Source organism: Micromonospora vinacea (assembly GCF_015751785.1).
GTDB classification, from domain to species: Bacteria; Actinomycetota; Actinomycetes; order Mycobacteriales; family Micromonosporaceae; genus Micromonospora; species Micromonospora vinacea.
This window is the reverse complement of record NZ_JADOTY010000001.1, coordinates 5,469,457-5,580,370: the sequence shown is the minus strand read 5'-3', so window position 1 is coordinate 5,580,370 and position 110,914 is coordinate 5,469,457. Positions and strand designations below refer to the sequence as shown.

Sequence of the window (110,914 nt, the reverse complement as noted above, 5' to 3'; positions counted from 1 at the left end):
GCGACCGGGTCCAGGTCGTCGGCGCGCAGCAGCCGGGTGAGCAACTCGACCACGCGGTGGTCCACCACGCCGTACTCGTGGGTCAGCCACGGGGTGGGGACGGTCCACGCGGTGAACGCCGCGACCAGCAGCTCGTCGCGGCCGGACGCCGCGGCGACGTCGATCGCCCGCGCCCGGGTCTGCCGGGCGGCGGCCACCGCGCCGGCCCGCGCCTGGGCGCGCAGCAACCGTCCGAGCAGATCGACCCGCAGCGCGTCGCGGTCCCCGGCGACAGTGGCGGCGGCCTCGACGGCGTTGCCGAGCAGCTCGATAGCGGCGTCGTACGCGTACCGCCGCTCGGCCAGCTCGGCGGCCCGGATGGCGTAGTCGACGGCGAGCGGCGCGGTGTCGGCCGACGCGGCGCGGGCGTACTGGTGGGCCAGGGCCGGGTAGTCGTCGGGCCGCAGCCGGCGGGTGGCGGCGGCGATCCGGGCGTGCAGGCGAGTGCGGCGCAGCTGCGGCAGGTCGGTGTAGATGGTGTCGCAGACCAGGCCGTGCACGAACCGCACCCGCCCGGGCGCCGGTTCGGTGAGCAGCCCGGCGGTCAGCCCGGCTTCCAGCGCTCGCAGGACCGTGCCCTCGTCGGTGCCGGCGGCGTCGACGAGCGTCCGCACCTCCGCCTCCCGACCGACGGCCGAGGCGAGACGCAGCACCGAGACGGCCGTCAACGGGAGGCGGGAGAGTCGTCGGCGCAGCACGTCGCGTACGCCCTCGGGCACGTCGGAGGTGGCGACCAGCGTGCCCTCGGCCGCGAGCAGCCGCGCCGACTCCCGGACGTAGAACGGGTTGCCCCCGGTCCGCTCGGCCAACGCGGCGACGGTGTCCGGGTCGACGGTGGTCCGGGCCAGCGCGCCGAGCAGTCGTTCGACCTCGGACGCGCTCAGACCGCCCAACGGGATCCGCTGCGGTGACCGGCGGGCCAGGACGGCCATCGTGTCGGCGAGCCGCTCGGCGTTGTCGGCGGGCCGCAGCGCCGCGACGAACAGGACGGTGCCGGTGGTCATCTCGGTGACGCTCTGCAACAGCAGCAACGTCTCGGCGTCGGCGGCGTGCAGGTCGTCGAGGATCACGGCGACCGGCCTGCGGGCCGCGGCGGCGTCCAACCAGGCGCCGACGGCGCGGTGCAGCCGGAAGCGCCCGGCGGTGACGTCGCCGCCGGGCTCGCCGTCGCCGCCTCCGAGCAGCGGGGCTAGCGCGGGTGCGAGGTCGCCCGGCGGTGCCTGCTCGGCGAGTTGCCGCAGCGCCTCGACCCAGGCCCAGGCCGGCGGGGCGCCCTCGACCTCGGGGCAGCGGCCCACGGCGACCAGCCAGCCGTGGGCGGTGAGCCCCTCCCGGAACCGGGCGAGCAGGCTCGTCTTGCCGGCCCCGGCCTCACCGCCGAGCAGCGCGACGCGCGGCCCGCTCGCCACCGCGTCGGCGGCTGCCTGCCGGAGCGCCTCCAACTCGACCTCCCGGCCGACGAAGACCTCCTCCGACATCTGCCGTTCGACGCGTACCGCTGTCGCCGCCACTGGCGGCAGCAGGTCGAGTCGCTGGCCCAGGATGGCGGACTCCACCTCGACCAGCGCCGGGCCCGGGTCCAGTCCGAGCTGGTCGGCCAGGGTCGCCCGGGCCCGGCGCAGTGCGGCGAGCGCGTCGCCCTGCCGACCGGTACGCCACAACGCCAGCGCCAGCAGCCGCCAGCTCTCCTCCCGCAGCGGCGCCTGCCGGGTCAACAGCTCCGCCTCCGGCACCACCTCGGCCGCGTCGCCGCAGCGCACCGTCACGTCGAGCAGCAGCTCCCGGGCGCCGAGCCGCAGCTCCTCCAGGCGCAGCACCTCCGACTGCGCCCACGGCTCACCGGCGAATTCGGCGTACGCCCCACCGCGCCACAGCCCGAGCCCGTCGCTCAACAGCTGACGTGCCCGAGCCGGGTCGGCCGGCCCGACCGCACGCGCCTCGGCGAGCAGCGCCTCGAACCGGCCGGCGTCGACGGCGTCGGCGGGCAGCCGCAGCGCGTAGCCCGGTGGCGCGGTGATCAGGATCCGCGCTGGTGCGCGGGGCTCGCGGGCCGGCTCCAGGAGGCGGCGCAGATGCGAGACGTACGCCTGGAGGGAGGCGATCGCCCGGGGCGGCGCGTCACCCCGCCACAGATCCTCGATCAGCTGACCGACGGACACGACCTCGCCGCGGGCCGCGAGCAGCAGCGCGAGCACGGCGCGTTGGCGGGGGCCGCCGAGGTCGACCGGCCCGCCTGTGTCGACCTCGACCTCAAGCGGCCCGAGCACCCGTAGCAGCATGACGGACCAATCCTAGTCACGCTGGTGGGCGGCTCATCCGTTCCCACGGGACACCGTCCGTCGGCGAGGTCCGCCTCGTGGCGCTGCTGGCCTCGGCGTCCGTGCCGTAGCGGCCAGGGCGGCACCCGGCCCGCCGTCGACGAGGGGCACCCGGCGAGAATGCGGCGTGGAGTTTCTCTGTTACCACAGTGACCGGCCCGGCTCGGCGGCATTGCGCGACGAGCTGTTACCCGAGCACTGGTCGTACATGGACCGGTACGCGGCGGGGATGATCGCCCGTGGCCCGACAATCGTCGGCGACACGCCCACCGGCAGTGTGCACATCGTCGACGTGCCCGACGCGGCCGCCGCGCGGGCGTTCGCCTTCGAGGAGCCGAACTACCAGGCCGGCGTGTACCGGGACGTGCTGCTGCGCCGGTGGCGCAACACGCTGGGCCGCACCATGTGGGACTTCCCCGGCGGCCGGACCGGCGGCAACCGTTATCTGGTGCTCGGCCTCGGCGCCGGGCAGGCCGTCGACCTGGCCGTGCCACCCGACCCGGACGAGCTGATCGCGTACGGGCCCCTGCTGGCCGACGACGGCGTCACCTGGCTCGGCACCGCCGCCCTGCTCCGGGCGCCGCACCCGGACGCGGCGCGCGCCATCCTGACGGTGGACCGGTACGCCGATGTCGAGGTGCACAACTGGCAGTTCGGTGGGCGACCGTCCTGACCTGCCCCGATGCCCACAGTCAGGCAGACGCGGGCAGGCCGTCCAGGCGGATCAACGGTGGGCGGGGTGATGCCCGCACCACGCCCGGCGGAGTGCCGGCGTCGGCGAGTGTCCAGTGCCCAGCCGAACTCGGCGGCGTGGGGCGGATCGGCGCTGCGGCCCGTCCGATGTCCCGGAGTGGGCCCACGCCCGCACCGCGCGGAGGTCGGGACACCGCTGTGGCCGGCGTCGGCGGTACGTCGCCCGCCGAGGCGACGGCGCGGAGCCGGCGTGGGCCCGCCGTACGGTTCGCGCCGGGGCTCGACGCGGCGGGAGGGGCCGCCATCGTCGGGGTGGGATTACCTGGTCTCGCCGCTGTCGTGCCGGTGGCACGGCCCGGCCCCGCCGAGGCCAGCGCCGCGAAGACGGCGTCGAGGCGGCCGGTCCGAGCACCGACGGTGTCGAGGCGCACGATCTCCGCACTCCTCGCCGCCGAGCCGTTGACCGCACCAGCGGGCGGGTTGGTGTCCCGGTGCACGGTGTCGAGGTGCGGGACGCTGGCGGCCCGGCGTTGAAAGACGGTCCGCAGGGCGCGGGGCAACCGTTCGACGGCGACCTGGCGCAGCGCGGGCGCGGCGAACGCGTACCCGTCGACGTGGTGGGGGAGCAGCAGCCCGGCGGCGACCAGCCGGCGGAGTGCGGGTGCGGACCGGCCGGGCGTCCAGCCGAGTGCCCGGTCCACGGCCGCGCCGGAGATCAGACCACCGAGGGTGCCGGCGGCCATCAGCACCGCCCGCCGCTCACCGTCGAGGTGGTCCAGCTCCGCGCCGACGGCCCGGCGTACCGCCTCGGGCAGCGGGAGCGCCGCCGGGTCGGCACCGTCCACCAGCGAGGTGACGTACGCCGTCGCGTGCCCGGGGCGGCCCCCCACCAGCGGCAGCAGCCGGTCGACCAGGGCCACCGGCTGCCCGGCCCGGGTGAGCAGGTGGCGCAGCAGTCGTCCGGACTGCACAGTGGCCAGCGGTCCGATCGTCATCTGGCGGGCCGGACCGGGCCGCGTGTCGGTCCACTGCGGCTGGTGCACGGTGAGCAGGGCCAACGGGAGCCCGCGCTCCGTCGCCGCGCCGAACAGCGCGTGCAGGAACCGGCTCACCGCCGGCGCGGCCCGGTCCAGGTCGTCGACGGCCACGATCAGCGGCCGGTGGGCGGCCACCCGCAGCAGGACCTCCCGGCAGATCGCCGCGCCGGCGAGGGCGGCGGCCGAACCGTCCGGGGTGGTCAACATCCGCTGCAGCGCCGGGACCGCGGTGGCCACCCTGGTCGGCGGGAACAGCGGCGTCAGGGCGGCGACGAGGCGGTCGTGGACCGCCGCCGGGCCGTCGCTGTGCCGGATCCCGGCGAGGCCGCGGAGCAGGTGCGCGACCGGCGCCAAGACCTGATCGGGGTACGGTTGGCAGGTCGCCACGCACCAGCGGACCGGCAATCCGTCCACCGTGGTCAACCCACGGGTCAACTCGTGCAGCAGCCGGCTGCGACCACTGCCGGTGGGGCCGACCAGGGAGATCCAACGTGGCGTCCGGTCCCGGATGGCAGCGCCCAGCTGGTCGCGGATGGTGGCCAGTTCGCGGCGTCGACCGATCAACGGGCCGTCGTGCCGGTCGGCACCGGGGCGTACCGGGCCGACGGCGTGCCAGACCGGCACCGGCGGCACCCGGCCGGCGACCGGCACCGGCGTCAGCTGACGCTGGGTGATCAGGCCGGCGGTGGCACGGGCGGTGGCCGCGCAGAGCGCGACGGCGCCGGGCGCGGCGTACTCCTGCAGTCGGGCCGCGGTGGTGATCACGGCGCCGCTGGCCACGCCGTGCCCGCCGGTGACGACGTCGCCCAGGTCGACGACGACCTCGCCGGTGGCGACACCGACCCGGACGCGCAGACTGATGCCGTCGACCATGGGCCGCCGGTCCAGCGCGGCCTGGATCTCGAGGCCGGCGCGCACCGCCCGGTACGCGTCGAAGCCGTCGGAGTGCCGAGCGCCGAAGAGCGCCATCACGGCGTCGCCGACGTACTTCTCCACCACCCCCTGCCAGCGGTGCAGCACGCCGGCGACGGTGTCGAAGTAGGCCCGCTGCAACGCTCGGACGTCCTCCGGGTCGAGCCGGTCCACCAGGGCCGTGGAGCCGACGATGTCCGCGAAGAGGACAGTGACGACGCGCCTCTCCTGAGGTACCGGCCAGAGCGGGGTGACGATCCGTTGCGTGTCGACGATGATGCTGGTGGTCATGGGTATCGCACCGGCCTTTCTCCCCGCTGTTGCCTGATCACCTCCGGAGATTGGCATTCCTCGGCCGACGGGGGATCTGCAGAACGACGTATGTCGGCCACCTGCAACCTTTAGTCGCAAAGTCGACGCGAGGAGTACCACAAGCGGTAGGCGGCCGTAGAACGGTGCGGGGCCCTGTGATTAGGCTGCGTGGCATGGCCAGCGATGTGGACACCGCACCGCTCGTGGGCCGGGCCGAGCTGGTGCAGACGGTTCGGTCCGCGTTGCTCGGTGACGCCGCGCACGGGCAGACCGCAGCGGTCTTCCTGACCGGTGAGAGCGGCGTGGGAAAGACCCGGCTGTTGGGTGAGATCGGCAACCGCCTGCGGGAGCGGGGCGCCGTCGTGCTCACCGGCAGCTGCCTCGACATCGGCGACGCCTCCCCGCTGCACCCGCTGTTGCAGGCGCTGCGCCGGTTCGACACCGAGGTGTCCACGTCGCCCGCCCGCACCTCCTCGGCGGTGCGGGGGCTGTTGCAGATGTTCGCCGACGAGACCGCCGGTCCGGACGGCGCGGGCGCGCTGCTGGAGCGGGTCTCCCGTGGCCTGCACCTGATCGCCGAGGGTCGCCCGCTGGTGCTGATCCTGGACGACCTCCAGTGGGTCGACCGCAGCACCCGGCAACTCCTGCTCTACCTGCTTGCCGGCCTGGGCGATCTTCAGCTGTCGGTGCTGGCGGCGGTGCGTGCCGAGTCGTTGCAGGGCGCGCATCCGTTGCGCCGGGTGCTCACCGAGCTGCGTCGACTCCGCACGGTGCGGGTGCTCGACCTGGCGCCGCTGGGCCGGGCCGACACCGAGACGCTCGCCGCAGCGGTGGTCGGCCGGACGCTGGCCGCCGACGCGGCCGAGCAGGTGTGGCAGCGCAGCGGTGGCAACCCGTTCGTCATCGAGGAGCTGGCGCGGGATCTGCGCGACGGCCGCGACGGCCTGTCCGAGACGCTGCGGGAGATCTTCCTCGACCGGGTCGACGCGTTGCCGCAGCACGCGCACGCCGTGGTGCACGCGGTGGCCGCCGGTGTCGAGCCGGTGCAGCACTGGCTGCTGGCCGAGGTGCTGCGGATGCCGGAGGACGAGCTGATCGCCGCGGCCCGGGCCGCGGTGGCGCACCGTCTGCTGGTCGGCGCCGACGAGGGCTACCGGCTGCGGCACCGCCTCGTGGCCGAGGTGCTGGCGCACGAGTTGCTGCCGGCCGAGCGCTCCGGGCTGCACCGCCGCTACGCCGAGGCGCTGACCACGGCCCCGGGTGAGCTGCACCAGGCCCGACTGGCGCACCACTGGCGGCTGGCGGGCGAGCCGGCGCGAGCCCTGCCGGCGGCGGTGGCCGCCGCCCAGGAGGCCGAGCGGCTGCACGGTTACGCCGAGGCGCATCGGCACTGGTCGGCGGCGTTGCAGTTGGCCGCCGAGCCGGGCCCGCTGACGGTGGACCGGGTCGAGTTGCTCGAGAACGCCGCCGAGGCGGCCCACCACTGTGGGGAGCACGCCCGCGCGTTGGCCCTGCTGGAGGAGTTGGCCACGCTGCGGGGTGGCGAGCCGAGCTGCGCGCTGCACATCCGCCGGGCCCGCTACCTGGCCGCCGCCGGTCGCTCCGCGCTGGCCGAGGAGGAATACCAGCGGGCGCTGAAGGCGGAGGACTGCTCCCCTCGGGACCGGGCGAGCGCCGCCGCACGCCTCGCCGAACTGCTGCTGCATCTGGGCCGGTACGCCGACGCCGGCGAGCGGGCCCGTGAGGCGCTGGCGTTGGCCGAGAACGTGGAGGGTTCGGCCACCGAGGTGGTGCTGGCCAGTTCGGCGCTGGGCTTCAGCGAGGCCTGTCTGGAAGACCCGGACGCCGGTCTGGCGGTCATGCGCGACGCCCTCGACACCGCCGAGCGTGCCGGTCAGCCCGAGGACGTGGCCTGCGCGTACCTGCACCTGGCGGAGCTGCTGACCGGGCCGCTCAACGTTCTCGAAGAGGGCGTGGTGGTGGCCCGGCGGGGCGCCGAACGGGTGGCCGAGCTGGGGTTGGGCCGCACCTGGGGCACCCGGCTGCTGGCCATCGCCATCAACGGGCTGTTCCGGGTGGGCCAGTGGGCCGAGGCGGAGAAGGTGGTGGCTGCGGCCCTGCGGCACCGACCGTCCGGTGCGGACGCCGTGGAGTTGCTGCTGGCCCGGTGCCGGCTGTCGGTGGGCTACGGCGACATCGAGGCCGCCGGTCGGGATCTCGACGCGGTGGCGACCCTGCTCGCCGGCGGCGGGGCGCGGCACGTCATTCCGCTGCTCACCCTGCGCTCCGGGCTGGCCATGTGGGAGGGTCGGCACGACGTGGCCCGCCAGGCGGTGCAGCGCGGCCTCACCGAGAGCCGTTCCGACGACGTGATGATTCTTTCCGCGCTGGTCTGGCACGGCCTGCGTGCCGAGGCGGAGGCGCACGCCAGCCGCACCGTGGAGGTGGACCCGACGGCGGTGCGCCGGCTGCGGGACGTGGCCGAGAGGGTGGCCCGCAAGAGCGCCGGGGCGGCCCGGCCGGTGCGCTCGGTGGTGGAGGGCTTCCTGGCGCTGTGCGCCGCCGAGGTGAGCCGCCTCGACGGCAGCGACCCGGAGCTGTGGGCCGCGTCGGCCGCCGAGTGGGATCGGCGCAATCACCCCTATCCGGCCGCCTACTCGCGGCTACGGCAGGCCGAGGCGCTGCTGGCTCGGCGCAGCCGGGTGGCCACCGCCGGCAAGCTCCTGCGGGAGGCGTACCGGGTGGCGCAGGGGTTGGGCGCGGTGCCGTTGACCTCGGAGATCCGCGAGCTGGCCGGGCGGGCGCGGGTGTCGCTGGACGAGCGCGACACCACCACCGGCACGCGCGGCGTCCCGGTCGACGCGTCCGACGACGAGTTGGCGGCGCTCACCGCCCGGGAGCGGGAAGTGCTCGCCCTGGTCGCCGAGGGGTTGACCAACAAGGAGATCGGGCAGCGGCTGTTCATCAGCGAGCGGACCATCGGCGTGCACGTGTCGCACATCTTCGACAAGCTCCAGGTCCGCACCCGCGTGCAGGCCAGCGCGATCCAGTTGCGCAACCAACGGCCCTGACCCACCACTGCGTACGTATCCCGGCGCGTGTGCGCGCCGGGATACGTCGTTTTACTGATCCGACGGGCGGGTGTCGGCTGAGAGGCTGGGCCGCGTCGACGACGGCACGGGGGATGCCGCCGACCACGATGGAGGAGAAATGATCGAACCGGTCTGGGGGCCCGTGCACCGGGACATCGTCGACCTGCTCGCCGATCACCCCGCGGACGTGCCGGCCGTGGTCGATCACCTGACCAAGCTCCAGGACATGCTGGTCCGGCTGCCTCCGTTGGAGGCCAGCTGCCCCCTCGCTGACTTCAACAAGCTCTACCTGACCATCACCAGCAGTGTGCTGGACGGGCTGTACGACGACCGCTTCATCGACCCGGTCTTCCTCTCCCGCCTCGACGTCGAGTTCGCCGCCCGGTACTTCGACGCGATGCGGCTGTGGACCGACTCCAGCCCCGGCACCCCGAAGGCGTGGTCGTGTCTCTTCGAGCGGATGCGGGGGCCGGACGCCCGCCCGTTGCCCTCGGCGGCGGCGGGCGTGAACGCGCACATCAACTTCGACCTGCCGTTCGCCCTGGTGACCACGTTCGACCACCTGGAGTCGGAGCCGGTCGACGGCAGCGACCAGCACCACGACTACCTCGAGATCAACAACATCTTCGCCGACAAGATCCCCGGCCTGCGCCGTGGCTATCTGGAGCGGTGGCAGCTGCTCATCGACATGCTCAACGGCGACATCGACGACTGGTACCAGGGGGAACTGGTCGAGTACACGCGCGATGTCGCCTGGCGTAACGCGCAGAAGATCTGGCGGTGCCGGCACGATCCGGACGCCCGAGAGTGTGAGCGCACACGGTTGGACGACAACGCCGCGGCGCTCGGCCGGCTGCTGCTCTCGCCCCTCGGGGCGTTCCTGCAGTAGCCGGGACGGGGGGTCCCCGCGCTCCGCCCCGTGGGGGGCGGCGGAGCGCGGGGACGCGTCCCACAGTTCCACCCCGAGTGGCCGACCGAGGTCGGGTCGGTCAGCAGGGGGACAGCCGGTCGGCCCGGGGGGTGTCGACCGTCTGCCACCGTCGGCCGGCCCGGGGGGTGTCGGCCGGCGGTGGGGGAACGCCGGGCGGGGGTCACGTCGAAGGGCGTGCGGATCCGGGGGTGTCGGCGGGCTCGGATCGGGTACGCCCGCGCCATGATTGTCCTGGCCCGGCGTCGGCCCGCCGCCCGCCCCCGGCCCGCGCGTCCCGGCCCTCTGCGGCCGGGTGGCCCGGTGTCGCGGCCCACCGCCCGGCCCGGCGCCCGGTGACCGGCGTCGCGACGCGGTTTCCGTTCCGCTTCGATCCGGTGTTCCGCCCGATGCTGGCGCTGCTCGGGGTCCGCCCGGCGACGGCCTGGGTCGCCGTCACCGATCAGGACCTGATGATCCGGTACGGGCCGTGGCGGCTGCGGACCGACCGGGGCAACGTCACCGCCGTCGAGCTGAGCGGACCATACCGCTGGTGGCGGGCGATCGGCCCGCACCTGTCGCTTGCCGACGGCGGTGCGACCTTCGGCACCAGTGCGACCGGCGGGATCTGCCTGCGCTTCGGCGTGCCGGTGCCGGCGCTGGTGCCTGGCGGGCGGCCCCGACACCAGGCGGCCACGGTGACCGTCGCCGACCCACCCGCGCTGGCCCGGCTGCTCGCCGTTCCGGACCTGTCCTGAGCAGGCCGTGCAGGTGCCCCGTTCCGCCGTCCGGGCACCGGGGCACCGCCTACCGTCGGATCAGGACCTGTGAGGGTGGGACTGGCGATGGGTGACGAGCACCACCGGGCGAAACCACGACGCTGGAGCGGACGCCGCCACGCGCCGACCGGGCCGGACCCGGCACTGCGGGCGGCCCGCGATCCGGCCCGCCCACACCGGGGCGGCCGGCAGGGGGTCGCGGTGCCCGAACGCGTGGCCACCGCGGCCCGCTCGGCGCCGCCGGCCAGTCCGCTGCGCCGGTGGCTCTTCCAGCACCAGGTGCAGCCGCCCGGTCCCGAGGCGACCGAGGGGCAGAACCGTCGGCACGCCTGGTGGCAGGTGATGTGTCTGACCGGTGTCGACTACTTCTCCACGCTGTCGTACCTGCCGGGCATCGCTGCGGTGGCGGCCGGCGCGCTCTCCCCGCTGGCGACCCTGTTGATCGTCGCGCTCACCCTGTTCGGCATGCTGCCGATGTACCGGCGGGTGGCCCAGGAGAGCCCGCACGGTCAGGGTTCGGTGGCGATGTTGGAGCGGTTGTTGCCGTTCTGGCGGGGCAAGATCTTCGTCCTGGTGCTGCTCGGCTTCGTGGCCACCTCCTGGATCATCACGATCACCCTCTCCTCGGCCGACGCCACAGTGCACCTGTTGGAGAACCCGTACCTGCCGGACGCCCTGCACGGGTCAGTGGTGCCGGTGGTGGTGACTGTGGTGCTGCTGCTCATCCTCGGCGGGGTGTTCCTGCTCGGGTTCCGCGAGGCGGTGGTGGTGGCCATCCCGCTGGTCGCGGTCTTCCTGGTGCTCAACGCGGTGATCGTGGTGGTCGCGGTGATCCGGATCGTCGAGGACCCGGGCATCGTGTCGAACTGGACGGCCGCGGTGACCCAGACCGGTGGCGGACCGGGACACGTGCTGCTCACCGCGGTGCTGGCGTTCCCGCTGCTGGTGCTGGGCCTGTCCGGTTTCGAGACCGGGGTCAGCATGATGCCCCTGGTCGCGGCCGACGGCCCGGACAAGGAGGCTCGGCTCGCCGCCCGGATCCGCAACACGCGTCGGCTGCTCACCACCGCCGCGCTGATCATGTCGGTGTACCTGATCTCGACGACCTTCGTGACCACGGCGCTCATTCCGGAGGAGGAGTTCCGACCGGGCGGCGCCGCGAACGGCCGGGCGCTGGCATTCCTGGCGCACACCTACCTGGGTGAGGTGTTCGGCAGCGTCTACGACGTGAGCAGTGTGCTCATCCTCTGGTTCGCCGGGGCCTCGGCGATGGCCGGGTTGATCAACATCGTGCCGCGCTACCTGCCGTCGTACGGGATGGCGCCGGAGTGGGCGCGGGCGGTACGCCCCGTGGTGATCGTCTACACCGTCGTCAGCGTCGCCATCACGATCGCCTTCCGGGCCGACGTCAACGCCCAGGCCGGGGCGTACGCCACCGGGATCCTGGCGATGATGGTCTCCGGAGCGGTGGCGGTGACGATCTCCGCGGCCCGGCACCACCGGCGTGGTTCCGCGATCGGCTTCACAGTGCTGACCCTCGTGCTGCTGTACGCGCTGCTGGAGAACGTCATCGAACAGCCGGACGGGATCACGATCTCGGCGCTGTTCATCCTCGGCATCATCGTGGTCTCGTTGGTCTCCCGGGTCACCCGGACCACCGAGCTGCGCGCCGAGCGGATCGAGTTCGACGAGGCGGCCCGTCGGTTCATCACCGAGTCGCTGGCGCACGACGGGCAGCTGCACCTGATCGCGAACAAGCGGCAGAAGGGGTCGGTGAAGGAGTACACGATCAAGGAGCGGGCGCAGCGCGGGATGAACCCGGTGCCGGGGGCGGCGGATGTGCTGTTCCTGGAGATCGACGTGGTCGATCCGTCGGAGTTCAGTCAGGTGTTGCGCGTGCACGGGATCGAGGTGGGCGGCTTCCGGGTGCTGCGGGCCAACAGTCCGGCCGTGCCCAACGCCATCGCCGCGATCCTGCTGGCGCTGCGGGACGCCACCGGGGTCCGGCCGCACGCGCACTTCGAGTGGTCGGAGGGGAGCCCGATCGCGCACCTGGCGCGCTATCTCATCCTGGGTCGGGGGGACACCCCGCCGGTGGTGCGGGAGATCATCCGACGGACCGAACGGGACCCGCTGCGTCGGCCCGGCATCCACGTGGGCGGGTGACGTCGATGCCGGTCTGACAGCTTTGAAGATGAAAGAGGGCACTATTCACGTTCACACCTTCCTGTCCGTATTACGGACCTATCGTGACGTTTGGTAGCCGGCGAACACGTCGAGCCCCCCGCGCCCGAATCGGCGCGCGGTCACGTCACGTACGCAGGAAGGCAGGCACCGTTGATGTCCACGTACCGAGAGGGAGACCGCGCGACCCGACCCAGACGCCGGTCCCGATGGTTCTTAGCCAGTGGCTTGCTGGCGGGGAGCCTGGTCGTGGGAGGGGCCGGCGCGGCCGCCGCCGCCGACCGCGCCCTCACCCTCCCAGGTCTGGCCCGGCTGGCCCCGGCGGCCGACGACGACCGACGGGGTACGCAACCCGAAGCGGACGACGCGGAGCGGGCCCGCCCGACCACCCCGGGCACCGGCAAGCGGGGCGTGGTGTCGGTGCCCTGCGACTCCGCGAAGCTGGTGGCGGCGCTGGTCACTGCCAACGCCGAGGGCGGCGGCGAACTTCGCCTCGCGCCCAAGTGCCGCTACACCCTCACCGAGGCGTTCCACGAGACCGACCAGTACGACGGTGGGATCCGTGACGCCCGGGAGGCCGCCGACGCCGCGGAGACCCCCGGGGACGCCGAGGCGCCGCCGCACAACCCGGCCGACGACACCGCCGGCCTGCCGGTGATCTACCAGGCCATCACCATCGACGGCGCGGGCGCCACCATCACCCGGGCCGCCCAGGCCGTCGCGTTCCGCTTCTTCACCGTCCGCGACGGCGGCGAGCTGACCCTGCGCGACGTGGAACTGCACAACGGCCGCTCGGCCATCGAGGGCGGCAGCGTGCACGTGGTGCACGGCGCCACCGCCGTGGTGGAACGGGTCACCGTCACCCAGAGCACCTCGCTGTCGCCCGAAGGTGGCGGCGGCGGCATCTTCAACGACGGCAACATGGTGGTCACCGACTCCACGTTCGTCGGCAACAGCGCCGCCGGCGCCGCGGGCAAGGGCGGGGGCCTGCTCAACGGTGGCGTGCTGACGCTGAAGCGCTCGGAGTTCCACCGCAACAGCGCCAACGCCTACGGCGGCGGGCTCGGCAACTACCGTGGGGCCGCCGACGTGGAGAGCGCCTCCTTCACCCAGAACAGCGCCGCCCAGGGGGGTGGGCTGGCCAGCTTCTCGGCCCGGACCAAGGTCTCCGACACCGAGCTGCTGAACAACACCGCGCAGGTCGGCGGCGGCGCCGCCAACTCCGACGCGGTGCTGGTGCTGCGCGCGATGACCATCCGCGGCAACACGTCCACAGTCAACGGCGGCGGCATCTCGACAGTGAAGGGCCTGACGCCGATCGACGACAGCGTGATCGACGGCAACACCACCCACGGCCTCGGGGCCGGCATCTACGCCGAGAAGGCGAACCTGCTGGTCCGCGGCAGCGACGTGACCCGTAACGAGGCCGTCGGCTCCGCGTCGAAGGGGGGCGGCATCTACGCCAACGCGGGCTCGGTGGCGATCTACACCAGCAAGGTCACCCACAACGCGTCGACGCTGAAGCCCGGCGGCATCTTCGGCATGCACGCCCAGGTCAAGATCGACGATGAGAGCGTGGTCGTCGAGAACGAGCCGACCAACTGCGAGGGCAGCCCGGTGCCGATCGCGCACTGCTTCCGCTGAACACACCCGCGCACCCATCCCGAGCGCCAGGCGAACCGCCCCGATGATCAATCGGGGCGGTTCGCCGCTGCTCGTCCCGGTCAGCCGCTGCCCGCCGGTGTCACCCCATCGCGCGCAGACGGCCGGAGAGGTCGCCGGCGAAGAAGTCGAGGAAGCCGTCCGGGTCGGGGCCGGCGTTCTGCAGGACGATGTGGTCGAACCCGGCTTCGACGTACGACCGGACCTTGGCGACGTGCGGTTCCGGGTCCGGGCCGATGGCGAAGAGTTGCCGGATGTGCTTCTCCTCGACGTACGCGCTGGCCGCGTCGAAGTTGACCGGGTTCGGCAGTTCGCTCATCACCTTCCAGCCGGTGACCATCCATCGGCTCGTCTGCAACACCGCCTGCACCGCCTGTTGTTCGTCGGTGGCCCAGGCCAGTGGCACCTCGGCGTAGCGCGGGCCGGAGCCCTGGGCGTGGCGGTAGTGCTCGACGATCGACGCGTCCGGTTCGGTGGCGAACAGGCCGTCGCCCAATTCGGCGGCGAGGCGTGCCGACGCCTCACCGCTGGCCGCCACCGCGATCACGGGCAGGGTGTCCGGCAGGTCGAAGACCCGGGCGTCCTCCAGTTGCAGGTGTCGGCCCTCGTACGACTGGTAGCCGCCCTGCCAGAGCAGTCGGATGATCTCCAGTGCCTCGCGTAGTCGCTCGTGTCGGCCCCGCACGCTGGGGAAGCCCTGCCCGACAACGTGTTCGTTGAGTCGCTCGCCGGCGCCCACTCCGAGGGTGAACCGGCCGTCGGAGATCAGTGCCATGGTCGCCGCGGCCTGCGCGATGATCGCCGGGTGGTAGCGGACGGTCGGGCAGGTGACGCCGGTGGCCAGGCGCAGGGTGCTGGTCTTGGCCGCGATGGCGCCGAGCACGCTCCAGGTGAAGGACGAGTGCCCCTGCGCGTCCAGCCACGGGTGGTAGTGGTCGCTCATCTCGACGAAGTCGAAGCCGGCCCGCTCGGCCAGGACGGCCTGTCGGATGATCTCCTGCGGGCCGTATCCCTCCGAGGCCAACTTGTAGCCGATCTGCATGCCACACTCCCGATCGCGTTCGCTGGCTGAGGCATCGGCGGTTCCCGGCCCTGGCGCGCACAAACGCCGTCAGGCTGCAAGCCAGCCTCCTAGGATGCCTTAGGCGGTGTGCGGTCCGTGACGTCATGCGCCAACGACCGCCTTCACCCACGGGCCGGCGTCAGCTCGGGCCGCCGTCACCGCACCAGCAGATCGATGACGCCCGTCAGGTCCTCCTCGCCGCCGCCCTCCGCCAGGCGGCGGCGCATCAGATCGAAGTAGGGGCTGAGCAGCTCGGGGCTCACGCCCTGCTGTTCGGCGGTGCTCAGAAAGGTCGGCGTGCCGGCTACCTGCATGGCGAGAGTGGAGACGACCCCCCTTGTGTAGTCCCCGCTGCGCAGCTGGTCGGCGGTCTGGTGAATCGCCGGGATCATCGCGACGAGCCAGTCGGCGAGCAGTGGGGCGAGCGCCGCCGGGTCGATGTCCTCCCGACGGATCAGGGCGAAGGCGTGCGCGGCCCCGGCGAACATCCCGTACATGGCGCTGAGCAGGGCCACGTCGTGCAGGGCCGCGAATCCCGCGTCCTCGCCGACGTAGGTGGTGCCGACCGGGACGCGCAGCGTCTCCCGGTGCCGTTCGAACAGCGCTCGGGAGCCGCTGTAGAAGACGTAGCCGCCGGCTTCCGGTACGCCGATCATCGGAGGGACAGCCATGATCCCACCGGCCAGGTAACGCGCGCCGCGGCTGCGGGCCCACGTCGCGCGGGCGCGGGCCTGGGCCGGGGTGCTGGTGGTCAGGTTGACCAGGTCCCGGCCAACCAGGTCGGTATCCGCCAACACCTCGTCGACCGCTGTGTCGTCCAACAGGCAGACGACGACCAGGGTGCTCGCCGCGACCGCCTGGGCGGCGGTGTCCGCGACCCTCGCCCCTTCGGGCACGAGCGCTGCGGCGCGGGCCGGGGTGCGGTTCCAGACGGTGAGCGGGTGGCCGGCAGCAAGCCAGGTACGCGCCAGCGCGGTACCCATCGCGCCGAGTCCCAGCATCGTGACGGAGGGCTTCTCCACAGTGTTCGGTTCCATGCCGATTAGGCTGGTCGTCGGCCCCCAGCTGATCAAGTACGCACTTCGGAGTGCGTGGTTACCCCGGGGTGAGCGAGCACGTCGGAGGGGTGGGTATGGCGACGGTGAACCGGCCGGGCACCGCGGACGGACACGCCTGCGGTATCGACACCGCGATGGAGGTGATCGGCGGCAGGTGGAAGGTGCTGATCCTCTGGGCGCTGCACGAGTACCCCTCGCGTCGCTTCGGCGAGCTGCGTCGACTGCTTCCCGGGATCACCGAGAAGGTGCTGGCCTCCCACCTACGGGAGATGGAGGCGGACGGCGTCGTGCGCCGCGTCTCCTACGACGAGGTGCCGCCCCGCGTCGAGTACTCGCTGACCGAGGACGGCGCGCGCCTCAACGACGCCCTCGAGCCGCTGGCCGCGTGGGGACGCGACAGGTCGACCGGTCCACGGTTGGGGGAGGAGCCGAGCTAGTGCTCTCCTGCGCGACCTCGCCGAACGGCACCGGCCCGTGCCCCCAACGGGGCACGGGCCGGTCCACGTCTGTTGCCTACTTGGAGGGCTCGGGCAGCTTGCAGTCGACCTTCGGGTTGGCGCCGATGTAGTTCAACGGCCCGGCCACGATGGTGACCAGGATGGTGCCGGCCTCGGCGCAGTTGGTGTCGTCGCCGCTGTAGTAACCGCGCTGGCCACCGGCGATCGCGCCGATCACCAACCAGATCACGACGATGACTCCGAGAATCGAGGTGCCGCGCATCGCTGCCTCCTGAGGTATGTGGTGGATCTGAGGTGCAGCCGTTGTACCCAATCGGGTCGCGCGGCTAACGGTTGCGTGCTAGGACCCCCGCCGGATCCCCCATCCGGCCGATGGAGTCCGCCGTTGCGTACCGCCCGGACATCCGCCACCCGCACGGGGTAGCGCCTGTCGGCTATCGGATCGGCGACCGACCTCGCCGCCATCCGGGTGGGTGGACGTAGAACTGCCTCACGGCCCCGCCGAGGAGGACTCATGGACGCCCCGACACCGCCCCTGTACATCGACCGCCCCGAGGACGTCGCGGTCGCGGCCCGCGCGCTGGCTGGCGGCGCGATCGTCGCGGCGGCGTTCGCCAACTTCTACGTCATCGTCACGCGCCCCGACGCGGCCACCGTACGGCGGGTCAACCTGGCCAAGGGGCGGCCTGTCCACCAGGTCGGCAGCATCACCACAGCGATCGGCCGGATCCCGGGAATGTTCGACTGGACGCGGATCTCGCCCCGCCTGCCGGTCGGTCGGGTGCGGGCGCTGATGGACGCCCTCTACGGGGCCGGGCCGTTCGGCTTCCGGGGGCCCGCGGCGGAGCGGCTCCCCGAGCACCTCACCCAGATCGACCAGGGGATGCCGACCACCCAGGTGATCGCACCGGGTCTGACCTGCCCGTCCAACGCCTTCTTCGAGCGGGCGCTCGCCGAGACCGGATCGGATCACCTCTACATCACCTCGGCGAACCGGTCCCGGCATCTCACCGGTGCGGCGGAGGAACCGGCGCACTGGAAAGCGGGCGCCCTCGCCGCCGACTTCGCCCACCTCGACGATCTGGTGGTGCTGGTCCACCGGGACGAGGCCGCCGCCCGCGCCGCTTACCCGGGCTACCTCACCACCTCGGTCACCCTGCTCTCGTTTCACGCCCCGGAGGGTGACCTCGAAGAACCGCCGGTGCTCACCGTGGACCGGCACGGATCGCTGCACGTGGACGACGTCCGCCGGGCCGCCGCGCCGCTGGGCCTCCAGGTGCGCCTGGCCGGCACGGCCCGGCAACGGTTGCAGGTCCGGGGGTACGCCGGGGCACTGGTGTGAGCGGCTATCGGATCGGCCTGGTGGTGCCCAGTTCCAACACCACTATGGAGACCGAGATCCCGACGATGCTGCGCCGACGCGAGGCCGTCGACCCGACGGTCCGCTTCACCACCCACGCCAGTCGGGTACGGCTGCGTCAGGTGACGCCCGACGAGTTGGCCCGGATGAACCGCTCCGCTCTGCGGTGTGCCGCCGAGCTGGCCGACGCCCGCTGCGACGTGCTCGCGTACGCCTGTCTGGTGGCGGTGATGTGCGAGGGCGCCGGCGCGCACGAGCGGGCCGAGCGGCGGTTGGGCCGCGCGGCCGGTCGCGCCGGGCACGACATGCCGGTGGTGACCAGTGCCGGTGCGCTGGTCGCGGGGCTGCGGGCGCTGGGCGCCCGCCGGGTGGCCCTGATCGCGCCGTACCTGCCGCCGTTGACAGCGACCGTCGTCGCCTACCTCGCCGCGTACGGCGTGCAGGTGACCGACTCGGTGAGCCTCGGCGAGCCCGACAACGTGGCGGTCGGACGCATCCCCGCGACGCGCCTGGTCGAGCTGGCCGATCGGCTGGACGTGACCGACGTGGACGCGGTGGTCCTCTCCGCCTGCGTGCAGCTGCCGTCGTTGGCGGCCGTGCCGCAGGTGGAGGCCCGTCTCGGGCGCCCGGTGCTCACCGCGGCGACGGCGACAGTGCATCAACTGCTCACCGGTCTGGGTGTCGAACCGTACGTGCCCGACGCGGGCCGGCTGCTGGCCGGTCCGATTCCGCGGTGAAGGGCGGGTGTGGGTCAGTGCGGCGGTGACGGGGCCTCCGGCGGCTTGCCGTGGCTACGCCGGAAGTCCGCGTAGGCCACGCCGACCAGGACCAGCAGCCCGCCGAGGGAGGCGAAGACCGGCGGCAGGTACAGCAGGGCGGGGGCGATGGTCAGCAGCGCCAGCACCCCACCGGGTCGGGACCACGACACCCGGCTGAACACCTCGTACTCGAACGAGGCCCGGCCGGCCAGGAACAGCGCCGGGCCGCCGAGGATGACCGCCAGCCAGGCCGGCGGCGTCCGCCCGCTCGGCTCGTGCAGCACCAGGTGGAAGCCGGCCGCCGTGGTGACCACGCCGGAAATCATCAACAGGTGGGTGTATGGCGCGCTGAACAGGAACTTGCTGGGCGACTGGGCCGCCTGGATGGCGGTCGGCAGCAGCTCGCCGGACTTGTGCACGTAGATCCGCCAGAGCAGCAGCGTGGTCAGGAACGCCACAGCGAAGGCCCCGATGTTCTCGGCCTCGTTGTGCTCCACGCTGAACATGGTGCCGATCGTCAGGATGGCGTCGCCGAGCGCGATGATGAAGAACTGCTGGTAACGCTCGGAGAGATGCTCCGCGGTGACGTTGCGCTGCTTCTCGGGCACCACCCCGAGCCCCGGCACCGGGTACGCGAGCCGGAAGCCGAGGTAGTCGATGGCGAGCGCGATGGCCCAGCAGACGATCCGGGCGTCGCCGCTGACGAACGCGCCGATGAGCCACGGGATCGCCGACACCGTGAACCAGACGAAGATGCGGGCGGCCCGACGCTGGGTCTGCGGTTCGCGGCGTACGGCCGGCATCAGGAACAGTCCGCGCCCCAGGTGGATCGCCACGTAGGCGCCGGCGAAGACGAGGCCCCGGTCGTTGAACGCCTCCGGGATCGCCGTGGTCATCAGCAGCGCGCCGAACATCACCGCGCTGATCAGCAGCTTGATCTCGGTGCGTTCCGGGTTATACAGGTCGGTGACCAGGGTGGTGATCGCCCAGGTCCACCAGACGGCGGCCAGCATGATCAGCGCTTCGGCGGCGCGGTGCCAGTCGAGCTGGTCGACCATTCCCCGCGAGATGAGCGCCAGTGCGACCACGTACACCAGGTCGAAGAAGAGTTCGAGGAGGGTGACCCGGCGCGGACCCTCCGGGTCGCGCACCGGGGGACCGCTGGCCCGTGGCGATCCGGGCTCCGGCGCGGCGAGGTGCACGGGATACTCCTGCGGAACCGCTCGACTCGATGGACCTGTCCGGTCCACCTCTACGGACGGTAACGGGCGGGCGAGCGCGGCATCCCGCGTTCGCCCGCTCGTCCCCCGACCGGGTCGCGTCGGGTGGTTACCCCGCTTGCGGGGATGTCGACGGCTTCTCGTCGCCGCGAGGGGCGGCGAGGGCGTCGACCAGGCGGCGGGCCGAGCCGGCCAGGTTCCATCGTTGGGCGAGCTCGAGCAGCCGCTCCGGGTCGGCCGGGGCGCTCGGCAGCGCGGTGGGCAGCTCCGGTAGGGGCACGTCCAGGGCGACCCGGACCACCGTCGGCGCGACGTCCAGGTAGTCGCGCGCCGCAGCCAGCTTGGCGCGCAGGCCCGGCGCGAAGGACGAGTCGGAGTCGTCGAGGGCGGCCAGGATGCCGGCGATGCTGCCGTACCGCTCGATCAGCCGGGCGGCGGTCTTCTCGCCGACGCCGGCCACCCCGGGCAACCCGTCACTCGGGTCGCCGCGCAGCGCGGCGAAGTCGGCGTACCGGTCGGCGGGCACGCCGTAGCGGGCCCGCACCGCGGCGTCGTCGCAGTCGTCGAGCTTGGCGACGCCGCGCCCGACGTAGAGCAGCCGGACCGGTCGGGCGTCATCGACGAGTTGGAACAGGTCCCGGTCGCCGGAGACCACCTCGACCGGGCCCGGCTGGGTCACCGAGAGGGTGCCGAGCACGTCGTCCGCCTCGTAGCCGGTCGCGCCGACAGCGGTGATGCCCACCGCCGCGAGGACCTCCAGGATCATCGGCACCTGCGGGGAGAGGGTGTCCGGAACGATCTCGCCGCCCTGCGGGGCGACCCGGTGCGCCTTGTAGGACGGCAGCAGGTCCACCCGCCACGCCGGGCGCCAGTCGTAGTCCAGTGCGCAGACCATCCGGTCGGCGCCCCGCACCCGGATGAGGGTGGCGAGCATGTCGAGGAAGCCGCGCACCGCGTTGACCGGGGTGCCGTCCTCGGCCTTGGCGGCGGACTCCGGAATGCCGAAGTAGGCCCGGAAGTAGAGGCTGGCTGCGTCGATCAGCAGGATCGGGGGTCGGTGTGCCACGCCGGACAGCCTGGCACAACCGTCCGACGATCTGGCGTACGCCCGGCCGCCGGTGGTGTCAGCGTCGCTCGTCGGGCCGGTAGACGGTCTCGCGCCGGGCCAGGTGCTGCACGACGTAGCTGGTCACCAGCAGCAGGATCGCGACGACCACCTCGACCCAGGCCGCGACGCCGTCGGCGACGGTGACGCCGATGACCAGCAGGACCAGGCCGACGAGCGCGAGGACCCCGGCCCACAGTTGGCGGCGACGGCGTGTCGCCGCCCGGTTCGCCTCGTTCCCTGCCACGTCGGCCCTCCCGGTGGGGGAGTCCGGGCGGCTCCCCGCTTCCAGGCTATGGCTCGCGGTGGCGTTCGATCAGGGAAACCGGCGTGCGGACCGTGCCGGTGGTCGATGCAGAGCGTTCCAATCCGGAACGGACTATAGTCGGACGGAACCAACGGAGGTAGCGGGTGCGGCGAGAGGATCTTGCCGATGCGGACTGCGGCATCGCGCAGGCGCTCGGCGTACTGGGGGACTGGTGGACGTTCCTCATCGTGCGTGACGTCGCCGGCGGGACTACCCGCTTCGACGCGCTGCAACGTGAGCTGGGCGTCAGTCGTCGGGCGCTGACCGAGCGCCTCGGCGCGCTGGTCGAGCACGGTGTGCTGGAGCGCCGGCCGTACTCACGACACCCACCGCGCTACGACTACCTGCTCACCGCGAGGGGCGAAGGGCTGTTACCGGTGCTGATCGCGCTACAGGACTGGGGGACCAGGCATCTGATGGGTGACGGTGAGGTGACCGCGACGGCCCACGCCGGTTCGGCCGAGGCGCGCCGCGCGCACGACCTGGTGGGCCGGCGGTTGCCCGAGGTGGTACTGCCCGCCGCCGACGGGCAGCCGGTGGCGGTGGCCGCGACGGACGCGTGGATGGTGCTCTACCTGTTCCCCGGGGCGTACGCGCCGGGGACGCACGGCTATCCGCCCGGCTGGGCGGAGATTCCCGGCGCCCGGGGATGCACCCTGGAGTCGACCACCTACGCCAAGCGCCATCCGGAGTTCCTGACCGCCGGTGTACGGGTGTACGGCATCAGCACGCAGCGGCCCGACCAGCTCGCCGACTTCGCCGCGTACGCCGAGCTGCCGTTCCCGTTGCTGTCCGATGAGGACGGCCGGCTGGCCGCCGGGCTGCTCCTGCCCGTCTTCCGCGCCGGTGGGATGACCCGGTTCAAGCGGTTGACACTGCTGGTGGACCCGCAGGCGGTGGTGCGAGCCGTGCAGTTCCCGGTCACCGACCCGGCCGGCTCGGTGCAGGAGATGCTCATGCTGGTCCGCGAGCACGCAGGGATCCCCGGCTGACGCCTTCGCGTCGACCGGGGACCCTACGAGCCGGCTGGTCCGCGGCCCTACGGGCCGTCGACCGGGGCCGTGCGGGTGCGGTGTCAGGCCGGGAGCGTCCAGCGCTGGTTGGCGCCGGCGAAGCAGTCCCAGATCTGCAACCGGGTGCCGTCGGCGGAGCTGTTGTCGCTGGCGTCGAGGCACTTGTTCGACTGCGGGTTGCGCAGGGTGCCGTTGGACTGCGCCTGCCAGACCTGGGCGCCGCTGCCGTTGCAGTCCCAGAGTTGGACCTTCGCGCCGTTGGCGGTGGAGCCGCTGGTGATGTCGGCGCACTTGCCGAGGGCGCGCAGCGTGCTGTCGCTGGCCACGGTCCAGGTCTGCGCGTTGGTGCCGTTGCAGCCCCAGAGCTGGATGGCGGCGCCGTTGGCGGTGCTGGCCGAGGCCACGTCGACGCACTTGCCGGCGATGCCGGTGATCTGGCCGGTGCGACCGGTCGGCGGCGGGGTGGTGCCGCCCATGATGGTGTCGTACATGGCGGAGAGCAGTGAGGTCGAGCCGCTGGTGTCCTGCGACAGCTCCCAGTTCATCACGCCGCCGGCGTTGGCCAGCGCCCACTGGGTCTTGCGCTTGACCGTCGGGATGCCGTTCCAGCACTGCTGGCTGCCGCCGATGGTCGCGCAGTCCCGGTTGGCGTTCGCCGGGTCGAGTCCGACCAGGTACGAGTAGTTGTAGTAGACGGGGCGACTGTAGAACGGGATGCCGAGGACGGCCTTGCTGGCCGGCAGGCCGCGGGCCTTCCACAGGTTGATGCTGTTGATCGACCAGTCGTAGTTGGCGTGTGGGCTGCCGCCGTCGTACGCCATGATGTTGAGCCAGTCGACCTGGTTGAACACGGCCGTCTGGACGCCCTGGACGCTGCCGCCCTCGGAGACCACGGCGGCGGTGAGCAGCTTGCCGCGACTGTGCAGGGCGCTGCTGAGCTGCGTCATGAGCGCCGTGTAGTTGTTGGCCGAGGCGCCCGCGTCGGGGTACTCCCAGTCCATGTCGACGCCGTCGAGGTTGTACTGGTTGACGAAGTTGACCAGGCTGTTGACGAAGGTGGTGCGGCTGGTGGCGTTGGCGGCGAGCGTCTCGAAGGCCGAGTCGTTGCCGTCGTTCCAGCCGCCGACGGCGATGGAGACCTTGACGTTGTTGGCGTGCCCCTGGGAGACCAGCGAGGAGAGCCGAGCCCCGTCCACACCCTGCAGGGTGCCGTTGCTGTTGGGCAGGATGAAGGCGTAGTTGATGTGGGTGAGCTTGTTGTACTGGATGGTGTTGATGTTGCCGGCCCAGGAGGGCATGTAGCCGACGCTCTTGAAGTTGTTCGGCAGCACGACGGCCTGCGCGGGGGCGCTGGTGACGGTGAGGGTGGCGCCGGCCGTGGCCAGCGCGAGCAGGCCGGCGGCGAGGGCGCGGCGCAGTGGTGAGGACATCGGGGGCCTTCCCGTGGGCGGGGGACGACGCCCGCCCGCGCAGGGTTGTCGCGGGCGGGGGGTGCGGGGACGCAGGGGCGGGTGGGCCTCGAGGCAGCCAAATCTTAAAGAGTGTTAACTGTCCGCGTCAATCAACGTCGATGGATTTTCCGACGATCGGTGTCGATATGGGGTTTGCCCAAACGACCGTTAAGCTGACGGGGTGGGAATCGACGAGCTGTATCCGCCCGACCGGCTGATCGCCGCGCAGCGCGCGACGGCCGCCGCCGGCCTGGACGCCCTGCTGCTCACCCCCGGCTCGGACCTGCGGTATTTGACCGGGTACGACGCCCACGCGGGGGAGCGGCTGACCTGTCTGGTGCTGCCCGCCGAGGGCGAGCCGACCCTCGTCGTGCCCCGCCTCGAACGCCCGGCCGCCGAGGCGTCCCCGGCGCCGGGCACCGGGGTACGCATCGTCGACCACGTCGACGGCACCGACCCGTACCCCCTGGTCGTCGCCGCCCTCGACGGCCCGGTCGCGGCGGTCGGGCTCGCCGACCGAATGTGGGCCGAGCAGGTCCTCGGCCTGCGCGCGGCGCTGCCCGACGCCACGCAACGGCTCGCCGGGGAGGTGCTGCAAGAACTGCGGATCCGCAAGTCCCCGGCGGAGATCGCGGCGCTCGCCGAGGCTGGCGCGGCGATCGACGAGGTGCACCTGCGGATGGGCGAGTGGCTGCGCCCCGGTCGCACCGAGGCCGAGGTCGCCACCGACATCGCCGCGGCGATTCGCGCCGCCGGGCACGTCACAGTCGACTTCGTCATCGTGGCGGCCGGACCGAACGGCGCCAGCCCGCACCACGGCACCTCCGATCGGCCGATCGGCGTCGGCGAGCCGGTGGTGGTCGACATCGGCGGCACGATGGCATCGGGCTACCGCTCGGACTGCACCCGCACCTACCTCGCGGGCGGGTCGGCGCCGGCCGACTTCCTCGACTACTACGCGGTGCTGCGCGACGCCCAGCGCGCCGCCGTCGCGGCGGTACGGCCCGGGATCACCGGCGCGGCGGCCGACGCCGCGGCCCGGGCGCCGATCGCCGCCGCTGGCTACGGTGCCGCGTTCCTGCACCGCACCGGCCACGGCATCGGTCTCGACGGGCACGAGGAGCCGTACCTGGTGGCCGGCAACGACCGACCCCTCGAGGCCGGCATGGCGTTCTCCATCGAACCGGGCATCTACCTGGCGGGCCGGCACGGCGCCCGCATCGAGGACATCGTCGTCTGCACCACGGACGGCGTGCAACGGCTCAACACCACCCCCACGGAGCTCATCGCGCTATGACTGTCGACCGGATCCTCCCCACCGACGAGGCCCACGACCTGTTGGGTCTCGCCACCGAGCTCGCCGACGGCGAGCTCGCGCCGAAGGCCGCGGCCTTCGAGGAACGCGCCGAGTTCCCCCGGGAGGTGCTGCGCACGCTGGGCCGGGCCGGTCTGCTCGGCCTGCCCTACCCCGAGGAGTACGGCGGTGCGGCGCAGCCGTACGAGGTGTACCTGCAGGTGCTGGAGATCCTTGCCAGCCGCTGGCTCGCCGTCGCCGAGGCGGTCAGCGTGCACACCCTGTCCTGCTACCCGGTGGCGGCGTTCGGCAGCGACGAGCAGCGCAAGCTGCTGCCGGACATGCTCGGTGGCGAGTTGCTGGGCGCGTACTGCCTCTCCGAGCCGCAGGGTGGTTCGGACGCGGCGGCGCTGACCACCCGGGCGGACCGGGACGGCGACGCGTACCTGGTCTCCGGCACCAAGGCGTGGATCACCCACGCCCGGACGGCCGACTTCTACAACGTCTTCTGCCGCACCGGCGGGCCCGGGCCGAAGGGGATCTCCTGCCTGCTCGCCGACGCAGGCACTGCCGGCATCACCCCACAGGCGGCCGAGCGGACGATGGGACTGCGCGCCTCCCCGGTGGCGCAGATCGCCTTCGACGAGGCGCGGGTGCCGGCCGACCGGCTGATCGGCGGCGAGGGGATGGGCTTCACCATCGCCATGTCGGCGCTGGACTCCGGCCGGCTGGGCATCGCGGCGTGCGCGGTCGGGCTGGCCCAGGCCGCCCTGGACTACGCGGTCTCCTACGCCCGGGAGCGCCAGCAGTTCGGGCGCTCCATCATCGACTTCCAGGGGCTGGGGTTCCTCCTCGCCGACGCGGCCACCCAGATCTCCGCCGCCCGCGCGCTGACCCTTGCGGCGGCCCGGCTGCGCGACGCCGGCCGCCCGTACGCCATCGAGGCGGCCAAGGCGAAGCTCTTCGCCACCGACATGGCGATGCGGGTGACCACCGACGCGGTGCAGGTGCTCGGCGGCGCGGGTTACGTGGCCGACCACCCGGTGGAGCGGTACATGCGCGAGGCGAAGGTGCTGCAGATCGTCGAGGGCACCAACCAGATCCAGCGGATGGTGATCTCCCGGGCGCTGGCCAGGGACTGACGACGGCACGTCGTGGTGGTGCTGCGGTGGGTGCGTCACTGCCCACCGCGGCCCGCCACTCGGGTACCTCGTCGCCGTGCGGCGGTTTTCCCGGTAGGTTGCACGCCGTGGAGGAGATCGACCGCGCTATCGTCGCCGCGCTGACCGCCGACGGCCGTCTGTCGTACACCGACCTGGCCGAGCGGGTGGGGCTGTCGGTGTCCGCCGTGCACCAGCGGGTCCGTCGGCTGGAGCAGCGCGGGGTCATCAAGGGGTACGCCGCCCGGGTGTCGTTCGAGGCGCTGGACCTGCCGCTGACCGCGTTCGTGGCGATCCGGCCGTTCGATCCGTCGCAGCCGGACGACGCCCCGGAGCGGCTGGCCCACCTGCCCGAGATCGACTCCTGTTACTCGGTGGCGGGGGAGGACTTCTACCTGCTGCTGGTGCGGGTTGCCAGCCCCACCGACCTGGAGCGGGTGCTCCAGGAGATCCGCACCTCGGCGAACGTCACGACCCGGACGACAGTGGTGCTGTCCACCCCGTACGAGAACCGGCCACCGAAGATCAGCTCTGCGGCACCGAGTCGGTCGCGGTCCCGGGCGCCGGAGGAGCCGGCTGGTTCCACCGCAGGATGACCTGCCGGCCGTGTTCGTGACCGAGCGCGCTGACCGTGGCGGTGTCCAGGCGTAGCCGCCCGCCGGCGGACGGGGGCAGGCCGATCCAGCGGGTACCGAGCACCCGCAGGCTGTGCGCGTGCCCGACCAGCGCGACGGTGCCGCGGTCGAGCAGCGGGGTGACGCGGGCCAGCACCCGGTCGAGCCGTTCGCCCACCTGGGCGGGGGACTCCCCGCCGGGGCAGCCGTCGGTCCAGATGTTCCAGTGCGGATCGTCGTCGTGGATGTCGACGGTGGTGCGGCCCTCGTACTCGCCGTAGTTCCACTCGCTGAGGTCCTCGTCGACGGCGTCGACGGTGAGCCCGGCCAGCTGCGCGGTGCGCAGCGCCCGGGAGCGGGGGCTGGTCAGCACGGTGACGAAGCGCCGGCCGGCCAGGAACGCGGCCAGGGTGCGGGCCTGTCGCTCGCCGTCGGGGGTCAGCTCCAGGTCGGTGTACGAGGTGTGCCGCAGGCTGGCGCTCCAGGTGGTTTCGCCGTGCCGGATCAGCAGGAGCTCTCCCATGCGGTCAGTTAACCATCGTGGGGCGGGGCCGACAGGCGACCCTCCCACTACCTATCTTCCTAGGATGCCCTAGCGGATGTGCCGACCGGCACCACCGGTTTCGGCACCCGGAGACCGGGCAAGCGACCCAGGACAACCGCCAGACCGAGGAGGCGCGATGAGCTTCACCGAGAAGGCCAAGAACAAGGTTGAGCAGATGGCCGGCGCCGCGAGGGAGCGCGTCGGCGACATGACCGACAACGAGCGGATGCGTGGCGAGGGCGCCAGCCAGCAGAGCGACGCGCGCGCCAAGCAGGCCGGTCAGAACGTCAAGGACGCTGGTCGCAACGTGAAGGACTCCTTCACGAAGTGACCTGAGCGGTCCACGGTCCCCGGGCGCACCGTCGCCCGGGGACCCGTCGCGCGCGGGGCAGTGAGGTGCTTTCGCGTCTGCCATGATCTGCGGCGTGATCCGACCCCGGCTTCGCCCGTTGTGCTGTGGCGTACTGGTTGCGGCGGCCGTTGCGGGCAGTGTCGCGTGCACGGCCTCCCGGGTGCCACCGTTGGAGCGGCCGGTCTTCGTGGGCTCGTCCGCGTCTGCGGCCGCGCCGTCAGCCAGCGCATCGCAGGAGGTTCCGGCGCCAACGGCCTCCGCCACCCCACAGAGCCTCCCGACGCCGACGGTTCCGGCTGTCCCGGGCGCGACGGGGGTGGGGAGCAGGGCGCCCGTGGTGGATCACGGCCCGCGCGTTGGCGCCAAGGTCGCGCTGACCTTCGACGCGGACATGACCGACGGGATGCTGGCCAGCCTGCGGGCCGGCCGCGTGAAGTCGTACGCGAACCTGCGCATCCTCGACCTGCTGGAGCGGGAGCAGGTGCCGGCGACGTTCTTCCTGACCGGCAAGTGGGTCAAGCGGTATCCGGACGTGACCCGGCGGATCGCCGGCAATCCGCGCTTCGAGTTGGCCAACCACACCTACGGGCACGCGGCGTTCACCGCCGGCTGTTACGACCTGCCGCGGCTGCCGGTCGACGAGCTGGCCGCAGACGTGGCGAAGACGTTCGAGGTGATCGCGCCGTACGGGGGTCGGCAGACCCGGTACTTCCGGTTCCCGGGGTTGTGCCACGACACGGCGGCGCTGGACGCGTTGGCACCGCTGGGTGTGACGGTGGTCGACGGGGATGTGGTCAGCGGCGATCCGTTCGCTACGGCGTGGAAGCCGTTGGTGCGGGCGGTGCTGGACCACGTCCGCCCCGGGTCGGTGGTGATCATGCACGTGACCGAGGCGAACGCGGCGATGACCGATGAGGCGTTGCCGCACATCCTGGCCGGGTTGCGGGAGCGGGGGTTGGTGCCGGCGCCGTTGTCCGAGGTGCTGGCCGGCGGCTGAGGCTCAGCTTTCCCGCACGTCGTCGACAGTCAGGACGATCTTGCCGCGACGGGATCCGCGCTCGGCCGTCTGGTGCGCGTCGGCCGCCTTCTCAAGGGGGAAGGCGGCGTCGATCGGCACCCTGAACCGGCCCTCGGTGAACAGTTCGGCTGCTGCGGGCAGGCCGTGGCGGCCGTCGGGTTCGCCCGCCAGTTGCCCCATGGACAGGCGGACGCCGTGCGTGGGGGCGGTGAAGTCAGCGAGGGTGACGACCGCTGTCGGGTCGCCGGTGAGGTGGAGCAGTTCGGGCAGGGATCCGGCGCCGGCGACGTCGAGGGCGCGGTCGACCCGGGTCACGCCTAGGGCGTCGAGGCGGTTCGTGAGGTCGGGGCCGTAGGTGAGCGGTGTCGCCCCGAGCTGGCGGAGGAGGTCGTGGTTGTCGGCGCGGGCGGTGCCGATGACGTTGATGCCTCGGGCGGCGGCGAGTTGGATGGCGATGCTGCCGACGCCGCCAGCGGCGCCGTCGACGAGGAGCGTCAGGCCGGGCCGTAGGTCCAGCAGGTCGAGGGCTCGGGTGGCGGTCTCGATGCTGGTGCCCGCCGCGCCCGCCTGGGCCCACGGCATGGTGGTGGGCTTGTGCGCCCAGAGCTGTAGTACCGCGAACTGTGCGCTCGCGCCGCCGAGTCTGGCCAGCTCGACGACGCCGAAGACGTGGTCGCCGACTGTCACACCGTCGACGTCGCCGCCGATCTCGTCGACAATGCCGGCCGCGTCGACACCGGGAATGTGGGGCAGCGGTAGTTGGGCGCTCATCGGGGTGCGGCCGGAGCGGAGACCGACGTCGACGGGGGAGACGCCGGCGGCCTGGACGCGGATGCGGATCTGGCCGGCCCGGGGGTGTGGCGCGTCGGTGGTGCCGAGGTGGAGTACCTCGGGGCCACCGAACCGGTCGTACTGGACGGCGAACATCAGGGGCTCCTCTGCCTGGGGTGACGGGGTGGTGGTCGTACCGTAGGCAGGAAACGGAGCAGCTGTTCCGCTGTGGGGTCAAGTGAGAGGGAAGCCGGCCGAGAATGTCTCAGATCCAGCGTGCCGATGCCCGGTTCAACCGTGATCGGGTGGTGGCGGCGGCGCGGGAGGCGTTCGCGTCGGCCGGGCTCGATGTGCCCATGCGGGAGGTGGCGCGACGGGCTGGGGTGGGGGTGGCGACCCTGTACCGGCACTTTCCAACGCGTACGGAGTTGGTCGCGACGGTCCTGGCCGAGCGTGTCGAGGACTGCGGTGTGCGGATGCGCCGCGCGCTTGACGACCCGGACCCGTGGCGGGCGCTGTCGGGGGTGGTGCGGGAGTTCGCTGAGCGGCAGATCCATGATCGGGCGCTGAACGAGGCGTTGTTGGGGCCGGGTGAGGTGAGTGCGGCGTTTCAGCGGGAGCGGGGGGAACACGCGCAGGCGTTGAACGTGCTGGTGGTGCGGGCCCGGGCGGCGGGGGTGCTGCGCGGCGGCGTCGACGCGGACGACGTCCGGGCCGGCCTGTTGGCCATCGCATCGCTTCGGCGGTTGCCGGCAGCGACGAGCGCCCAGGTGATCGGTAGGGTCGCCGATCTCGTGCTCGCCGGTATCCGCGCCTGACCGCGGCCGACGTCGTCGCGGAGACCTTCCTGGTGGCGTGGCGTCGCCGGCAGGACATTCCGGACGGCGGTGAGGCTCGGCTGTGGCTGTACGGGGTGGGGGTGACGTCGCGGGTCGGCTGCGGGTGGATCGCGGAGTGGCAGCGGGCGCGGGCGAGTGGGGACGAGGCCGGGGTGCGGCGGGCCACCGAGGCGTTGCGCAGCAGCCATGGCTGGCGGGTGCTGCGGGATCTGGACCGGGCCGGTGACTGGTCGGAGGTGTTCTGGGAGTACGCCGACGAGGTCGCCGCGGGGACGGTGCGCGCCGGGTACGTGCAGGCGCTGGACTGCCGGTGACGGGGGACGACGAAGCCCCCGGGAATCCTCCCGGGGGCTTCGTCGTGGGTGGGTCAGTCGTCGCGGTGGTCGGCCCACCACTGCTGGCCGTCGACGGGGAGGGTGTCGATCGGGTCGTAGTAGGCGTAGCGCTTGTTGAGCGCCTCCAGGTCGGCGGATTCGATGGAGGTGCGGTAGTTCTTGGTCCAGTAGGAGATGCCGCGCTCACGGTCGTAGTCGGTGAGCATGTGCACCCAGCGCTTGCCGACGAAGGGGACGTCGCAGACGATGCGCGGGGTGGCGTAGCCGGGGAGGTAGCCCATGATGTCGTGCTGGAGTTGCTGGGCGTGCCAGACCGGGACCCGCCAGTGTTCGGCGTTGGGGATCATGTCGCACATGTAGAAGTAGTACGGCAGGATCCCGGCTTCGCCTTGCAGGGCGAAGCAGAGGTCGAGCAGTTCCGGGGTGGTGGCGTTGACGCCGCGCATGAGGACGCCCTGGTTGCGGACGTCGCGGACGCCGACGTCGAGGGCGGTCTGGGCGGCCTTGGCGACCAGTGGGGTGAGCGATTGGGCGTGGTTGACGTGGGTGTGGATGGCGAGGTTGACGCCGCGGCGGGCGGCGGTGCGGGCCACCCGCTCCAGGCCCTCGACGACGTCGGGCTGCAGCCAGTGTTGCGGTAGGCCCATGAGGGCCTTGGTGGCGAGCCGGATGTCGCGGACCGTCTCCAGTTCCAGCAGGCGCATGAGGTACGACTCGAGGTTGCGCCAGGGGACGTTGGCCACGTCGCCGCCGGAGACGACCACGTCGCGGACGCCGGGGTGGGCCTTGAGGTAGGCGATGTGGGCGTCGTAGCGGTCGACGGGCTTGAGGGTGAGCTTGAGTTTGTCGACCGCGGGGGTGGAGTTGCCGACGAGGTCCATGCGGGTGCAGTGCCCGCAGTACTGGGGGCAGGTGGAGAGCAGTTCGGCGAGGACCTTGGTCGGGTAGCGGTGGGTGAGCCCTTCGGCGACCCACATGTCGTGCTCGTGGAGGCTGTCGCGGCTGGCGTAGGGGTGTGAGGGCCAGTCGGTGCGGCGGTCGGAGGCGACCGGGATCATGTAGCGGCGGATGGGGTCGGCGAGCAGCGCCTCGGTGGTGAGGGTCGTGAACGGCACCATCGTGTTGATCATTTGTGGGGGCACCAGCATGGACATGGTGGCCATGGCCTTCTGGTCGGCCTCGAGGTCGGCGTAGAAGGTCTCGTCGATGAGGTCGCCGAAGACGGCGCGGAGCTGCTTGGTGTTCTTGACGCAGTTGACGCGCTGCCACTGGGCGGATTCCCACTGGTCGCGGGTGACGTGGCGCCAGCCGGGGAAGCGGGTCCAGTCGGGTTCGACCAGGGGGCGGCGGTGGTACTCGTAGGGCTGCCCGGCGGTCGGTACGGCGACCGGGGCGTGACGGGGTTGAGGGATGGTCTCAACCGGTTGGGTCTGGGTCACGGCCCCTCCTCGGTGTTGCGGCTGATCATCGGAGCCCGAAGGCTACTGGAAAATATCCGGCGAAGAAATTAGTCTGCCGTAAGTTTTCCCGTTACGCGAGCCTTGACCGGGGCTTCGGACGGCTGGGCAGGGGAGGTTGGCGTGACGTCACCGGTGGGACTGCACCGCGTCGTGCAACCGGCGGGGGTGCTGCCGCAGGCGGCCTGGCGCCTGGACACGTCGGCGGCGATCGCGCCGAACGAGGTGCGGATCCGGGTGCAGCGGCTCAACCTGGACGCGGCGAGCTTCCGGCAGTTGTCGGAGAAGCACGGCGGCAACGGTGACGCGGTCCGCGCCGAGGTGCTGGAGATCATCGAGACCCGGGGGAAGATGCAGAACCCGGTGACCGGGTCGGGTGGGATGCTGATCGGCACTGTCGAGGAGGCCGGCCGGCGGTCCCCGCTGGGGCTCAAGGCGGGGGAGCGGGTCGCCACCCTGGTGTCGCTGACGCTGACGCCCCTGGTGATCACCGACGGGCTGGCCCGCTGGGACGGGCGCAGCGAGCAGGTGCCCTGCGACGGGTGGGCGATCCTGTTCGCGCGGTCCATCGCCGCGGTGCTGCCCGCCGACGAGGACCCGCAGTTGTCCCTCGCCGTGCTGGACGTGTGCGGGGCGCCCGCGCTGACCGCCCGGGTGGTGTCGCGCTACGTCGAGGAGCGTCGGCGCAGCGGTGATCCGACGCCGGTGCGTGTCGCGGTGATCGGCGGGGCCGGTAAGAGCGGGTCGCTGTCATTGGCGGCGGCGCGACGCGCGGGCGCCGCCCGTACCGTCGGGGTGGTGCCGGTGGCGTCGGAGCACGACGCGCTGACGGCCGCCGGTCTGGCGTCGGTGGTGGCGTTGGCCGACGCGCGCGACCCGGTGGGGTTGTCCACGGCGGTGACCACCGCGTTGGGTGCGCCGGCGGACGTGACGGTGGTCTGCGTGGACGTGCCGGGGTGTGAGCACGGTGCGGTGCTGGCCACCGCGGACGGCGGCACGGTGATCTTCTTCTCGATGGCGACGAGCTTCGCCGCGGCCGCGTTGGGCGCGGAGGGGTTGGCGGCGGACGTGACGATGCTGGTGGGCAACGGGTACGTGCCGGGGCACGCGGAGTTGGCGCTGGGGCTGCTGCGGGCCGAGCCGGGGGTGCGTCAGCTGTTCGCGGCGCGGGTCGCGGCAGACTGAGGTCATGACGAACCCCTCGACGTTGTATCGCGGCGGAGTGCTGCACTGCCCCGCCGACCCGAGCGCCACCGCGCTGCTGGTGTCCGGTGGGCGGATTGTCTGGTTGGGGACCGACGGTGACGCGCCGCCGGCCGACCGGGTGGTGGACCTGGGCGGGGCGTTGGTGACGCCGGCGTTCGTCGACGCGCACGTGCACGCCACCGACACCGGGTTGGCGTTGTCCGGGCTGGAATTGTCCGGGGTGCGCTCGGCGGGGCAGCTGCTCGACGCGGTGGCGGGCTTCGCGGCGGGTCTGCCGGCGGACGCGGTGGTGCTGGGACACGGGTGGGACGAGTCGGGCTGGTCGGATCCGACGTTGCCGGACGCGGCGGCGCTGGACCGGGCCGCCGGTGGTCGTCGGGTGTACCTGTCGCAGGCGTCGATCCACTCGGCGTTGGTGTCGTCGGCGTTGCTGGCGGCGTGCCCGCAGGCGGCGCAGGCGGCCGGGTACGACGCGTCGGGCTGGTTGCGGCGCGACGCGCACCACGTGGTGCGGGCGGCCGCGCAGGGGTCGGTGAGTCGGGCGCAGCGGGTCGCCGCGCAGCGGGTGGCCCTGGCCCACGCGGCGTCGTTGGGGATCGCGGCGGTGCACGAGTGCGGTGGCCCGGAGATCTCCGACGAGGAGGACTTCACCGGTCTGCTGGGCATCTCCGGCGCGGGCCTGCCGGAGGTGTACGGGTACTGGGGTGAGTTGGGCGGCGCGGCGCGGGCCCGGGAGTTGGGCGCGGTCGGCGCCGGTGGGGACCTGTTCGCCGACGGGGCGTTGGGTTCGCGCACGGCGCACGTGTCGCAGCCGTACGGCGACGGTGACGGCTGCGGGCACGGGTACCTGTCGGCGGAGCAGGTGCGTGACCACCTGCTGGACTGCGCGGCGCATGGCATGCAGGGCGGGTTCCACGCCATCGGCGACGCGGCGATCGGCACCGTCCTCGACGGGTTCGCGGCGGCGGCGCGGACGGTGGGGGTGGAGCGGTTGCGGGCGGCCCGGCACCGCATCGAGCACGCGGAGATCATGAACAAGCAGTTGATCGCCCGGTTCGTGGAGTACGGGGTGGTGGCGAGCATGCAACCGGCGTTCGACCGGTTGTGGGGTGGCGCGGGCCGGATGTACGAGACGCGGTTGGGGTTGGACCGGTCGTTGGAGTCGAACCCGATGGGTGCGATGCACTCGGTGGGGGTGGCGTTGGCGTTCGGGTCGGATTCGCCGGTGACGCCGCTGGACCCGTGGGGGTCGGTGCGGGCCGCGGTGGCGCACCACAACCCGGCGCAGCGGATGAGTGTGCGGTCGGCGTTCGCGGCGCACACCCGTGGTGGGTGGCGGGCGGTGCACCTGGACGCCGAGGGGGTCCTGGCGTTGGGTGCGCCGGCGACGTTCGCGGTGTGGTCGACGCCGGCGGGGGTGGAGCGGGGTCTGCCGGTGCTGCAGGCCGAGGACCCGGAGCAGCGGGGTCCGGACGACCCGACGCCGCTGCCGGTGTGCCGGCGCCTGGTGCTGCGCGGTGAGGTCATCTATGAGGAAGGGCCGTCGTGAGCGAGCGAGCCATCAGGCACAGGAATGAGTGGATGGTCGATGAGCAAGCTTGATCTTGATCCGGTGCTGGTGGCGCGGGCGCGGCAATTGGCGCGTCGGGCCGGGCAGCCGGTGGTGGACCTGGCGCGCAGCCACACCACGGTGTCGGTGGAGCGGGCGGTCCTGCGGTTGGCCGGGGTGACCGGTGCCGACCCGGACGGCATTCCGTGGGTGAACCGGCTCGTCGACGCGGTCGCCGCGGATGTGGGGTTGGGTCACGGGGTGGCGGTGCCGGTGTTCGACGCCCTGGTCCGGGAGGGCAGCACCGATGTGACGTTGCTGGCGCAGAAGGCCGCCGCCGGTTCGGTGCGGTTCACCCAGCCCACCGGGCGGGCGGCGACGGCTGCCCGGTCGGCGGCGCGTAAGGCGGTCGGAGCGGGCATTCGGCGCATCGACCGGCGGCGTGCCGAGCGGGATCGTCTGGTGAAGCGCCACGGTGACCCGGCGCAGCGGCCGTGGATCTACCTGATCGTGGCCACCGGCGACATCTACGAGGACATTCCGCAGGCGCAGGCGGCGGCGCGGGCCGGCGCGGACGTGATCGCGGTGATCCGTTCCACCGGGCAGTCGTTGCTGGACTACGTGCCCGAGGGCGCGACCCGGGAGGGGTTCGCCGGCACGTACGCCACGCAGGAGAACTTCCGGCTGATGCGCGCGGCGTTGGACGAGTCGTCGAAGGAGGTGGGCCGCTACGTGCGGTTGACCAACTACGCGTCCGGGCTGTGCATGCCGGAGATGGCGACCCTGGCCGGGTTGGAACGCCTCGACATGATGTTGAACGACTCGATGTACGGGATTCTGTTCCGCGACATCAACCCGGTGCGCACCTTCGTCGACCAGCGGTTCTCCCGGCAGGTGCACGCCCGCGCCGGGATCATCATCAACACCGGTGAGGACAACTACCTGACCACCGCCGACGCGGTCGACGAGGCGCACACGGTGACGGTGTCGCAGTTGCTCAACGAGTTCTTCGCGCACGAGGCGGGGTTGGCGGACTGGCAGTTGGGGTTGGGGCACGCGTTCGAGATCAACCCTGAGGTGCCGGAGTCGTTCCGGTTGGAGTTGGCGCACGCGTTGCTGGCCCGGGAGTTGTTCCCCGACGCGCCGTTGAAGTGGATGCCGCCGACGAAGCACATGACCGGTGACGTGTTCCGGGGCAACCTGCTCGACGGGTTCTTCAACCTGGCCGGCGCACTGACCGGTCAGGGCATCCTGCTGGTGGGGATGATGACCGAGGCGGTGGTGACGCCGTGGTTGTCCGACCGGGACATCGCCCTGCAGAACGTGCGCTACGTCCTGGGCGCGGCCGGTGGGCTGCACGAGGACTTCGTGCCCGCGCCGGGCGGGTTCATCCGCCGACGCGCCAACCAGGTCCTCGGTGAGGCGCTGGACCTGCTGGACCGCATCGGCGAGCAGACGCTGCTGACGGCGATCGCCGAGGGCACCTTCGGGATCATGAAGCGGCCCGCGGACCGCGGCAAGGGCCTGTCCGGTGTCGCCGCGCACGAGGCCGACTACTGCAACCCGGCCACCGACATCCTGGAGGCCGCCGCGTGAGTAAGCAGATCGTGCGCCCGTACGGGGACACCACCGGTGACGGGATGGTGCAGGTGTCGTTCACCCTGCCGGTGACCCACGACAAGCGCGCCGAGGGCGCGGCAGTGCAGTTGGCCAACAAGATGGGCATCGACCCGGCGATGGTGGTGCACGCCAAACCGATGGGCGACGGGTTCACGTTCTTCGTCGTCTACGGGCGGGTCAACCACCTGGTCGACCTGAGCGCCGTGCAGGTGGTGGAACGGGACTTCGCGCTGCTGTCGGCGAAGGACGTCAACACGGTGATCAAGCAGCGGTTGCGGCGCAAGCTGTCAGTGGTCGGGGCGTGCATCGGCACCGACGCGCACACGGTGGGCATCGACGCGATCCTCAACGTCAAGGGCATCGCGGGGGAGAAGGGCCTGGAGTACTACCGGGAGTTGAAGGTCACCAACATGGGCGCGCAGGTCAGTGTGCCGGAGTTGGTGGAGACCGCCCGGGTGGAGAAGGCCGACGCGGTGCTCGTGTCGCAGGTGGTCACCCAACGCGACGCGCACCTGCACAACACCCGGGAGATGTCCGCGGCGTTCCGGGAGGCGATGCCGGCGGGGCGGCGGCCGCTGCTGATCGTCGGTGGTCCCCGCTTCGACGAGACGATGACCGACGAGTTGGGCGTGGACCGGATCTTCGGTCGGGGCACCACCCCCGGCGAGGTGGCCAGCTATCTCGTGCACGCCCTGATCACGCAACGGAAGGCGATGGCATGACCGACGCACGGCTCGGGGTGACGGTGACGCACCGCCGGTATGTGCCGTACTCGCACGCCCACTACGCCGGCAACCTCGTCGACGGGGCGTACGCCCTCGGGTTGTTCGGTGACGTCGCCACGGAGGTGTGCATCCACACCGACGGCGACGAGGGCCTGTTCGCCGGGTACGCCGACGTGCGCTTCCACGCGCCCATCCACGCCGGGGACGTGGTGCAGGTCACCGCGCGGGTGACGCGGGTGGGCACCCGCAGCCGCACCCTGGAGCTGGAATGCGCGGTGGTGTGCCGGGGCCGCCCGGACCGCTCCGCGTCCGCCGCCGAGGTCCTCGACCCGCCGATCGTGGCGGTCACCGCCACCGGCACCGTGGTCGTCCCCGCCGCCAGCGTGAGTCGCGAGGAGTGAGCCGGGGTTGCGAGCCCCGCAGTCGCGAACAGAGGGCTCACCGTGAGTCGCGAGGAGTGAGCCGGGGTTGCGAGCCCCGCAGTCGCGAACAGGGAAACTCGTGACCCTGGCGGTCTGCGCCGACGTCGGCTCCACGTACACGAAGGTGGCGGTGGTGGACCTGGCCGGCGGTGTCCTGGCCGGCGCGGCGGCGGCGCCCACCACTGTGGGCACCGACGTGCTGCACGGCCTGGACGCCGCGGTCGCGGCGGCCACCGCCGGGCTCGGGGTCCGCGACGTGCCCTGGTACGTGTGCTCGTCGGCCGGCGGTGGGCTGCGGCTGGCCGTGATCGGCTACGAGCCGCTGGTCACCGCCCAGGCCGGCCGGCGGGTCGGGTTGTCCGCCGGCGCGCACGTGGTGCACGTGGCGGCCGGGCGGCTCGGCGCCGCCGACCTGACGGCGCTGCGGGCGGCCCGACCGGACGTGGTGCTGCTCGTCGGCGGCACCGACGGCGGCGACGCCGACACCATCACCCACAACGCCACCCGCCTGGCCCGGGCCCGGTGGCGGCGGCCCGTGGTGTACGCGGGCAACGCCGACGTACGCGACCAGCTGACCGGGCTGCTGCGCGACGCCGGGGTGCCGGTCACCGACGCGGACAACGTCCTGCCGCGCATCGGGGTGCTCGCCCCGGCGTCGGCGCGGGCGGCGATCCGCGCGGTGTTCCTGCGCCACGTCATCGGTGGCAAACGACTGTCGAGGGGTGCCCGGTTCGCGCGGCTGGTGCGGGCGGCCACGCCCGACGCGGTGCTCACCGGTGTGGAGGTGCTCGCCGACACCCTCGGCGGTGACCTCGCCGTGGTCGACGTGGGTGGGGCCACCACCGACGTGTACTCGGTGCTCACGCCCGACGAGCGGGCCACCGGGCCGGGCCGGGAGGTCGCCGGCAGCCTGTGGCGGGCCCGCACCGTGGAGGGCGATCTGGGCATGCGGTGGAGCGCCCCCGGGGTGGTGCGGGCCGCCGCCGAGGAGCGGCTGCTCGCCGCCGGGGAGTCCGACGACCTGAGCGCCGCCGCGGCGCGTCGGGCGGCCGACCCGGCGTTCCTGGCCGTCGACGACGTCGAGCGGGCCGTGGACCGGCGCATCGCCACCCTCGCCGCGACGGTGGCGCTGCGCCGGCACGCCCGGGGCGCGGCGACCGGTGAGCGGGCCGGGCGGGACCTGCGCGACGTGCGGCTGCTGGTGGGCTCCGGTGGGGTGCTGCGGCACGCGCCGGCGGACGTGTCGGGGCAGGTGCTGACGGCGGTCCTGGCCGACCACGCCGGCGGGTGGGCGCTGCCCCGCGCGGCCGCCGCGGTGGTCGACGCCGACTACGTGCTGGCCGCCGGAGGGCTGCTCGCCGAGGAGCACCGGACTGCCGCGCAGGCGCTGCTGCGTCAGCATCTGCGCGCGCATTGAGACTCGCCGACCCGACACGCCGTGTCGCAACACACGACAGGCCGGCTGCGGGTTGACAAAAGACGGGGGTCGGCACGTACCGTCTTTGAGTCCTACCACGGGAAGCGGCTGTTGTTCGCTTCGTCCCTTCGTCCGCTGGCCGAGCGACATTTTTCAGCGTCATCGTCGCGGCGGCCAGGTCCAGCGGGCGGGGGTCGGCGGGGCGGCGCGAACCGGCCGCGGTTACCGGTGTACGGGCAGGGTGAGGTGCACGGCCAGTAGACAACGGCCCGGCGGGGGCAGCCAGTCCACGTCCGGTCGGTCCGAAGGTCGTCGTGCCCCATCCTCGCCACACCGGCCGGGAAGGGCCTGGGAGCATCGGGGCGCGGCGCGAGCCGCGCCCCGATTTCATGTCCCCCGGGCGGTTCGTGCCCGACGGCCCGACGCGGCCGGTGCACCCCCCAGCCAGGTAACCTTCGCCCCGTGATCGAGGTGAAGCGGTGACGACCCTGGACCGGGATGAGACGCACACCCCGGCGGCGCTGCCCCGGCCGGTCGTTCCCGGTCGGCCGCTGCCGCTGCGGGTCGCCGTACCCCTGGCCGTGGCCGCCGGGCTGGCCCTGCTGGTGGCGTTCCCCCCGTACGGGCTGTGGCCGCTCGCGCCCGTCGGGGTGGCGTTGCTGGCCGCCGCCGCGCACCGGCGGCGGTTGCGCGCCGGCGCCGGTCTGGGCTTCCTGACCGGGGTGGCGTTCTTCGCCCCGCTGCTGGCCTGGACGAACCTGCACACCGGTTACCTGCCGTGGGTGCTGCTGTCACTGCTGCAGGCCGGCTACCTGGCGCTGCTGGGCGCGGCCACCGCCTGGGTGTCGCCGCTGGCCGACCGGGCCCGCTGGGCGTGGCCGGCGTTGACCGGGCTGCTGTGGGTCGGGCAGGAGGCGCTGCGCGACCGCACCCCGTTCGGTGGGTTCCCGTGGGGGCGGTTGGCGTTCAGCCAGGACACCTCGCCGCTGCTGCGCCTGGCCGCGCTGGGCGGCGCCCCGCTGGTCACCTTCGCCGTGGCCCTCACCGGCGGGTTGCTGGTCACCGCGGCCTGGCGGGGTTGGGCAACCGCCCGACGCCACGTGCCCGAGCACACCACGCCGCAGCCCGCTGACAGCCCGCTGGACGGCCCGCCACCCGCCAGGGGTGCGTCGGGGCGGCGGTGGGCGCCCGTGGTCGTACCGGCCGTCGTGGCCGTCGCGCTGACCGCCGGGGGTCTGCTGGTGCCGGTCGCCACCGCCGGGTCCGGCGCCACCGTCACCGTGGCGATCGTGCAGGGCAACGTGCCCCGGCTGGGCCTGGACTTCAACGCCCAACGGCAGGCGGTGCTCAACAACCACGTCGACGCCACCATCGAGCTGGCCGCGCGGGTCGCCGCCGGGCAGCAGCGGCAACCCGACCTGGTGGTGTGGCCGGAGAACTCCAGCGACATCGACCCGCTGCGCAACCCCACCGCCGGGGCGCGGATCTCCCAGGCCGCCGACACCGTCGGCGCGCCGATCCTGGTCGGCGCCGTGCTGCTGGGCCCCGGCGCCGGGCAGGTCCGCAACGCGGGCATCCTGTGGCGCCCCGGCACCGGCGCGGACCTCGACCAGCTGTACACCAAACGCCACCCGGTGCCGTTCGCCGAGTACGTACCGCTGCGCGACGTGGCCCGCATGGTCAGCAAGCAGGTCGACCTGATCCGCAACGACTTCGTGCCCGGAAGCACCCCGGGCGTGGTACGCGCCGGCCCCGCCGTGCTCGGTGACGTGATCTGCTTCGAGGTCGCCTACGACGAGGTGGTCCGCGACACCGTCACCGGCGGCGCGCAACTGCTGGTGGTGCAGACCAACAACGCCACCTTCGACGTCGCGGAGGCCCGCCAGCAGATGGCCATGGTGCGGCTGCGGGCGGTGGAGCACGGACGGCCGGCGTTGATGGCCTCCACGGTCGGGGTGTCCGGGTTCGTCGCACCCGACGGGCGGGTAAGCGATGCCACCGGGTTCAACACCCGGGAGGTCGTGGTGCGGCAGTTGCGGCTCGACGACGGACGCACCCTCGCCACCCGCCTCGGCTGGTGGCCGGAGGTGGCGCTCGCCGCGCTGGCCGCGGCGGCCCTGGTCGGCGCGGCGGTGCTGCGCCGGCGGCAGCGGGTCAGGCCCGGATAGCAACAGCCGGTACGCCGGCGGGAGCGGAGGAACCGTGATCCAGGCGACCGATACGATCCGACGCGCGGACGAGGTGCCCGGTGTGGGCCGGGTGCTGGTGGTGATCCCCACCTACAACGAGGCCGACAACATCGCCGTGATCGTGGGCCGGGTCCGGCGCGCCGCCCCGGCGGTGCAGATCCTCATCGCCGACGACAACAGCCCCGACGGCACCGGTGCGATCGCCGACGCCCTCGCCGACGGTGACGCGCACGTGCAGGTGCTGCACCGCCAGGGCAAGGAGGGCCTGGGCGCGGCGTACCTGGCCGGGTTCGGGTGGGCGCGCGAGCGGGGCTACCAGGCGGTCGTGGAGATGGACGCCGACGGCTCGCACGCCCCGGAGGACCTGCCGGCGTTGCTGGCGGCCGCCCGCGACGCGGACGTGGTGATCGGCTCACGGTGGACCAGGGGCGCGCGGGTGCTCAACTGGCCGCTGCGGCGGCTGTTGCTGTCGCGCGGCGGCAACCTGTACGCCCGTCTGGCGCTGGGCATGCCCGTGTCGGACGCCACCGGCGGTTACCGGGTGTACCGGATCAGCGCGTTGGACGCCATCGACCTGGATTCGGTGACCTCGCAGGGCTACTCGTTCCAGGTGGAGCTGTCCCGGCTGGCGCACCGGGCCGGGGTGCGGATCGTGGAGGTGCCGATCACCTTCGCCGAGAGGGAACGCGGCGACAGCAAGATGAGCCCGAAGATCGTGGCCGAGGCGCTGTGGCGGATCACCGCCTGGGGTGTGCGCGACCGGCGTCAGGCGGTACGCCGGGGCCTGCACGGCACGGCCACCGGTCAGGCGCGGTGGCCGTGAGCGCGGCCGTGTCATGCTGGATGAGCGGAACACGTCCGTGGTGTCCGCAGGAATGGCGATGAGGTGAGATGCGCCGAGGACTGAGGTTCGTACCGTTGGCCCTGTTGCTGGCGGTGGTGCTGGAGCTGGCGGTGTTCGTCGGCGTGGGGCGGGCGCTGGGGTTCGGGGCGGCGGTGCTGCTGGTGTTCGCCGCGTCCCTGCTGGGGTTGGTGCTGCTGCGCCGCGAGGGGATGCGCGCCTGGCGGGGGTTCCGCTCCGCGGCGGCGGCCGGGCAGCCCCCGGGCGGGCAGGTGACCGACGGGCTCGTCGGGTTGGCGGGCGCGATGTTGTTGGCGGTGCCCGGCCTGGTCAGCGGGCTGATCGGGTTGCTGTTGCTGGTGCCACCGGTGCGTCGACTGGCCCGCGCCGGGGTGCGACGCGCCACCGAGCGGCGGGTGTCGTCGATGGTCGCCGGTGACCTGTTCGGGCCCCGCACGGTGCGGGTGCGCCAGGGTGCGCCGCAACCGACCCCGCAGCCGGAACAGCCGGTGGTGGTCGACGGCGGTCGGGCCATCGAGGGCGAGATCGTCGAGCCCCGGCACTGAGACCAGGCCCATCCACCGCGCACAGACAGACACGACGACGCCCCCGGGGGTTTCCCCCGGGGGCGTCGTCGTCATGCGTCGTGCGGCTCAGGCGCGGCCGCGGCGGGTCCGAACCTCCTGCAGCCGCTCCTCGAGGATGTCCTCCAGCTCGGCGATCGAGCGCCGCTCCAGAAGCATGTCCCAGTGGGTGCGCGGCGGCTTGGCCTTCTTCTGCTCCGGCTCGCTGCCGTCGACGAGTCGGGCGACGCTGCCGTCGAACTTGCATTCCCAGGTCGTCGGGACCTCGGCGTCGACGGCGAACGGCACCTCGAACTGGTGGCCCTTGGCGCAGAGGTACTCGCGGGTCTGACGCGGCGCGAGCTCCGTGTTGCGGTCGGATTCGTAGCTCACCGCGCCAAGGCGGCTTCCGCGCAGCATACGCTCGCCCATGATCGACTTCCCCTCGTTCGTGGTGCTGGTCTTCTGGGTGTAACGGTGCGTCCCCGTCGAGCCATTCCCGCCCGAGGGCGTGAGGCGTCCACGGGTGGGCCGGGACCAAGGGTAACCGGCCGGGACGCTCACCCGGTGAGGTGATCCCCAGGCGGGTCGGGACAACGGTGTGTGTCCGCTGCCACCGGGGAGGTTAACCGCCCGAGCCTACCGAAGGTTGCGCCACGATCATCAGGTGGCGTCGCTGGGAGTGGCGGCGCCGAGGCGGGCCAACGCCAGCGCCAGGTCACTGACCTGGTCGCCGAGCTGCGCCACCCGCCGCTGGGCCAGGTCCCGGTCGGTCTCGGCGGCCTCGAGTCGTACCGCCAGGGTGGTGCGGTGACCCTCGGCGGTCGCCGCGGCCTGCCGGGCCACCGTCAGCTCGGCGGTGAGCGTGTCGCGCTGGGCGGCCAGCGCGGCCAGCTCCGCGCGCAGCCGCGCGGCCAGCTCCGCGGCCTCCTGCCGGGCCTCGTCGGCCTGCCGGGCGGCGACCTCGGCGCGGTCGCGGGCCCGGTCGGCCTGCTCACGCGCCCGGGCGGCGTCGGCGGCCTCCGCGCGGGTGCGCGCCGCGTCGGCGCGGGACTGCTCGATCTGGCGCCGCACGTCCTGCACCTCGGCCTGCCACCGCCCGGCCCGCTCCGTCGCCTCCGCGGTGGCCCGTTCGGCCTCGGCGCGCAGTGCGTCGCGTTCCACGCCCAGGTCGGCCACCCGCTGCCGCTCGGCGTCGCGTTCGCCGCGCAGGTCCCGCACCTCGGCGCGGGCCTGGTCGCGGTCGCGCTCGGCCTGGGCGCGCAGCGCCTCGGCGGCGCTGGCGTCGTGGCGCGACTGGTCGCGGGCCGCCTCGGCGAGCCGCGCCCGCTCGTCGGCGGCGTCGGCCTGCCGGTGCGCCTGCTCGGCGCGCTGGCGGGCGTCGTCGGCCTCGGCGCGGGCGCCACGGGCCTGTTCACGGGCGCGCGCCGCGTCGGCCGCCGCGGCCTCGGCGTCGTCGCGGGCCTCGTCGCGTTCGGTCTGCGCCGCCGCGATCTCGGTGGCGGCCTCCGCGCGGGCCTGGGCAAGCTGCCGCTGCACACCCACCGGGGACAACTCGGCGTGCAGCGACTCGGTCAACGTCTCGACGATCTGGTCGAGCCGGTCCACCGCCTCCCAGGTGCGGGCCACCTGCCCGGGCAGACCGGGAGCGTTGCGGTGCCGCATCCGGCTGTTGCGGGAGGCGCGCTGGCAGGCGCCGTCGTTGTCGCGGCAGTAGCGAAACGGTCGACCCGCGCCGACACGTTGCGGCACCGGCCGTCCACAGTGGGCGCACGGGCGGGTCTCGGTGGTGCTGGGCTGGGCGTCCATCGAGGGCGAAGTCTAGTGCCGGCCGGTCAGCTCGTCGCCCGGGCCGTCGCGTCCAGGGTGTAGCGGCGTTGCAGCAGCAGCGCCGCGAGCATCGCCACCGCCGGCAGCAACCCGAAGCCGTAGCGGACCGCCGCGAGCGCGGCGTCGGGCTGCACCGGCGACTCACCGGCCGTCGAGGCCACGAAACCACCGACGGTCAGGCACAGCGCGTACGCGTACGGGCCGAGGGCCGCGCCGGTGGCCTCGGTGGCCGTCCACACCCCGGTGTAGGTGCCGGCCCCGGTGCTGCCGGCGGCGCGGATCACGTCGGGCAGCATCGAGAAAGGCAGCAACTGCATGCCGGCGAACGCCACCCCGAGCACCGCCACCGCGGCGACCAGCACCGGCAGGCCGGCCGGGCGGCCCACCGCCAGCACCAGCGAGCCGATCGCGAACGCGCCCTGCGCGCCGAGCAGCGCCCGCTGCTTGCCGACGCGTCGGGCCACCACCAGCCAGGCCGGGGTGACCAGCAGCGCCGGCGCGACGAACGCGGCCACCAGCACCGTGGTCAGGCCGGGCGCGCGCAGCTCGTACTCGGCGTAGTAGGGCACCCCGGCGAGCACCAGGTGGGTGGTGGTGGACATCGCCAGGTACGCGGCGACCAGCCACCGGAACTGCCTGTCGCGCAGCGCCGTGCGCAACGCCCGCCACCCGCCGTGCCCGGCCGCGGTGCTCACCGGCGCGGACCCGCGCAGCCGGGCGATGCCGGCGACACCGACCAGCATGGCCACCAGCATCCCCACGGCGAGGACCACGCCCATCCGCTGGTAGCCGCCCCGCGTCGCGGCGTCGCCGCCGGTGAGCAGCGGGGCCAGCAGCCCGGAGACGAGGATGCCCACTGTCAGCACCATCATCCGGAAGGCCATCAGCCGGGTGCGTTCGTGGTAGCCGATGCGCAGGTCGGCCGGGGTGGCCAGGTAGGGGACCTGGTAGGCGGCGAAGAGCAGGTTGCCGGCGATGAAGAACACCGCCACCCACGCGGCCGCCGACGCGCCGGTCAGGCCGCCGGGCACGGCGAAGAGCGCGGCGAACGCGACCGGCAGGGCGCAGCCGAGCAGCAGCAGGCGACGCCGGTCGCCGCGTCGGGTCTGTTCGACGTCGGCGCGGTGTCCCACCCAGGGGTGCAGCAGGACGTCGGCGATCTTCGGCAGCAGCAGGGCCAGGCCGGCCAGCCACGGCCCGACGGCCAGCACGTCGGTGAGGAAGTAGAGCAGCAGCAGGCCGGGCACTGTCACCCAGACGCCCATGCCGAGCGAGCCGGCGGCGAAGCCCGCCAGGGGGCCGCGTGGCAGCGTCGTGTCGGTGGCGGCCGCGGGCCGCCGGTCCAGCCCGGTCATCGCCGCATCCTCTCCGCAATCCAACGGTTGCTGGATTCTAGGGGCAGAATGACGGTCATGACCATGCCCCGCCGCCGCCCGGGTCGGCCCCGCCGTGACGAGACCCGGCCGACCCGCGAGGTGGTGCTCACCGCGGCGACCGCGCTCTTCGCCGAGCGCGGCTTCGACGCCGTCGGGCTGCGGGAGGTCGCCGCCGCCGCCGGTGTCGACGTCGCCACCGTCGCGCACCACACGGGTACGAAGGCAGCGCTCTACGACGCGTGCTTCGCCCGGGTGTTCGCCGCCGAACGGGACGTGCTGGCCGAGGCCGCCGAGCAGGCCCGCGCCGCTCTCGACGCGGGCCCCGACGCGGCGCGACGGGCCCTGCACGAGCTGGTCGACGTCTTCGTCGACTTCCTGGAGGACCGCCCCGAGACCACCGCGCTGTGGCTGCGCCGCTGGCTGGAACCGCAGCGGCACGCCGAGCTGGACCAGCGCTACGCCGACCCGTTGTACCGGCTGGTCGCGGAGCTGCTCACCGCCGCCGCGGCGGCCGGCGCGCTGGCCGAGCCGACACCGCACATCACCGTACGGAGTCTGGTGTGGGCGACGCACGGGCACGTGGTGGCGTTGGCCGCGGGCGCGCCCGGCGCCCGGGAACGGCGCGAGTTCCGGGCGTTCGTGCATCGCCTGCTCGACGGCCTGTACGGAGCACCGACCCCTTGACGGGCCGCCGCCGCGCGACGATTATCCATCGGACGTTGGATTAATGGGGGCGGCAATGGGCGTACCACAGCGGGTGGCGGTGATCGGGGCCGGCGCCGCCGGGCTCGCCGCGGTCAAGGCACTACGCGACGCCGACGTGCCGACTGTCGGCTTCGAGGCCGCCGAGCAGGTCGGCGGCCTCTGGGTGTACGGGGCGCCCGACTCGCCCGCGTACCGCACGCTGCACCTCAACACCAGCCGTGGTCGTACCCAGTTCGCCGACCATCCGATGCCCACCGACTGGCCCGACTACCCCGACCACCGTCGCGTCGCCGGTTACCTCGCCGACTACGCCACGCGTTTCGGGCTGACCGACACCATCCGACTGCGCCACACCGTCGAACGGGTCACCCGGAACACCACCGGCACCTGGACGGTGACCGCCAGCGGCCCGACCGGCCCGGTCGAGGTCAGCGTCGACGCCGTGGTCGTCGCCAACGGGCACAACCGGGTGCCCCGGCTGCCCGACCCCGGCTACCCCGGCGAGTGCACCGCCGAGCAGATCCACAGCCACGACTACCGGGGCCCGGAGCAGTTGGCCGGCAGGCGGGTCCTCGTCGTCGGCGGCGGCAACTCCGCGATGGACATCGCCGTCGACGCCTCGTACGCCGCCGCCCGCACCCTGCTGTCGCTGCGCCGGGGCGTCTGGGTGGTGCCGAAGTACCTGCTGGGTCGCCCCTCGGACACCCTCAACGGGGCGCTGGCCCGCCGACTGCCGTGGCGTCTGCGCCAACGCATCAGCCAGACGATGCTCAGCGCCACCGTCGGCAACCCCGCCCGCTACGGGCTGCCCGCGCCGACGCACGGTTTCCTCCAGGACCATCCGACGCTCTCCGACGGGTTGCTGTCGCGGCTGACCCACGGTGACGTCGAGGCCCGACCCGGTGTCGCCGCCCTGGACGGCGACCGGGTGGAGTTCACCGACGGGCGCAGCGACAGCGTCGACCTGATCATCTGGTGCACCGGCTACCGGGTGGACGTCCCGTTCCTCGACCCGGCGCTGCTCGCCGGGGGCGCCGACACCCTGCCGTTGTACCGGCACGTGTTCCACCCCGACGCCCCCGGGTTGAGCTTCGTCGGGTTGATGCAGTCCACCGGTTCCGCGTTCCCCCTGGTCGAGGCGCAGGCCAAGCTGATCGCGGCGCACCTCGCCGGCCGGTACGCGTTGCCGGACCCGGAGCGGCAGCGCGCCGTCTGCCGGGCCGAACTGCGGGCCGCTACCGCCCGCTGGGGTCAGCGCCGCCCGGCGATGCGGGTGGATTTCGACGTCTACCTGGCCGAACTGGCCCGGGAGTTGACCGCCGGGACCCGCCGCGCCCGCTCCGGTGCGGCGTCCTCGGTGGGAGCACCCCGGTGAGCGGTCGGTCCCTGGCCGGTCGGCGGGTGCTGGTCACCGGGGCGAGCGGGACGTTCGGCCGCCACCTCGGCGCCGCGCTGAACGCGGCCGGCGCCCGGGTGGTGGGGCTCGACCTGCACGCCCGCCCCGACGACGACGTGCCGGTGCTCGGCTGTGACCTGACCGACCCGGACGCGGTGCCGGCGGCGGTGCGGGCCGCCGTCGACCGGCTCGGCGGGCTCGACCTGCTGATCAACAACGCCGGGGTCGGTGGTCCCGCGCCGGCCGAGTTGCCGCCCGACGAGGTGGTACGCCGGCAACTGGAGGTCAACCTGCTCGCCGCCTGGCGCACCACCGCCGCCGCGCTGCCCCCGCTGCTCGCCGCCCGCGGACGGGTCATCTTCGTGGCCAGCCGGATGGCGGTGCTGCCGCTCCCGCTCGCCGCCGCGTACGGGGTGAGCAAACGGGCCCTGGTCGCCTACGCCGACGCGCTGCGCCACGAGGTCGGCACCCACGTCGGCGTGAGCGTCGTCTACCCGAGCATGGTCGCCTCACCGATCCACGACAGCACCGCCGAGGCCGGGTTGTCCCTGCGGGGGGTGTCCCGCCCCGAGCCCGTCGAAGGGGTCGTCGCGGCGATCCTGCGGACCGCCACCGCCCGGCGGGCGCCCCGTGACGTGGCGACCACCGCACGCGGCCGGCTGGAGATGGCCGTCGGCCGGCACGCGCCCGCGCTGGCCGACCGGCTGGTCCGCCGTACCCTCGCCGCCCGGCTCGCCGCCGGTGACCTGGACGCCGCGCCGCTGGCCGCCGGGATGGTCGACCGCCACCGGGGGCGGTGACCGCCCCCGGGTCAGGGAGTGGCGACGGCCGCGCGCGAACGGTCGGCGGCGATGCGGACGGCCAGCGCGGCGAGCGCGGTGCCGGTCACCCACCGCTGCACCCGCAGCCACACCGGCCGGCGGGCGAAGAACCCGGCCAGCGCGCCGGCGCTGAGCACGATCAGCGCGTTCACGCTCAGCGCGACGGCGATCTGGGTCAGCCCGAGCAGCAGGCTCTGCGTCGCCAGGTGCCCGCGGGTCGGGTCGATGAACTGCGGTAGCAGCGACACGTAGAGGATCGCGATCTTCGGGTTCAGCAGGTTGGTGACCAGGCCCATGGTGAACAGCCGCCGCGGCGGGTCCGGCGGCAGCGGCGCGGGCCGGAACGGCGAGTGCCCGCCCGGACGCAGCGTCCGCCAGGCCAGCCAGAGCAGGTAGCCGGCGCCGGCCAGCTTCACCACCGCGTACAGCGTCGGCACCAGGACGAAGACGGTGGCCAGGCCGGCGACCGCCGCCACCAGGTAGACGCCGAAGCCGGCGGCCACCCCGAGCAGCGAGATCAGCCCGGCCCGGCGGCCCTGCGCCACCGAGCGGGACACCAGGTAGACCATGTTCGGGCCGGGCGTGAGCACCAGCCCCAACGCCACCAGCGCGATGCCCAGCAGTGCACCCGTACTCACCACGACGATTCCCCCGTTCGGTAGTCCCCACACGGACCGTAATCGGGATGAACATCCTGACCCAGGGCCACCTGGGAGGCCGTGGCCTGCGATCCGGGATGATCCACTCGCGTTCGGTGCAACGGCGGGGCCGTCGGCGGGAATGCTCACCGTGGCGGGCGCGCTGACCCCTGACAAGTGCGTGTCGCCGGCCGGAGGCGGCGCGTTACGGTGGCCAGGGAGGTGCCGCACGGTGACCGAGGCGTGGGAAGCGTCAGTGGAGGCGAAGATCCAGGATGCCGTTCAGCGCGGCGAGTTCGACGACCTGCCCGGCATGGGCAAGCCGATCCCCGGTCGAGGGGCGCCGTACGACGAGGCCTGGTGGATCAAGAGCTTCCTGGAGCGCGAGGCACTCCCCAGTGACCTGCTCCTGCCCACGTCGCTGCAACTGCGCCGACGCATCGAGCAGGTCCCCGACGAGGTCCGTGACCTTCCCACCGAACAGTCCGTCCGCGACGTCGTGGGGCAGTTGAACGCGCAGATCGTGGCGTGGCTGCGCTTCCCCGACGACGGCCCCCGGGTCGCGGTGCGCCCGGTGAACACCGAGGACGTGGTCCGCCGGTGGCTCGCCGAACGGGCCCGCCCCAAGGTCACGACGACCGCCGCCGAACCGGCGACCGTTGCGACACCGTCGCGCCGGCCCCGCCGCAGCTGGTGGAGGCGGTGGCGCCGACGGGGCTGACCGCCGGGCCACGACCACGGCAGACTGTGCCGATGCTGATCGAATCGCGGTCACCCGACACGCCCTCGACGCCGGGAGTCACGCTGCGTCAGTGGTGCGCCGACGACCTGGATGAGCTGGTGCAGGCGTACCGGGATCCGGTCCTGCGCCGCTGGACCAGAGCTCCGGTGACCACTGCCGCCGAGGCCCGGCGGTGGCTGGACGGCGCCCTGCGGGACTGGGCCGACGGCCGGCGGTACACCTTCGCCGTCCTCGAGGAGCGGGCCGACGGCCCTCGGCTGGTGGGCAACGTGGTGCTCAAGGGGGTCACGCCGCAGCGCCCGGCCCCGGAGGTGGGCTACTGGACGGCGTCCTGGGCGCGCGGTCGCGGCGTCGCCCCGCGCGCCGTCACCGCGCTGAGCCGCTGGGCGTTCGACCGGTTCCCCGAGGTGACGCGTCTCGACCTGCTGCACCAGGTGGACAACGTCGCGTCCTGCCGGGTGGCGCAGAAGTCCGGCTTCGTGTTCCAGGAGACCCTGCCGGCCCGGCCGCCCTTTCCGCTCGACGGCCACCGCCACACGCTCGACGCCGGCTAGCCGCCCGTCCGCACCTGTCGCGAACGGATCCGAACAGGTCCGAACGCCTGCTCGCGGCCTCGCCAGCGTGAACGCGGATACGGTCTGGCCGAGCGCCCGGACGACCGCCGGCGCGGGAGGGGACGGGGCGAGGTGACCGAGCGCGCCGCGACGTACGCCGAGGTGTTCGCGGTGCGCGAGTACCGCCACCTGTTCGGTGCGTACCTGCTGTCCCTGGCCGGCGACCAGCTCACGGCCGTGACGGTGGCGTATCTCGTCTTCAGCGAAACCGGCTCGGCCGCGCTGGCGGCGGCCGCCTACGCCAGTTCCTACCTGGCCTGGCTCACGGGCGGACCGCTGCTGTCCGGTCTCGCCGACCGGTTCCCCCGGCGAAGCGTGATGATCGCGTGCGACCTGGGCCGCGCGGCGCTCATCCCGCTGGCGGCTCTGCCGGCCCTCCCCGCGCCGGCCCTGGTGGTGCTCCTCTTCGTGGTCAACCTGATGCGGCCACCGTTCGTGGCGGCGCGGGCGGCGTTGATGCCGGAGGTGCTCGACGGCGACCGCTACGCCGTGGCCAACGGCGTGGACAACATCTGCGCCCAGGTCGTGCAGGTGGTCGGCTTCGCCGTCGGGGGGAGTCTGGTGGCGTTGCTGTCGCTGCGCGGTGCCCTGCTGGTGGATGCCGGCACCTTCCTGGTCTCCGCTGTTCTGATCGGGATCGGTGTGCGTTCCCGCCCCGCGCCGCGACCGCCGTCGGGCCCGACCGGCCAGGGCCGGGCGGTCGGGCTGCGGGTGGTCTTCACCGACTCCCGGCTGCGGTCCTACGTGCTCGTCCTGTGGATGGCCAGCGCCTTCACCTACGCGGCCGAGGGGTTGATGGCACCGCTGGCCCGACAGTACGGCGGCGGCGCCGGCACCGTCGGACTGTTGCTGGCGGCGGCGCCGTTGGGGATGGCCCTCGGCGGGGTAGCGCTCACCCGGTTCTGCCCACCGGCGGCCCGGCCACGGCTCATCCTGCCGCTGGCCGCGATGTCGGCCGGGGTGCTGACGGTGACCTGGCTCGTTCCTCCGCTGTGGATGATGCTCCTGCTGTTGGCGCTGGCCGGCGCGGCGAGCGCCTTCGCCATCCCCCTGAACGCGCTGTTCGGTCGGGCGGTGCCGAGGCAGTACCGGGGACGGGCGTTCGGGGTGGCCATCACCGGTCTCAGTGGGTTACAGGGGACGGCGATGGTCCTGGCGGGTCTGGCCGCCGACCAGTGGCCGGCCACCACGGTGATCGGGTTCAGCGGTTTGTCGGGCGCGGTGGCGGTTCTCGCCGTCGCGCCGCTGTGGCCACGGCGACCTGCCTCCACCCCTGTGGCGTTCGGGTCTCCGGTCGAACAGGCCCGAACGACTCCGAACGCCGACATCCCTACCGCCGAAGCAGGCAGTGGCCGACGCTGAGGTCAGTTGGCGGGCACGGGGACCGTCACCGAGGGGGAGGAGAAGGGCATGCGCAGCGTTCGCAACCGTGGCATCAGCTGGACCTGACCGGAACGCTCCCACCGGGTGGTCGCCCGGCAGGCGACCACCCGCCCGTCGACGCTGGTGCGAGTCAGTCGACCGCGGCCCGCCAGCTCCAGGACGTGCGGCGGGCGCGGCCGGGCAGCTCACCGCGGCCGGTCATCCAGAGCAGCACCTCGGGTGCCGCACCGGCCGGGGCGTCCGGGAAGAGTCGGCGCAGCACCAGCGCGCTCAGCCGCTGCGGCGGTTGCCACGCCACAGCGAGGCCGAGGGTGATGTCGTGGGTGTGCAGCAGGGTCTCGGCCACGCCCATGGCGGCGAACCCGGCCGGATCGCACGGGCCCCAGTGCCAGGCCCGCGTGTCCGGCGGGGCGGCGTCGACGGCGGCGGCGAGCAGCCCGGCGCAGGCCCGCACCACTGTGAGCACCTGCGCCGGGCTCGCGTCGGGGGAGACCCGCAGGTCGTACGGTAGGTAGCCGTCATCCGGGCGGCCGGTTACCTGCCCCGCGTACGCGAGGAGGTCGTGCGCGACGTGCGCCGCGGTGGTCCAGCAGCTCCAGCTCAGCGAGCCGGCCGGCACCGACCAGTCGTGGTCCCGGTGTGGCAGCAGCACCCGGGTCATTTCCTCGGCCGCCTCCCGCAGGTCGGCGCCGGTCACCGCAGACATTCGCCAACCCACGGGGCAGCACCGGGTGTGGGAATCCGGTCATGGGTGAAGAGCGTCGAGGCGTGCAAGAATCCATCCTCGCATACGAGGGGAGGCGAGCCGGGTGTTGCCCAACCAGGTGGTGGACACGAGGGTGCTGCCTCCGGCAGAGCGGTTCGCGTTCTGGTATGCCCTGGTCGCGCAGGAGACGGCACCAGTGCACATCAGCAGCGGCCAGTTGGACAACTTCGTCGCCTACGTCCAGGCCATCGATCTCGGTCGCATTCGGATGACCTCGCTGCGGTACCCGTCCCTGGACGCGATCCGCCCCACCAAACTGGTTCGCAGCGCCGAAGGGGACGTGTACCAGCTCACGCTGCCCCTGACCGGTCACAGCACCCTGATCCAGGACCGCGCGGAGTCCACGCTGGAACCCGGCAAGCACTTCACGCTCCTGGACCCCGCGCGGCGGCACGTCGCCCGGCACCGCGCGGACGGCGCCGGTCTCGCCACCACGATCACCGTGCAGATACCGCACGCGGCGTTGCCCCTGGCACCGGATCGGCTGCGCCGCCTGCTGGCCACGCCGATACCGTCGCACCTCGGCGTGGGCGGCCTGCTGGTCCACCACCTGCGCAGCATCGCGGCGCACCCGGAGCAGTTCGAGCCGGCCCAGGCCGAGATGCTGGGTGGGGTGGCGGTGGACCTGCTCACCGCCACGCTCGCTCAGTACCTCGACATCGAGGAAACCCTGTCACCGGAGGCCCGGCACACCACGCTGCGGGCCCGCGTCGTCGACTTCATCGACCGCCACCTCGACAGCAACGAGCTCAGCCCGGGTAGCGTCGCCGCCGCCCACCACATCTCGCTGCGGTCGCTGCACCGCCTGTTCGAGGCGGAGGCGACGACGGTCGCCGAACTCATCCGCGCCAAGCGTCTGGAGCAGTGCCGGCGTGATCTCGGCAACCCGCTGCTGCGGCAGCCGGTCCATGTCATAGCCGCCCGCTGGGGTTTTCCGGACCGGGCCCACTTCAGCCGCCTCTTCCGTGCCCACTACGGACGTTCACCACAGGAGTACCGGACGGGCGTCGCTCGCCAGAACGGGTGACCGCCGCCGACCGCTACCGCCGCCGGTCGGTCGGATCGTCCTCGACGAAGTCACTGACAGCGGCGCGGATGCTCTCGCCGTACGGGTCGTCGGGTAGCCGCACCAGGTGTTCGCGGGCTTGGGCGAGGTGCTCCCGGGCCAGGCCGACGTTGCCCAGGCGTCGGTGGCAGTCGGCCAGGTTGAGGTACAGCGATGGCAGGAACGCCTGGACCTGGAGTGAGGGCAGGTATTCCTGGGCGCGTTCGTCGGTCAGCTCGGACACGGCGGCCAGGGCTCGTTCATCCCAGGCCAGTTCCGCCTCGGTGGTGTCCTGCAGGTCGGCGAGGTAGTGCGCCAGGGTGCAGCGGTGCAGGGCGTCACCGGTGGGGCCGAGCTCGTCCCACAACGCGGTGAGCAGTTCACGGGCCCGGGCAGATGCGCCGCTCTGGCCGAGCTGGACGGCCTCGATGATGCGGGTCATGGTCGGGTCGGCGGTCGCTTGGTCGCTCATGTCGCCGATGGTCGGGTCTCGACCCGGTCGAGGGTCAAATCCACGAGGAACGATGTACGTCGCCACCCGTCGAATGACCCGGACGATGCTGCGCTGACCGGCTCGCGAGCGCGTCAGCGCTGGGCGACGATGGCCTCGATCACCGAGCGGACCGATGTCGGGCGGTGACCGATGACTGTCTCCAGCATCGGGTCGGTCACGGCGAACTCGCCTTCTCGCGCCGCGCGGTACATGCCGAGGGTGAAGTCGGCCGCCGCCGCGGGCATGCCCCGCTCGATGGCGGACGCCCGCCACTGGTCGTCGTCGACGACGACACGTTTGACGGTGCGGCCCGTGACGTCGCTGAGGATGGCGGCCACCGCTTCGAGGTCGAGCATCTCCCCGGCGGTCAGCGGTGCCGTGACCCCGTCGAGCAGCCCCTCCTCGGTCAGGGCGACGGCTGCGGCCTCGGCCAGGTCGGCGTGCGCGGTCCAGGACACCGGGCCGTCCGCCGGCGCCACGAGTCGACCGGTCTCCAGCGCGGTACCGATGGAGAAGCTGAGCGTGCTCGCGTAGAACCCGTTGCGCAGGGCGGTGAAGGGAACCCCCAGCCCGGCGAGGTGCTCCTCGGTGACGGCGTGCGTGGGCTGGGCGGCGAAGAGCGAGTTCCGGGAGGCGGCCTGGTGGCTGGTGTACAGGATCCGCTTGGCTCCCACGGCGCGGGCGGCGTCGATGGCGGCGCGGTTGGCGACGAGCGCGCCGGGGCCGCGGATGGCGGCGGAGACGACGAGGACCTTGTCGGCACCCTCGAAGGCGTGCCCCAGCGTCGCCGGGTCGGTGAAGTCTCCGGCGCGTACCCGCACCCCACGCTCGGCGAGGCCCGCGGCCCTGTCGACGTCGCGCACGCTCACCCCGACGGCGTCGGGTGGCAGCCGGTCGAGCAGCCGGTCGACGATCTGGGACCCCAGCTGGCCGGTGGCACCGGTGACGACGATCATGATGAACACTCCTTGTTATCGGCGTTACGTCGCGAACGCTAGCACCGATAATTCACAGATAACAAGGCGCTGTTAGCATCGGTTCATGGTGACGACGCAGGACACCCGCGACGACGTCCGTGCGGGCATCGTCGCGGCAGCGACCCAACTGCTGCGGGAGAAGGGCGCGAACGCGGTGACCACGCGCGCCGTCGCCCAGGCCGCGGGCGTGCAGGCACCGACCATCTATCGCCTGTTCGGCGACAAGGACGGCCTCATCGACGCGGTCGCCGAACACGTCATGGCCGCCTACGTCAGCGGCAAATCGGCCGCAGCGGACGTCGCGACGGGCGACCCCGTCGCGGACCTGCGCTCCGGATGGCGCGCGCACGTGGAGTTCGGCCTGACAAACCCCGAGCTGTACGCGCTGCTCGCCGCACGGGGGAGCGCAGCGCCCTCGCCGGCAACGGTCGCCGGCCTCGACGTGCTCCGTCGCCGCGTCCGGCGACTCGCCGAAGCCGGCCTCCTCCGGGTCGACGAGCAGCGTGCGCTCCTGATGATCCACTCTGCGGGCAACGGAACCATCCTCACCCTGCTGGGAATGCCCGCCGACCAGCGCGACATCGGCCTGGGCGAGGCCATGCTCGAGGCCGTGCTCACCAGCATTCTGGCGACAGCTCCGGCGACACCCGACACGACCACGAACGCGGTCGCGGTGACCTTCGCGACGGTGCTGCCCGACCTCCCGGGGCTCACCGATGCCGAACGCGCGCTGATGGCCGAGTGGCTGCACCGATCCCTGGCCCACCCGACGCCGTGATCACCTGACCGGGAAACCAGTCGACGGGAGCAGGCCGGGGGAGATAGCTTGCAGCTGACCGCGACACCGCCCGAGGAGGTGAGACCCATGAACGTTGTAGCGATGTGGGTGCTCCCCCTGCCGTCACGGTCGGGCGATTGACGTAGGTGTCGCCGGGAGCGCCTTGCCAACACGGCACTCCCGAGAGGCAACACCTATGCACCCTCCGCAATTCACCGCCGAGCCGCCGTCGACCGACCCGGTCGAGACCGACTCCACCGTCAGCGGCCGCCCATCGTCGTCGACTTCCGGCACCGACAGCGCGTCCCCCGCGTACGACGTGATCATCGCCGGGTGCGGGCCGACCGGCGCGATGCTCGCCGCCGAGCTGCGGCTGCACGATGTCCGGGTACTCGTTCTGGAGAAGGAGACCGAGCCGCCGTCGGCCGCCCGCATCGTCGGCCTGCACATTCGCAGTCTGGAGCTGATGGCGATGCGCGGGCTGTTGGAACGCATCCTCCCGCACGGGCGGCAGCGTCCGGCCAGCGCCTTCTTCGCCGCCATCCCCAAGCCCGCGCCCAAGGGCCTGGACTCCCGGTACGCCTACCTCTTGGGCGTCCGGCAGCCGGTCATCGAACGTCTACTCGAACAACACGCCACCGAACTGGGCGCGCAGGTCCGGCGCGGCCGTGCGGTCGCCGGTTTCGAGCAGGACGACGAGGGTGTGACAGTCGAGCTGGCCGACGGGGAACGGCTGCGGTCGCGCTACCTCGTCGGCTGCGACGGCGGGCGCAGCACGGTGCGCAAACTCCTCGGTGTCGGCTTCCCCGGCGAGGCCGCGCGGACCGAGAGCCTGATGGGCGAGATGGAAGTGGGCGTGCCCCAGGAGGAGATCGCCGTCAAGGTGGCCGAGATCCGCGAGACCCATCAGCGATTCTGGCTCCGGCCGGTTGGCGTTGGGGTCTACAGCGTCCTCGTGCCCGCCGCCGGCGTCGGTGACCGCGCCGAACCGCCCACCCTCGAGGATTTCAAGCGCCAGTTGCGCGCCATCGCCGGGACCGACTTCGGTGTGCACTCCCCGCGCTGGTTGTCCCGCTTCGGCGATGCCATGCGGCTGGCCGACCGTTATCGGGTCGGGCGGGTGCTGCTGGCCGGCGACGCGGCGCACATCCATCCGCCCATCGGCGGACAGGGCCTCAACCTCGGCGTTCAGGACGCATTCAACCTCGGCTGGAAACTGGCCGCGCGGATCCGCGGCTGGGCGCCGGAGACACTGCTGGACACCTACCAGGCCGAACGGCGCCCGGTCGCCGAGGAGGTGCTGGACAACACCCGAGCCCAGACGGAACTGCTGTCCACCGAGCCAGGCCCGCAGGCGGTGCGGAGACTGCTCATCGAGTTGATGGACTTCGACGAGGTGAACCTCCATCTGCTTGAGAAGATCACCGCCATCGGTATCCGCTACGACTTCGGCGCGGGCCCCGACCTCGTCGGTCGCCGCCTGCGCGACATCGACGTGAAACAGGGCCACCTGTACGGTCTGCTGCACCAGGGCCGCGGCCTGCTGTTGGACCGCACCGAGCGCCTGACCGTCGGCGGCTGGTCAGACCGGGTCGATCACCTGGCGGATCCCACCGCGGAGCTGGACGTCCCCTGTGTCCTGCTGCGTCCCGACGGGCACGTCGCCTGGATCGGTGACGATCAGCAGGACCTGGACGAGCACCTCTCCCGCTGGTTCGGTGAGCCCGCCCACTGATCTCAGGCCGGCGTCGAGGTCGAGGAGTGCGAGCAACCATCAGTGACCGCTCGGGACGACGCTCCGGGTCGCTCCGAGCGGTCACTGATGGTGTGAGGCTGGACGCGAGTGTCAATCAGTCAGGTGCTGTTGAACCGCCAACGGGTCGCGGTCAGCCCGTCCGGGCCGTAGCCGAAGGCCCGGACGGGGGAGACCTCGTAGAAGGCGTACTGGGGCGATCCCGGCAGACTTTCGTCACAGACTCGGTCGTCCCTGATGGTGAACGTCCAGTCGTACTTTGTCGCGAAGGCGGCGGCCACCTGGCGTAGCGCGGCGCCGCCCGACACCTGGTGAGCGTCAGCGCTCACCACCAGGTCGAGGTCGTCGCCGCTCACTGTGATGACAGCGCGGGGGTTGCGGGCCAGGTTTCGGCTCTTGCGGGAGTTCGGGCGGCTCGCAATGCACGGCGCCCCGTCCACCAGCACCACCATCACCGGCGCGGCATGGGGACGGCCGTCCGGTGCCACAGTGGACAGCCAACACTTGGGGGCCGACTCCAGACAGGCCAGTGCCTGGCTCCAGGTCTTGAGGGTCGCCACGTCGGTGTTGAAGGGTGTCGCATCTTCCTCGTGGAAGAGGAGCTCGGCGACTGGCGTGTCGACTCTCATGATGGATCCTCGGTCACGTCGTACTCGTCGTGCAGCCGCCACCACTGGTAGGGCTGGGTCTGCGGCCAGCCTTCCGGCGAGTCCTCCCAGGTCTCCTGCCGGCCGTATGGCGTCAGGTCGAGGAAGGACCAGTTACTGCCGAGCCGTTCCACGCCCCGGGCGGTGGTGGTGTACGTGCGGAAGATCCGGTCGTCGGCACGGAGGAACACGTTCAGCGCGAATCCGTCACCGGTTCCCATGTCGGCGTTGAAGCTGTTGTTCAGTGACGAGTACCAGGGCAGTGCCCAACCCATTCGCCGCCGCAGCGCCAGCAGGACGTCCAGTGGGCCCTGGGACGTCAACGCCAGGGTGACGTCGCGAGCGTTGAGGTGGGCCGGGTGTCCGACGTTGTCGGTGAACATCGAGCAGCCGGAGCAGACAGCGTCGACGCCGTGCCACATGAAGGTGTACACGATGAGCTGGCGGCGGCCTTGGAACAAGTCGGTCAGACTGGCAGGCCCGGACGGGCCCTCGAACACGTAGTCCTGCTCGACCGGCGTCATCGGCAGCCGGCGACGTGCCGCGGCCACTGCGTCGAGCTGACGGGTGAGTGCCTTTTCGTGGACGCGCAAGGTGTTCACTGCGTCTTGCCAGTCCCCGGTCGGCACGATCGGCGGATGGTTCATAGGGGCCTCTTTCGGCTTCCATGAGCGCGTGGAGGGGCACAGACTGGTCCGTTCCTTGAGGGGACGGACTGATGTGACGCTAACAGAGTCAGTTCCTTGAAGGAACCACCTTGCGTATCGTGGCGTCATGCAGCGAACGCAATTCGGCGCCATGGCGTGTTCGATCGCCCGCACCCTCGACGTCATCGGTGAGCCGTGGTCGCCGCTGATCTTGCGGGACGTCTACGCCGGCACGCACCGCTTCGAGCAACTCCAGCGGGGACTCGGCATGTCCCGCAAGGTGCTCGCCGAGCGGCTGAACTGGCTGGTCGAACAGGGCGTCCTGGCCCGGAGTGAGTATTCCGCCCGGCCGGTCCGGCACGAATACCTGCTCACCGAAAAGGGCAGGGAGCTATGTGATCTGCTGCTTGTCATGGTGCGGTGGGGTGACCGGTGGACGGCGGGCGAGGCCGGCCCGCCGGTGCTCTACCGCCACCACGCCTGCGGCAAGGTCAGTCATGTGGAACTACGGTGCTCGGAGTGCGAACAGCCCATGCGGGCTACGGACATCGACCTGTTGCCCGGGCCTGGCGCCCACCCAAGATCTTGACCATCGGCGCCGCGACCCGCGTGCGGAGCGGGACGACGAGTCACGTCCCATCGACGGCGGCCACCATGCCACCACCGAACGGCCGCGCCAGGCGGATGTCGGCGTGAGGCGTCGATGAACACGGCGTTGGCGGCTCGGTAGCAGTCCGGGGCGCATGCGGTGCTGGCTGCGGTGTCGCAGTGCGGGGGACAGGCAAGGCCGGGGTCTCAGTGTTTCTGAGGCAACTCGGCCTACGGCTCGCTGGTTTGCGGCGGCCCAACGATCGCGGCAAGGTCGGTGAGAATCGGGCGTAGCCGAGCGGCCAGGGTCGGGTCCGTGCGAGTGAGTTCCGCGGTCAGGGCCGCTGCGGCGGCCGAGAGCGCACGGCGTAACTCGGGCTCGTCAATGGAGCGGACCAGTGTCGGTTCGAGCGGTCCGGTGATCTCGCCGGGCAGTAGGTGCGCGCCTTTGGCGTAGCTGGTGGAGTGGCCCAGTCGTTGGCAGGCGAGGGCGATTGTCTGGGTGCGCAGGGCGCTGATCCAGTGCTCCGCTTGCCAGTATCTGCCTCGTTCGATGCTGATCCTTGCGTGTAGCGCGTGGTGCCATGCCAGGCCGGCCATCTCGTCGTGGCCGCTCGGCGCGGGAGCTGGGGGTGCAGTGGATCGCCCGAATATGAGTCGCCAACTCGGGCCGCGCGCCCCGAACTCGGCCTCCGGGCTGAACGAGAGGTCGACTTCCAGGCAGCGAGGCAGCAGGAACACCCGGTAGATCGCAGACCCGGACCTCAGATCCCAGTGGTGGACCGCCGTGAAGTCCTGATACATCTGTTGGGTCCAGCGTTGCAGGACGGCGTCGAGCGGACCGCTGATCCCGAAGGCCAGATCGATGTCCGACCAGCGATCCTCATCGTTTGTGGCGTGCGAGCCGGTGATCGCGGCGGCGACGACAGCGGGATCTTGTTCCGCCAGGTGCAGCAGCCGCCGCTGGATCAGGTCGCGTTCCTCTACGGAGAACATCAGGTCACGCTCTACTTGCCCCGGCTGCGGAAGACACGCGGCTCAGGCGGCGACGAGCCGTTCTCGCTCGCGCCATGGCTGGCGGACGCGTCCATGAGGACATCATGCCTCGCCACTCGCAACGGGAACTCGCCGGTGCGTCGATCCGGCAGCGGAGGGATCGCATGGCGTTCTGTGGATGCTGGCAGACTCACCGCATGACGGGTTTGACCGCCGAGCTCGTGGTCGATGGTTGCGCTCCACAGGCCCCGGCGCTCGCACCGAACGGTCGCTTGCTCTGCTACGTCCTCGCTCCCAGCAGCCGCACCGGTGACCACAGCGACACCGAACTCTGGCTCATCGACACCGATGCCGCCGTCGCGCCGCGTCGCGCGACCACCGACACCGCAACCGAATCCCGGCCACGCTGGTCGGCCGACTCGGAGACGCTGTTCTTCCTCTCCGACCGCGCCGACCGCGGCATTCCGCAACTACACGGGCTCACCCTCACCGACGGCACGACGGCCACGTTGACCGGCTGGCGCGGCGGCGTCATCGACTACCTGCCGCTCACCGACCCCGACCTGGTGGCCTTGCTCGCCGAGGACGAACCCACCGAGCAGGGCGCGCGTCGCGCCCGGGACCGCGACGACGCCATCGTCGTCGGCGAGCGCGAACCGCGTGCACGGTTGCGCCTGCTCGACCTGCGCACCGGCCGGGTCACCACCCCGAAGGTGTTCGGTGATCGGCATGTCGTGGAACTGCGGCAACGCCCCGATGGCGGTCCACTCGCCGTGCTGACCTGGGCCACCGCCGACAACGACCACGGTCCGCGCACCGGCCAACTGCACCTGTACGACCCGACGACCAGGACCGCGGAGAATCTCGCACCGGTCGAGGCCGACGCACGATCTCTGGCCTGGTGGCCGGGCGAGGACGGTTGGCACCTCGCTTACATCGCGCTCACCCCACCGGTTCTGCAGGCCGGCACCGCCGTGTTCGACCTGGCCATGGACAGCCGCGTCCTGCGCAACCGCACCGCTGATCGCACGATGTGCCCCACCGAACTTCGCCAGACCGACGCCGCCCCGCTGGTGGTGTTCGCCGACGGCCTGAACACGACGCTGGCCCGGCTCGACCCCACCGACCTCACGACCCTGTCGCATCACGCCGGACGCCTCGACAACCTCACCACCACCCCTACCGCCGACACAATCGCGGTGCTCACCGGCACCCGCTATCAGCTCCCGAACGTTCACATCGGAGCGCCAACCGGGCCGCTGCGAAGAATCACCAACGCCCGGCCGGAACTGGACGGCATCACACTCGGCACGCAACAACCGCTGGCCTACCGCGCCACCGACGGCCTGGACCTGGACGGCCTGCTCGTACTGCCTGTCGGAAGAACCGCGTCGGAGGGCCCGTTCCCGCTGGTCACGATCGTGCACGGGGGACCGTACGACCGCTACGCCGACCGTTGCCAGTTGTTCTGGTTCCCCAGCGCGCAGTGGTTGGCCGCCGCCGGCTACGCCGTGTTGCTCCCCAACCCGCGCGGCGGCCAGGGCCGGGGCCACCAGTTCGCGGCCTGCGTCGCCGGCCAGGTCGGCCAGCAGGAGTGGACCGACATCCTGACCGGCATCGACCTGCTCATCGCCGAAGGCATCGCCGACCCCGACCGGTTGGGCATTGCCGGCTGGAGCCACGGCGGCTTCATGTCCGCCTGGGCCGTCGGCCAGACCGACCGCTTCCGCGCCGCGCTGGTCGGCGCCGGCATCATCGACTGGGGCATGCTCGCCGCGACCGGGGAGAACGGCCAGTTCGAAGCCGCGCTCGGCGGCAGCACCGGCTGGTCCGGTATCGGCCCGCACCCCCATGACGCGGTCAGCCCGATCTCCTTCGCCAGCCGAATCCGCACTCCGGTGCTCATCCTGCACGGCGCCGAGGACACCAACGTCCCCCTCGGACAGGCCGTGTACCTCCACCGGGCGCTGCGCCACTTCGACGTCGAGCACGAGTTCGTGATCTACCCGAGAGAGGGCCACTCGATCCGGGAACGCAACCACCAACTCGACGTCCTGCGCCGGACCCGCGCCTGGTTCGATCGCTGGCTCCGCCCCTGAGCGGGCGAGTGGGTCACGCCGGCGGTCGGGTGAGTTTGGCGGCCACGGCGTCGAGGACCCAGTCCAGGCCGGTCGCGAAGGACGTCTCGGCGTCCACCTCCGTGCCGTCGTGCAGGGCCTTGGTCAGCGCCGGGAAGCGGCCCGTGGCCAACATTTTCGTCACGTGGGGGCCGGAGGCGCGCTGCCAGTCGCGCTTGGACAGGCCCGTGGCGCGTTCGGCCCGTAGGTTCGCGATCTCGCGCCTGATCGCGCCGGTGCAGTAGGCGCTGACAGTCTCCACGGCGCGCAGGACGGTGTCGATATCGGCGAGGCCGTCGAGGGCTGCCAGCTTGGCCTCGGTCACGGCGAAGCCGTTGGGGCCCAGGGTCGGGCGGCCGCCGAGCAGGTCAGCCAGCCATTCGTGACGCAGAGCGGCCTGCCTGGTCCGGTGGGCGAGGATGCGCAGCGCCTCCCGCCAGTCATCGGGTCGCTCCCCGGGGAGAATCTCGGCGTAGACCTCGTCGGCCATGAGGTCGAACAACTCGTCCTTCGTGGAGATGTATCCGTACAGCCGCATCGGGCCGGCGTTCAGCCGGGCGGCGACCTTGCGCAACGACACCGCCTCCAGCCCGCCCTCGTCGGCCAGCGCGATGGAGGCGGCGATGACCTGCTCCCGGTCGAGCGGCACGGGGGGATTCGGCGGCTCCGGCCGGTCCCACACAGTCATGGTCACTCCCTACCGTGGCGATGCGTCGTCAGAGCGCGATACGCTGTATCGCCATGAGACATCGTATCGCTGTGGTCGGCGGCGGCCCGGGGGGACTCACCCTTGCCCGTGTCCTGCACCGCCACGGCTACCCCGTCGCCGTCCTTGAACGCGATCCCGCGCCCGACTCCCGCCCCCCAGGCGGCACGCTGGACCTGCACGAAGGGATGGGCCAGCTGGCACTGGACAAGGCGGGGCTGTTGGCAGAGTTCCAGGCGCTGTCCCGTCCCGAGGGGCAGGCCATGCGCATCCTGGACGCTGCTGGGACCGTCCTGCGGGACTGGCAGCCTGGTCCGGATGAGCGGGCCAACCCGGAGATCGACCGCGGGCAACTCCGTGACCTGCTGCTCGACCCTCTCGACGTGCAGTGGGGGCGAGAGGTGGTGCAGGTGGCGCCGGGGACCGGGGATGGCGTACTTGTTCATTTCGCGGACGGGCGGCAGGAGACGTTCGATCTCGTGGTGGGCGCGGACGGTGCCTGGTCCCGGGTCCGCCCGGCAGTCTCGTCGGTGACGCCGCACTACACCGGCGTCACCTCGGTCGAGACCTCCCTCGACGACATCGACACCCGCCACCCTGACCTCGCACAGGTGATCGGCGACGGTTCGGTGGCCGTGTACGGCGCGAACCGATCTCTCGTCGCCCAGCGCAACAGCGGCGGTCACGTCAAGGTGTACGCCAAGTTCCGCGCGCCGCTGGACTGGCACGCGGGCCTGGACCTGGCCGACGCCGAGGCAGTGCGATCGGGCCTTCTGGCTCTGTTCGACGGCTGGGCCGCTCCCGTCCTCGACCTGGTCGGTCACGGCACCGCTTTCGTCCACCGCCCCTTCTACGTCCTGCCCGAATCCCACACCTGGGCCCACGTCCGCGGGGTGACGCTGCTGGGCGACGCCGCCCACCTGATGCCACCGTTGGGGGCAGGCGCGAACCTCGCGATGCTGGACGGTGCCGAGCTCGCGGAGTCCATCGCTGCCGACCCGGAAGATCTGGACGCCGCCGTCTGTGCCTTCGAGGAACGGATGTGTGAACGGGCCGGCAGGTGGGCGAAAATCACGATGGCCGGTCTGGAACGCCTCGTGAGTCCGGACCCTGCCGAAGCCCTCGCCCTCTTCGACCACGTCCAGCCGTCCTGACCGGCAGCAGCACCCGCACGACCAGCTCTCACGGCTTCCCAGGTCAGCAGGGCGCCCGTAGCGCCTTCCGTCGAACCACCCGTTGGAGGAACGCGCGGGTCGCGGGCCTCGCGCGCAGTTGAGGCAGGGACCTCGGCGCCGTTCTCGCTCGAGTCCGGCTCCTTCAACGGATTACTACATTGTCATTATCAATAATCCAGTAAATACCTGCCACAAAAGGTGCGAACCGCCCACGCACCATAATGACAGTTCTTGTGCGTAACGACCGAGGATGGTGTACGCGGGGCGAACGTCCGGCCGGTGATCGACCCGCAGGCCCAGGGGCGGCGAAGTGCGGCTGGGTTCAGGCGTTGGCGGGGGCGGCGTCGCCCGCGGGTTGGAAAAGTTCGATGAGGTTACCGGCGGGGTCGGCGAGCAGGATCTGACGGCCGCCGGGCCCGGAGACCAGTTCGCTGCGGAACGCCAGGCCGGCGTCGCGGAGTCGGTCGATCTCGGCGTCCAGGTCGTCGACGATGAGGTGGATTCGGTTGCGGCCGGGGCTGGTGGCGTCGTCCGGAGTGGCGCGGGCGCCGGAGCTGGCGGGTCCGGACAGCAGCAGTCGTAGCGGGCCGCGGACCACGTCGGCGAAGGCGGGGGCGGCGCTGGTCTTGAGGTGAAAACCGAGGTGGGCGGTGTAGAAGTCGACGGCGGCGTGCACGTCGTCGACGAGGTAACGGACGCTGACGTACTGCTCGGCTGTGCTCATGGTGTGGTCTCCTCGGGTTCGGTGGCGAGGACGGGCAGCAGATGCCGCACGCGGGTGTCGATGTCGGCCGCAACCTGCAGGAAGGCGGGATAGTCGTCCCGGGTGCCGGCTGCGGCGGGGTCGGGGATGCTCCAGTGCAGCTGGCCGGCCGGGTTTCCGAAGTCGGGGCAGACCTCTCGGGCCTTGTCGCACAGGGTGATCACGTAGTCGAAGCGGTGGCCGGTGAGCGTGTCCAGGTGCCGCGGGCGACGGTCCGCGACGTCGACGCCGGCGTGGTCGCGCAGCACCCGCACGGCATGGGGGTGTAGCTGCGCTCGGGGGCGGGTTCCTGCGCTGGTCACCTGCACGTGACCGGCGGTGTGGCGTCGGAGCTGGGCTTCGGCGATGGGGGAACGTGCGCTGTTGCCCGTGCACACGAACAGCACGGTTCGCGGCGGCTGGACCGGCGGGGCAGGTGGAGGGCCGCCCAACTGCAGGGCGGGGTGCAGAGCGGTGCCGGTGCCCGCCAGCGCGTGGGCACAGCTGTCGAGGTCGAGGTGGTAGTAGCTGTCGCGGCCGTCGAAGCTGCTGCGGGTGACGGTGACCAGGCCGCCGTCGCGCAGCAGCCGTAGGTGGTAGGAGACCAGGTTCTGCGGCTGGGCCAGCAGACTGGCCAGTTCGCGGACCCGCAGGTCACTGCGGGCGAGTTCGGTCAGCATCTGCCAGCGCAGCGGGTGTGCGGCCAGCCGGACGAACGGCGGCGCGGTGTGACTCGGTGGCCCCATGACCACGAAGATACATCAAATCAGATTGATCGGTCTGGACCGAGCGCGAGTGCCACCACTGTCGAGTTCGCCGACGGCCGAGTCGAGCAGACGGTGCGCTGCCAGGAGAAGGGCTGAGATTACGAGCGGCCGTACGCGGCGCGGGCCTGGGCCACCTCGGCGGCCTCGCGTTCACGCCAACGGCGCTGGGCCTCCCGGTTGCAGGTCCGGCAGACCCGGCGGTACCGGCCGGTCGCCGGGTCGAGCTCACGGTCGTGACCGTTGCGGCACTGTGCCGGCTGGGTCCGGCTGCGGCAGGCCTCGGCCCGGCTGAGCTGGCGCAGATGTGTCGGCTCGATACAGTCGGCGACGCCGCAGGTCTGGTCGACGTCGAGGGCGGGGTCGTACCCACCGACGAAAACCACGTACGCGGCGATGTGTGCCCACGCGCGACCGGCGACCTTCTGGTGCACCCCGCGTCGCCGCCCGTAACCTTCGACGATCAGGCAGCCGTCCTCGGTGCGGTGTGAGCGCTCCAGCAGGTGGGCGCGTAGCGATTCCTCGGTGTGGTACCGGGACAGACCCTTCACGACCGAGAGCACGCTGTCACCGTACCCACGTCCCTCAGCCTCGTCGAACGACGTCGGCGGGCCCGCTCGGTGGCCCGGTCGGCGTCACCGACACATGTCCGGGTCGGTGACGCCGATGACCGTCTCAGGTGCTGACGCGGTAGTGCAGGTAGGCCACCCCGTTGCTGAATCGGCGGGTGCTCAGTAGCTCCAGGTCGAGGCGGGTGCCGCTGGGCAGCCCGGGTTTGCCTCCGCCGGTGAGGATGGGATGGATCAGCAGGTGGCACTCGTCGATCAGCCCGGCTTGGAATGCCTGCGCCGCGAGGTGTGCGCCCCCGATGGTGAGGTCACTGGTGGCCGAGGCTTTGATGGCGCGTACCGAAGCGGGGTCGAAGCTCCGATCGAGCCGGGTCCTGGCGGTCAAGGTCGTGTCCAGCGTGGTGGAGTAGACGATCTTGTCCGCCGTTTGCCAGACGTCGGCGAAGTCGGCAGTGAGCTTCGATCGCGCGGCGAGGGCGGGCTCGGTCTCCCAGACGGCCATCGACTCGTACAGGCGCCGGCCGTAGAGGTAGGTGCCCATGGGCCGGACCAGGTCGGTGACGAACGCGAAGTAATCGTCGTCGGGTGGGGTCCAGTCGAATCTGCCGTGCTCGTCCTCGATGTAACCGTCGAGGGACACGTTCGTCACGTAGATTAGCTTGGCCATGGCGCGCTATACCTCCACGTCGACTGCGATGGGGTGGGCATTCGTCAGTGCCGCGTCCAGCTTGCTGAATGCCTCGTTCCAACCCTGGTCAGCAGGGCCAACCAGCCGTTCCGGGAGCCACTGACGGATCTCGAGTCGCGTCCGTCCATCGGCCTCGTCGTGGAACTCGACCCGCATCCTTGTCTCGTGAGGCTCAATGCCCTCCGGCAGCTGCCCGGTGACGTGCGCGACGCCGTCGATCAGTTCGCCGTCGGCGACGTCGGTGAGGTCGATGTGGACGTCGACTCGAAGGCCGGGTTGGGTCGGGAAGAGTTCGGTCCACCGCTGGTGGCCGCCGGGCCGGATGTCGAAGTCCATCTCCTCGCGGGGCAGCGAGTTGCCGATCGGCCCCCACCATGCCGCCAGGTGGTCGGGATCGGTGAAAGCTCGGTAGACCAGGTCCCGTGGCGCGTCCACCACGCGTGAGATGACGATTTGCGGGTCGTCCCTGTCCATCAATTCTCCTTGTCGTGAGACTTGCCCGGGGATTCGCTGTCGGGCAACGCCGGGCCGTGGGCCGTTCGGTCCGTTGGGCGACCGGCGGCCTGCACGGCCGCGAGGTGGGCGTCGAGGCGGGTGAGGGACGTGTCCCAGAACCGCCGGTAGCGCTCGATCCACTCGGCCGCTTCGCGCAGTGGGGCGGCCTCGATGCGACTCATCCGCAACTTCCCCGACCGGGTACGTGAGATGAGGCCCGCGCGCTCGAGCGCCTTCAGGTGCCGCGACACCGCCGGCATCGAGATCGGGAGGGGAGCGGTGAGCTCGGTGACCGTGGCGTCGCGGTCGGCCAACTCGGCGAGAATCGCCCGTCGAGTCGGATCGGCGAGCGCCGAGAACACCGCGCTGAGTTGATCGCTGCCCGACACCAGAGCCTCCAGTCACTTAACCAACACGTTAAATGTAGTGCCGGATGAACGCGTGTCAACACGCCGAGCCATCGCGCGGCTATCCCCAGTGCGGCAGCCAGACCTCCATGTCGGGTGCCTGTGCTCGCCGGGAGTCGAGGTAGTCGCGCAGTGCGCGCAGTGGCCAGCTGCGCGATCTCGGCCAGCAGCGCCTCGTTGCCGAAGACCGGCCCGATCAGGTCGATGGTGAGACCGAAGGCGGCGGCGAGTTCGTCGTAGTAGTCGGCCCGCTCGGTGCCGCGGGCCATGCCGGGCACCCAGATGCGGTGCTCGGCGAGTTGCGCGGGCGTGACGGTGCGGGCGTTGGCAAGGGCGTGGCGGGGGCCGACGAGCAACTCGTGGTGCTCGTCGATCACGCGGGTGGTTCGGATCGCGGCGGGCAGGTGCCATGCGGCGACGGTGACGGCGTGGGAGGTGGCGTCGACCGTCCCCGCCTCGACGGCAGCCATTGCCGCGTGCACGTCGGCGTCGAGGGTGACGACGTCCAGCTCGATGCGGGGATGCGCGCGGTGGAAGCCCTGGAGCAGCACCGCTGGGGCGATCCGTCGACTGTGCACGTCGACGCGCAGCGCCCGTCGACCGGGGCGTACGGAGGCGTCGGCGCGCGCCACTGGCGCGCGGTGGTACGCGGGTAGGTCCGCTCAGCTGCGTCGAGGCGGCGTGATGTCGAGTAGTTCGGTGACCTCGGCGACGGCGGACGCGCCGGGCCTGACGTAGCCCATGGCGGTGCGGGGGTTACGCCACCCACCCTTGGCCATGATCAGTTGCAGGCCGGCGTTGGCCTCGCCGAGGTGGGTGACGCCAGAGTGCCGTAGCTGGTGTAGGTCCTAGCCGGGCAGGCCCGGCCCGGGTGAGGTCTAGTGGTTCAGGAGTACCCGGGCGCGGTCGTAGCCCAACCTGGCCCGTCCAGTGGCCGGGCGCAGGTCCCTCGCCGCCGGGCGGCGGGCCGGGCCGGGGCGGCGTTCGGACAGGAACACCGGCCCGGCCGTCCGACCGCGTAGCAGGTGGGCAGTGCCGGAGGCCCAGTACACGTATTCGACCGCCCCGCCCTTGGACACCACCTTGGCGCGGCGGGCCTCCAGTTCCAGGTCAGCGATGTCGAGGGCGAGGATCTCGCCAGCGCGGGCGCAGGTCTCGTACAGCATCCGCCACAGCGTCTTCTCCCGCAGTGGCACGTCACGGCGGGTCAGCACGGCCATGGCGTCGGCGATGTCCTGCCCTGTGGTGGCGGCAAGTTCCCGTCCGGGGTCGAGGTGCCCGGCGAGCCGGTCGAGGACCCCGGTGTAGGCGCGGCGGGTGTTCGGGTTGCGGCACCGGGCCGAGCCGAGGAACCGGTCGACCGCGACCCGGACCGTCACACCGTTCTTCACGACCCAGACTTCTGCCGCACCGGCCCGGCGATGTACCGGATAACGTGCGCGAGTCGCGCAGCCGGGCCGAGGTGCCCACAGCAGTCCACGTGGATCACCTCACCGCGCATGTACCGGATAATAAGCTGTTATCCCGTGCATGACAGGGTGCGGTCAGCCGCCCCGGAGCATGTCACGAAGAGCGCTGATTCCGGTGAACTCGGGACCGCGCTCCGACGAGAACGCACCGATCGATCCTCCCAGTTTTTTCAGCGTGAGCGTTGGGCAGCCGTCTTCATGCGCGCCGTAGTCACATGATGTGCGCAGGGACTGCTTGCCGGGTTCAGCGATCAGGAGATCTACCGGGTACAGGCTGAACGGAGGGCCGGCGTGGTTGACCATTGTGGTGCCGGCAATCCCGTTCACAACCCAATCCACGGCGACGGTCCAGGTGATCTCGTTCGCCGCCGTGACGGCCTGCACCCAGAACTCCTCGGGGTCGTCAGGGCTGACGGTCAAGGGGAAGTCGCGTTCGCCCCGCATCCTCATCTGCGGGTTCTCACAGTCGAGGTCGACATCGAAGCGTCGGACGTCGAGTCCGCCCGCAACACCCTTGATCATGCACGCTCGCCGCGGCGGCCGACGGGAGAGCACAACGACCCGCGCGCCGTGCAGGATCACGGCGCGCGGTGCCCTGGCCTCCACGGTGACAACGAAAATCGACCCGCTCGGGGCCACGGCTTGTGGAGGGTTCCCTTCCGCCACGATGACGGTCCTGCCCTGATCCGGCAGGACTCTGGTGGTGGTGATGATCGGATCCTGGATGCGCGGGTCGAAGTCGATATCGGGGTTGGCTACGACCGCGGCGGCGCCCGGTGTCTGACCACCGTTGCCGGTAGCCAGCACCTTCTCGCCGAGGAAGACGATCCGCACGCCGTAAATCTCCTCCAGCAACCCGCGCAGCGCCGAAATCGAGTCGAGCACACGCTCATCGACCCGGCCTACCCCGAGCAGGGCTTTTCGGTGCGCCCTGAGCAGGCCCACATGCCGGTACGCAACAGACAGATCCCCGGCGGGAAGGATCTTGGGTCTGGCCACGCACCGAGGTGTCTGACGACTGTCCTGGGCCTGCGCCAGTTGACCAAGCAGTTGATCGGCGCGGGCTCGCCGGCTCACAACCAGGTTGCCCAATGTTCCAAGGAAATACTTCGCTTGGTTTTCTAAGAAAGCCGCAGCACTCAGCAGGGTGCTGTCGTCCAGACCCCTCAACGAGGACCGGCCAGAGGCGGACACGCACCATGCGGCCTGGTTGTCGCGGATCTGTTTCGCCTCGGCCAGCAGGTCGAGCCACCCCCGGACATCCCGGGGTGCCCCGCGTAGATCCGTGTCGGCTCCGGCGAGTCGCAGGCACAGATGCACCACCTGCAGCAGCAACCGGGTGTCATTGGGCAGATGCGCGCCCTTCTTCCAGTCGTAGAGCGTGTTGCGCGACAGCGCGCCGTTCAGCGCCCGCACCACGCTGTCGGGATTGGCCCCGGCCGCCTCCAGCAACGCGGTGAACGCCGCCCCGAAATCCGCCGGCCCTCGCATCCTCTGCTTCGCTCCGCTTCCGCCGTGCCCTCATGGCGTTCCGCGTGTCCGAACCCTTCGGACACGCCTTACGTGCAGCGGCCGACGTCTTGATCTGGCCGAAGACGCGCCCAGCGGTCCGACCTTGTCCTAACCGGGTGCCGGACCGGCGGTGGCCTCTTGCAACCTACCGCCATGACGCGAACTCGCACCCGCCCTGGCGCCGGTCGGCTGTACGGTCCGGCCGCAGCAACAGGGCACGTCGGCGTGTGGCTGCTCTGGCCCCACCCGGCGATCCTGATCACTGTCCTGGACGTCGGTCTGACCGTGGCCGCCCTGACCGTCATCGCAACGGCGCTCTACGCTCCCGACCACATCAGCGACCGCGCGTTCCATTTGCTGCCCTGGACTACCAAGCCAGCGGCTCACCCGCTGGCGGGGTGTCGCGCAGTTGGTCGGCCTGCTGCGGGTGAGCTGGATGGTGACGCCGAACTCGTCGCACTCGGCCACCGCCGCCCAGTAGGCCAGCCAGGCGCCGAGCCGCCAGTCGCCGGCTAGGTCGCGGGGCCGGTCGCGGGCGGCCTCGCCGCAGGCCCGCATCAGCCGTCCTGGGCGTCCGGGTCGCGCAGCGGGCGGATTCGCTGCTCGGCCGACGGGGCGGGGAAGGTGTAGCGGCCCAGCATGTTGATATGCGCGTACGCCAGTGGCGACAACCGGGCGGCGTCCTCGTCGCGAACCGGGTAGCCCTGCCCACGCAATACCTTGACGGCCAAGTCGATGTAGCGCGTGTTCCAGAGCACCACGGCGTTGAGCACGAGGCCGAGCGCGCCGAGCTGGTCCTTAGCGTTAATTCCTGTGCGAATCTTCCTCAACCCTGGGGTCCGTCTGCTCGTTGCGGTGGAGCGTACGCAAGTGGTCTAGAGTTTGGATCTTGCCGGTCGGCCAGCTTGTGGAGGAAGCCTTGCGCATCGCCGTGGCTCAGCCTGCGGTCGTGGCGTACGACGTCGCCGCGAACGTGGCCACTCATGCGAAGATCGTGCGTACGGCAGGGGCGAGGCTGGTGGTGTTCCCGGAGTTGTCGCTGACGGGGTACAACCTCGACGCGCCAGCGTTGACTTGCGACGATCCGCGACTGGTACAGATCGTGGCGGCGTGCGCTGATGCCGACGCGGTCGCGTTGGTCGGCGCGCCGCTCGCTGATGCTGATGGCCACGCCTACATCGCGACGTTGCTGGTCGACGGCGAGAGCGTGACGGTGGCCTATCGGAAGATCCATCTGCACCCCCCGGAGGACGAGCGGTTTACTCCGGGCGACGAGCACGTCGTGCTCGACCTCGACGGGCGACGGCTCGGGCTGGCGATCTGCCGGGACGCCTCGCTTGCCGAGCATGCGGCCGCGACGGTCACGGCAGGCGCCGACGCATACGTTGCGAGCACCCTCAACTCGCCTACGGACCCGCGCGATGCGCGGATGCACGCGCGTGCGATTACGCACCGGATGCATGTGGTGCTGTCCTGCGGCGCGGGGCCGGACGGGCCGCTGTTGACTGCGGGTGGCTCCGGGTTTTGGGCGCCGGACGGTACAGTCATCGCGCAGGCCGGCGCCACGCCGGGTGAGGTGGTCGTGACCGACCTGCCCTGACATGCCCACTTGGCTTACAGGCCTGGTGACCAACGATCTTGCCGAAACTAGTGCTGAAGGACTCGGCTGGCAGGCTGACGGCCACGCCGCCAGACTGACGTCCACCGTCGAGGATGCCGCACGTCAGCTCGGACGACGCATGCTCATGTTCGGCACCCGGACCGCCAGTCAGGCCGGAGGCTATGGCCATCTCTGAGTCGACGGCAACGGCCACCGCGCGTGGGGTGTGAAACGGCGGCGACATTCCAGCACGGGTCTAAGCGTCGTGCGTGGCTGGCAGCGACGCGTGGGCGCGGTCCCCCATGCGACGAGAGGCTCGTGTTCTCGGAGTCTGATGCCGGCGACGCGGCGGCATCAGGCAAGCTTTGCGCTATGCGAGTCCTGCAGTCGATGGGTGGTTTCGATGGGCATCACTCGTGGACTGGGCCCGTGTCATCCGTTGGAAAGCAAGGCCAGCGTGGGCAGTAACTGCGAGTGCGCCGGTTCGGGTAGGGCGTCGGCGGTGAACCAGCCGAGTTCGTCGAACTTGTGCGGTTCGCCGATAGCGACCGTGGTCGGGTCGACTCGTACGGCGAAGGTCACGGCGACCCAGTGCGAGGGTGGGTCGTCGCGCAGCACATTGCGTACACCGAGGATGGTGATGTCGAGCGGCTGTGTGGAGTACTCCTCCCGGACCTCCCGGCTGACGGCGGCTTCAAAGGTCTCACCGAACTCCAGTGCTCCCGCGCCGGTGTCCCAGGTCCCTGGCTCGTCGCGGGCGCCGCAGCTGCGCCGGGCGAGCAGCACTCGTCCTGAGCCGTCGTGGCAGACAAATACGCAGGAGACCGCCGGGGCGCGATCCTTCGCGTTCTGTTCGGTCATCAGAAGTGCTCCAGCAGGTCGTTGAACGTACGTAGCTGCAGGACCTTGTCGTTGGGGTCGAGTTCGTCGTGCTCGAGTGCCCAGGTGTGCTCGTTGGGGATGAACACGGCATTCTAGCCGGCCTGACGGGCCGGGATGATGTCGGACTTCGGCGAGTTACCGATCATCCATGTCGGTTCGGGGTTCAACCCCGGAGGGCGGCGACGAAGGTGCGGACGGCGTCGAGGTTCACCCGACGAACCCTACCGACACAACCTCTGGTTGTGCCGCGCCGCTCAACCGGTTGTTTGATCCATGGTCACTGACCTTGCTTTGATCGCGGCGGTCAACGACGAGTTGTCGGGAGCGGGAGGTGTGGGGTTGTCCGCGAGGCGATCGCTGGGTCGGCGGTTCGGATGGTTGTGGGCGTCGTACGCGGTCAGCGCCTACGGCTCGGGACTGGGCTTCGGCGCGTTGCCGCTGATCGCCGTGCTGGTGTTGCAGGCCAGCCCCGCTCAGGTGTCCGTGTTGGCCGCGCTGGGGCCGGCGGTGGGCGCGCTGATCGCGTTGCCGCTCGGGCCGTGGGTGGAGTTCCACCGCAAGCGCCAGGTGATGATCGCGATGGACCTGGCCCGGTTCGCGGTCCTGCTGACGATTCCCGTCGCGTACGCGCTGGGCCGGCTCAGCTTCGGGCAGTTGCTTGTCGTCTCGGCCGTGGTCGCCACCGCCAGGATCGCCTTCAACGCGGCCAGCGGCGCCTTCCTCAAGGCCCTCGTGCGGCCGGACGACCTGCTGGTGGCGAACGCGCGGTTCGAGTCGACCACCTGGAGCTCGATCGCGCTCGGGCCACCGCTGGGCGGCGCCGCGGTCGGCCTGTTCGGGCCGGTCGTCACCATCGTGGCCGACGCGCTCAGCTACCTGCTCTCGGCGCTGGGCCTCGCGGCCATTCGCGGCCACGAGGAGGACCACCCCCGGCGCACCGGCGCGGCCCGGGTCCGGGCCGGTGAGCTGCTCGACGGCTGGCGGCACCTGCTCACCCACCCCGGCCTGCGGGCGCTCTACCTCAACCAGTTGCTCGTCGCGGGACTGATCATGGCCACCGAGCCGCTGCTGGCCGTACTCCTGCTCGGTGAGTTGGGTTTTCCGCCCTGGCAGTACGGCCTCGCCTTCGCCGTGCCCTGCGTCGGCGGTCTCATCGGGTCACGTCTGGCCCGTCGGGTGGTGGCGCGCTACGGCCAACACCGGATCATCCGCGCCGTGGGCACGCTGCGCGCGATCTGGCTGATCGGCCTCGCCGTCGTCCAACCCGGCGTGGTCGGTCTTGCCACCGTGATCGCCGTCGAGTTCGCGATCATCATCAGCATGAGCCTGTACAACCCGGTGCTCGCCACGTACCGCCTGGAACAGACTCCGAAGGACCGCATCGTCCGAACCCTGTCGGCCTGGTCGATCGGCAGCAGCGCGGCCATCGCCATCCTCAGCGCGCTCGGTGGGCTGCTCGCGCAGGCCACCAGCCCCCGCACGGCGATCACGGTCGCCGGGCTGCTGATCCTCGCGAGCCCGCTGCTGCTGCCCCGACGCCAGGACACCGATCGGCCGGCACCGGAGCGCCCCGCGCGGGTCTCTACGATCGCGTGATGTTCCAGCCGACCTACCCGATCCGCACCGCACGGCTCGTCCTGCGCCCGGTCACGATCGACGACCTCGACGACGTGTACGCGTTTCAGCGCCGACCCGACGTGGTGCGCTGGATGCTCGGGGCGGAGCCGCGTACCCGTGAACAGTCGCGGGCGTCGGTGCTCGCCATGGCGGGCGAGGACGCGTGGCGCGCCGAGGGTGACTGCCTGACGGTGGCCGCGGTCACCGACGCCGGGGTGATCGGAATCGTGGAGTTGGTGTGGCGCGGCCAACTGGACCGTACCGCCGAACTCGGGTTCGTCTTCCACCCCGACCACGGCGGTCGCGGGTTGGCGACGGAGGCCGCCACGGCGTTGCTGGACTGGGGGTTCGCCGAGGTCGGGCTGCACCGGGTCTACGGTCGGTGCCACGCGCGCAACGCCGCGTCGGCCCGGATGATGACGCGACTCGGCATGCGCCAGGAGGCCCGCCATGTCGAGAGTTACCTGTTCCAGGGGGAGTGGGCCGACCAGCTCGTCTTCGCGATCCTGGCGAGCGAATGGCGGGCCGGGATCAGCACGATGCGCCAGTAACCGGCCCTGCGCCGGCTGGCGCCCTGGTCAGAGACGCAACTCGGGGATACGGCCGAGAGCACGGTATCGCCGTACCCGCGCGTCGCGGCGGCGGTCGATCGCCGCCGCGAGACGCGGGGGTGTGCCTGCTCAGGCCCGGCGCGCGAGCCACTCCCGGTAGGCGGTGGGTGCGATGACGGCGTCGTCGGAGCCGGTGAGGACATCACCGGACACGGCGGCGAACATGCCGGCGGTGTTGTCGGTGGTGACGGTGCGCTGGTCACCGCTTGCGGCGAGGGTGATCCGCCCCAGCTCGTCGAGCGCGAAGACGTCGGGCCCGGCGACGTTGCGGATGCCCTGCAACGGCGCGCCCATGGTGACCTCGGCGACGGCCTGCGCCACGTCGGCGGCGGCCATCGGCTGCACCGGCGTGCTGGGCAGTCGGACGGTGGTGTCGTCGGCCGTCCAGGACAGGATCGCCTCGACGAACTCGAAGAACTGGGTGGCGCGGACGATCGAGTACGGAATGGGACCGGCCGTGAGGATCTCCTCCTGGAGGGTCTTGGCGCGGTAGTAGTCCAGGTCGGGCACCTGGTCGACGCCGACGATGGAGAGGATCACCGCGTGGCCGACGCCCGCGCGGGCGGCGGCGGCCAGCAGGTTGTCCATGGTCGTCTGGAAGAAGGCGGGCGAGGCCTCGTCGAAGGTCGGCGAGTTCGTCAGGTTGACCACGACCTCGGCGCCGGCGAGCCCGTCGGCCAGGCCCTGCCCGGTGAGCAGGTCCACCCCGGTGGACGGCGAGAGCGGCACCGCCTCGTGACCCGCGGCCTGCAGGATCTTGACGACCTGCGACCCGATGAGGCCGGTCCCGCCCAGTACGGCGATCTTCATAACCATGCACCTTCCCGTGACTGTCAGGTCCGACCGCTGAGGTTCAGCCGATACTCGGACCTTTCTTGTCCGAGAACTATACTCGGACACAATGAGTCCGAGTAACGGGGTGACTAGGGTGACGTCATGAAGATGTCCGGCGGGGTCGAGTGGGCGCTGCACTGCTGCGTGGTGCTCACCGCCAGCAACACGCCCGTTCCGGCGGCCAAGCTGGCGGAACTGCACGACGTCTCCAGCAGCTACCTCGCCAAGCAGCTCCAGTCACTGGCCCGCGCCGGCCTGATCCACTCCGTGCAGGGCAAGTCGGGCGGTTACGTGCTGACCCGCGCACCGGAGAGCATCACCCTGCTCGACGTGGTCCGGGCCGTCGACGGGCCCGGCCCCACCTTCGTCTGCACCGAGATCCGCCAGCGCGGCCCGTTCGCGACCCCGGCCGACGCCTGCACCACGCCGTGCCCGGTCGCCCGCGCGATGTGGGCGGCCGAGGACGCGTGGCGTCAGGCGCTCGCCGCCGTCACGATCGCCGATCTCGCCCGCGACGTCGACGCCACCTCCGGCCCCGAGGCCCTGGTCGGCATCCAGGCCTGGCTGACCAGCGGAGCCGGCTGAACCACTGTCAGCCGGTGTGGCGTACCTCGGTGTCCCAGATCTGCGCCCACGGACGCCGCAGCCCCCGGCACACGTGGATCGGGCCGCCGTTCTCGTCGTTCTCCACCTCGACCCGCTGATCCACCCGCCCGGCGAGCGTGCACTGCTCGAACCAGGTGTTCAGCTGGTCGGGGCGCTCCCAGCCGACGGCGATGACCACGTCCGCGTCGGCGGGCGGCCGACCGAAGTCGACCATGCTGTTGTGCCCGGAGTACGCCCGGGGCAGACCACGGGCCGGCCCGTAGCGGGCCACCGCGCCGGCCTCGCCGTAGTTGCCGGTCAGGACGACCGCCCGCGAACGCTCCTGCGGCGGCAATCCACTGTGGACGGTAGCGAGGGAGTCGGCGAACTCGGGCCAGCCGATCGTCTCGCCGGCGTCGTAGTTGACGTCGACCACGAAAGCGGGCAACCGGTCGGCCGGCAGCACCGGCAGCAGCAGCACGACGTTGGGCAGCAGGAACGGCACCACGCCCAGCGCGAGCAACCCTCGACGCCACCAGAGCGACCCGCGCGACGCCCACGCCACGGTGACCAGCGCCCCGGCGGCGGTGAGGACCAGCAACAGCGGCGCGTCGTAGTAACCCTTGCCGCCGGCGATCAGCACGATGCCGACCACCACCAGCCAGGCCCAGCCCACCGCCCGGTAGGCCCGCCACGCCGGCCGGCGCAGCAGCGCGACGAGGCCGGCGATCCAGATCGGTACGGCGTACGGGCTGATGATGACGAAGTGGAGGGTGAACGCCTCCCGACGGCCACTGTAGGAGCTGTCGCCGTCGGAGATGGATGCGGCCACGCCGAGCTGCGGAAAGCCGTGGGCCGCCTGCCAGATCAGGTTCGGCGCGGCCAGCAGCACGGTGATCCCGGCGGCGGCCAGCACCCACCGGTCGCGCAGCAGCCGACGCGGCCCGGCGATCAGCACCCCGGCGACCAGGCCCACGGCCAGCAACGCCGGCAGCAGCTTGCTGAGCATGCCCACACCGAGAGCCAGCCCGATGCCCAGCGCCCAGCGGCTGTCACCGGTGCGCAGCAGCCGCACCGCACACCACGCCGCGACCAACCAGACCAGCAGGTCGACGGTGGTGGTGCTGAGCAGGTGACCACTGGCGAGCACGATGCCGGACAGCGCGGTGAGCACCGCCGCGACGAGCTGCGCGCCCCGGCCGGCGCCCAGCTCGCGGGCGATGGCGGCGACCAGCAGCACCGCGCCGCCGGCCGCCACCGCCGACGGGGTACGCAGCACCACCAGGTTGCCCGGGGCGATCGTGTCCAGCAGCCGGGCCAGCGCCGGGACCAGCGGCCCCTGGTCGACGTAGCCCCAGTCGAGGTGTCGGCCGGCGAGCAGGAAGTACAGCTCGTCGCGGTGATAGCCGTAGCGGTCGGCGAGGAGCAACAGCGTCACTGTGGTGGCGGCGGCCACCAGCCACGGGCCGCGCGTGCGCGCGCCCGGCTCCGGCGGACGCCCCGGCCGTGGCGACTGGGCCGGCCGGTGAGGCCGGTCGATCTCGATCGCGGGCTCGCTCACCCGCTCATGATGACCGGCGAGGTGGCCTCGCGGGTGCCCGTGCCGGCGCCCGGCGGCCTCCGTGTGCAGGTGGCCCAACCGAGTGCGAAGATCGGCTTTGTCACTCGGACCGAAAGGACGATATGCGCTATCGCACTCTGGGCAGCACCGGAACCGTGGTGTCGACCCTGTGTCTGGGCACGATGACCTTCGGCGCGGAGACCGACGAGGCCGGCAGCTTCGCCCAACTGGACCGGTTCGTCGAGGCCGGTGGCACCTTCATCGACACCGCTGACGTCTACTCCGCCGGCATCTCCGAGGACATCGTCGGGCGTTGGCTACGCAGCCGACCCGACCTGCGTGACCGCCTGGTGATCGCCACCAAGGGGCGGTTCCCGATGGGCCCGGGGGCGAACGACGCCGGCCTGTCCCGGGTGCACCTCACCCGCGCCCTGGACGCCAGCCTGCGACGGCTCGGCGTCGAGGCCGTCGACCTGTACCAGGCGCACGCCTGGGACCCGCTGACCCCGCTGCCGGAGACGCTGCGGTTCTTCGACGACGCGGTCAGCGCCGGCAAGATCCGCTGCGCGGGGGTCAGCAACTTCACCGGCTGGCAGTTGCAGAAGGCCGCCCTGCTCACCCAGCACCTCAACCTCACCCCGATCGTGACCCTGCAACCGCAGTACAACCTGCTGGCCCGGGAGATCGAGTTCGAGTTGGTGCCGGTCTGTGAGAACGAGGGCATCGGCATCCTGCCGTGGTCACCGCTCGGCGGCGGTTGGCTGACCGGCAAGTACCAGCGCGACAGCACGCCCACCGGGGCGACGCGGCTCGGCGAGAACCCGCAGCGCGGCGTCGAGGCGTACGCGGGTCGCAACGCCGAGGAGCGCACCTGGCGGGTGCTCGACGCGGTCCGCCAGATCGCCGAGGACCGCGACGTGTCCATGTCGGCGGTGTCGTTGGCCTGGCTGGCGGCCCGACCGCCGGTCACCTCCGTGATCCTCGGCGCGCGTACCACCGAGCAGCTCGACGACAACCTGACCGCCGCCGACCTGGTCCTCGACGCCGAGCAGATGCGGGTGCTGGACGAGGCGAGCGCCCCGCTCGTCGGCGACTACCCGTACGGCGGCGCGGGTGTGCGCCAGCGCGCCCGTGACCTGCCGACCGGGTCATGACGTCGTTCCCCGAGCCCACCACCCCGGCCGGCAGCCGCACCGAGGTCTTCCTGCGCTACCTGGACTACTTCCGGGAGTCAGTGGTGGCCAAGGTGTCGGCGCTGGCCGAGCCGGAGCTGCGGCGCAGCCGGCTGCCGTCCGGGTGGACCCCGCTGGAGCTGCTCACCCACCTGCGCCACGTGGAGCTGCGCTGGATCGAGTGGGGCTTTCAGGGTCGCGACGTGGCCGAGCCGTGGGGCGACCGGCGAGACGACCGCTGGTACGTCGGCCCCGACGAGACCCGCGCGGATCTGGTGGCAGCACTGCGGGCGCAGGGCGCGCACACCACGGCCGTGGTGACGGCACACGACCTGGCCGAGATCGGCGCGCCGGGCCCGCGCTGGAACGGCGCGGACCCGGCGTCGCTGGAGCGGGTCCTGTTCCACCTGGTCCAGGAGTACGCCCGGCACCTGGGTCACCTCGACGTGGTCGCCGAACTCGCCGGCGGCCCGACCGGCGAGTGAGGCCGCCGGGCAGCGGCACCACCAAATCTTGGACAGTTTCCGTTACGTTCTAACGGAAACTGTCCAAGATTTGCGTGCAGAGGCGGCTGGTCCGGATGGTGCGTCGGCATGCTGGTTCTCAGGGGCAACATGATCGCGGTCATGCGGTGGCTTCAGGAGAGCGGATTCCATGAAGTTCCTTCTCACGTCGTCGGGCATCTGTAACCCGAGCATCTCCGACGCGCTCGTCGAGCTGCTGGGCAAGCCGATCGCCGAGTCCACGGCCCTGTTCATCCCCACTGGTGTCTACCCCTTTCCCGGCGGAGCCGAGAGGGCGTGGAAGGCGGTCCACGGCCGGGCTTCGATCCCGTTGTCCCAGCTCGGTTGGAAATCCCTGGGGATATTGGAACTCACCGCGCTGCCGACCATTCGAGAAGAGAACTGGGTCCCGGCGGTCCGGGAGGCCGATGCCCTCCTCGTCTGGGGCGGCGATGTGCTGTACCTGACGTACTGGCTGCGCCAGTCGGGCCTGGCCGACCTCCTGCCGTCGCTGAGTGACACGGTTTATGTGGGGGTCAGCGCCGGGAGCATCGCGGTCACCCCGTACAACTGCGACGCCGAATTCGACATCCAATTCGTCCCTGACGGCAGCGACATGGCGCAGGGTGCCGACCGGGCGCTGGGGCTTGTGGATTTCACGCTGTACCCCCACCTCAACCACCCCGACATGGAGGACACCGGGCTGTCCGACATCCAGAAGTGGGCGTCCGGGATCCCGGTCCCGACCTACGCCATCGACGACAAAACCGCCATCAAGGTGGTCGATGGCACCGTTGACGTCATCTCCGAAGGCGACTGGAGACTGATCAACCCCTGACCGGGACGTCCCTTCAGCCGAAGGCCGTCGGCTCGATAATGGGCGGATGCCGCTGCTCGTCGCACCCGCCCTGCCCGCCGGTAGCCTCGCCGCCCAGGAGCAACCCCACCTTCCGGTACGCCCCGGGCTGGCGCTGCGGCCGTGGCGTGACGACGACGCCCCGGCCGTTCGGGCCGCCTTCGACTGTCCGGTGATCCAGCGATGGCACGTGCGTCGCCTCGACAGCGACGACGAGGCACTGTCGTGGACGGCGCAGTGGGCCGGCCGTTGGCGTGACGAGAGCGCCGCCAGTTGGGCGGTCGTCGACGCCGACGACCGGCCCGTCGGTCAGGTGGGGTTGCGCGACGTGCTGCTGACCGAGGCGTCGGCGCAGGTGTCGTACTGGGTGGTGCCCACTGCGCGCAGCCGGGGGATCGCCACCGAGGCGCTGCTCGCCCTGACCCGGTGGAGCTTCAGCCGGGGCGGGTTTCACCGGCTAGCGCTGGAGCATTCGACCGGCAACGCGGCGTCCTGCCGGGTGGCCGGGCGGGCCGGTTTCGCGGAGGAGGGCGTGGCCCGCCTGTCGGTGCGTCACGCCGACGGCTGGCACGACATGCACCGGCACGCACGGTTGGCGACCTTGATGGAGTCAGGGGCCGACCGGGACGGTGGTGGTCGTTCCGTTGGTGTCGGTGACCCGGACCTCGGTGGAGGTCGCGGGCAGCATCAGTAGGGGCAGGTACGCCCGTCGCGCACCATCTGCGCGTACTCGGCGCCGGTGATGCGCAGCCGGTCGGTCCTGGTGCCGTCCTTGGCCCGACAGCCGTTCAGCGAATTGAGGTAGATCCAGGTGTGGGCCGCGTCGTCCGCGCGCCCGGTCACCTCGAACGGCTTGTCGCCGGGTGCCGAGATCACCATCGTCTGGCGTCGTCCGTCGGCGAGGTAATCCAATTCCAGTCGCCATCGGCAGTGCTGCTTGGCGCTGAGCGCTCGTACCTGGATGACGTTCTTCTCACCCCTGGGCAAGGTGATCTTGTGGGTGGCGAAGAACGGGGCACCGGCATCCTCGCTCTCCGGGTCCTCGACGAGCATCCGGGGATTCGGTCGATCCACATGTGTCACGAGGATGACCTTCTCGGAAGCGCCCTGGGAGTCGTTGGGCTCCCGGATCCCGGTGAGCGGAGGGCGGCAGGGCTCGACGAGGACGGGCCGGAGGTCGACGGCCTCCACGGCCTCGTCCCGGGTGCCGACGAGGGTGATCTCCCAGGTGCTCCGTTCGATGTCGACAGCGCCGGCCTCGACGGTCGGATCGTACGGCCCCCCAGCGTACGGGCGCGCAGCGTCCAAGCGCGCCAGGTCGGCGCCGGCGGGGTAGACGTAGCCGAGCGCGCCCTCCTCCGGGTAGGGGACGTGCTTCAGGTCGAGGACGACGAGTGGTCCCCGGCCGGCCAACTCCTCGGCCAGCTCGTTCGCCGGTTTCCACTGGTTGATCATGCCGAGAACGACGGCGCCGAGCCACGTGGCGACCGCACCGACCACGATCGTCAGCAGCCAGGTGACGGGACGTTTCCACCAGGCGACAGGTGCCGGCGCGGGGGACGACACCGGGGTCAGCGCGGCGACCTTACGGCGGCGCGGACGCTTGTTACGTGGACTCATGGACCGGAGTCTCCCGCGAATCAGTGGACGTGTCGGTGGACGTGTCGGTGTCGAGGAGCCGACGGGCCAGCAGCACGGGCAGCGCGACGAGCCAACCCCAGGCCGCGCCGAAGCGCAGCGCGGAGGTCAATTGCAGGCCCAGGGACTGCCAGGGCGCGCAGCCGGTGGGGGAGTCCGCAACCGCACAGTCGGCCAGGACGTCGGACGTCGCGGTCAGCGCGGACGCCGCGATCGTGGCACCCCAGCAGACGACCACGAGCCCGAGGCGATGCCCGGAGTTCGGCAGGCCGGAGAGCAGCGCCCAGAGCAGGAGCCACAACACCAGAAGCAGGGCGACGGCGAGCACCGACCTGTGCGCCCACACGTCCATCGACAGCGGATTCAGCTCGGCCTCGTGAGTCAGCCGGTACTCCACGTCATCGCGTCCGCGTGGCGGCGCGGACAGGGCGGGGCGATACAGGAACACCCTGAGCAACGTCAGGAATCCTCTTTCGGAATAGCTGTCCCAGACCGCCTGGGTGCCGTTGACCAGCATGAGCACCAGCACCGGAAGGACACCGGCCAGGGCAAGGTTCGCGCTGCGTCCCCGCACGTCGCCGATCAGCGGAACCCACGCTGCCGGCTCGATGTCGTCAACCGATCCCTGAGCCTCGTCGTCGACCGCGTCCGGGGCCTCGTCTTCACCTTCTTCGGTGTCTTTGTTCAGCCGGTCCAGCAGCAGTATCGCCAAGCTGGTGCAACCCACCAGGGATGCGTTCATGCCCGCGAACAGACAGCCGAAGAAGAGGGCGTCGGACGTCCAGCCGGTCAGCGTCAGGTGCGCGCTGGCGAGAAGCGTGGAGTGGTCCAGTGCCTCGTTGGCGTACCAGCCGGTGGGGGAGGTGTGGACACGGAGCACGAAGGTGGCCCACCAGAGCAGGTCCCCGATCGCCGTGGCGGTGAGGGCGGCGGCCGCGCCGGTCATCGCCGCGACGAACGGGTGCGTCCGTCGGGTGACGAGGCCGCAGGCCAGGTACGTCGACACCCCGATCAGCAGGATCACGACCCAACGGATCAGCGGCGCCACCGCGTCCATCATCGGGGCGGTCGTGGGGTCGAGGGGGGCGAAGAAGACGTACCCCTTCGCGACGAGGGTCGGGAAGTCAACGGCGGTGCGCGTGAAGGTGATCGGCTCCGCCATCGAGCGGACCTTGACGGTGACGCTCAGGTACAGCAGCGCGGCGGCCACCGTGGCGAGCACGGCGACGACAATCCTGAATGGGCGGCTCATCTGGCCGGCCTCATCCCGGGGCGGGTCGTCACGCCGTCAGTCTCTCGCATCGCGCTGCCTCGCACAGACCCGTCCGTGCCCCGCTCGGGGGTCTGACGCTGGGTCAGCGGGTTTCCGCCCAGCCGACGAAGCGCGGGGTCAGGTCGGGCAGCGCGACGTCCGGGTTGAGCTTGGCGAGGTCGACCTCGGCTGTCTCCTGGACCTTCGCCAGGTGGATCAACAGGCCCGGCCGATCCCCGCGGTACTCGCCGAGCAGGCGCAGCTTCGCGGCCGAGCACGGCCACAGGATGCCGCAGACCGGGCAGCGCCACGACGGTCGCAACGGGGAGTGCTTCGGACGCTCGGGCATCAGCTCACCGCCACGATTGCGCGACGCCGGTCCGGTGTGGACGTGGGGGGCAGGACCTGCACGCCGTCGCGCCTCACGAACAACTCGTTCTGCACAGCTTCTCCTCCTCGTTGCAGCGCCGTCTACACCGCACTTTGCCGGGGGTTGCTGGACAAACACACAGCGTTAACTAATCTTCTCGGTGCAGCGGTTTTGTTCCAGGGGAGGGACGGCATGAACCACGCCTTTGTCGCGGCGCTGGCCGCTGCGGGTCACACCGCCGAGAGCCTCGCAGGTCAACTCGGTGTGCATCCGAAGACCGTCGCCAGGTGGGCAAACCCGGGGCACATTCCCCAGAGCCGACACCGGGCGACGGTGGCAGGGCTGCTGGCGAAGGACGCCGACGCGCTGTGGCCGGACGTGGTCCGTCGCCGCGAGCCGGTGTGGTTCCGGCCGTGGGTCGACCTCGAACGCGAAGCCGTGACGCTGCGGTCGTTCGAGCTGACGTGGGTGCCCGGGCTGCTGCAGACCGAGGCGTACGCCCGGGCGACCCTGGCCGGCGGGGTGCTGACACCGGAGGCGGTCGCCGAGTTCGCCGAGGCGCGGATCAACCGGCAGGCGATCATCGGCCGGGGCGGCGGCCCGTTGCTGATCGCCGTGCTGGACGAGGGGGTGCTGAGGCGGCGCGTCGGTGACGACCGGGCGTTGATGGCGGTGCAACTGGCGCGCCTGCTCGGGCACGCCGAGGCGGGCTCCGTGCAACTGCACATCGTCCCGGCGGACGCGCCCAGCTACCCGGGGCTCGACGGACCGTTCACCATCGCCGACATGCCGGACGGGTCGCGGGTCGCGCACGTCGACAGCGCGGCACGGGCGCAGATCCTCGATCAAACGTCGGATCTTGTTAGCCTGGAACGACGGTGGGAACGTATTCGCGGCGAGGCCCTGCCCCGAGGGCGTTCGTTGGAACTCCTCAGAGAAGCGGCAGCATCATGGACATGACCGGTGCGCGGTGGCGGAAGAGCACGAAGAGCGGCGGCAACGGTGGCAACTGTGTCGAGGTTGCCGACAACCTTCCGGGCGTGGTCCTGGTCCGTGACACGAAGGACCGCGACGGCGGCACGCTGACCTTCAGCCCGCAGTCGTGGCGTAACTTCGTCGCGATGACCCGCGACGCCGGCTGACCGACCACATCGCACGGAGGCTCCCGGCATCGGCCGGGAGCCTCCGTCGTGGGTGGGCCGGACGTCGGCCGTCGCGCACCGACGATCGATCGGATCAACGGACGACGGTGGGTTCGGCCGGTTGCGGTTGCGGGGTCGCCGGCCAGGTGAGTCGGCGTACGCCGGGCACGAGCGCGGTTCCCGCGCAGGAGGCGAGGACCAGCAGGCCCGCCACGGCCAGCGGCACCGGTGCGCCGAACGCGTCGGCGGCCAACGGCGCCAGCGCGTAACCCAGCGGCATGGCGCCCAGCGACACCAGCCAGTCGTACGAGGTGACCCGGGCCAGGACCTCCGGCGGGAAGTGGTGCTGCACGACGGTTTCCCACACCGGGTTGAGGTAACCGAGGGCGGTCAGCGCCACCGCGTAGGCGGCGATCACCGCGGGGGCGGGCGCGGCGACGGCGAGCAGGAACAGCGGCGCGGCGTAGCAGGCCAGCCCGAGGTTGGCCAGCAGCACCGGCCGGTGCAGTCGGACCCGCCCGGCCAGCAGTGATCCGGTGAGCATCCCGATCGCGCCGGCCTGCAACAGCAGCACCCAGGTCGTCTCGCCGCCCAGGCGCTCGATGGCGACGGCCGGCCCGAGGGTCATCAGCACGGCGGCGGCGCCGTTCCACACGCCGTGCCCGAGCAGGCTGGTCCAGAACCAGTCGCGGGCGCGTACCTCGCCGAAGCCGTGCCGCAGGTCGGCGAGGACGGAACGGCGGGGCACCGGCACGTGGCGGACCCGCACCAGCGCGAGCAGCGTGGCGCTGAGCGCGAACGACGCGCCGTCCAGGATGAACGCCCAGCCGGGCCCGGCGGCCCAGATCAGCGCGCCGGCCAGCGCCGGCCCGGCGAGGCGGCTGGTGTTGGCGGTGATCCCCATCAGGGCGTTGGCCCGCTGCCGGTCGGCCGGCTCGACGGTGCCGGCGACCAGCGGAGACGCGGTCGGAATGGCGAACGCCGAGGCGGTGCCGCCGAGCGCGGACGCCACCACCACTGTGGTCAGCGACGGGTCGCCGCCGAGCAGTTCCACGCCGACCGCGAGTTGCGTCGCGCAGCGGACCAGGTCGGCCAGGAGGGCGACCCGGCGGGCGTCGAACCGGTCGGCCACCACACCGCCGAACGGCAGGAGGACCAGCCGGGGGACGACCGCCGCGGCGAGGACGACGGCCAGCGCGCTGGTCGAACCGGTGGCTCGCAGGACTGCCAGCGCCAGGGCGGCAGGCACCACCGCGTCGCCGAGAGCGGAGATGGTGCGGCCCAGGAAGAGCAGCCGGAAGGAGTGGTCGCGCAGTGGGTGAGCCATGATCAGAAGATACTTCGACATCGAATATTTCGGCAATGAATATTTTGGTGCCGAGTTAAACTGGCGCGGTGACCACCACCCCGGACGCCGTCGACCGGCACATCGAACGCTGGCTGCCCGTGGTGCCCGACCTCGACGCGGACGTCGAGGGGGCGGTGACCAGGATGATCCGGCTGACCCGGCATCTGCGGACCGTCAAGGAGCGGGTCCTGGTCGATCTCGACCTGTCGGCCCACGAGTACGACACGCTGCACGCCCTGGCCGGCCGCGGTGGTCGGGCGGCACCCTCGGACCTCGCCGCGGACCTTGCGATGGCGCCCGCGTCCATCACGGCGCGGGTGGACGCGCTGCTGCGGCGGGATTTCGTACGCCGGATTCCGTCGACAGTCGACCGTCGGCGCGTCGACGTGGCGCTCACCGAGGCGGGTCAGGCCGCCTGGCGCGGGGCGATGGAGATCCAGGGCGCCGAGGAGCACCGCCTGCTCGGCGCGCTCACCGCCACCGAGCGGCGACACCTCTCCGACCTGCTGCGCCGGGTGCTGCTCGTCGCCGAGCAGCCGCAGAGCGCGCCGCAGACCGACTGAGCGGACCGCCGCCGACTGAGCGGGCTGGAAATCGCGTGGCGGTCCGCGTACCGCTGATGGAAGGGTGACCGGCGTGACTGCGCATGCGCTGGCCGGGGCCCTGGCCGACGACGGACGGCGACGGATCTTCGCGGCGATCGTGCTGGGTGCGACCAGCGCGACCGAGGCCGCCGAGCGGACCGGCCTGCCGGCGCGGGTGGTGCTCACCGGGGTTCGCCGGCTCACCGACGCGGGCCTCGTCACCGGCGCGGACGGCGCGCTCGCGGCCGACGAGGCGTCGCTGCGGGCCACCGCGCGCGACGGCCGCCCCACCGACGACGCCGAGCCCGGAGCCGACCCGGTGCTGCGGACCTTCCTGCGCGCGGGCGTCCTGGTGAGTCTGCCGGCGCAGCCGAGCCGGCGGCGGGTCCTGCTCGCCCACATCGCCGAGCGGTCGTTCGAGCCGGGCATCCGCTATCCGGAGCGGGCCGTCGACGACGCGCTCAAGCCGTGGTGCGTCGCGGGAGGGTCGGATCACGTGACACTGCGCCGGTACCTGATCGACGAGCAGTTGCTCACCCGCGAGCGCGGCGTCTACCAGCGGCTCTGATCGTCCGCCGCGCGAACAGTCTCCTTGCGGAGGATCTTGCTAGCCTCGGCGCATGACCTCCTGCACGCCCTCCGATGGCCCGCCGGACCTGTTGTTCCTGCTCTCCTGGGCGAGTCACGCGTTGCAGACCGAGCACGCCGCCGGGCTGGCCGAGCTGGGCATCTCGCCGCGGGCGCACTACGTGCTGGCGCAGGCCCACACCGGTGAGCTGACCCAGCGTGAGATCGGTGAGCGGTGCGGTGTGGACAAGACCACGATGGTCGTGACGCTCGACCAGTTGGAGCGGGCCGGGCTGGCCGAGCGCCGTCCGGCGCCAACCGACCGACGGGCCCGGCTGGTCGCTGTGACTCCGGCGGGGGAGCAGGTGCTGGAGCAGGCGCAACAGGTGGTCCGGCGCATCCAGGACGACCTGCTGGCAACTCTGCCCGAACAGGACCGGGAGGCGTTCCTGCGGGCTCTCCTGGCGCTGGTGGGCGGGCCGCTGGCCAACACCTCCCCGTACGCGCCGGGCGCCCGCTCCGGCTGTTAGTTCCGAGAAAGATAGTTCCGAACAAGACTATCTGCTACGGTCGTACTCGTTCGTTTCCCTGAACGAGGAGCCGTCATGAGCGCTGCCACCGTCACGACCCCCGCGCCCTCACCACTGCGCCGCCGCGCCCTCGGCGTCGCCGCCGCCGTCGTGGCCCCCCTGGCCATCTGGGCAGTCGGTGCGCTGGCCGGCGTCGACTACACCGTCGAGAGCCCGGGCCAGCCCGCCACCGTCATCGGGGCCGGTGCGATCGTCATGATCGCCCTTGTCGCCGCCCTGCTCGGCTGGGCGGTGCTGGCGCTGCTGGAGCGGTTCGCCACCCGGGTCGCTCGACCGGTCTGGATCTCGCTGGCCATCGTCGTGACGGTGCTGTCCTTCGTCCCCGTGCTCAGCGTCGAGGCCACCGGCGGCGCCAAGCTCGCCCTCGGTGCGACGCACGTGGCCGTGGCGGCCGCGTTGATCGCCCTCCTGCCCCGCCCTCGGCGGTAACCGCACTCTGGAATTACCCGCGCCCACCTCGTGTCGCGTCCAGGAAGGTGTTCGCCCGAAGCTGTCAGCGCGATGTTGCACGCAGAGCGACAGGCGTGGCCGTGGGAGATCGTGATCGCTCCTTTGGAGCTGAATCGTTTGCCGACATCAGCGCCCATCGGGCCGACCTCTCGCCGAAGATCTTGGAAGATTTGGCCCCCCGAAGGGGCAATCTCCTTCCAAGATCTTCGGCGACACCGCTTTCGAGGGCCGCAGCCGGCACGGGGTGCTGGCAGGGGGTTACCGGCAGGGCTGATTCGTTTACGACATCAGCTCCACAGGGAACGCGGAAGGTTCTGCCGTCGGCGGGCCTCTGGCCCGGTCAGACCTTGAGTAGTACCTTCGTGCAGTCGTCTTGCTTCTTCTGGAAGATCTTGTAGCCCGACCAACCATCTGTCGTCGAGCGTGGCCAAGGAGTTGACCGCGGCTATCCGCGGCACGAGTGCCGCCGTCGTCGTCGCCACCCACGACGGGCAACTGCTGCGGGACCTGGCCAACTGGGCGCGCCTGCGCGTCGGGGAGCCGTCGAGGTAATGCCGTTGACCGGGCGGTGATGATCAACAGGTGACCGTTACCGCCCGGCCCACCTGGACGACCAGCACCAGTCGGCCCGACCACCCCGACGCTGTGCTCCTGCTCCGCGAGTACATGAGCGAGATGGTGGTTCGCTATCACCGTCGCCCGGCCCTGCCCGGCGAGGTCGACGCGGCCCTCGCCGAGATGCCCAGCGACGACCTGGCCGAACCGTCCGGGCTGCTCCTGCTCAGCCACCACGGCCCCGACCTGGCCGGTTGCGCGGGGCTTCGCTGGCAACCCGGCTGGGCCGAGCTGACCCGGGTGTTCATCCGCCCCGAGCACCGCGGCGCGGGTGGGGGCGCCGCCCTGTTGGCCGCCGTCGAGGAACAGGCCCGTGCGGCCGGGGCGGACCGGATCCGGCTCGACACCCGGCACGACCTGGTCGAGGCCCGCGCCCTGTACGCCCGGCACGGCTACGCCGAGATCCCGGCGTACTCGCACGGCCCCTACGCCGACCACTGGTTCGAGAAGCGGTTGTCCTGAGCAGTTGACGTCGGCACGCGGACGCGCTAAATAAGAAGAGGAAGTTGAGTCACCCCGGCTCAACTCATCACCTTCGGCCAGGAGAACCGAGGAGGCATGACGATGTTGATGCGTACCGACCCGTTCCGCGAGATCGACCGGCTCGCCGAGCAGTTCTTCGGTACGGCGGCCCGCCCCGCGACGATGCACCTGGACGCCTACCGCGACGGCGACCACTTCTACGCGGCGTTCGACCTGCCCGGCGTCGATCCGGACACCATCGACTGCACCGTCGAGCGCAACGTGCTCACCGTCCGCGCCGAGCGTCGCCGGCCCGCCGGCGACGGCGTCGAACTGGTCGCCGCCGAACGCCCGATGGGCACCTTCACCCGGCAACTGTTCCTCGGCGACACACTGGACACCGACAAGCTGGAGGCCGGCTACGAGAACGGGGTGCTGACGCTGCGCATCCCGGTCGCCGAGCGCGCCAAGCCCCGCCGGGTGACCATCCAGTCCAACGGCACCAGCCGCCGAGAGATCAACGCCTGACCCGACACGGTGACGGGTGGGACCGGCGCGCCTGCACGCCGATCCCACCCGAGGCTGAGAGCCTTTTTCACATGGTGTTCTCCGACGCTCCGGTGCTCGCCCGCCCGTCCGCGCCACCGGCGCTGCCGAGCGGGCCGGTCGAGGTCACCGAGGCGTGGCTGCGCAACCGGCGGCTGTCCGAGCACACCCGCGACGCCTACCGGCGTGACGTCACCGGCTGGCTCACCTGGTGCGCCGGCCGCGACCTGGACCCGCTGCGAGCCACGTTCCTGCACGTCAACGAGTACGCCCGCGCGCTGGAGAGCAGCGTCGGCGCCCGCAGCGGCCGCCCACTGACCCCGGCGACCGTCGCACGCCGACTCTCGGCGCTGTCCAGTTGGTACGACTTCCTGGTCAAACTGGGCGCAGTCCCGGCCAACCCGGTCTCCGGCGCCGACCGCCCCCGCGTCGACCGGGACCACTCCGCCACCGTCGGGCTCACCCCCGAGGAGGTGGACGCCCTGCTCAGCGCCGCCGACGCGGACACCGGCGCGACCGCCGTACGCAACCGGGCGGCGCTCGCGCTCCTCGCCGACCTGGGTCTGCGGGTCGGGGAGCTGATCTCGCTGGACCTGACCGACCTCGGCACCGAACGCGGCCACCGCAGCGTGCGCTTCGTCGGCAAGGGCGGCAAACAACGTCGCCGCGCCCTCACCCCCGGCACCGGGCACGCCCTGGACGCCTACCTGGCCCAGCGGGCCGCCGCCACGGGCGTGCCGGTGCCGCAGCTCACCGGCCCGCTGCTGGTCACCGCCAGCGGTGCCCGGCTGGACCGGCACTCGGTGTTCCGGATGGTCCGTCGGCTGGCCCGCGCCGCCGGCATCCCGGCCTGGGCGAAGCTGTCCCCGCACTCGCTGCGGCACGCCTTCGCCACCACGGCCCGCTCGGAGGGCGTGCCGTTGGAGGACGTGCAGGACGCCATGGGGCACGCCGACCCGCGCACCACCCGCCGCTACGACCGGGACCGGCACAACCTCGATCGCGACCCCGCCTACGCGGTGTGGGCCGCCCGGTCTCGTCGTCGCGGCTGAGTGCTACGCGCCCGACGCCGGGTGTCGATCAGTCGAGAACCGCAGTGGCTTCGACCTCGACGAGGAGATCAGGCTCACCCAGAGCACTGACACCCAGCAGCGTGATGGGCTTGACCAGGTCAACTCCCAGCTTCGCACCCGCCCGAGCGACGCCTTCGCCCAACAGGGGCATCTTGTCGGGTGACCAGTCGACGACGTAGATGGTCAGTTTCGCCACGTCGCCGAAGGACCCACCGATCTCGGCCAGGGCGGTGCCGATGTTGAGATAGCACTGCTCGACCTGGGTGGCGAGGTCTCCCTCGCCGACCTTTCGCCCTTCGGCATCGCGGGCCACCTGACCGGCGAGGAAGACCAGCCGGGACCCGGTTGCGATCGACAACTGACGGTAGACGTCCGGCTTCGGCAACCCGTCCGGATTGACGAGAGTGATGGCCATGCTGACTCCTTCTGTCGTTGCGCCGGGCCGTCTCAGCCCTGTGGGCGGGGGCAGATGCAGAACGGCTGCCCGATCGGGTCGAGAAGCACCACCCACCGCTCGCCACCGGGCTGGAAGGCCGGCTTCGACGCGCCCGCGGCGACGAACTTCTCCTCCGCCGCCGCCAGGTCGTCAACGTAAAGGTCCAGGTGGTAGCGCTTGTCGCCGGTCTCGTCCGGCCAGGAGGGCGGTCGGTAGCCCTCGACCAGCCCGAAGCCGATGGAGACGCCACCGGAGCTGATCATCGCGTACTCCGGTTGGCTGTGGGTGACCTCCCAGCCCAGCGCCTCGTGGTAGAACGCGGCGTGGCCGGCGGGATCGGAACTGTCGAGGTTGACCATCGCGAGGTCGGCAGAAGCTGTCACGCCGGCAGTATGCCGCCGGGGCCCGACAACTCCAGCCCGACAACCCCGACCGCGGCCGAGTGTCGGGGCCCCGCTCTACGGTCGGCGGATGAGACACGGTCTGGAGATTTCCTGCGGCGGGGCCTCGGTGGCGGTGTCCACCCTGGTCGAGTTGGGTGAGCTGGCCGAACGCGCCAACTGGGACGGCGTGTTCCTGGAGGACTATCTGATCCACTATTCCGGCGACGAGCCGTTCACCTACGACCCGTGGCTGGTCCTCGCCGCGATAGCCGGGCGCACCGACCGGGTGCGACTGGGCACCACTGTCACCGCGCTGCCCCGGCGTCGCCCGGCGAAGTTGGCGCGGGAGATCCTCACCCTCGACCACCTCAGCGCGGGCCGGGCCACCGTGGCGGTCGGTGTCGGCGACCCCGGCGACCGGGGCCTGGCCGCCTTCGGCGAGCAGACCGAGGTGTCCGTGCGGGCCGCGATGCTCGACGAGGGTCTCGACCTGCTGACCGGGCTGCTCGGCGGTGGGCGGGTCAGCCACCAGGGCACCCACTACCGCGCCGACGGGGTGTCGCTGCGACCTGCGCCGGTGCAGTCACCGCGGGTGCCGGTCTGGGTCGGCGGGAGCACCCAGGCCGGGGCCGTGCGCCGACGGGCCGCCCGCGCCGACGGCATCGTGCCGTACAAGCTCACCGACACCGACGGGTGGTCCGACTTCACCCCCGACGAGGTCCACGACCTGGTCAACGCCCTGCCATCGACGCGCGCCGACGGTCAGCCGTTCGACGTGGCGGTCGGCGGCCGACGGCGCCGCTCCGACGAAAGCGCCGAACGGGCCTACCTCGGTGAGCTGGCCGCCGCCGGCGCCACCTGGTGGCTGGAGTTCGTCCCGGCTGGCGATGCGGCCACGATGCGCGCAGCGGTTGCCCGAGGCCCGCTGCGCTGACCCAGGTCAGCGGGCGTCGAGGGGCCAGAACGTCACCTGAGCCGTGCCGTCGCGGCAGACCAACCCGGGCCCGACCCGCCGGCAGTCGGTCACACCCGCCGGAAGCACCGCTGACACCCGATGACCGTCGCGTCCCACAGTGGCGACCAGCGAGCGCCTGCCGTCCGCCGCCATCCCCAGCACCACCAGGGGTCCCGCGGTGACCCGTGGGCCCGCCACCGTGCGCCAGCGCACCCCGGCCGGCCACGTCCACACCCGCACCCCGGTGCCCGCGTCGATCGCCCAGCGTTCCTGCTCGTCCTGCCCGCAGATCAGGCCCTGGCAGGGCCGCAGGGTCAACTCACCCGCCTGCACCGGTGCCTGCCAGCGCGGCGCCAGCCCGGGCAGGTCGTACCCGGTCAGCGCCACCGCGCTGCCACTCGGGTGGCGCAGCACCAGGTGCGCGCCGACGACCTGGGGGTTGTCCGGCCCGTAGTCGGCCGGCGGCAGCCGACCCCGCCCGCGTTCGGTGCCGTCGCGGGCGTCGAGCAGCCGGGCCAGCCCGTCGTCCTGCAACAGCAGCAACTGCCCCGGCAGCGCCCGCAGCACCGCAGTGGAGGGCACCGGCACCGACCACCGGGTCGCGCCGGTCGCCGGCTCGACGAAGTGCACAGTGCCCTCGACCCGACGTCCCGGCTCGGAGGCGCTGCGCACCTCGCTCACCGCGACCACAGCGTCCCCGACCGCGTACACCCGCTCGGGTCGCCGCCACACCGGCTGGCCGGTCCGCATCGACCGCCCGGTGGTCGCCCGCGCCCCGCGCGCCTGGTCGCGTTCGACAAGCAGCAGCAGGTTACCGGCGACCTCGGCGGACCACCCGGCGGCCGGCGGCACTGTGACCCGCCACCGTGGCGGCCCGTCCGGCGCGGCCCAGTCGTAGGCGCTCAGCGTCGGTGGGTTCGGGTCGGGGTCGACGACCAGCAGCAGCGGCCCCGCGCCGAGCACTGTCGCCCGGGCCGGCACCGCCGGACCGACCTGGGGCGTCAGGCGCGCGGGCGGGGCCGCACCGCCGAGCAGCGCACAGACCGCCACCAGCGCCGCCAACCGCCAACCGGGGGACACCGGCGGCGGTGCCCGGCGCTCGTCCAGGGGCGCGCCCCGGTCGTCACCCAGCTCGATCAGCACCGACATCGGCGCCCACCCGTCCGCTCGCGCCGGCCGGTCAGCAGAGCAGGTCGAGGTGGTGGTGGGCGTCCTCGGCGATCTCCTCGTGCCGCAGCCAGCGGCGCGCCCACAGCCGGGCGGCCAACTCCGCCTGCTCGTCCCCCCACGCGGCGTGCTCGACGAGCAACGCCGCGGTCAGCGCGTACGCCAGGCGCAACGCCAGACCACGGGCGCCCGCGAGCACCGCCGACGCGGTCGGGTCGACGGTCACCGCGGTGATGGTCTCCTCCAACTGCGCGGCGACGGTCGCCAGGGTGTCGGCCAGCACCGGTGACAGCGGCCGAGCGAGGTCGACGGCGGCGGCGAGCCGGCGCAGCAGCGGTGCCCCGGCGTCCTCCCGGGTCAACGCGCGCAGCACGTCCATGGCCAGGACGTTTGTGGTGCCCTCCCAGATCGGCAGCACCTGGGCGTCGCGCAGCAGCCGGGGCACGCCGGTGTCCTCCACGTAGCCGGCCCCGCCGAAGCTCTCCACGTACTCGCTCGCGGAGCTGACGGCGAGTCGGCCGGTGGCCAGCTTCGCCAACGTCGCCACGATGCGCAGCTCCGCAGCTGCCTCCGGGTCGGCGCCCACCTCGACCCGACCGAGCAGGGCGAAGGCGTGCCCCGCCAGGGCGAACGCGCCCGCCGCGTCGACCGCGAGGGTGCCCAGGGTGGCCCGGTGCAGGGGCGAGGACGCCAGCGGGCCGCCGGCGACGTGGCGCACCTCGGCGTACGCGCGGGCGTAGTCGAGACCCCGTCGCATCCCGCCGGCCGCCGCCGCGGCGTTGTGCACCCGGGTCACCACCACCAGGGTCATCGCCCGGACCAGACCGGGCACCGCCGGGTCACCCAGTGGCAGGGCGTACGCGTCGCGCAGGCCGATCTCGGCGGTGGGCAGCGCCCGGGTGCCGAGCTTGTCCTTGAGGCGGTGCACTGTGACACCCGGAGCGGGTGCGCCCGGCGCCGCGCCGTCGGCCAGTGGTGAGTCGACCGCGTACCGAGGAACGAGGAACGGGGCGAGCACCCGGCTGCCCCGCCCGGCGCCCTCCGGTCGGGCCAACGCCACCGCCATCGCCGCATCGGCGGCGGAGCAGAACCACTTCTCGCCGGTCAGCCGCCACGAACCGTCCGCCGCCGGTCGGCCGAGCGTGCTGGAACGACCCAGGTCGGAGCCGCCCTGCGACTCGGTCATCCACTGGCCGCTGGTGATCGCCGTGGCCGGGTCCGTGGAGATCAGCCGGGGCAGCCACGCGTCGCGGACCGTGGCGTCGACGTCGGGCATGCTGAGTAGCGCCGCCGCCCCGTCGGCCATCGCCACCGGGCAGGAGAACGTCGCCGACTCCGGCCCGTACAGGTGCAGCAGGGCGTGCTGCACCACCCGCGCGGCGGCACCCCAGGTGCCCCGGGCGTCCGGCAGGTAGGGCAGCGCTACCACTGCGTGTCGGGCGGCGGCGGCGCGCTGCGCCTGCCAACCGGCGGAGGTGTCGATGCGGTCGACCCGGGCGCCCCACGGGTCGTAGCGGACCAGCGTCGGCGGGTGCGCCTCCGCGTCGGCGTGCGCCACGCGCAGTGGCCCGGTGACGTCGGCGGCCAGGTCCTCGAGACGGCCCTTCGCGGCGGCGTGCCCGCCCGGGCCGAGGTGACGCTCCAGCCAGGACCGCAGCAGGCCATCACCGGCGTACGGGTCGACGGGGGGTGGTACCGGCTGCACGAAGCGGCTCATCGATCGACTCCTGGCACTGCTCGGGGGTGTGCGCCGACGGTAGACGATGCGGGGCCGCCGCGAACAGGGCGCACCCGCCCATCGGGTGCACCCAGTTTCCGGCTTGTCGCCCGTCAGCGTGACGGTCTTCTCTACGGTCGGTAGTCATGGGTGCGGGCCAGTCGTGGAGCCGACCGGCCCGGCGTCACCGCCCGATGCGCACCGGGTTGGCGTTCGCCGGGTTCGGCGTGGCGCTGTGCTGCGTGGGGGTCGCCGGCTTGGGCGCCTGGAACCTGCAGACCGTCCGGCAGGCCGCCGGCCCGATCCGGGAGACCGCCGACAGCTTCCTCAGCGAGGTGGCCCTCGGCGACAGCGACCGGGCGTACGAGCGGCTCTGCGAGGACGCGCGCAGCCGCTGGAGCGCGATCGGCTTCACCAGTTGGGTGCGGACACCGCCGATGGTCACCGACTACGAGATCACCGACGTGTCGGTCGCCACCCGCAGCGGACGACCGCACGGCACGGTGACCGTGAAGGTGACCCGCGACGGTGGGCTCAGCGAGGAACGTCGCCTGCCGGTGGTCCGTGAGGACGGGAACTGGCGGGTGTGCGGTGACCCCTTCTAGGCCCCCGGTCGCCGCTCCGACACGCCCACAGTTGCTGCGACCACGCGAGGGGGTGCAGCCGACCACCTCGACGGAACTCTTCTTCGACCTCGTCTTCATCTTCAGCATCACCCAGCTGTCGCACTACCTGCTGGCGCACCTGGACTGGCGGGGCGCGGGGCGTACGGGCCTGTTGCTGGCGCTGGTGTGGCTCGTCTGGGTCTACACCACCTGGCTGACCAACTGGCTGCAACCGGACCAGGGGCCGGTGCGGACGATGCTGATCGGGGTGGGGCTGGGCAGCCTGCTGTTGTCAGCGACGATCCCGGAGGCGTTCGGCTCGACCGGCCTGCTCTTCGCGCTGGTCTACGTCATCGTGCAGGTGGGCCGCACCCTGTTCGCGTTGTGGGCGGTGCAGGGCAGTCCGTGGTTGGTGGCCGGATTTCAGCAGTCGCTGCCGTGGATCACCGGGACGTCGGTGCTCGTGGTCCTCGGCGGGCTGGTCGGGGGTGCCGCCCGGGACGCGGTGTGGGCGGCGGTGATCGTGATCGAGGTGATCGGCCTGTCGATCGGCTATCCGCTGCCGCGACGGGGACGCAGCCGACCCGAGCGGTGGATGGTGGAGGGTGGGCACCTGGCCGAACGGTGCGCCGCGTTCGTCCTGATCGCGCTGGGAGAGTCGATCCTGGTCACCGGCAGCACCCTCACGTCGCACGTGGACCTGGTGACGTCCGGGGCGTTCCTGCTGGCGTTCGGCGGTTCGGTGGCGCTGTGGTGGGTGTACTTCGCCCGCTCGGCCCCGGCCGCCACGGAGGTCTTCGCCCAGGCCGGGGAGCGCACCGGCGCGTTGAGCCGAGTCGCGTTCAACTTCCTGCACCCGGTGATCGTCGCCGGTGTCGTCGTCACGTCGGCGGCCGACGAGCGGTTGCTGCGGGAGCCCGGCGCGCCGGCCACCGCTGTCGACGTGCTGCTCACCCTCGGTGGTCCCGCCCTCTTCCTGGCCGGGCACGCCGCCTACAAGGCGCTGCTGTGGCGGACCCTGCCGACCAGCCGGCTCACCGCTGTGGTGGTCCTGCTGGCGTTGATGCCGGTCGGTGTGTGGTTGGAGGTGCCCGTCGCGGTGTGCGCCGCGGTGGCGTTGGCGGTGACGGTCGCCGTGATCCTGACCGACCGGTTCCGGTCACTGGCGGCCGCGCGGTGACCGGCGGTCCACTTCATCCGCAGTTGTTGCGCCCGCGCCGTGGCGTGGAGCGGACCACCTCCACCGAGCTCTTCTTCGACCTGGTCTACGTCTTCACGATCACTCAGCTGTCGCACTACCTGGCCAAGAACCTCAGCTGGCAGGGTGTCGGACGGACCGCGGTGCTGTTGGGTCTGATCTGGCTGGTCTGGATCTACACGGTGTGGGCGGGCAACTGGCTGCACCCGGACCGGACACCGGTGCGGACCACGCTGCTGGTGGTGACCCTGGGCAGTCTGCTGCTCGCCGCCGCGCTGCCCACCGCGTTCGGTGCCAACGGTCTGCTCTTCGCCGCGGCGTACGCGGCGGTGCAGGTGGGCCGCACGGCCTTCTCCATGTGGGCGATCCGCGGCGAGCCCTGGCTCGGCGACAGTTTCCGGCAGTGCGTCGTCTGGGTCACCGGCACCTCGGCCCTGGCGATCATCGGTGGGCTGGTGGACGCCCCGGCCCGGGAGCTGATCTGGATCGCGGTGATCGTCGTCGACTCGGTCGGGCTGGCGACCGGGTTTCCGGTGCCCGGGATGGGTCGCAGCACGCCGGAGCACTGGCGGGTGGAGGGCGGGCACCTGGCCGAACGCTGTCAGGCGTTCATCCTCATCGCGCTGGGCGAGTCGATCCTGATCACCGGTGGGACGCTGACGCAGCGGCTGGACCGGGTGACGATCGCCGCATTCCTCCTCGCCTTCGCGGGTTCGGTGGCCCTGTGGTGGGTGTACTTCGACCGGGCGCAGGCCAGCACGGCGGCGTTGGCGGCCGCGGGTGAGCGGGCCGGGCGGCTCTCCCGGCTGGTGTTCAACTATCTGCACCCGGTGATGGTGGGCGGCATCGTCGTCACGGCCGTCGGTGACGAGCGGCTGCTGCACGACCCCGGGGAACCGGTCGGCTGGGCGAGCGCGCTGGTCGTCCTGGGCGGTCCCGCGCTGTTCCTGGCCGGGCACGCCGCGTACCAGATGGCGCTCGGCGAGGCCGGGGTGGTCGCCCGGGTCGCGGCGACGCTGCTGTTGCTCGCGCTGTCCCCGGCGGCGGTGGCGTTGCGGGCGCCGGTCGCGTTGGTCGCCGGGGTGGCGCTGCTGATCACGGTCGGGGTGATCGTGGCCGACCGGGTGTCGGCGCGCCGGGCCGCTCAGTCGCGGGGGCCGAGGTCGCCGCTGCGGTAGTGCCGGCGGCAGAGCACCTGGTAGCGCACCTCGGCGGTGTCGACGGTGTCGCCGATGACGACCTGGGCGCCCTCGCGGACGACCCGCCCGTCGACGACGCGGGCGTTGAGCAGCCCCTCTCTGCCGCACCAGCAGAGCACCTCGACCTGGATGCGGGCCACCTCGTCGGCCAGCTCGAACAGACGTTGCGCGGCGGGGAACATCCGCGAGCGGAAGTCGGTGGCCAGGCCGAACGCGAACACGTCGACGTCGTAGCTGTCGACCAGCTCGGCCATCTGCTCGACGTGCTCGACTGTGTAGAAGCACGCCTCGTCGCAGATCAGGTAGTCGACGCGTACCCCGTCGGCCCACCGGCCGCGCACCAGGGCCCGCAGGTCCAGGTCGTCGGTGACCTCGATGGCCTCGTGGGCCAGGCCGATGCGGGTGGTGACCTGCGGTCCCAGCGACCGGTCGATGCGGGTGGTGACCAGCCCGCGGCGGCCCTGCCGGGCGTGGTTGTAGTTCATCTGCAACGCCATCGTGGACTTGCCGCAGTCCATCGGCCCCCAGAAGAACTTCAACGCGGCCGCGTGCACCGGACGCCCGTCGAGCCCGCGCGCGGCCGCGCACCCGGCCGGGGCGTGTGGCTGGCCGGGGAACGGGTGGGCCAGGCAGGTCGGGGCGGTGGCGGCGTCGTCGGTCACGGTCGGGCAGCCTAGCCCATTGACCGGCCCGGATCGGTTGGGCGCGGGACCAGTGCTCAGAGCACCCGGGGTGGGGTGTTGCCCGCGGCGACGATGGCACGACGGATCGGCACGGCGGCGAGGAGCAGGAACCCGACCACGAAGAAGATCAGCAGTGAGACCAGGCCCACCCGGTATGAGGCGGTGAGTTGGAACACCAGGCCGAAGGCGAGCGGGCCGAGCCAGCTGGTGCCCTTGTCGCTGATCTCGTAGAAGCCGTAGTACTCGCCTTCCTTTCCGGCCGGGATGAGCTGGCTGAACAGCGACCGGCTCAGCGCCTGGCTGCCGCCGAGGACCAGGCCGATGGCCGCGCCGAGGACCATGAACGGCACCGGCGCCTCGGCCGGCAGCCGGAACGCGCCGATGATCACACCGGTCCAGAGCACCAGGCTGAGCAGCACGGTCTTCCAGGCGCCGATGCGCCGGGCCAACGCGCCGAGGCTCAACGCGCCCCCGAAGGCGAGGAACTGCACCAGCAGGATGGTGATGATCAGCGTGCTCTGGTCCAGCCGCAGCTCCTCGGTGCCGTACTGGCTGGCCAGGGTGATGACGGTCTGGATGCCGTCGTTGTAGACCAGGAACGCCAGCAGGAAGAACAGCGTCAGCGGGTACGCCTTGATCTCCCGTAGGGTGCGGCCCAGTTGCCGGAACCCGTCGGTGAGCACGTTGCCCTGCCGGGCCAGCGCCGCCGCCGCGCTGGGGCGTTCCCGTAGCCAGCGCAGCGGCACCAGGGTGAACACCGCCCACCACACCCCGGCGGAGACGATCGACCAGCGGGCCAGGTCCAGGGTGCGCTGCGGGTTGTCGTCCTCGCTGAACACTGTGACCGCGACCAGGTTGAACGCCAGCAGCAGGCCGCCGCCCAGGTAGCCCAGCGCCCAGCCGCGGCTGGAGATGCCGTCGCGTTCGTCCGGGCCGCCGAGCTGCGGCAGGAACGAGTTGTAGACCACGAGGGCCGCGCCGAAGGAGATGTTGGCGATCAGGAAGAGCGCCCCGCCGAGCAGGTAGCGGTCACCGGTGACGAAGATCATCGCCACGGTCGCGCCGGCACCGGTGAACGCGGCGCCACCGAGCAGCCGCTTCTTGTGCGCCGACCGGTCGGCGATCGCCCCGATCACCGGCAGCACGAACACGGTGAGGAACACCGACAGCGAGATCAGGTACGGGTAGTAGGACCCGGCCGCCACCCGGATGCCCAGCGGGTACACGTACCCGTCGCAGGTGTCCGCGCCCAACTCGCACCCGGCGGCCAGCTCGGCGACGGTGGTGATGAACGGGCCGAGGAACACCGTGATGACAGTGGTCTGGAACGCGGAGTTGGCCCAGTCGTAGATGTACCAGCCGCGCCGCTCCCGGCGAGTGCTCGCCGGAGGCGGGGTGTCGTCCACCGTGGGGGTCACGGTCTCGGCCATCGGGGGTCCTTCGACGATCAGGCGGCCCAGTGGCCGCGGCTGCGGTAGACGTCGCGCAGCACGCCGACGTGATCGGTCATGATGCCATCCACGCCACGATCCAGTAACTCGTGCATCTGGGCTGGTTCGTCGATCGTCCAGACGTGCACCTGCAGGCCGATGCGGTGGCAGTAGTCGAGGAACCGGCGGTCCACCACCGGCACCCGCCCGTAGCGCGGCGGCACCTGCGCGGCGACCACCGACGGCGGCAGCCGCAGCGGCCGACCGTGCAGGGAGGCGAGCCGCAGCCGGGCGACGCCGCGCATGCCCAGGCTGGTGGCGACCCGGCCCTCGGTGAGCGCGCGCAGCCGGGTCAGCCGGGCGTCGCTGAACGAGGCGAGCAGCACCCGGTCGCCGGCGCCGGCCCGGGTCACGCTCGCGACCGTTGGCTCGACGCCGCCGTCGGCCTTCACGTCGATGTTGAAGCGGACCTGCGGCCACGCCCCCAGCACGTCGTCGAGCCGGGGTACGACGGCGGCGCCGCCGACGCGTACCGAGGCGAGGTCGGCCCAGCTCATCTCGGCGATGCGCCCCGCCTCACCGGTGAGCCGGCGCAGCGTCGGGTCGTGGAAGATCACCGCCACGCCGTCGGCGGTGGCGTGCACGTCGGTCTCCACGTACCGGTAGCCCAGCCCGATGGCCCGGGCGAACGCCTCGGTGGTGTTCTCGTCGCCCTCGGCGGCGCCGCCGCGGTGGGCGAACGCCAGCGGCGCGGGCGCGTCGAGGTAGCCGAATCGGGTCAACACGCGACGCAGTATGCCCCCGGTTGGTGGCCGACGGGTGGCCGGCGGGCAGATTCCCTTGATCACCGGCTGCCCCGCGCGGTCACCTGGGGGCTGAAGGGGTGCACAGGCCCCAGGCCGCCCCTTTGCTCTGCACCCCAATATGCGCCGGTCGCAGACCGTTGCCGTCGCGTCCGCGGGTGCAGAGCAAAGGACGGGTCGTCAGCCGACAGGCGTGCCGACAGCGCCGTGCTCCAAGGTGGCGCGCAGCAGTGCCAGCGTTTGACCGAGTTCCACGACCTGAGCCGGGGCGATCGACCGACCGATGTGCGTGGCCAGGTGTTCCTGGAAGGTGCCTTCGGCGGCACTGACGAGTTCCGCGCCCTGCGGGGTCAACTCCAGAAGCAGTGACCGGCCGTCGGCCGGGTTCGGCACGCGCCGAACCCAGGCCCGGGCCTCGAGCCGGCCCACGCCCTTGCTGGTCGCCCCGACCCCGATCGCGAAAAACTCGGCGAGATCGGCGACCCGCGAACCAGGATGGTCACGTAGGTAGATCAAAAATTCGAACTGCGAAGCCACGATGCCGTGCTTCCGCCGCAACGTCTCGTTCACGGTGTTGTAGAGCCGCGTCTCGCAGCGGACCAGATCGCTGAAGACCTGAGCCAGTGTGACGGACCCGGCACCGGAAAAAGATGCCGTGGCAGGTATATTAGCTTCCACGGCAGCTACTTTATCGTCTGTGGGAGGCGTCGGACATGAGCAGGGAACAGCGCGCAGCCATCGGCGCCATGCTGGGCGGCGGGCCCAAGGGCTTCGCACCCGAGCCGGTCGAGACGATGCGGGAGAGCTTCGCCACGCTCATGGCGCCGTTCCCGGTTCCTCCGGTGCGGACCTCGGAGCTGACCCTGGGCGGCCGTCCGGCAGTGCTTGTCGAACCGGAGGGCCAGGCCCGCCCGGGCACCATCCTGTATTTTCACGGCGGCTCGTTCGCGCTTGGATCTCCGCGGACCGCGATGGGCCTGACCGCGAGTCTGGTCACCCGGACAGGAGTGCGGGCCTTCTCCCTCGACTACCGACTGGCCCCGGAGAACCCCTTCCCGGCTGCGATCGAGGACTGTCTCGCGGCGTATCGGTCCCTGCTCGACAGCGGCGTCGCCGCCGAGTCGATCGTGTTCGCGGGCGATTCCGCCGGTGGTGGCCTCACGGTGACCACCACCCTCGCCGCCCGAAACGCCGGGCTGTCTCTGCCGAGCGCGCTGGTCGCGTTCTCGCCCGGCCTGGACCACACCCGCACAGGCGAGTCGATGGACACCAAAGAAGGCGTCGACCCGTTCTTCACCCGGGAGGGCATGGCCCACACGGCGGGGTTCTACCTCGGCGGCCAGGACCCGAACCAGGAGCTCGCCGCGCCCGCCGTGCTCGCCGACCTGACCGGCTTCCCGCCGATCCTGCTGCAGGTCGGCACGAACGAACTGCTGCTCGACGACTCGGTCCGGCTGGCGAAACGCGCCCGCGACGCCGAGGTCGACGTCATCCTCGACATCACCGCCGGCGTTCCGCACGTCTTCCAGTCCTTCATCGGTCAGCTCGACGAGGCCGACCACGCCCTGGACCGCGCCGCCCTGTTCATCACGCAGCGACTGCAGACCCCCTGAGCGCCCTGCACGAAGACTGTTTCCTTCGTCGCTCAGCGGGACGCCGGCGTCGCGATCCAGCAGGGCGTGCCGATGCTCGGTGCACGCCACGGTCTTCCACCTCGTGCTTGAGAACTACTTCGACTCGACGCGTCCGATGGGTGTGGTGCTGCCGGCGAGCGCAGCGGTGGCCTGCGTCCAGGCCGGGTCTTCGGGGTAGAGCTCGCTGCGCAGGTAGGCCCAAATGAGCGCGCGTACGGCGGCAACTCGGTCGGGGTTTTCGTCGGTGGTCTCGGCCGCGTCGAAGGTGGAGATGCCGCCGAGTCCGTGCTCGGCGTCGAAGATTTCCAGCCGGGTCTTCGGCCCGGGCGCTGCGGTGTAGGGGTCGCTGCGCCAGTCCTGCCGGTCGGAGAAGAAGGCGTGCCAGTCCTTCTCGCCGACGACGATGAGCGCCTTGGGCGTCATGCCGTCGAAGTTGGTGCTGGTGAGCGCGACGTAGGGCTGCGCTGCCGGGCCGTTCAGGTCTTCGCCGCAGCCGGGGGCGGCGATCATGACGCGGGCGCTGAAGCGGTCGTCGACGGCTCCGACCATTGAACCGTCGCTGGTGTCGGTGATGGTCTGGCCCGAGATCAGGCCGACGGTGTGACCGCCGGCCGAGTGACCGACAGCGGCGATGCGGCCGTCGTCCAAGCGACCCGCGAGTCCTGGAACGACGCGTTCGATCTCGCCGAGGTGGTCCACGACCTGGCGGAGATCGTCGGCGCGTGACTTGAGATACAGCGGCGCGTCCGGGTCGTCGGCCTCTCGCAGGCCGAGGAAGGTGGCGTCGAGGTGCGTGGGCTGGATCACGACGAAGCCGTGCGCGGCCCAGAAGTTGACCAGCGGACCGTACCCGTAGAACGAGGAGACAAAGGTCGACGGGCCGTGCCCGTGCGAGAGAACGATGACCGGCAGCTCACCGCCGACGGCCGGAGCCGTCACGCGAACCGCCAGCGGAACCGGGCGCCCGGGAACATCGATCAGGACGGGGTGGTACGAGTAGACGGGCCTAGGGTCCGTCACCGGGAGACCGGCAGCGTACGTCGACGGGTCTTTCGCAGAGTCGTTGAGTTTCATGGAGTGCTCCTTGCGAGTCGTTCCCAATGTCCAGGTGGATGTCCCCGCGAGCACCTCGTCTGCCGTGGACGCCGCCGTGCAGCCGGAGCCGAGCTGGAATTCCGAGGAGTCGGTCATGCGTCCAGCGTGAGTGAGATCGGACGAACTTTGAATGCTTGACCGTGCCGATTTTCTTCGCGATAGTTCGAGCCGTGGTGGTTGATCAGTTGTCGGAGGTGTTCGATCTACTTGAGGTGCGCGGCCAGGTCTCCGGCGCGTTCGCGGTGCGGGGACGCTGGGTCACGCGGTCGGTGATCGCGAGCCCGCTGAAGTTGACAGTGATGGTGCGTGGCCGGTGCTGGCTGTCGGCCGACGGGCTGGATGCCCCGATCGAGATGGAGGCCGGTGACGTCGCGGTCCTGACCGGCCGCTCGTGGCTGCGTGCCGAGGGCGGAACCGACGACAGCCCGCCCGAGGAGTTCGCGCCCGAGCCGGGACACTATGCCCTGCGCGTCGGCGGCGCGGACTTCGCCGTCGACGACGTCATCCTCGGCGGCCACGTCGAGCTCAACCAGGCCGGCGCGGCGCTGCTGACGCAGGCGCTGCCGCCCGTGGCGCTCATTCGCTCCTGCGACGCCGCCGCGCCCGCCCTACGGGCGTGCGTCGACCGCTTGGTCGAGGAGGTGACGGCCGAGCGGATGGGCGCTGCCTTTGCCGTACGCCAGCACGCCCAACTGCTGATCTTGGAGGTGCTTCGGGCTTACCTGGGCCAGGCCGAACTGCCGCCGGGGTGGCTGCGGGCGCTGACCGACGACCGCCTGCGTCCCGCGCTGACCCTCATGCACGGTGAACCGAGCCGGCCCTGGAGGCTGGAGGAACTGGCCCGTGCGGCGGCGATGTCGCGGACGTCGTTCGCGGTGCGGTTCCGCTCCGTGGCCGGTGTCCCTCCTCTGACCTACCTCAACTCCTGGCGGATGCTGCTGGCCCAACGGGCGCTGCGCGACCGCGACGTCCGGATCGGGGCCCTGGCCGTGCAGCTTGGCTACACGTCGGAGAGCGCCTTCAGCACTGCCTTCAAACGAGAGGTGGGAGAGGCGCCCATGCGCTACCGACACCGGGTCCGGCACCCAGGTGCGGGCCTAGATCAACTGCTTGGCGGATCAACGTGAGTGGCGGCGGTGCGCCCGGGTGAGGTCGGTCGGGCGGCCGGGGTCGACGTGGCGGGGCAGGTCCGGTTCGTCGGGGCGCAGCGGGGCGAGGGTGTCGGTGAGCGCGTCGATGATCCGGTCGGTGGCCCGCCGGGCCGCGCCGGGGTTGCCGGCCGCCGTCTCACCCAGGTCGACGGGCGTGCCGAAGTGCACCCGGATCACCGGGCGGCGCCACAGGGAGCGGGCGATGCCGCGCAGCATTCCGCGCGGTGCCTGGTAGGGCAGCACCTCGTGCGAGCCCCACTGGGCGACCGGGACGACCGGTGCGCCGCAGGCCAGGGCGAGTCGGGCGGCGCCGGTCTTGCCGCGTTCGGGCCACAGGCCGGGGTCCAGGCCGATGCGTCCCTCGGGGTAGATGAGGATCACCGAGCCGCGGGCGACGGCCGTGGCGGCGTCGTCGAGGGCCCGGTGTACGGCGCTGGTGCCCCGGTCGACCCGGATGTGCCCGGCGTGGCGCATGGCGGCGCCGAACACCGGGACGCGGAACAGTCCGGCGGTCGCCATGATCCGCGGGGCGACGCCACGGGTCTGGCAGGCGGCGGCCATGACCACCGGGTCGAACGGGCTGATGTGGTTGGCGGCCAACACCAGCGGGCCGCGACGCAGGTGCGCCGGGACGTCGCCGGTGACCTCGAGGCGGGCGAGCAGGCCGACCAGGCCCCGGGCCAGCAGGAGGGCTGCACGCCAGATCAGCGGCGGCCGCCAGGTGGAGGTGTTCATCAGCGCGCCATCGTCGCACGCGGCGGCGCAGCCGCGAGGGCGGGTCGGGTGATCAGGGTCATTGGTCCCGGGTGTGTTCGGGCCGCCCGGCCCTGCCCAATCCTCTACGACGAGCAGTAGTATTTACTACGTCTTGTAGTACGGATGGTTGGGGGATTTCAGGTGGACGCGTTGGACGTTGCCCGCTGGCAGTTCGGTGTCACCACCGTCTACCACTTCCTTTTCGTGCCGCTGACCATCGGGCTCTCCGTGCTGGTGGCCATCCTGCAGACGATGTGGCACCGCACCGGCAACGAGCGCTACCTCAAGCTCACCAAGTTCTACGGCAAACTGTTCCTGATCAACTTTGCCATGGGCGTGGTCACCGGCATCGTGCAGGAGTTCCAGTTCGGCATGAACTGGAGTGACTACTCCCGCTTCGTCGGCGACATCTTCGGCGCACCCCTGGCCATCGAGGCGCTCGTCGCGTTCTTCCTCGAATCCACCTTCATCGGCCTGTGGATCTTCGGCTGGGACCGGCTGCCCAAGCGGGCGCACCTGGCCAGCATCTGGGCCGCCGCGATCGGCACCAACCTCAGCGCGTACTTCATCCTCGCGGCGAACTCGTTCATGCAGAACCCGGTCGGCTACCGGATCAACCCCGACAGCGGCCGCGCCGAACTGACCGACTTCCCGGCCGTTCTGACCAACAAGGTCGCCCTGATCACCTTCCCGCACACCCTGGCCGGCTCGTTCCTGGTCGCCGGGTCGCTGATCGTCGCCGTCGGCCTGTGGCACGTCATCCGCAACCGCGACTCCGCCGACACCGGCGCATACCGCTTCGCCACCAAGTTCGGCTCCTGGGTGGTCCTGGTCGCCTCCGCCGCCGTGCTGTTCACCGGCGACATCCAGGGCAAGATCATGACGGACGTGCAGCCGATGAAAATGGCCGCCGCCGAGGGCCTCTACACCACCGAGAGCCCCGCCTCGTTCTCCGTGCTCACCATCGGCAGCCTCGACGGCAGCCGCGAGGTGTTCGCCCTCAAGATCCCGTACCTGCTGTCGTACCTGGGCACCGGCGACCCGAACGGCACCGTGCACGGCATCAACGACCTACAGGCCCAGTACGCCACCCAGTACGGCGCGGGCAGCTACACCCCGATCATCCCGGTCACCTACTGGAGCTTCCGCTTCATGATCGCCTTCGGGATGGCGGCCGGCGCGATCGCCCTGCTGGTGCTCTGGAGCCAGCGCAAGGGCCGCACCCCGAGCAGCAAGTGGCTGCTGCGCGCCGGGCTGGCCATGCCGGTGCTGCCGCTGCTGGCCAACTCCTTCGGCTGGATCTTCACCGAGATGGGTCGCCAGCCGTGGATCGTCTTCGGCGAGATGCTCACCCGCAACGGGGTGTCCCGCAGCGTCTCGCTGGCCGAGGTGCTTACCTCGTTCACCGCCTTCACGCTGATCTACGCCACCCTCGCCGTGATCGAGGTCAAGCTGCTGCTGCGCTACGCCAAGGCCGGCGTGCCCGACGTCAGCGAGCAACCCCCCACCGACGACACCGACGACGCCGAGCGCCCGCTCGCCTTCGCCTACTGATCCCGGAGCCCATCGTGGAACTGACCACCATCTGGTTTCTCCTCGTCGCCGTGCTGTTCACCGGGTACTTCATCCTGGAGGGCTTCGACTTCGGCGTCGGCATGCTGCTGCCCGTTCTCGGCCGCGACGACCGGGAACGCCGCGTCCTGATCAACACCATCGGCCCGGTCTGGGACGGCAACGAGGTGTGGCTGATCACCGCCGGTGGCGCCATGTTCGCCGCGTTCCCCGAGTGGTACGCCACCCTCTTCTCCGGCTTCTACCTGCCGCTGCTGCTGATCCTGCTGGCCCTGATCGCCCGGGGCGTCGCCTTCGAATACCGGCACAAGCGCCCCGAGGCGTCCTGGAAGCGCCGCTGGGACGCGGCGATCGTGGTCGGCTCGCTGCTACCGGCGATCCTGTGGGGCGTCGCCTTCGCCAACATCCTGCGCGGCGTGCCGCTGGACGCCGACCACGAGTACGTCGGCGGCCTGCTGGACCTGCTCAACCCGTACGCCCTGCTGGGCGGCGCGACCACCCTCGCGCTGTTCCTCACCCACGGCGCGGTGTTCATCGCCCTGAAGACCACCGGCGACGTCCGGGAGCGGGCGGGTGCCCTCGCGGTGCGTCTGGGTGTGGGCGCCGCCGTGCTCGCTGTTGTGTTCCTGACCTGGACGCTGAGCATCCGCTCCAGCGCGGCCGCCGTCGTGCTTGCCGTCGGCGCGGCCCTGGCCCTGCTCGGTGGGCTGGCCGCCGCCCGGGTGCGCCGGGAAGGCTGGGCGTTCACCGGCACCGCAGTGGCGATCGGCCTGGCCGTGGCGACCCTGTTCGCGGCGTTGTTCCCGAACGTGCTGCCCTCCACCCTGGACGCGGCCGGCACGCTGACGGCCACCAACGCCGCGTCCACCCCGTACACCCTGAAGATCATGACCTGGGTGGCGGTGATCTTCACTCCGGTGGTGCTGGCCTACCAGGGATGGACGTACTGGGTGTTCCGCAAGCGCATCGGCGTGGCCAACATCCCGCAGCACTGACCTCCCGCGGCACTGACCGACAGGGTGCGCAGCCAGTCGGCTGGGAAGATCGCCACCATGTGGAACCGGGATCTCGACGTACTGGTACCGATGTGGCAGGGCGCGGACGACATCCGGGTGCGCGACGGGGCGGCCGTGTTGGGCGCCCTGACCGCGCCGGGGGCGCGGCGGGTCACCGTGCCGGTCCCGGCCGGCGGGTCGGAGCGGGAGAAGGGCGTCCGCCACCGCGCCGCAGTCGTCGACGCGTACCGCGCCCACCGGGACGTGCTCGGGCGGCACCGCCCGCGGCGGCTGCTGACGTTGGGCGGGGACTGCGCGGTCGAGGTCGCGTCGGTGGCCCACCTCGCGGGCCACTACGCGCAGCGGCTGTTCGTGCTCTGGATCGACGCGCACGGTGACCTCAACACACCCGCGAGCTCGCCGAGCGGGACGGCGCACGGCATGCCCCTGCGTCTGCTGCTCGACGCGGACGCGGACGGCACGCTGCCGGCACCTGGTTGCCTCACGCCGGGGCAGGTCGCGCTGGCCGGGGTCCGGGATCTCGACCCCGCCGAGGTCGAGTACGCGCACCGGCACGACCTGACGGTGCTGGACTGCGCAGCGCTGGGCGCGCAGCCCACCCGGCTGGCCGAGCTGCCCCCACCCGGCGCCGCTGTCTACGTGCACCTGGACCTGGACGTGCTGGACCCGTCCGCGTTGCCTGCCGTGGCGGTGCCCACCCGCGGCGGCCTGACCCCCACCGCGTTGGCACTGTCGCTGACCGCCCTGCGCGCCCGCCACCAGGTGGTCGGGGT

114 protein-coding genes and 3 pseudogenes (2 of these 117 running past the window's edge) are annotated in these 110,914 nt (G+C 71.8%); 66 read left to right on the top strand and 51 right to left on the bottom strand.

Annotated features, from left to right (window positions below):
* On the bottom strand, nt 1–2,318 hold the 5' portion of the coding sequence (locus IW249_RS26330) for an ATP-binding protein (RefSeq protein WP_196923208.1). 967 nt of this gene lie to the left of the window's left edge; only the first 2,318 of its 3,285 coding nucleotides appear in the window; its start codon is at nt 2,316–2,318; the stop codon falls past the left edge of the window.
* Nucleotides 2,319–2,484: 166 nt separating this feature from the next.
* Here IW249_RS26330 and IW249_RS26325 point away from each other — a divergent pair, with 166 nt between their 5' ends.
* Nucleotides 2,485–3,030 (top strand): YciI family protein, encoded by a 546-nt coding sequence (locus IW249_RS26325; RefSeq protein WP_196923207.1) that lies wholly within the window; start codon nt 2,485–2,487, stop codon nt 3,028–3,030.
* A 19-nt stretch (nt 3,031–3,049) separates the two neighbouring features.
* Here IW249_RS26325 and IW249_RS26320 read toward each other — a convergent pair whose 3' ends face one another.
* The gene (locus IW249_RS26320) at nt 3,050–5,290 is read right to left on the bottom strand and encodes an adenylate/guanylate cyclase domain-containing protein (protein WP_196923206.1); all 2,241 of its coding nucleotides are present in this window, start codon (nt 5,288–5,290) and stop codon (nt 3,050–3,052) included.
* 194 nt (nt 5,291–5,484) lie between these two features.
* Here IW249_RS26320 and IW249_RS26315 point away from each other — a divergent pair, with 194 nt between their 5' ends.
* The 5 genes from IW249_RS26315 to IW249_RS26295 all read left to right on the top strand — a co-directional run bounded on the left by IW249_RS26315 (nt 5,485) and on the right by IW249_RS26295 (nt 13,917).
* Nucleotides 5,485–8,382: a helix-turn-helix transcriptional regulator gene (locus IW249_RS26315; RefSeq protein ID WP_196923205.1), complete on the top strand. Its 2,898-nt coding sequence runs from the start codon at nt 5,485–5,487 to the stop codon at nt 8,380–8,382.
* Between the two features lie 139 nt (nt 8,383–8,521).
* Entirely contained in the window at nt 8,522–9,292 is a 771-nt protein-coding gene (locus IW249_RS26310; RefSeq protein ID WP_091398349.1) for a DUF5995 family protein, read from the top strand.
* Between the two features lie 416 nt (nt 9,293–9,708).
* Nucleotides 9,709–10,068: a hypothetical protein gene (locus tag IW249_RS26305; RefSeq protein WP_307788712.1), complete on the top strand. Its 360-nt coding sequence runs from the start codon at nt 9,709–9,711 to the stop codon at nt 10,066–10,068.
* A gap of 87 nt (nt 10,069–10,155) precedes the next feature.
* Nucleotides 10,156–12,255, top strand: coding sequence for an APC family permease (locus IW249_RS26300; protein WP_196923203.1), 2,100 nt, complete (start codon nt 10,156–10,158; stop codon nt 12,253–12,255).
* 174 nt (nt 12,256–12,429) lie between these two features.
* Nucleotides 12,430–13,917, top strand: coding sequence for a right-handed parallel beta-helix repeat-containing protein (locus IW249_RS26295; RefSeq protein ID WP_196923202.1), 1,488 nt, complete (start codon nt 12,430–12,432; stop codon nt 13,915–13,917).
* A 100-nt stretch (nt 13,918–14,017) separates the two neighbouring features.
* Here the strand turns inward: IW249_RS26295 and IW249_RS26290 are convergent, their stop codons facing one another.
* On the bottom strand, nt 14,018–14,977 hold the full coding sequence (locus tag IW249_RS26290) for a TIGR03557 family F420-dependent LLM class oxidoreductase (protein WP_196923201.1): 960 nt from the start codon (nt 14,975–14,977) through the stop codon (nt 14,018–14,020).
* 176 nt (nt 14,978–15,153) lie between these two features.
* Nucleotides 15,154–16,035, bottom strand: coding sequence for an NAD(P)-dependent oxidoreductase (locus tag IW249_RS26285; RefSeq protein ID WP_196923200.1), 882 nt, complete (start codon nt 16,033–16,035; stop codon nt 15,154–15,156).
* Nucleotides 16,036–16,130: 95 nt separating this feature from the next.
* Here IW249_RS26285 and IW249_RS26280 point away from each other — a divergent pair, with 95 nt between their 5' ends.
* A complete protein-coding gene (locus tag IW249_RS26280) occupies nt 16,131–16,493 on the top strand; it encodes a winged helix-turn-helix transcriptional regulator (RefSeq protein ID WP_196923199.1) in 363 nt (120 codons plus the stop codon).
* Nucleotides 16,494–16,569: 76 nt separating this feature from the next.
* Here IW249_RS26280 and IW249_RS26275 read toward each other — a convergent pair whose 3' ends face one another.
* Complete coding sequence (locus IW249_RS26275) at nt 16,570–16,776, bottom strand: hypothetical protein (protein WP_007460667.1); 207 nt, start codon at nt 16,774–16,776, stop codon at nt 16,570–16,572.
* A gap of 252 nt (nt 16,777–17,028) precedes the next feature.
* Between IW249_RS26275 and IW249_RS26270 the strand changes: the two genes are divergently transcribed.
* The gene (locus IW249_RS26270; RefSeq protein WP_196923198.1) at nt 17,029–17,856 is read left to right on the top strand and encodes a hypothetical protein; all 828 of its coding nucleotides are present in this window, start codon (nt 17,029–17,031) and stop codon (nt 17,854–17,856) included.
* Nucleotides 17,853–18,611, top strand: a complete 759-nt coding sequence (locus tag IW249_RS26265; RefSeq protein ID WP_196923197.1) for a maleate cis-trans isomerase family protein — start codon at nt 17,853–17,855, stop codon at nt 18,609–18,611. Before IW249_RS26270 ends, IW249_RS26265 begins: the two co-directional genes overlap by 4 nt.
* Nucleotides 18,612–18,625: 14 nt before the next feature.
* Here the strand turns inward: IW249_RS26265 and IW249_RS26260 are convergent, their stop codons facing one another.
* From IW249_RS26260 to IW249_RS26250, 3 genes are all read right to left on the bottom strand, one after another.
* A complete protein-coding gene (locus IW249_RS26260) occupies nt 18,626–19,834 on the bottom strand; it encodes a low temperature requirement protein A (RefSeq protein ID WP_196923196.1) in 1,209 nt (402 codons plus the stop codon).
* Nucleotides 19,835–19,961: 127 nt separating this feature from the next.
* The gene (locus IW249_RS26255; protein ID WP_196923195.1) at nt 19,962–20,918 is read right to left on the bottom strand and encodes a 5'-3' exonuclease; all 957 of its coding nucleotides are present in this window, start codon (nt 20,916–20,918) and stop codon (nt 19,962–19,964) included.
* Between the two features lie 58 nt (nt 20,919–20,976).
* On the bottom strand, nt 20,977–21,204 hold the full coding sequence (locus tag IW249_RS26250; protein ID WP_196923194.1) for a hypothetical protein: 228 nt from the start codon (nt 21,202–21,204) through the stop codon (nt 20,977–20,979).
* 164 nt (nt 21,205–21,368) lie between these two features.
* Here IW249_RS26250 and IW249_RS26245 point away from each other — a divergent pair, with 164 nt between their 5' ends.
* Complete coding sequence (locus IW249_RS26245; protein ID WP_196923193.1) at nt 21,369–22,256, top strand: winged helix-turn-helix transcriptional regulator; 888 nt, start codon at nt 21,369–21,371, stop codon at nt 22,254–22,256.
* A gap of 83 nt (nt 22,257–22,339) precedes the next feature.
* Here the strand turns inward: IW249_RS26245 and IW249_RS26240 are convergent, their stop codons facing one another.
* Entirely contained in the window at nt 22,340–23,707 is a 1,368-nt protein-coding gene (locus tag IW249_RS26240; RefSeq protein ID WP_196923192.1) for a glycosyl hydrolase family 18 protein, read from the bottom strand.
* Between the two features lie 202 nt (nt 23,708–23,909).
* Between IW249_RS26240 and IW249_RS26235 the strand changes: the two genes are divergently transcribed.
* From IW249_RS26235 to IW249_RS26225, 3 genes are all read left to right on the top strand, one after another.
* A complete protein-coding gene (locus IW249_RS26235) occupies nt 23,910–25,025 on the top strand; it encodes a M24 family metallopeptidase (RefSeq protein ID WP_196923191.1) in 1,116 nt (371 codons plus the stop codon).
* Nucleotides 25,022–26,164 (top strand): acyl-CoA dehydrogenase family protein, encoded by a 1,143-nt coding sequence (locus IW249_RS26230; protein ID WP_196923190.1) that lies wholly within the window; start codon nt 25,022–25,024, stop codon nt 26,162–26,164. The genes IW249_RS26235 and IW249_RS26230 overlap by 4 nt, the downstream gene beginning before the upstream one ends.
* Nucleotides 26,165–26,271: 107 nt before the next feature.
* Nucleotides 26,272–26,778 carry an Lrp/AsnC family transcriptional regulator gene (locus tag IW249_RS26225; RefSeq protein ID WP_091398289.1) on the top strand — a complete coding sequence of 169 codons (507 nt, stop codon included), beginning with the start codon at nt 26,272–26,274 and terminating at the stop codon, nt 26,776–26,778.
* On the opposite strand, the gene IW249_RS26220 is transcribed toward IW249_RS26225, so the two are convergent.
* The gene (locus IW249_RS26220) at nt 26,708–27,319 is read right to left on the bottom strand and encodes a histidine phosphatase family protein (RefSeq protein WP_196923189.1); all 612 of its coding nucleotides are present in this window, start codon (nt 27,317–27,319) and stop codon (nt 26,708–26,710) included. The genes IW249_RS26225 and IW249_RS26220 overlap by 71 nt on opposite strands.
* A gap of 157 nt (nt 27,320–27,476) precedes the next feature.
* On the opposite strand from IW249_RS26220, the gene IW249_RS26215 reads away from it, so the two are divergent.
* Both IW249_RS26215 and IW249_RS34840 read left to right on the top strand, forming a co-directional pair.
* Nucleotides 27,477–27,671 (top strand): CsbD family protein, encoded by a 195-nt coding sequence (locus IW249_RS26215; protein ID WP_088989634.1) that lies wholly within the window; start codon nt 27,477–27,479, stop codon nt 27,669–27,671.
* A gap of 355 nt (nt 27,672–28,026) precedes the next feature.
* A complete protein-coding gene (locus tag IW249_RS34840) occupies nt 28,027–28,689 on the top strand; it encodes a polysaccharide deacetylase family protein (RefSeq protein WP_196923188.1) in 663 nt (220 codons plus the stop codon).
* A gap of 3 nt (nt 28,690–28,692) precedes the next feature.
* Here the strand turns inward: IW249_RS34840 and IW249_RS26205 are convergent, their stop codons facing one another.
* Nucleotides 28,693–29,637 carry an NADP-dependent oxidoreductase gene (locus IW249_RS26205; protein WP_196923187.1) on the bottom strand — a complete coding sequence of 315 codons (945 nt, stop codon included), beginning with the start codon at nt 29,635–29,637 and terminating at the stop codon, nt 28,693–28,695.
* Nucleotides 29,638–29,741: 104 nt separating this feature from the next.
* On the opposite strand from IW249_RS26205, the gene IW249_RS26200 reads away from it, so the two are divergent.
* Together IW249_RS26200 and IW249_RS34455 are read left to right on the top strand one after the other, a co-directional pair.
* Nucleotides 29,742–30,299 carry a TetR/AcrR family transcriptional regulator gene (locus IW249_RS26200; protein WP_231392657.1) on the top strand — a complete coding sequence of 186 codons (558 nt, stop codon included), beginning with the start codon at nt 29,742–29,744 and terminating at the stop codon, nt 30,297–30,299.
* Nucleotides 30,300–30,331: 32 nt separating this feature from the next.
* Entirely contained in the window at nt 30,332–30,634 is a 303-nt protein-coding gene (locus tag IW249_RS34455) for a hypothetical protein (protein WP_231392656.1), read from the top strand.
* Nucleotides 30,635–30,687: 53 nt separating this feature from the next.
* On the opposite strand, the gene IW249_RS26190 is transcribed toward IW249_RS34455, so the two are convergent.
* On the bottom strand, nt 30,688–32,094 hold the full coding sequence (locus tag IW249_RS26190) for a KamA family radical SAM protein (protein WP_196923186.1): 1,407 nt from the start codon (nt 32,092–32,094) through the stop codon (nt 30,688–30,690).
* A gap of 141 nt (nt 32,095–32,235) precedes the next feature.
* Between IW249_RS26190 and kdd the strand changes: the two genes are divergently transcribed.
* From kdd to IW249_RS26145, 9 genes are all read left to right on the top strand, one after another.
* Nucleotides 32,236–33,297, top strand: coding sequence for an L-erythro-3,5-diaminohexanoate dehydrogenase (kdd, locus tag IW249_RS26185; protein ID WP_504871057.1), 1,062 nt, complete (start codon nt 32,236–32,238; stop codon nt 33,295–33,297).
* A gap of 4 nt (nt 33,298–33,301) precedes the next feature.
* A complete protein-coding gene (locus IW249_RS26180; RefSeq protein WP_196923185.1) occupies nt 33,302–34,867 on the top strand; it encodes an amidohydrolase in 1,566 nt (521 codons plus the stop codon).
* A 39-nt stretch (nt 34,868–34,906) separates the two neighbouring features.
* Nucleotides 34,907–36,463 (top strand): lysine 5,6-aminomutase subunit alpha, encoded by a 1,557-nt coding sequence (gene kamD / locus IW249_RS26175; RefSeq protein WP_196923184.1) that lies wholly within the window; start codon nt 34,907–34,909, stop codon nt 36,461–36,463.
* Nucleotides 36,460–37,209, top strand: coding sequence for a lysine 5,6-aminomutase subunit beta (gene kamE / locus IW249_RS26170; RefSeq protein ID WP_307788711.1), 750 nt, complete (start codon nt 36,460–36,462; stop codon nt 37,207–37,209). Before kamD ends, kamE begins: the two co-directional genes overlap by 4 nt.
* Nucleotides 37,206–37,613, top strand: coding sequence for a 3-aminobutyryl-CoA ammonia lyase (gene kal, locus IW249_RS26165; protein WP_196923183.1), 408 nt, complete (start codon nt 37,206–37,208; stop codon nt 37,611–37,613). The genes kamE and kal overlap by 4 nt, the downstream gene beginning before the upstream one ends.
* A gap of 100 nt (nt 37,614–37,713) precedes the next feature.
* On the top strand, nt 37,714–39,051 hold the full coding sequence (locus IW249_RS26160; protein WP_196923182.1) for a glutamate mutase L: 1,338 nt from the start codon (nt 37,714–37,716) through the stop codon (nt 39,049–39,051).
* A 479-nt stretch (nt 39,052–39,530) separates the two neighbouring features.
* A complete protein-coding gene (lnt, locus tag IW249_RS26155) occupies nt 39,531–41,219 on the top strand; it encodes an apolipoprotein N-acyltransferase (RefSeq protein WP_196923181.1) in 1,689 nt (562 codons plus the stop codon).
* Between the two features lie 34 nt (nt 41,220–41,253).
* The gene (locus IW249_RS26150) at nt 41,254–42,063 is read left to right on the top strand and encodes a polyprenol monophosphomannose synthase (protein ID WP_307788710.1); all 810 of its coding nucleotides are present in this window, start codon (nt 41,254–41,256) and stop codon (nt 42,061–42,063) included.
* Nucleotides 42,064–42,131: 68 nt separating this feature from the next.
* Nucleotides 42,132–42,647 (top strand): FxsA family protein, encoded by a 516-nt coding sequence (locus IW249_RS26145; RefSeq protein ID WP_196923180.1) that lies wholly within the window; start codon nt 42,132–42,134, stop codon nt 42,645–42,647.
* Between the two features lie 87 nt (nt 42,648–42,734).
* Here the strand turns inward: IW249_RS26145 and IW249_RS26140 are convergent, their stop codons facing one another.
* The 3 genes from IW249_RS26140 to IW249_RS26130 all read right to left on the bottom strand — a co-directional run bounded on the left by IW249_RS26140 (nt 42,735) and on the right by IW249_RS26130 (nt 45,829).
* A complete protein-coding gene (locus IW249_RS26140) occupies nt 42,735–43,076 on the bottom strand; it encodes an RNA polymerase-binding protein RbpA (protein WP_030327608.1) in 342 nt (113 codons plus the stop codon).
* 231 nt (nt 43,077–43,307) lie between these two features.
* Nucleotides 43,308–44,453: a coiled-coil domain-containing protein gene (locus tag IW249_RS26135; protein ID WP_196923179.1), complete on the bottom strand. Its 1,146-nt coding sequence runs from the start codon at nt 44,451–44,453 to the stop codon at nt 43,308–43,310.
* Between the two features lie 26 nt (nt 44,454–44,479).
* Nucleotides 44,480–45,829 carry an MFS transporter gene (locus IW249_RS26130; RefSeq protein ID WP_196923178.1) on the bottom strand — a complete coding sequence of 450 codons (1,350 nt, stop codon included), beginning with the start codon at nt 45,827–45,829 and terminating at the stop codon, nt 44,480–44,482.
* Between the two features lie 57 nt (nt 45,830–45,886).
* On the opposite strand from IW249_RS26130, the gene IW249_RS26125 reads away from it, so the two are divergent.
* The 3 genes from IW249_RS26125 to IW249_RS26115 are packed head-to-tail and all read left to right on the top strand — an operon-like array spanning nt 45,887 to nt 48,751.
* The gene (locus IW249_RS26125) at nt 45,887–46,534 is read left to right on the top strand and encodes a TetR/AcrR family transcriptional regulator (protein WP_231392655.1); all 648 of its coding nucleotides are present in this window, start codon (nt 45,887–45,889) and stop codon (nt 46,532–46,534) included.
* 55 nt (nt 46,535–46,589) lie between these two features.
* A complete protein-coding gene (locus IW249_RS26120) occupies nt 46,590–47,930 on the top strand; it encodes a flavin-containing monooxygenase (protein WP_196923177.1) in 1,341 nt (446 codons plus the stop codon).
* Nucleotides 47,927–48,751, top strand: coding sequence for an SDR family NAD(P)-dependent oxidoreductase (locus IW249_RS26115; protein WP_196923176.1), 825 nt, complete (start codon nt 47,927–47,929; stop codon nt 48,749–48,751). The genes IW249_RS26120 and IW249_RS26115 overlap by 4 nt, the downstream gene beginning before the upstream one ends.
* Before the next feature lie 11 nt (nt 48,752–48,762).
* On the opposite strand, the gene IW249_RS26110 is transcribed toward IW249_RS26115, so the two are convergent.
* Complete coding sequence (locus tag IW249_RS26110; RefSeq protein WP_196923175.1) at nt 48,763–49,413, bottom strand: LysE family translocator; 651 nt, start codon at nt 49,411–49,413, stop codon at nt 48,763–48,765.
* Nucleotides 49,414–49,642: 229 nt separating this feature from the next.
* On the opposite strand from IW249_RS26110, the gene IW249_RS26105 reads away from it, so the two are divergent.
* The 3 genes from IW249_RS26105 (at nt 49,643) to IW249_RS26095 (ending at nt 52,128) form a co-directional block, all read left to right on the top strand.
* A complete protein-coding gene (locus tag IW249_RS26105; RefSeq protein WP_196923174.1) occupies nt 49,643–50,131 on the top strand; it encodes a DnaJ family domain-containing protein in 489 nt (162 codons plus the stop codon).
* Between the two features lie 32 nt (nt 50,132–50,163).
* Nucleotides 50,164–50,706, top strand: a complete 543-nt coding sequence (locus tag IW249_RS26100; RefSeq protein ID WP_196923173.1) for a GNAT family N-acetyltransferase — start codon at nt 50,164–50,166, stop codon at nt 50,704–50,706.
* Nucleotides 50,707–50,838: 132 nt separating this feature from the next.
* Entirely contained in the window at nt 50,839–52,128 is a 1,290-nt protein-coding gene (locus tag IW249_RS26095; RefSeq protein WP_196923172.1) for an MFS transporter, read from the top strand.
* A gap of 151 nt (nt 52,129–52,279) precedes the next feature.
* Here IW249_RS26095 and IW249_RS26090 read toward each other — a convergent pair whose 3' ends face one another.
* Nucleotides 52,280–52,855, bottom strand: a complete 576-nt coding sequence (locus tag IW249_RS26090) for a maleylpyruvate isomerase N-terminal domain-containing protein (protein WP_196923171.1) — start codon at nt 52,853–52,855, stop codon at nt 52,280–52,282.
* A gap of 103 nt (nt 52,856–52,958) precedes the next feature.
* Between IW249_RS26090 and IW249_RS26085 the strand changes: the two genes are divergently transcribed.
* A complete protein-coding gene (locus IW249_RS26085) occupies nt 52,959–53,942 on the top strand; it encodes an AraC-like ligand-binding domain-containing protein (RefSeq protein WP_196923170.1) in 984 nt (327 codons plus the stop codon).
* Between the two features lie 13 nt (nt 53,943–53,955).
* Here IW249_RS26085 and IW249_RS26080 read toward each other — a convergent pair whose 3' ends face one another.
* Nucleotides 53,956–54,432, bottom strand: coding sequence for a hypothetical protein (locus tag IW249_RS26080; protein ID WP_196923169.1), 477 nt, complete (start codon nt 54,430–54,432; stop codon nt 53,956–53,958).
* Between the two features lie 113 nt (nt 54,433–54,545).
* Nucleotides 54,546–55,409, bottom strand: coding sequence for an NmrA family NAD(P)-binding protein (locus IW249_RS26075; protein ID WP_196923168.1), 864 nt, complete (start codon nt 55,407–55,409; stop codon nt 54,546–54,548).
* 85 nt (nt 55,410–55,494) lie between these two features.
* Here IW249_RS26075 and IW249_RS26070 point away from each other — a divergent pair, with 85 nt between their 5' ends.
* Entirely contained in the window at nt 55,495–56,208 is a 714-nt protein-coding gene (locus IW249_RS26070; RefSeq protein ID WP_196923167.1) for a TetR/AcrR family transcriptional regulator, read from the top strand.
* Nucleotides 56,209–56,560: 352 nt separating this feature from the next.
* Nucleotides 56,561–57,943, top strand: a complete 1,383-nt coding sequence (locus tag IW249_RS26065) for an FAD-dependent monooxygenase (RefSeq protein ID WP_231394135.1) — start codon at nt 56,561–56,563, stop codon at nt 57,941–57,943.
* Between the two features lie 119 nt (nt 57,944–58,062).
* Here the strand turns inward: IW249_RS26065 and IW249_RS26060 are convergent, their stop codons facing one another.
* Nucleotides 58,063–58,590, bottom strand: a complete 528-nt coding sequence (locus IW249_RS26060) for a pyridoxamine 5'-phosphate oxidase family protein (RefSeq protein WP_196923165.1) — start codon at nt 58,588–58,590, stop codon at nt 58,063–58,065.
* Nucleotides 58,587–59,255 (bottom strand): DUF899 domain-containing protein, encoded by a 669-nt coding sequence (locus tag IW249_RS26055; RefSeq protein ID WP_196923164.1) that lies wholly within the window; start codon nt 59,253–59,255, stop codon nt 58,587–58,589. Before IW249_RS26055 ends, IW249_RS26060 begins: the two co-directional genes overlap by 4 nt.
* 127 nt (nt 59,256–59,382) lie before the next feature.
* Here IW249_RS26055 and IW249_RS26050 point away from each other — a divergent pair, with 127 nt between their 5' ends.
* Nucleotides 59,383–59,844, top strand: a complete 462-nt coding sequence (locus IW249_RS26050) for a winged helix-turn-helix transcriptional regulator (protein WP_196923163.1) — start codon at nt 59,383–59,385, stop codon at nt 59,842–59,844.
* Between the two features lie 230 nt (nt 59,845–60,074).
* Here the strand turns inward: IW249_RS26050 and IW249_RS26045 are convergent, their stop codons facing one another.
* Nucleotides 60,075–60,839 carry a nucleotidyltransferase domain-containing protein gene (locus IW249_RS26045; protein WP_196923162.1) on the bottom strand — a complete coding sequence of 255 codons (765 nt, stop codon included), beginning with the start codon at nt 60,837–60,839 and terminating at the stop codon, nt 60,075–60,077.
* A 197-nt stretch (nt 60,840–61,036) separates the two neighbouring features.
* Between IW249_RS26045 and IW249_RS26040 the strand changes: the two genes are divergently transcribed.
* A complete protein-coding gene (locus tag IW249_RS26040) occupies nt 61,037–62,938 on the top strand; it encodes a S9 family peptidase (RefSeq protein ID WP_196923161.1) in 1,902 nt (633 codons plus the stop codon).
* A gap of 13 nt (nt 62,939–62,951) precedes the next feature.
* Here IW249_RS26040 and IW249_RS26035 read toward each other — a convergent pair whose 3' ends face one another.
* Nucleotides 62,952–63,644 carry a TetR/AcrR family transcriptional regulator gene (locus tag IW249_RS26035; protein ID WP_196923160.1) on the bottom strand — a complete coding sequence of 231 codons (693 nt, stop codon included), beginning with the start codon at nt 63,642–63,644 and terminating at the stop codon, nt 62,952–62,954.
* Between the two features lie 53 nt (nt 63,645–63,697).
* Here IW249_RS26035 and IW249_RS26030 point away from each other — a divergent pair, with 53 nt between their 5' ends.
* On the top strand, nt 63,698–64,816 hold the full coding sequence (locus IW249_RS26030; RefSeq protein WP_196923159.1) for an FAD-dependent oxidoreductase: 1,119 nt from the start codon (nt 63,698–63,700) through the stop codon (nt 64,814–64,816).
* A gap of 343 nt (nt 64,817–65,159) precedes the next feature.
* Here the strand turns inward: IW249_RS26030 and IW249_RS26025 are convergent, their stop codons facing one another.
* From IW249_RS26025 to IW249_RS25980, 10 genes and pseudogenes are all read right to left on the bottom strand, one after another.
* On the bottom strand, nt 65,160–65,561 hold the full coding sequence (locus IW249_RS26025) for a VOC family protein (protein WP_196923158.1): 402 nt from the start codon (nt 65,559–65,561) through the stop codon (nt 65,160–65,162).
* Complete coding sequence (locus tag IW249_RS26020; RefSeq protein ID WP_196923157.1) at nt 65,558–66,325, bottom strand: arsenate reductase/protein-tyrosine-phosphatase family protein; 768 nt, start codon at nt 66,323–66,325, stop codon at nt 65,558–65,560. The genes IW249_RS26025 and IW249_RS26020 overlap by 4 nt, the downstream gene beginning before the upstream one ends.
* 119 nt (nt 66,326–66,444) lie before the next feature.
* Nucleotides 66,445–66,906, bottom strand: coding sequence for an HNH endonuclease (locus IW249_RS26015; protein ID WP_196923156.1), 462 nt, complete (start codon nt 66,904–66,906; stop codon nt 66,445–66,447).
* A gap of 112 nt (nt 66,907–67,018) precedes the next feature.
* Nucleotides 67,019–67,579 (bottom strand): dihydrofolate reductase family protein, encoded by a 561-nt coding sequence (locus IW249_RS26010; protein ID WP_196923155.1) that lies wholly within the window; start codon nt 67,577–67,579, stop codon nt 67,019–67,021.
* Between the two features lie 6 nt (nt 67,580–67,585).
* Nucleotides 67,586–68,074: an SRPBCC domain-containing protein gene (locus IW249_RS26005; protein WP_196923154.1), complete on the bottom strand. Its 489-nt coding sequence runs from the start codon at nt 68,072–68,074 to the stop codon at nt 67,586–67,588.
* Nucleotides 68,074–68,484, bottom strand: coding sequence for an ArsR/SmtB family transcription factor (locus IW249_RS26000; RefSeq protein WP_196923153.1), 411 nt, complete (start codon nt 68,482–68,484; stop codon nt 68,074–68,076). The genes IW249_RS26005 and IW249_RS26000 overlap by 1 nt, the downstream gene beginning before the upstream one ends.
* Nucleotides 68,485–68,783: 299 nt before the next feature.
* Nucleotides 68,784–69,053, bottom strand: a pseudogene (locus tag IW249_RS35260) (LysR substrate-binding domain-containing protein); the annotation flags it as partial.
* A 327-nt stretch (nt 69,054–69,380) separates the two neighbouring features.
* Nucleotides 69,381–69,893: a tyrosine-type recombinase/integrase gene (locus tag IW249_RS25990; RefSeq protein WP_196923152.1), complete on the bottom strand. Its 513-nt coding sequence runs from the start codon at nt 69,891–69,893 to the stop codon at nt 69,381–69,383.
* 153 nt (nt 69,894–70,046) lie between these two features.
* Nucleotides 70,047–71,462, bottom strand: a complete 1,416-nt coding sequence (locus IW249_RS25985; protein ID WP_196923151.1) for a hypothetical protein — start codon at nt 71,460–71,462, stop codon at nt 70,047–70,049.
* A 578-nt stretch (nt 71,463–72,040) separates the two neighbouring features.
* Nucleotides 72,041–72,283 (bottom strand): annotated as a pseudogene (locus IW249_RS25980) (Tn3 family transposase); the annotation flags it as partial.
* A gap of 107 nt (nt 72,284–72,390) precedes the next feature.
* Between IW249_RS25980 and IW249_RS25975 the strand changes: the two are divergent.
* Complete coding sequence (locus IW249_RS25975) at nt 72,391–73,083, top strand: carbon-nitrogen hydrolase family protein (RefSeq protein ID WP_196924962.1); 693 nt, start codon at nt 72,391–72,393, stop codon at nt 73,081–73,083.
* Nucleotides 73,084–73,108: 25 nt separating this feature from the next.
* Nucleotides 73,109–73,279: a hypothetical protein gene (locus IW249_RS25970; protein WP_196923149.1), complete on the top strand. Its 171-nt coding sequence runs from the start codon at nt 73,109–73,111 to the stop codon at nt 73,277–73,279.
* A 236-nt stretch (nt 73,280–73,515) separates the two neighbouring features.
* Here the strand turns inward: IW249_RS25970 and IW249_RS25965 are convergent, their stop codons facing one another.
* Both IW249_RS25965 and IW249_RS25960 read right to left on the bottom strand, forming a co-directional pair.
* Nucleotides 73,516–73,944: an NUDIX domain-containing protein gene (locus IW249_RS25965; protein WP_196923148.1), complete on the bottom strand. Its 429-nt coding sequence runs from the start codon at nt 73,942–73,944 to the stop codon at nt 73,516–73,518.
* Nucleotides 73,944–74,126, bottom strand: a pseudogene (locus IW249_RS25960) (HAD family hydrolase); the annotation flags it as partial. The pseudogene IW249_RS25960 and the gene IW249_RS25965, both read right to left, overlap by 1 nt.
* Nucleotides 74,127–74,304: 178 nt before the next feature.
* Here IW249_RS25960 and IW249_RS25955 point away from each other — a divergent pair.
* The gene (locus tag IW249_RS25955) at nt 74,305–75,561 is read left to right on the top strand and encodes an MFS transporter (RefSeq protein WP_231392653.1); all 1,257 of its coding nucleotides are present in this window, start codon (nt 74,305–74,307) and stop codon (nt 75,559–75,561) included.
* Nucleotides 75,561–76,133 (top strand): GNAT family N-acetyltransferase, encoded by a 573-nt coding sequence (locus IW249_RS25950; protein WP_196923146.1) that lies wholly within the window; start codon nt 75,561–75,563, stop codon nt 76,131–76,133. Before IW249_RS25955 ends, IW249_RS25950 begins: the two co-directional genes overlap by 1 nt.
* Nucleotides 76,134–76,262: 129 nt before the next feature.
* On the opposite strand, the gene IW249_RS25945 is transcribed toward IW249_RS25950, so the two are convergent.
* Entirely contained in the window at nt 76,263–77,003 is a 741-nt protein-coding gene (locus tag IW249_RS25945; RefSeq protein ID WP_196923145.1) for an SDR family oxidoreductase, read from the bottom strand.
* A gap of 126 nt (nt 77,004–77,129) precedes the next feature.
* Between IW249_RS25945 and IW249_RS25940 the strand changes: the two genes are divergently transcribed.
* Entirely contained in the window at nt 77,130–77,612 is a 483-nt protein-coding gene (locus tag IW249_RS25940) for an RrF2 family transcriptional regulator (protein ID WP_196923144.1), read from the top strand.
* A gap of 7 nt (nt 77,613–77,619) precedes the next feature.
* Here IW249_RS25940 and IW249_RS25935 read toward each other — a convergent pair whose 3' ends face one another.
* Nucleotides 77,620–79,173: an ArnT family glycosyltransferase gene (locus IW249_RS25935; RefSeq protein ID WP_196923143.1), complete on the bottom strand. Its 1,554-nt coding sequence runs from the start codon at nt 79,171–79,173 to the stop codon at nt 77,620–77,622.
* 122 nt (nt 79,174–79,295) lie between these two features.
* Between IW249_RS25935 and IW249_RS25930 the strand changes: the two genes are divergently transcribed.
* The 4 genes from IW249_RS25930 to IW249_RS25915 all read left to right on the top strand — a co-directional run bounded on the left by IW249_RS25930 (nt 79,296) and on the right by IW249_RS25915 (nt 82,398).
* Complete coding sequence (locus tag IW249_RS25930) at nt 79,296–80,327, top strand: aldo/keto reductase (RefSeq protein ID WP_196923142.1); 1,032 nt, start codon at nt 79,296–79,298, stop codon at nt 80,325–80,327.
* On the top strand, nt 80,324–80,830 hold the full coding sequence (locus IW249_RS25925; RefSeq protein ID WP_196923141.1) for a DinB family protein: 507 nt from the start codon (nt 80,324–80,326) through the stop codon (nt 80,828–80,830). Before IW249_RS25930 ends, IW249_RS25925 begins: the two co-directional genes overlap by 4 nt.
* Before the next feature lie 169 nt (nt 80,831–80,999).
* A complete protein-coding gene (locus IW249_RS25920; RefSeq protein WP_196923140.1) occupies nt 81,000–81,686 on the top strand; it encodes a Type 1 glutamine amidotransferase-like domain-containing protein in 687 nt (228 codons plus the stop codon).
* A gap of 46 nt (nt 81,687–81,732) precedes the next feature.
* Nucleotides 81,733–82,398 carry a GNAT family N-acetyltransferase gene (locus IW249_RS25915; protein ID WP_196923139.1) on the top strand — a complete coding sequence of 222 codons (666 nt, stop codon included), beginning with the start codon at nt 81,733–81,735 and terminating at the stop codon, nt 82,396–82,398.
* Here the strand turns inward: IW249_RS25915 and IW249_RS25910 are convergent.
* The 3 genes from IW249_RS25910 to IW249_RS25900 form a co-directional block, all read right to left on the bottom strand.
* Nucleotides 82,392–83,324 carry a hypothetical protein gene (locus IW249_RS25910; RefSeq protein ID WP_196923138.1) on the bottom strand — a complete coding sequence of 311 codons (933 nt, stop codon included), beginning with the start codon at nt 83,322–83,324 and terminating at the stop codon, nt 82,392–82,394. The two genes, IW249_RS25915 and IW249_RS25910, sit on opposite strands and share 7 nt — an antisense overlap.
* On the bottom strand, nt 83,311–84,594 hold the full coding sequence (locus IW249_RS25905) for a hypothetical protein (RefSeq protein WP_196923137.1): 1,284 nt from the start codon (nt 84,592–84,594) through the stop codon (nt 83,311–83,313). Before IW249_RS25905 ends, IW249_RS25910 begins: the two co-directional genes overlap by 14 nt.
* A gap of 103 nt (nt 84,595–84,697) precedes the next feature.
* A complete protein-coding gene (locus IW249_RS25900) occupies nt 84,698–84,943 on the bottom strand; it encodes a flavin reductase (protein ID WP_196923136.1) in 246 nt (81 codons plus the stop codon).
* A gap of 213 nt (nt 84,944–85,156) precedes the next feature.
* Between IW249_RS25900 and IW249_RS25895 the strand changes: the two genes are divergently transcribed.
* Complete coding sequence (locus IW249_RS25895) at nt 85,157–85,924, top strand: DUF5753 domain-containing protein (RefSeq protein WP_196923135.1); 768 nt, start codon at nt 85,157–85,159, stop codon at nt 85,922–85,924.
* A complete protein-coding gene (locus IW249_RS25890; protein WP_196923134.1) occupies nt 85,915–86,106 on the top strand; it encodes a DUF397 domain-containing protein in 192 nt (63 codons plus the stop codon). The genes IW249_RS25895 and IW249_RS25890 overlap by 10 nt, the downstream gene beginning before the upstream one ends.
* A gap of 94 nt (nt 86,107–86,200) precedes the next feature.
* Here the strand turns inward: IW249_RS25890 and IW249_RS25885 are convergent, their stop codons facing one another.
* Nucleotides 86,201–87,433 (bottom strand): MFS transporter, encoded by a 1,233-nt coding sequence (locus IW249_RS25885; protein WP_196923133.1) that lies wholly within the window; start codon nt 87,431–87,433, stop codon nt 86,201–86,203.
* A gap of 68 nt (nt 87,434–87,501) precedes the next feature.
* On the opposite strand from IW249_RS25885, the gene IW249_RS25880 reads away from it, so the two are divergent.
* From IW249_RS25880 to IW249_RS25850, 8 genes are all read left to right on the top strand, one after another.
* The gene (locus IW249_RS25880) at nt 87,502–88,017 is read left to right on the top strand and encodes a MarR family winged helix-turn-helix transcriptional regulator (RefSeq protein ID WP_196923132.1); all 516 of its coding nucleotides are present in this window, start codon (nt 87,502–87,504) and stop codon (nt 88,015–88,017) included.
* A gap of 73 nt (nt 88,018–88,090) precedes the next feature.
* Complete coding sequence (locus tag IW249_RS25875; protein WP_196923131.1) at nt 88,091–88,606, top strand: DUF2087 domain-containing protein; 516 nt, start codon at nt 88,091–88,093, stop codon at nt 88,604–88,606.
* 52 nt (nt 88,607–88,658) lie between these two features.
* Entirely contained in the window at nt 88,659–89,135 is a 477-nt protein-coding gene (locus tag IW249_RS25870) for a MarR family winged helix-turn-helix transcriptional regulator (RefSeq protein WP_196923130.1), read from the top strand.
* Nucleotides 89,136–89,210: 75 nt separating this feature from the next.
* Nucleotides 89,211–89,624 (top strand): DUF6069 family protein, encoded by a 414-nt coding sequence (locus tag IW249_RS25865; protein WP_196923129.1) that lies wholly within the window; start codon nt 89,211–89,213, stop codon nt 89,622–89,624.
* A gap of 444 nt (nt 89,625–90,068) precedes the next feature.
* Complete coding sequence (locus IW249_RS34835) at nt 90,069–90,197, top strand: hypothetical protein (RefSeq protein WP_269215338.1); 129 nt, start codon at nt 90,069–90,071, stop codon at nt 90,195–90,197.
* 30 nt (nt 90,198–90,227) lie between these two features.
* A complete protein-coding gene (locus tag IW249_RS25860; RefSeq protein ID WP_307788709.1) occupies nt 90,228–90,722 on the top strand; it encodes a GNAT family N-acetyltransferase in 495 nt (164 codons plus the stop codon).
* Nucleotides 90,723–90,824: 102 nt separating this feature from the next.
* Complete coding sequence (locus tag IW249_RS25855) at nt 90,825–91,250, top strand: Hsp20/alpha crystallin family protein (protein ID WP_196923128.1); 426 nt, start codon at nt 90,825–90,827, stop codon at nt 91,248–91,250.
* Nucleotides 91,251–91,321: 71 nt separating this feature from the next.
* Nucleotides 91,322–92,320 (top strand): tyrosine-type recombinase/integrase, encoded by a 999-nt coding sequence (locus tag IW249_RS25850; RefSeq protein ID WP_196923127.1) that lies wholly within the window; start codon nt 91,322–91,324, stop codon nt 92,318–92,320.
* A 28-nt stretch (nt 92,321–92,348) separates the two neighbouring features.
* Here IW249_RS25850 and IW249_RS25845 read toward each other — a convergent pair whose 3' ends face one another.
* A complete protein-coding gene (locus tag IW249_RS25845; RefSeq protein WP_196923126.1) occupies nt 92,349–92,756 on the bottom strand; it encodes a RidA family protein in 408 nt (135 codons plus the stop codon).
* A 32-nt stretch (nt 92,757–92,788) separates the two neighbouring features.
* The gene (locus tag IW249_RS25840; RefSeq protein ID WP_196923125.1) at nt 92,789–93,160 is read right to left on the bottom strand and encodes a VOC family protein; all 372 of its coding nucleotides are present in this window, start codon (nt 93,158–93,160) and stop codon (nt 92,789–92,791) included.
* Nucleotides 93,161–93,248: 88 nt separating this feature from the next.
* On the opposite strand from IW249_RS25840, the gene IW249_RS25835 reads away from it, so the two are divergent.
* A complete protein-coding gene (locus IW249_RS25835; RefSeq protein ID WP_196923124.1) occupies nt 93,249–94,094 on the top strand; it encodes an LLM class flavin-dependent oxidoreductase in 846 nt (281 codons plus the stop codon).
* Between the two features lie 6 nt (nt 94,095–94,100).
* On the opposite strand, the gene IW249_RS25830 is transcribed toward IW249_RS25835, so the two are convergent.
* Both IW249_RS25830 and IW249_RS25825 read right to left on the bottom strand, forming a co-directional pair.
* Nucleotides 94,101–95,264, bottom strand: coding sequence for an outer membrane protein assembly factor BamB family protein (locus IW249_RS25830; RefSeq protein WP_196923123.1), 1,164 nt, complete (start codon nt 95,262–95,264; stop codon nt 94,101–94,103).
* A gap of 31 nt (nt 95,265–95,295) precedes the next feature.
* Complete coding sequence (locus IW249_RS25825; protein WP_196923122.1) at nt 95,296–96,999, bottom strand: acyl-CoA dehydrogenase family protein; 1,704 nt, start codon at nt 96,997–96,999, stop codon at nt 95,296–95,298.
* 146 nt (nt 97,000–97,145) lie between these two features.
* Between IW249_RS25825 and IW249_RS25820 the strand changes: the two genes are divergently transcribed.
* The 3 genes from IW249_RS25820 to IW249_RS25810 are packed head-to-tail and all read left to right on the top strand — an operon-like array spanning nt 97,146 to nt 99,980.
* The gene (locus IW249_RS25820) at nt 97,146–97,604 is read left to right on the top strand and encodes an Rv0361 family membrane protein (RefSeq protein WP_196923121.1); all 459 of its coding nucleotides are present in this window, start codon (nt 97,146–97,148) and stop codon (nt 97,602–97,604) included.
* Between the two features lie 31 nt (nt 97,605–97,635).
* Nucleotides 97,636–98,784, top strand: a complete 1,149-nt coding sequence (locus IW249_RS25815) for a low temperature requirement protein A (protein WP_196923120.1) — start codon at nt 97,636–97,638, stop codon at nt 98,782–98,784.
* A gap of 23 nt (nt 98,785–98,807) precedes the next feature.
* Entirely contained in the window at nt 98,808–99,980 is a 1,173-nt protein-coding gene (locus tag IW249_RS25810) for a low temperature requirement protein A (RefSeq protein ID WP_196923119.1), read from the top strand.
* Here IW249_RS25810 and IW249_RS25805 read toward each other — a convergent pair.
* The 4 genes from IW249_RS25805 to IW249_RS25790 all read right to left on the bottom strand — a co-directional run bounded on the left by IW249_RS25805 (nt 99,947) and on the right by IW249_RS25790 (nt 103,595).
* Nucleotides 99,947–100,663 carry a thymidine kinase gene (locus IW249_RS25805; RefSeq protein ID WP_124821847.1) on the bottom strand — a complete coding sequence of 239 codons (717 nt, stop codon included), beginning with the start codon at nt 100,661–100,663 and terminating at the stop codon, nt 99,947–99,949. The genes IW249_RS25810 and IW249_RS25805 overlap by 34 nt on opposite strands.
* A gap of 56 nt (nt 100,664–100,719) precedes the next feature.
* Nucleotides 100,720–102,114 (bottom strand): MFS transporter, encoded by a 1,395-nt coding sequence (locus IW249_RS25800; RefSeq protein ID WP_196923118.1) that lies wholly within the window; start codon nt 102,112–102,114, stop codon nt 100,720–100,722.
* Nucleotides 102,115–102,131: 17 nt separating this feature from the next.
* Nucleotides 102,132–102,899: a glycerophosphodiester phosphodiesterase family protein gene (locus tag IW249_RS25795; protein ID WP_196923117.1), complete on the bottom strand. Its 768-nt coding sequence runs from the start codon at nt 102,897–102,899 to the stop codon at nt 102,132–102,134.
* Nucleotides 102,900–103,097: 198 nt separating this feature from the next.
* Nucleotides 103,098–103,595: a MarR family winged helix-turn-helix transcriptional regulator gene (locus IW249_RS25790; protein ID WP_196923116.1), complete on the bottom strand. Its 498-nt coding sequence runs from the start codon at nt 103,593–103,595 to the stop codon at nt 103,098–103,100.
* A 35-nt stretch (nt 103,596–103,630) separates the two neighbouring features.
* Here IW249_RS25790 and IW249_RS25785 point away from each other — a divergent pair, with 35 nt between their 5' ends.
* Nucleotides 103,631–104,530 (top strand): alpha/beta hydrolase, encoded by a 900-nt coding sequence (locus tag IW249_RS25785; protein ID WP_196923115.1) that lies wholly within the window; start codon nt 103,631–103,633, stop codon nt 104,528–104,530.
* Nucleotides 104,531–104,644: 114 nt separating this feature from the next.
* Here IW249_RS25785 and IW249_RS25780 read toward each other — a convergent pair whose 3' ends face one another.
* Nucleotides 104,645–105,625: an alpha/beta hydrolase family protein gene (locus IW249_RS25780; protein WP_196923114.1), complete on the bottom strand. Its 981-nt coding sequence runs from the start codon at nt 105,623–105,625 to the stop codon at nt 104,645–104,647.
* Nucleotides 105,626–105,816: 191 nt separating this feature from the next.
* On the opposite strand from IW249_RS25780, the gene IW249_RS25775 reads away from it, so the two are divergent.
* Entirely contained in the window at nt 105,817–106,773 is a 957-nt protein-coding gene (locus IW249_RS25775) for an AraC family transcriptional regulator (RefSeq protein WP_196923113.1), read from the top strand.
* Here IW249_RS25775 and IW249_RS25770 read toward each other — a convergent pair.
* Nucleotides 106,765–107,532 (bottom strand): lysophospholipid acyltransferase family protein, encoded by a 768-nt coding sequence (locus IW249_RS25770; protein WP_196923112.1) that lies wholly within the window; start codon nt 107,530–107,532, stop codon nt 106,765–106,767. The genes IW249_RS25775 and IW249_RS25770 overlap by 9 nt on opposite strands.
* Before the next feature lie 162 nt (nt 107,533–107,694).
* Between IW249_RS25770 and IW249_RS25765 the strand changes: the two genes are divergently transcribed.
* The 3 genes in view from IW249_RS25765 to IW249_RS25755 are tightly spaced (at most 57 nt apart) and all read left to right on the top strand, a layout consistent with a single transcriptional unit that may run on beyond the window.
* Entirely contained in the window at nt 107,695–109,107 is a 1,413-nt protein-coding gene (locus IW249_RS25765; RefSeq protein ID WP_196923111.1) for a cytochrome ubiquinol oxidase subunit I, read from the top strand.
* Nucleotides 109,108–109,121: 14 nt separating this feature from the next.
* A complete protein-coding gene (gene cydB / locus IW249_RS25760) occupies nt 109,122–110,120 on the top strand; it encodes a cytochrome d ubiquinol oxidase subunit II (protein WP_196923110.1) in 999 nt (332 codons plus the stop codon).
* A gap of 57 nt (nt 110,121–110,177) precedes the next feature.
* Nucleotides 110,178–110,914, top strand: partial view of an arginase family protein gene (locus tag IW249_RS25755; RefSeq protein WP_196923109.1) — the 5' portion only. Its footprint extends 97 nt past the window's final position; the window shows 737 of its 834 coding nt (coding positions 1–737); its start codon is at nt 110,178–110,180; the stop codon falls past the right edge of the window.

What these genes read in the sequence shown, in the direction of transcription:
- IW249_RS26320 (WP_196923206.1), bottom strand. Translation starts at nt 5,290, where the DNA reads ATGACCACCAGCATCATCGTCGACACGCAACGGATCGTCACCCCGCTC.
- IW249_RS26315 (WP_196923205.1), top strand. Translation starts at nt 5,485, where the DNA reads ATGGCCAGCGATGTGGACACCGCACCGCTCGTGGGCCGGGCCGAGCTG.
- IW249_RS26310 (WP_091398349.1), top strand. Translation starts at nt 8,522, where the DNA reads ATGATCGAACCGGTCTGGGGGCCCGTGCACCGGGACATCGTCGACCTG.
- IW249_RS26300 (WP_196923203.1), top strand. Translation starts at nt 10,156, where the DNA reads ATGGGTGACGAGCACCACCGGGCGAAACCACGACGCTGGAGCGGACGC.
- IW249_RS26295 (WP_196923202.1), top strand. Translation starts at nt 12,430, where the DNA reads ATGTCCACGTACCGAGAGGGAGACCGCGCGACCCGACCCAGACGCCGG.
- IW249_RS26290 (WP_196923201.1), bottom strand. Translation starts at nt 14,977, where the DNA reads ATGCAGATCGGCTACAAGTTGGCCTCGGAGGGATACGGCCCGCAGGAG.
- IW249_RS26285 (WP_196923200.1), bottom strand. Translation starts at nt 16,035, where the DNA reads ATGGAACCGAACACTGTGGAGAAGCCCTCCGTCACGATGCTGGGACTC.
- IW249_RS26280 (WP_196923199.1), top strand. Translation starts at nt 16,131, where the DNA reads ATGGCGACGGTGAACCGGCCGGGCACCGCGGACGGACACGCCTGCGGT.
- IW249_RS26275 (WP_007460667.1), bottom strand. Translation starts at nt 16,776, where the DNA reads ATGCGCGGCACCTCGATTCTCGGAGTCATCGTCGTGATCTGGTTGGTG.
- IW249_RS26270 (WP_196923198.1), top strand. Translation starts at nt 17,029, where the DNA reads ATGGACGCCCCGACACCGCCCCTGTACATCGACCGCCCCGAGGACGTC.
- IW249_RS26240 (WP_196923192.1), bottom strand. Translation starts at nt 23,707, where the DNA reads ATGTCCTCACCACTGCGCCGCGCCCTCGCCGCCGGCCTGCTCGCGCTG.
- IW249_RS26230 (WP_196923190.1), top strand. Translation starts at nt 25,022, where the DNA reads ATGACTGTCGACCGGATCCTCCCCACCGACGAGGCCCACGACCTGTTG.
- IW249_RS26220 (WP_196923189.1), bottom strand. Translation starts at nt 27,319, where the DNA reads ATGGGAGAGCTCCTGCTGATCCGGCACGGCGAAACCACCTGGAGCGCC.
- IW249_RS26215 (WP_088989634.1), top strand. Translation starts at nt 27,477, where the DNA reads ATGAGCTTCACCGAGAAGGCCAAGAACAAGGTTGAGCAGATGGCCGGC.
- IW249_RS26205 (WP_196923187.1), bottom strand. Translation starts at nt 29,637, where the DNA reads ATGTTCGCCGTCCAGTACGACCGGTTCGGTGGCCCCGAGGTACTCCAC.
- IW249_RS26200 (WP_231392657.1), top strand. Translation starts at nt 29,742, where the DNA reads ATGTCTCAGATCCAGCGTGCCGATGCCCGGTTCAACCGTGATCGGGTG.
- IW249_RS26180 (WP_196923185.1), top strand. Translation starts at nt 33,302, where the DNA reads ATGACGAACCCCTCGACGTTGTATCGCGGCGGAGTGCTGCACTGCCCC.
- kamD (WP_196923184.1), top strand. Translation starts at nt 34,907, where the DNA reads ATGAGCAAGCTTGATCTTGATCCGGTGCTGGTGGCGCGGGCGCGGCAA.
- kal (WP_196923183.1), top strand. Translation starts at nt 37,206, where the DNA reads ATGACCGACGCACGGCTCGGGGTGACGGTGACGCACCGCCGGTATGTG.
- IW249_RS26145 (WP_196923180.1), top strand. Translation starts at nt 42,132, where the DNA reads ATGCGCCGAGGACTGAGGTTCGTACCGTTGGCCCTGTTGCTGGCGGTG.
- IW249_RS26140 (WP_030327608.1), bottom strand. Translation starts at nt 43,076, where the DNA reads ATGGGCGAGCGTATGCTGCGCGGAAGCCGCCTTGGCGCGGTGAGCTAC.
- IW249_RS26135 (WP_196923179.1), bottom strand. Translation starts at nt 44,453, where the DNA reads ATGGACGCCCAGCCCAGCACCACCGAGACCCGCCCGTGCGCCCACTGT.
- IW249_RS26130 (WP_196923178.1), bottom strand. Translation starts at nt 45,829, where the DNA reads ATGACCGGGCTGGACCGGCGGCCCGCGGCCGCCACCGACACGACGCTG.
- IW249_RS26125 (WP_231392655.1), top strand. Translation starts at nt 45,887, where the DNA reads ATGACCATGCCCCGCCGCCGCCCGGGTCGGCCCCGCCGTGACGAGACC.
- IW249_RS26120 (WP_196923177.1), top strand. Translation starts at nt 46,590, where the DNA reads ATGGGCGTACCACAGCGGGTGGCGGTGATCGGGGCCGGCGCCGCCGGG.
- IW249_RS26100 (WP_196923173.1), top strand. Translation starts at nt 50,164, where the DNA reads ATGCTGATCGAATCGCGGTCACCCGACACGCCCTCGACGCCGGGAGTC.
- IW249_RS26090 (WP_196923171.1), bottom strand. Translation starts at nt 52,855, where the DNA reads ATGTCTGCGGTGACCGGCGCCGACCTGCGGGAGGCGGCCGAGGAAATG.
- IW249_RS26080 (WP_196923169.1), bottom strand. Translation starts at nt 54,432, where the DNA reads ATGAGCGACCAAGCGACCGCCGACCCGACCATGACCCGCATCATCGAG.
- IW249_RS26075 (WP_196923168.1), bottom strand. Translation starts at nt 55,409, where the DNA reads ATGATCGTCGTCACCGGTGCCACCGGCCAGCTGGGGTCCCAGATCGTC.
- IW249_RS26070 (WP_196923167.1), top strand. Translation starts at nt 55,495, where the DNA reads ATGGTGACGACGCAGGACACCCGCGACGACGTCCGTGCGGGCATCGTC.
- IW249_RS26065 (WP_231394135.1), top strand. Translation starts at nt 56,561, where the DNA reads ATGCTCGCCGCCGAGCTGCGGCTGCACGATGTCCGGGTACTCGTTCTG.
- IW249_RS26060 (WP_196923165.1), bottom strand. Translation starts at nt 58,590, where the DNA reads ATGAGAGTCGACACGCCAGTCGCCGAGCTCCTCTTCCACGAGGAAGAT.
- IW249_RS26055 (WP_196923164.1), bottom strand. Translation starts at nt 59,255, where the DNA reads ATGAACCATCCGCCGATCGTGCCGACCGGGGACTGGCAAGACGCAGTG.
- IW249_RS26050 (WP_196923163.1), top strand. Translation starts at nt 59,383, where the DNA reads ATGCAGCGAACGCAATTCGGCGCCATGGCGTGTTCGATCGCCCGCACC.
- IW249_RS26045 (WP_196923162.1), bottom strand. Translation starts at nt 60,839, where the DNA reads ATGTTCTCCGTAGAGGAACGCGACCTGATCCAGCGGCGGCTGCTGCAC.
- IW249_RS26040 (WP_196923161.1), top strand. Translation starts at nt 61,037, where the DNA reads ATGACGGGTTTGACCGCCGAGCTCGTGGTCGATGGTTGCGCTCCACAG.
- IW249_RS26035 (WP_196923160.1), bottom strand. Translation starts at nt 63,644, where the DNA reads ATGACTGTGTGGGACCGGCCGGAGCCGCCGAATCCCCCCGTGCCGCTC.
- IW249_RS26030 (WP_196923159.1), top strand. Translation starts at nt 63,698, where the DNA reads ATGAGACATCGTATCGCTGTGGTCGGCGGCGGCCCGGGGGGACTCACC.
- IW249_RS26025 (WP_196923158.1), bottom strand. Translation starts at nt 65,561, where the DNA reads ATGAGCACAGCCGAGCAGTACGTCAGCGTCCGTTACCTCGTCGACGAC.
- IW249_RS26020 (WP_196923157.1), bottom strand. Translation starts at nt 66,325, where the DNA reads ATGGGGCCACCGAGTCACACCGCGCCGCCGTTCGTCCGGCTGGCCGCA.
- IW249_RS26010 (WP_196923155.1), bottom strand. Translation starts at nt 67,579, where the DNA reads ATGGCCAAGCTAATCTACGTGACGAACGTGTCCCTCGACGGTTACATC.
- IW249_RS26005 (WP_196923154.1), bottom strand. Translation starts at nt 68,074, where the DNA reads ATGGACAGGGACGACCCGCAAATCGTCATCTCACGCGTGGTGGACGCG.
- IW249_RS25985 (WP_196923151.1), bottom strand. Translation starts at nt 71,462, where the DNA reads ATGCGAGGGCCGGCGGATTTCGGGGCGGCGTTCACCGCGTTGCTGGAG.
- IW249_RS25965 (WP_196923148.1), bottom strand. Translation starts at nt 73,944, where the DNA reads ATGACCGAACAGAACGCGAAGGATCGCGCCCCGGCGGTCTCCTGCGTA.
- IW249_RS25950 (WP_196923146.1), top strand. Translation starts at nt 75,561, where the DNA reads ATGTTCCAGCCGACCTACCCGATCCGCACCGCACGGCTCGTCCTGCGC.
- IW249_RS25945 (WP_196923145.1), bottom strand. Translation starts at nt 77,003, where the DNA reads ATGAAGATCGCCGTACTGGGCGGGACCGGCCTCATCGGGTCGCAGGTC.
- IW249_RS25940 (WP_196923144.1), top strand. Translation starts at nt 77,130, where the DNA reads ATGAAGATGTCCGGCGGGGTCGAGTGGGCGCTGCACTGCTGCGTGGTG.
- IW249_RS25930 (WP_196923142.1), top strand. Translation starts at nt 79,296, where the DNA reads ATGCGCTATCGCACTCTGGGCAGCACCGGAACCGTGGTGTCGACCCTG.
- IW249_RS25925 (WP_196923141.1), top strand. Translation starts at nt 80,324, where the DNA reads ATGACGTCGTTCCCCGAGCCCACCACCCCGGCCGGCAGCCGCACCGAG.
- IW249_RS25920 (WP_196923140.1), top strand. Translation starts at nt 81,000, where the DNA reads ATGAAGTTCCTTCTCACGTCGTCGGGCATCTGTAACCCGAGCATCTCC.
- IW249_RS25915 (WP_196923139.1), top strand. Translation starts at nt 81,733, where the DNA reads ATGCCGCTGCTCGTCGCACCCGCCCTGCCCGCCGGTAGCCTCGCCGCC.
- IW249_RS25910 (WP_196923138.1), bottom strand. Translation starts at nt 83,324, where the DNA reads ATGAGTCCACGTAACAAGCGTCCGCGCCGCCGTAAGGTCGCCGCGCTG.
- IW249_RS25905 (WP_196923137.1), bottom strand. Translation starts at nt 84,594, where the DNA reads ATGAGCCGCCCATTCAGGATTGTCGTCGCCGTGCTCGCCACGGTGGCC.
- IW249_RS25900 (WP_196923136.1), bottom strand. Translation starts at nt 84,943, where the DNA reads ATGCCCGAGCGTCCGAAGCACTCCCCGTTGCGACCGTCGTGGCGCTGC.
- IW249_RS25895 (WP_196923135.1), top strand. Translation starts at nt 85,157, where the DNA reads ATGAACCACGCCTTTGTCGCGGCGCTGGCCGCTGCGGGTCACACCGCC.
- IW249_RS25890 (WP_196923134.1), top strand. Translation starts at nt 85,915, where the DNA reads ATGGACATGACCGGTGCGCGGTGGCGGAAGAGCACGAAGAGCGGCGGC.
- IW249_RS25885 (WP_196923133.1), bottom strand. Translation starts at nt 87,433, where the DNA reads ATGGCTCACCCACTGCGCGACCACTCCTTCCGGCTGCTCTTCCTGGGC.
- IW249_RS25870 (WP_196923130.1), top strand. Translation starts at nt 88,659, where the DNA reads ATGACCTCCTGCACGCCCTCCGATGGCCCGCCGGACCTGTTGTTCCTG.
- IW249_RS25865 (WP_196923129.1), top strand. Translation starts at nt 89,211, where the DNA reads ATGAGCGCTGCCACCGTCACGACCCCCGCGCCCTCACCACTGCGCCGC.
- IW249_RS25855 (WP_196923128.1), top strand. Translation starts at nt 90,825, where the DNA reads ATGTTGATGCGTACCGACCCGTTCCGCGAGATCGACCGGCTCGCCGAG.
- IW249_RS25850 (WP_196923127.1), top strand. Translation starts at nt 91,322, where the DNA reads ATGGTGTTCTCCGACGCTCCGGTGCTCGCCCGCCCGTCCGCGCCACCG.
- IW249_RS25845 (WP_196923126.1), bottom strand. Translation starts at nt 92,756, where the DNA reads ATGGCCATCACTCTCGTCAATCCGGACGGGTTGCCGAAGCCGGACGTC.
- IW249_RS25835 (WP_196923124.1), top strand. Translation starts at nt 93,249, where the DNA reads ATGAGACACGGTCTGGAGATTTCCTGCGGCGGGGCCTCGGTGGCGGTG.
- IW249_RS25830 (WP_196923123.1), bottom strand. Translation starts at nt 95,264, where the DNA reads ATGTCGGTGCTGATCGAGCTGGGTGACGACCGGGGCGCGCCCCTGGAC.
- IW249_RS25825 (WP_196923122.1), bottom strand. Translation starts at nt 96,999, where the DNA reads ATGAGCCGCTTCGTGCAGCCGGTACCACCCCCCGTCGACCCGTACGCC.
- IW249_RS25820 (WP_196923121.1), top strand. Translation starts at nt 97,146, where the DNA reads ATGGGTGCGGGCCAGTCGTGGAGCCGACCGGCCCGGCGTCACCGCCCG.
- IW249_RS25800 (WP_196923118.1), bottom strand. Translation starts at nt 102,114, where the DNA reads ATGGCCGAGACCGTGACCCCCACGGTGGACGACACCCCGCCTCCGGCG.
- IW249_RS25785 (WP_196923115.1), top strand. Translation starts at nt 103,631, where the DNA reads ATGAGCAGGGAACAGCGCGCAGCCATCGGCGCCATGCTGGGCGGCGGG.
- IW249_RS25780 (WP_196923114.1), bottom strand. Translation starts at nt 105,625, where the DNA reads ATGAAACTCAACGACTCTGCGAAAGACCCGTCGACGTACGCTGCCGGT.
- IW249_RS25770 (WP_196923112.1), bottom strand. Translation starts at nt 107,532, where the DNA reads ATGAACACCTCCACCTGGCGGCCGCCGCTGATCTGGCGTGCAGCCCTC.